This is a genomic window from Nocardia sp. NPDC057668, from assembly GCF_042799795.1.
GTDB lineage: Bacteria > Actinomycetota > Actinomycetes > Mycobacteriales > Mycobacteriaceae > Nocardia.
In genome coordinates this window covers 525,467-638,299 of sequence record NZ_JBHVIC010000003.1, presented here as the reverse complement: position 1 = coordinate 638,299, position 112,833 = coordinate 525,467, and the positions used below count along the sequence as shown (strand labels likewise).

Below are 112,833 nucleotides of genomic sequence, written 5' to 3'. Positions count from 1 at the left end.
GCCCGAACGCCGCGGCGGCCAGATTCGCGGCCTCGGTGGATTCGGAGTTCGGATCGAACAGGCCGCCACCGGTCACGTGATTGCCCAGGTCGCGGCCGTATCCGCCCAGTCCGAGCAATACCGCAACCATCACACCGATGATGACGAACCGCCAACGGCAGGCCAGCTCACCCCATCGCCCGAACAGATCCATAGGTCACGGTAACAAGCAAGATCGGCCGCGCCGCGCGTCAGGGTGCCGTCTTCGCTTGTGCACCAGTGGATTACGTGAGTTATCCCACAATCGTCCCGGTCAGGGTCTGACCGATCGGGCCGCGTGGCCGCCGGTCGAGACCAGCCCGCGCAGGCGTGGGCGGCGAATCGCGCCGAACCGCAACAGTATGCGCGGCCGCCGCAGATCGCGTGCGATCCACTCGCCCAGGGTCACCCCGGCGGCCAGCGCACAGCCCACCGCGATGGCGCTGAACAGCTGATTGATGCCGAAGAGCTGTTCGTCGTTGAGCAGCGCGTAGAGACCGCGGTACACGCGCAGACCCGGCAGCAGGGGCGTGATGCCCGCGACCGCCACCACCAGCGGCGGTGTCAGCGAGCGCCGCGCGAGCAGACCACCGGCCAGGCCGACCACGACCGCCGCCACGCCCGAGGACACGATGGGACCGAAGCCCGCGTGCTGCACCAGCAGGAACACCACGATCGCCGCCGCGCCGCTGAACGCGGCCGCGGCCAGCGCCCGGCGTTCGGCGTAGCAGGCCAGCGCGAACGCGGCCGAGGTGATCGCACCCGCGAGCAGTTTGAGCGGCAGGTTGGTCAGGTCGCGCGCCGAACTCATGCTCACCGTCGGCACCGTGAGATTCAGCAACTCGGACACCCGCAGCGTCAGCACGATGCCCGCGATGATGCCGCCGGTCATCATGACCACCTCGAGCATGCGCGCGGCCGCCGTGATCGGGGCGCCGGTGATGGCGTCCTCGACCGCGCCGACCAGCTGTAAACCGGCCAGCAGCACCGAGATTCCGGCCGCGATGATCAGCGCGGGATCCAGCTCGAGATCGCGCAGGAACGTCGAGACCAGCACCGCGGGCAGGGCCGCGATCATGCCGCCCATCATGTGCTGGAAGAAGAACGGCAGGCCGCGGTGATTGAGCCGTCGATTCACGCGATCGATGGCGGTGGTGGCCGCGAAGCTGATCAGGGCGATGAGCAGGCCGCCGTTGAGCAGCAGTGCGATCGCCGCCGCCATGAGCGCCCAGCCGAAGGTCGCCACCCAGCGGTTGTACGGATGGGGTGCGGTGGTGATGTCCTCGAGCGCCGCGAGGGCCTCGTCGGGCGGCGGCAGTTCCCGCCGGATGCGCCGGGTCAGCCGGTCCACCGCCGCGAGCCGGGTGAAATCGAGCGAGCGATAGTGCACCACGCGCATGGTGCTCGCGGGCGGCAGGGCCGGGCCGCGTTCGGCGGAGATGCGAATGGAGTTGTAGGTGACGTCGATATCGCATTTCAGGCCGTAGGTGGAGGCGATGAAATCGACCTGATCGGTGGTGTCGGTGACCGCGGTGCCCGCGGAGAGCACGACCTCCCCGACGCGCTCGGCCAGGTCCAGTACCTGGGTGACCTTGGCATCGTCGGTGAGATCGATGGGCTGTACGGGTGCGGGCGCCTCCACGACCGCGTCGGCGGTGGCGATGCGCTCGGCGACCGCCCGATCGACCACTCGGGACAACAGCCGTCGCCAGCGGCCGGGCGCACTCACTTGGGCACCAGGATCTGTAAGGACCTCGTTGCTCACAATGTGAAAACTACACGCGTGCGATAGATCACCAGGTTGCGCACGACCGGGGCAGTAGGTTTGTAAATATGGCAACCGGTGATGATCGGATAGCGGACGAACTACGGGCGGCCTTGGACGGGCCCTGGCGTGCGGTGCGGGAGAAGGCCCGCGCGCACCTGGACGATGAACGCCTCTTCGGCGACCCCTACCTCGACTACAAGGCCGCGCGCGAGCGCGTGCTCGAGCAGATGCACCTGGTCTCCTCCTTCGGCTGGGCCGAGATGGGCTTCCGGCGCGAAGAGGGCGGCACCCTCGATCCCGGCGGCGCGGTCACCGCGCTGGAGATGCTGGCGTACACCGACCTCTCGCTGTGGGTGAAGTGCGGCGTGCAGTGGGGCCTGTTCGGCGGCGCGGTGGAGAACCTCGGCACCGAACGCCATCGCGACTACGTGCGCAAACTGATGCCGCTGGAACTGCTGGGCTGCTTCGCGATGACCGAGACCGGGCACGGCAGTGACGTGGCCAACCTCGAGACCACCGCGACCTACGATCCCGCCACGCAGGAGTTCGTGGTGCACAGCCCCACCGCCTCCGCGCGCAAGGACTACATCGGCGGCGCGGCCGAACACGCCCGCATGGCAGCGGTTTTCGCGCAGCTGGTCACCGGCGGCAAGAGCGAGGGCGTGCACTGTTTCCTGGTGCCGATCCGCGATGAGCAGGGCGGCGACCTGCCCGGCGTCACCACCTCCGACTGCGGTCTCAAGGGCGGTCTGCCCGGGGTCGACAACGGCCGAATCATGTTCGACCAGGTGCGAATTCCGCGCGAGAACCTGCTCAACCGGTACGCCGACGTCGAGCCCGACGGCACGTACAGCTCCGAGATCGAGAACCCGAGCCGGCGCTTCTTCACCACCCTGGGCACGCTGGTGCGCGGGCGGGTGAGCGTGGGCGGCGCGGCCGCCGCCGCGGCCCGCGTCGCGCTGACCATCGCGGTGCGCTACGCCGAACAGCGCCGCCAGTTCGCCGATCCCGACACCGGGGAGGAGACGGTGCTGATGGACTACCGAAGCCATCAGCGCCGGTTGCTGCCGCTGGTGGCCCGGGCGTACGCGCTGCAGTTCGCGCAGAACGACCTGGTGCTGCGCATGCATCTGGTGCAGACCGGGCAGCACGTGGACCCGAGCGCACAGCGCGCGCTGGAGAAGCGCGCGGCGGGATTCAAGGTCGCCCAGACCCGGCACGCCACCCGCGCCATCCAGGAGTGCCGCGAAGCGTGCGGCGGCGCAGGGTATCTCACCGAGAACCGGCTGGTGACGCTCAAGGCGGACTCCGATGTCTTCACCACCTTCGAGGGCGACAACCTGGTGCTCACCCAGTTGGTGGCCAAGGATCTGCTCACCGCCTACTCCAACGAGGTCCGCGATCTCGACGCCATGGGCTGGGTGCGCTTCGCGGCCACCATGACCCGGGACGCGGTGCGCGAGACTTCCGGTGTGCGCCAGCTCATCCAGCGCCTGCGGGATCGCTCGGACGAGAGCGTGGACGACAGCGATCTCGCGCGCCGGGACGTACAGCTGCAGCTGTTCGCGGATCGCGAGGACTACCTGGTGCGCACCGCCGGGCATCGACTTCGCGCGCGTGCCAAGGAGACCGGGCCGTTCGAGGCGTTCAACAATGCCCAGGATCACATCCTGGCCGCCGGCACCGCGCACATCGACCGGCTCGTGCTGGAGGCGTTCATCGAGGGCATCGCCAACATCGAGGACCCCGAGGCGCGTGAGCTCGCGGACAGCGTGTGCGATCTGTTCGTGTACTCCACCATCGAGGAGAACCAGGCCTGGTACATCATGCACCGGTTCATGTCGGTGGAGCGTGCCAAGAACGTGCGGCGCGGGGTGAACGAACTCGTCGATCGGCTGCGCCCGCACGCGAGCACCCTGGTCGGCGGGCTGGGTGTGCCGGACAACCTGCTGCACGCCGCCATGCTCGACACCACCGGAAAGGATGCTCCGGCGAGCGCGGAATAGTACTCCCACCGGCGCGAAGTACCCTACTACACAGCGTCGTTGAGAGGTTTGCCACAAGTCGTTCCGGTGCACCCTCCCGCCCCGTCAGGATGAGCCCTGCAGGCCCCTGACGGGGCGGGGGAGCGGACAACGAGGTGGAGCACATGTCGACGACGATGACGACGCGCGAGGGGCGGGGATGATCACGCGACTCGCGGGTCCCGCCATGCACCGGCCGAAACTGATCCTGGTCCTGGTGGGCATCGCCTTCCTGATCTGCGGGGCGATCGGTTCGATGGCCACCGGGCGACTCACCAACGGTGGCTTCGTGGCCGCGGACTCCGAATCCGCCCGGGTCGCGGAAATCCTGGAACGCGACTACGGCATGTCCGGCATGCAACTGGTGTTCACCGTCGAATCCGACGGCGGCGCACAGGCTCCGGCCTCCGCCGCGCGCGGCCGGGAGATCGCCGAGCGGCTCCGCGGCGACGAGCGGATCGACAAGATCGTGTCCCCCTGGACCGATCCGGCCATGGGGTCGATGCTGACCAGCGGCGACGGCAAGATCGGGCTGATCATCGCCACGGTGCTGGGCGGTGAGAACGACGCCCCGGCACACGCCGCCGAACTGGCCGACGAACTGACGGGAGCACGGGACGGTGTCACCGTGCACGCGGGCGGGCAGGCCATGGTCTGGTCCGAGACCGGGACCCAGACCCAGAAGGACCTCGCGCTCGCCGAGGCCATCGCGCTGCCGCTGACCTTCCTGCTGCTGATGTGGTTCCTCAGAAGCGCTGTGGCGGCGGCGATTCCCTTCATCACCGGGGTGGCCGCCATCGCGGGCACCAGCGCGGTGCTCTACCTGCTCACCTTCGCGGTCGACCTGTCCGTCTTCGCGCTCAACATCACCACCGCCATCGGGCTCGCGCTGGCCATCGACTACTCGCTGCTCATCATCGGCCGCTACCGGGAAGAGATAGCCAACGGCCGGGACAAGCGGCGGGCCCTCGAACTGGCCATGCAGCGCGGCGGACGGGCGGTGGCCTTCTCCGGCCTCACCGTCGGCATCGCGCTGGTGGGAATGTCGTTCTTCCCCATGGATTTCCTGCGTTCGCTGGCCTACGCCGGACTGGCCGTGGTGCTCATGTCCATCGTGCTCACCCTCACCCTGGTGCCCGCGCTGCTGACCCTGCTCGGCGATCGCATCAATCGCAAACCGCTGCGCGAGGCCAAGCCGGTCGAACAGAGCCTGCTGTACCGGATCGCGCGCGTCGTCCAGCGTCGTCCCGCCGTGTGCGCGCTGCCGGTCCTGCTGCTGCTGGTGCTGCTCGGCTCACCCATCGTCGGCGTGAAACTGGGTCTGCCCGACGAACGGGTGCTGCCGACCTCGCTGGAATCGCGCCAGGTCGGAGATCTGTTGCGGGACAGGTTCTCCGGCAACGGGCTCGGTACGGTGCAGATCATCGTCGCTGCACCCGCTCGCGACGGCGCCGTGCCCGATCTGCGCGACTATCAGGCCGCGCTGTCCGAGGTCGCCGACGTGCGATCGGTGACCGGCCCGGCCGGCATCTTCTCGGGCGGTGAATTGCGCGCGCCCGCCGGGCCGGGAACCACGGCCGCGGACAGCGCGTACGTCGCGGTGGCCACCGGTTTGGACCCGTATTCCGAAGCGGGACAACGACAACTCGACGCACTGCACGCGGTGCCCGAACCCGGTGCGACCGTGCTGTTCGGCGGCTTCGCGCAACAGACCGCGGACAGCGCCGCCAACATCGCGCAGGGCTTCCCGTACGCGGTCGTGTGGATCGCGGTCGTCACGTTCCTGCTGCTGTTCCTGCTCACCGGCAGCGTGGTGCTGCCGCTCAAGGCCCTGGTGCTCAACGTGCTGTCGCTGTCGGCGACCTTCGGCGCACTGGTCTGGATCTTCCAGGACGGGCATCTGGGCGGGCTCGGCACCGCGGCCACCGGGTACACCATCGCCACCATCCCGGTGCTGCTGTTCTGCGTGGCCTTCGGGCTGTCCATGGACTACGAGGTGTTCCTGCTGGCCCGGTTCACCGAGGAATGGGAGCAGTCGGACAAGACGCGGCAGGCCAACGACGACGCCGTCGCGCTGGGCATCGCGCGCTCGGGCCGCATCGTCACCGCTGCGGCCCTGCTGATGGCGGTGATCTTCCTGGGCATCTCCGCCAGCGGGGTCACCATGAACCGCATGCTCGGTCTCGGCCTCGCCCTGGCGGTGCTGATGGACGCCACCCTGGTCCGCATGATCCTGGTCCCGGCGTTCATGCGGCTGCTGGGCACCGCCAACTGGTGGGCACCCGCGCGCTCGCGCGGCTTCCTGGAAAAGGTCGCGCTGCGCGAGTGACTTCGCCCGCGGCCGTTTCGCTATCGTGCTGACGGTGACCCGGTCGACCACATCCGCTCCCGCGCGGCAATCGCGGCCGCGGCGGGCGGCGCTGCCGCTGCTCGCCGTGCTCGCGACGATCCTCACCGTCGCGGTGCCGCTGTCGTTTCCGGACGACGGCGGCCCGAACGGGTGGGATCGCGCGGTGGGGAAGCACATTCACACGTCACTGGACGGGCATCGCGGCGTCTACGACCTGCTGGTCGCGCCGAGCAACTGGTACGTGGTGACGCCGCTGCTGTTCGCGGCAGTCGGCTGGTTCGCCTATCGCCGGCGCCGGCTCGCGGCCGGATTCGTGCTGCTCGCACCGGAACTCGCCATGATCGTGAACACGCTGCTGCTCAAGCCGTTCTGGGATCGGCCGCTGCACGACTATCTCGCCTATCCGAGCGGGCACACCGTGCACCTGGTCGCGATCGCCACCGCGGTGGCCCTGGTCAGCGAATCGGCCCGGGTGCGCGTGGCCGTCGCGGTGCTGCTCGCGCTGATACTGCCCTTGGTGCTGATCGGAATGACCGGGCTCGGCTACCACCACCCCACCGACGTGATCGGCGGGACGGCCGCGGCCATCGCCATGGTGACCGCGGCCTACCTGCCGATACGGGCGCGAGTGCTCAGAGCGGCCCGTACTGGAACGCCGCCGCCAGAACGAAATAGATGACCCACAGCACCGCGACGATCATGCCGAGCAGCAGCAGCACCCGCATCACCCCGCGCCCCGCCGAGACCTCCCCGGCCTCGCGCGGATACAGATTCGCCGGACTGAACCAGGGCGAGGGCACGGTGAAGCGACGGCCCTCGTCCACCTCGCGCTCGAGCCGCGCCTGCTCCTCGGCGTAGGCCTCGGCCTGCGCCTGCTGCGGGCCGCCGTGCCACAGCGTGATGTCCACCGGGCCCAGGAAACCCTCGTTGATCAGATCCTGCGGCGCGGGCAGATACGGCAGAATGCCGAGCCCGCGGAAGGCCCACGCCACGTCGTTGGCCGACCACTGCGGCCGCCCGCGCGAGGACAGCGCGGTGAAGTAGTCGTGCAGGGTGCCCGGGTCGTCGCCCACCAGCACCTGGAAACTGGGGTCGCTCCACAGCTGCTGCACGCGCAGATTCGACCCCGGCGGCGGCACGACGAGCACCGCTCCGTTCACCACCCGCTGCCCCAGCCCGCGCTCGGCGAACCAGTTCTGCAGCGCGAAGGTGTGATCGCGGGACTTGTCCAGCGGGGTGCGCTTGTCCCCGCCCTCGAAGGTGATCAGCTTCTCCGAGACCCGCCACGGACCGTTGAGCGGGACCTCCAGCTCACCGTCGAGTTTCTCGACCAGCGCCTCGGCCTCGATGACCACGCAGCTGGTCGGGGTCCAGATCACCGCGTCGAACGGATAGAGCCGATCACCGTGGAAGAGACTGCAATTGACGGTCGCGACCCCGTGCGGGTCGTTGCCGCCCTTCCAGGTGCGCAGCCAATCGATCAGCGTCTTCTCGGTGTGCGTCTGCGGGGGATTCTGTACTCGAACGAGCATCGGCTCTGCACCTTCCTCGTCGAATCGTTACCGGTCATGGTACGGAGGCTCCGCACCGGCAGGACAGATTTGGCGCCCATCGATGTGTCGATGGGCGGGTCGGGCGGGTCAGCCGGCGTCCACGGGTAGCCGGCCGTCCTTGACCGCGGTGACCAGCTCCGCGTGATCGGCCTCGGTCCGGTCCGCGTAGCGCACCGCGAACGCGGCCACCGCGTCGTCGAAGGGCTCGCCGTCCGTCAGATAGCCCGCGACCAGGCGCGGATCCACCGACCGCGCGTGCGCGCGGGCCAGCAGCGCCCCCGCCAGCCGGCCGTAATCGTCGAGGTGATCGGCGTCCAGCGCGGCGAGATCGATGCTGCCCTTGAGATTACGGAACTGGCGCACGATGAACGGCAGCTGCACGCCGCCGATGCGCAGCGAGGTCCAGCCCAGCAGAATGTCGGTCTCGGCCTGAACGTGCCTGGCGCCCTGCACGATTCGCTCACCCTCGTGCCGCGGCGGCACCGGCGGCAGGAACGGGGTCAGCGCGGACGGCCCGGCCTGCTTGATCTGCAGCACCAGCACTTCGCCGCCGTTGCCGTGCAACAGCGCCAGATAGCTGTGCAGGCCCACGCTGCCGGTGCCCACGATGCGGAAGGCCACGTCGGTCACCGAGAAGCGCGCGATCAGATTGCGCCGCGACTCCCGCAGCGTGCTCACGTAATCGGTGAGCCCGTCGATCACCGCCTCGATCACCGGCTCGCCGACCGCGGTCAGCAGCGGCGGATCCGGCACGAATCTGCGCTTGCGGTACCCGGTGTGGTGGTCCTCGAGGTGCTCGGTCCACTTGCGCACCACTTTGGCGCTGTTGTTCTTGCGCGCCTTCTTGGCGGCCTTGCGGAAGTCGTCCAGCAGGGCGTCCGCGCTGGACTTCGCGATCACCGACTCGTCGGGCAGCGCGGTCCACGAGGTCAGGAAGGGCTGCTCGGCCAGCTCGGTCACCGCCTGGCGGTAGGAGCGCGCGGCGTCGGCGGCCGCGGCCCGGCACTCGGCCTCGCTCGCTCCACCCTCACGGCCCGCCAGCACCAGGCTCGCGGCCAGCCGCTCCAGATCCCATTCCCACGGGCCCAGCACCGTCTCGTCGAAATCGTTGATGTCCATGACGATCTCGCCGCGCGGGGTGCCGTAGAGCCCGAAATTCGCGGCGTGCGCGTCACCGCACAGCTGCGCGGCCAGCCCGCTGGTCGGCCCGGCCGCCAGATCGGCGGCCATCAGCCCCGCCGAACCGCGGAAGAAGGAGTAGGGGGAGGCCGCCATCCGCGCCACGCGCAGCGGGACCAGGTGATCGAGCCTGCCGCGATTGCTGGTCTCGAGGAATTCCAGCACGCCGGGGCGATCCGGAGCGGCCGCGGCCCGGTCCCGGGATTGGACCGGCGTGCGTTCCCGCAGCGCCCGGCCGCGCTCCCATACCTCCTCGGCCGAGACGGGGGTACGGAAGTCGATCACATTGGAGCACACGACAATCCAACTTACCGGTGCGCACGGGCCCGCGCCTAGCCGAGCGGAGGCCGTTGACCGCCCGGGCGATGAGACCCCGGACACACCGCGACCGGCCCGGGTATCGGGCCGGCCGCGAGTCGATCAGGCCACCGGGAAGATCGGCAGCCGCAATGCGCCCGGCGCGAACTCCGGCACGGTCGGCTGTTTCGGCTGCACCGGCGCGATGCGGCGGTAGGCCGCGCCCAGTTCGGGCCGGGTATCGACCTCGTCGCGGTTGGGCCAGAACGCCATCGCGCGCTCGGCCTGGGCGGTGATGGTCAGCGACGGATTCACACCCAGGTTCGCGGTCACCGCCGAACCGTCGGCCACGTGCAGCCCGGGGTAGCCGAACACCCGCTGATACGGATCGACCACGCCCGATTCCGGACCCTCGCCGATGACGCAGCCGCCGATGTAGTGCGCGGTCGCCGGGATGTTGAACACGTCCATGATCAGGCTCTGCACATCGCCGCCGACCTTGGACCCGAAGCGCCGCCCGACCTCGTGCGCCACCGGCAACCAGGTCGGGTTCGGCTGACCCGTGCCCTGCCGGGTCTTGAGCTGCCCCCAGCGCCGGTACGAGGTGAGCGAATTGTCCAGCGACTGCATGACCAGCAGGATCACCGACTTGTCCGAGGCGTTGCGGGCGTTGAGGCTGCGCGCGAACACCACCGGATGCAGCAGGATCGCCAGCAGGAAGCGCAGGAACCGGAACGCGCCACCGTCCACGATCGGCACCGACAGCGGGAACAACCCGTTCTGGCCCTTGCCGTAGTGGCACACCTCGATATGGGTGTTGGGCTCGGGATGAATCGAGGAGGTGATGGCGATGCCCTGGGCGAAATCATCGCGCTCGCGGCTCACCACATTCAAGATCGCCTCGGAGTTGGAACGGGTCAGTTCACCCAGTCGAGGGGACAGATTCGGCAGCACTTTCTCGTCCCGCATCCGGTGCAGCAACTTCTGAGTTCCCAGCGCGGCCGCGGCGAACACCACCTGTTCGGCGGTGAAGGTCTTGCGGTCCTTGCGAACCCAGCGATCCGAGCGCACCGTCTCGAGCGCGTACCCGCCGCCGGTCATCGGCCGCACCTTGGTGACGGTCCGCAGCGCGAACACCGCCGCGCCGGCCTGCTCGGCCAGGTAGAGGTAGTTCTTGGGGGTGGTGTTCTTGGCGTTGTGCGGGCAGCCGGTGAAACAGCGCGCGCAGTGCACGCAGCCGTTGCGGCGCGGCCCGACCCCGCCGAAGTAGGGGTCGGCGACCTCGGCGCCCGGATCGGCCTCGTTGAAGAAGACGCCGACATTGGTGGCGTGGAAGGTGTCGGCGACCCCCAGGTCCTCGGCGACCGCGCGAATCACCTCGTCGGCGGGCGTCATTCGCGGGTTCGGCGCGACCCCGAGCATGCGCTGGGCCTGGTCGTAATAGGGCGCGAGCTCGGCTTTCCAGTCGGTGATGTGCGCCCACTGGCGATCGGTGTAGAAGTCCGGCAGCGGTTCGTAGAGGGTATTGCCGTAGATGAGCGAGCCGCCGCCGACGCCCGAGGCGGAGAAGACCGCGCACTTGCCGAGCACGCTGATTCGCTGGGTGCCGGTCATGCCCAGTCGCGGGGCCCAAATGGCCTTGCGCACATTCCAATTCGTCTTCGGGATATCCTCGGCATTCCAGCGGCGGCCGGATTCCAGCACCGCGACCCGGTACCCCTTCTCGGTCAGGCGCAACGCGCTGACGCTTCCCCCGAAGCCGGAGCCGATCACAACGACGTCGTAGTCGAAGTCGGGCATGGTCTTTCCTCTCGCATGCCGGGATGTAGATGAGATAGTTCCCCACTCATTCTGTCACCCGCGTCGTATGGCGGAGACCATATCCTCCCCCGTATCGACCGGCCACGCGGCGTGCCCGGATGGTCACCGGGCCGTCGGCGGTGTAAGAACCAGGTGGTGACAACCGAGCGCAACCACGCCGAACCGGTGTACAGCGACCGCATCCTCACCGTCCCCAATGTGCTCAGCATCATCCGGCTCATCGGGGTGCCGGTGTTCCTGTGGCTGCTGCTGGTGAAGGAGGCCGACGGCTGGGCCTTCGCCCTGCTCATCGCCAGTGGCATCACCGACTTCCTGGACGGCAAGCTCGCCCGGCTGCTCGACCAATCCTCCAAACTGGGTGCCATTCTCGACCCGCTGGTCGACCGGCTGTATCTGCTGGCGACGTTGGGCGGCTTCCTGATTCGCGGCATCCTGCCCTGGTGGGTGGTGCTGATCCTGGTGGCCCGCGACCTGATCCTGACCCTCACCCTGACCGTCTACCGGCGCCGCGATCTGCCGCCCCCCGACGTCATCTACCTGGGTAAAGCCGCCACCTTCGGCCTCATGTCCGCATTGCCGTGGCTGCTGGCCGGCCAGATGGACTGGGCCGCCGCGGGATTCGGCCGCGCCTTCGGCGGCGCGTTCCTGATCTGGGGTACCGCGGTGTACGTCTGGACCGGCATTCTCTACGTGGGCAAGGCCATCGCCGTGGCCCGAGCCATACCGGCCGCGTCGAGTGGTGATCACTAGCCATTAGGGTGTGTGCACACGGATCGACGAGATCCCGAAAGGACGCCCGTTGAAAGGACACCGCCTGTGAGCGACCTACCCGATGACCTGCGCTACACCGAAGAACACGAATGGGTGCGCATCACCGGTCCCGCCCGCGTGCGGGTGGGCATCACCGACTACGCCCAGTCTCAGCTCGGCGATGTCGTCTTCGTGCAGCTGCCCGAAGCGAATGCCGATGTGGCCAACGGGGACAGCATCGCGGAGGTGGAGTCGACCAAGAGCGTCTCCGACATCTACGCCCCGCTGGCCGGGAAAGTCGTTGCGGTGAACGAGGTTCTGACCGCCGCGCCGGAAACCCTGAACACCGATCCTTACGGCGACGGGTGGATCTTCGAACTCGAACTCGACTCCGAGGAAGTGCTCGAAGCCGCCTATGGTGACCTGCTCGATGCCGCAGGTTATCAAGGAGTTATCGGAGGCTGAACCAGCCTTCACAGTTCTACCTGCACGGGCACGCCCCAGCAGGGTACGGTCAATGCCAACAGATGTGCGGTAGCCGATGCCCCGGGATTTCCGGACTCGCCCAACGCGAGAGCGCCCGGCGATCGACACTCTGAGGGCATCAACTGCTTGCATGGATTAATTCGGTTCGAGGAGGAGAGCAAGGGTGAGCGAGAACAAAGACCCGGGTTACCAGGAGACAGCAGCTGAGACCACATCGGTGTTCCGTGCTGATTTCCTGAACGAGGTCGAACCGTCGCGCACCGAGCAGCAGCCCGGCAGCGAGGCGCCGGTCGGAGTCGAGGGTCTGCCCGCGGGCGCGGCCCTGCTGGTGGTCAAGCGCGGACCGAACGCGGGTTCGCGATTCCTGCTCGATCAGCCCACCACCTCCGCGGGACGCCACCCGGACAGCGACATCTTCCTGGACGATGTCACCGTCAGCCGTCGGCACGCGGAGTTCCGCCAGGACGACGACACCTTCCAGGTCGTCGATGTGGGCAGTTTGAACGGCACCTACGTGAACCGGGAGCCGGTGGATTCGTCGGAGCTGCAGAACGGCGACGAAGTACAGATCGGCAAGTTCCGGCTCGTCTTCCTCACCGGTCCGCGCCCCGCGTCGAGCGATTCGGCGGCGGGCGCGCTATAGGGCCGAGCGGAATGACAGGCGCAGCGCAGTGGACGCGCGGAGGTATGTCGATCGGCTCCGTGCTGGATTTGCTGCGTCCGGACTTCCCGGACATCACCATTTCGAAGATCAGGTTCCTCGAATCGGAGGGCCTGATCAGCCCGGAGCGCACCGCTTCGGGCTACCGCAGGTTCCACGTCGCGGACGTGGAACGCCTGCGGTTCGTGCTCACCGCGCAGCGGGACCAGTACCTGCCGCTCAAGGTGATCAAGGAACAGCTGGAAGCGATCGACAGTGGGGCCGCGACGCTCGGAGTACGGGAAGCCCGTGCCCGAGCGCTCGGGGAGGCCTCCCTCGCGGAAGGGACCGCGGCGGCCGCACCCGGACCGGCGCGATTGAGACGGCTGGGCGTCGTGCCCGGTGAGGTATCGCCGGAGGAACTCCGGTTCGATCACGAAATCCGGGTTCCCCGTGCGGATCTGCTGCAGCAGGCCGGGATCGACGAGAAGTTCCTGACCGAACTCGTCCGCGCCAACCTCATCACCCCCGGCGCCGCCGGCTACTTCGACGCCGACGCCGTGACGCTCGCTCGCACCGCCAAGGCGCTGAGCGAATTCGGTTTGGAGGCAAGGCATTTGCGGGCCTTCAAGCTCGCCGCCGATCGCGAGGCGGCCATGGTCGCCCAGATCGCCGCCCCCATCGCCAAGAGCCGCGACGCCGATGCCCGCGCCCGCGCGGAAGAGACCGTGCGCGAGTTGGCGGCATTGTCGCTGACGCTGCACACCTGCCTCGTGAAGGCCTCTGTGCGCGCTTCCCTCGGGGGCTGAAATCTTCGCCTAGACTCGGTGATACGGCTGGCCTTGCTGTTCCTAGCGGGCAGCTTGCGAGTATGGGAGGCAGTGCGATGAGTGAGCGCAGTAGGCGAATCAGTCAACACAGTGCGGCTTCGCGCATGATCGCGGGCGGCGCCGGGCGGGCACGGCGATGAGCGAGATGCGTGTGATCGGCATTCGTGTCGAACAGCCACAGAACCAGCCCGTGTTGCTGCTTCGCGAAGTGTCCGGCGATCGGTACCTGCCGATCTGGATCGGGCAGGCGGAAGCGACCGCCATCGTGCTCGAACAGGAAGGCGTGACGCCGATTCGGCCGCTGACCCACGATCTCATCAAGATCCTGATCAAGGATCTCGGGCACACCTTGAAAGAGGTGCGGATCGTGGATCTGCAGGAGGGGACCTTCTACGCCGATCTGATCTTCGAGAACGATCTGCGCGTGTCGGCCCGGCCCTCGGATTCGGTCGCGATCGCCCTGCGGGTGGGGTGTCCGATCTACGCCGAGGAGCCGGTGCTCGAGGAAGCCGGACTGGTCATGCCGGACGAGCGCGAGGACGAGGTGGAGAAGTTCAAGGAGTTTCTCGAATCCGTCTCGCCGGATGATTTCAAGGCCACCGACAGTTAGAGAGAACGGGGCGGCGGGCATTTCGGGCGTTTGTCCGAGTGTCCGTCGCAGTCGTATCCGGGGGGCGGCCGAATTGTTATCTCGACCTGTACTTAAGGTCTAGAAACACGCCGCTCATCACGCTTGGTTCAACGCCGATACTCCCTAGACAATCAGGAGAGTAGCCTCGACAGTCAGGCCACGCTCCAGCGTCGATGCAGTGTTGAATTTGGGACACGTTCACCTTCGGGACACGAGCCCTGATAGGCCAGCAGTAAGGGAGTAGTCAGTGGGAGACCAACCGCAACCGCAGGATGTGGTGCAGCCAGGGCTGTTCCCCGATGACACGGTTCCGGACGAACTCGTCGGATACCGCGTGCCCAGCGCCTGCCAGGTGGCTGGAATCACGTATCGGCAGCTCGATTACTGGGCTCGCACCGGACTCGTCGTGCCATCGATTCGCAGCGCCACCGGATCGGGCAGCCAGCGCCTGTACTCGTTCAAGGACATCCTGGTCCTGAAGATCGTCAAGCGACTGCTGGACGCCGGGATCTCGCTGCAGAACATCCGCATCGCCGTGGACCACCTACGCAGCCGCGGCGTCGAGGATCTGGCCGGCATCACCCTGTTCTCCGACGGCACCACCGTGTACGAGTGCTCCTCGCCCGAGGAGGTCGTCGATTTACTGCAGGGCGGTCAGGGCGTCTTCGGCATCGCGGTCAGCGGCGCCATGCGCGAGCTCACCGGCGCCATCGCCAATTTCCCGGCCGAACGGGCCGAACCGAACACCACGGTCTCCGACCGTCCCGAGGACGAGCTGTCCTTCCGGCGCAAGGCACGGATGAACCGCAAGACCGGCTAGCCACGGCTCGGCAGACCCGGCGAACGCGCCACCGTGAAGGTGGCGCGTTCGCCGTTTCCGAGTAATGCCGAACACGCCGGGACTGTGAAACCGGACCAGGCAACATTCTCGTAACCCGGCGACCCTTAGACTTGGCAGTGCGTCGCAGCCGTGCGGGAGAGCCCCGGGTATGGATGTCCCGTCCGGGGCAGCCGGATCCGGGCGCCGAAGGAGCAGCACCTCCCCGTCAATCTCTCAGGCACAAGGGACCGTGCGGAGTTTCGACGCCTCTGGAAAGTGATGGTCCACGAGCCATCCGCCCATGGTGAAAGGGATTCGGCCACAAGGCCGGAACCCGAATCTCTCAGGCGCCAAGGACAGAGGGGGAGGGCAGCAGCCCGTCGGCACACCGCCGACCCCGCCCACCCTTGGAGCCCTCGTGACCTGGACTCGTACCTTTGCCGACCGCCACATCGGACCCGACAGCGGCGAACTCGAGCGCATCCTGTCCGTCGTCGGCGTCGCCTCGCTGGACGAACTGGCCGCGCGCGCGGTGCCCGCCAGCATTCTGGACGCGGCGACCGGCAACGGGCTCGCGGTGCTGCCGCCCGCGGTGAACGAGCACGAGGTGCTGGCCGAACTGGCGGCGCTGGCGAACTCGAACACGGTGGCCACCACCATGATCGGGCTCGGCTACTACGACACCCTCACCCCGCCGGTGCTGGTGCGCAACCTCATCGAGAACCCCGCCTGGTACACCGCCTACACCCCGTACCAGCCCGAGATCAGCCAGGGCCGGCTCGAGGCGCTGCTCAACTTCCAGACCATGGTCTCCGACCTGACCGGCATGGACGTGGCCAACGCGTCGATGCTGGACGAGGCCACCGCCGCGGCCGAGGCGATGACGCTGCTGCAGCGCGCGAATCGCTCGAGCAAGTCCCAGCGCCTGCTCATCGACGCCGATCTGTTCCCGCAGACCCGCACGGTGCTGTTCACCCGCGCCGAGCCCCTCGGCATCGAGATCGTCGAGGCCGATCTGGCCGACGGCCCCCTGCCCGAGGGCGACTTCTTCGGCGTGCTGCTGCAGCAGCCGGGCGCTTCGGGCCGCATCGTGGACTGGACCCCGGTCATCGAGGCCGCGCACGCGCGCGGCGCACTGGTCGCGGTCGGCGCGGACCTGCTGGCGATGACCCTCATCACCCCGCCCGGCGAACAGGGCGCGGACTGCTGTTTCGGCACGACCCAGCGCTTCGGCGTCCCGCTCGGCTTCGGCGGACCGCACGCGGGCTACCTGGCCGTGCGTACCCCGCACGCGCGCCAGCTCCCCGGCCGCCTGGTCGGCGTCTCGGTCGACGCCGACGACAACGTCGCCTACCGCCTCGCGCTGCAGACTCGTGAGCAGCACATCCGCCGCGAGAAGGCGACCTCGAACATCTGCACCGCCCAGGTGCTGCTGGCCATCGTGGCCGCCATGTACGCCTCGTACCACGGCGCGGACGGGCTGCGCTCGATCGCGCGCCGCGTGCACGGGCACGCCCAGTGGCTGGCCGCCGGGCTCGGTGACGCCGTGGTGCACCAGAACTACTTCGACACCGTGCTGGTGCGCGTGCCCGGCGGCGCGGAGTCCATCGTCGCCAAGGCCAAGGGCGCCGGGATCAACCTGCGCCTGGTCGACGGTGATCACGTCGGCATCGCCTGCGACGAGGCGACCACCGACGCGCACGTGGTTGCGGTACTGGACTGCTTCGGCGCGGAGATCCCCGTCGGCCCGGAAGGCGCACTGCTGCACGGCAAGCAGCGCCCGCACATCGAGAACCGGACCTCGGAGTACCTGACCCACCCGGCCTTCACGCGCTACCGCACCGAGACCGCCATGCTGCGCTACCTGCGCGGGCTCTCGGACAAGGACATCGCGCTGGACCGCAGCATGATCCCGCTCGGCTCCTGCACCATGAAGCTCAACGCCGCCGCGGAGATGGAGTCCATCACCTGGCCAGGCTTCAACCGGGTGCACCCGTACGCGCCCGTCGAGGACGCCCCCGGCCTGATCCGCCTGGTCGAGGATCTCGAGGGCTGGCTCTCCGCGGTCACCGGCTACGACCGAGTCTCCCTGCAGCCCAACGCCGGTAGCCAGGGCGAGTACGCGGGGCTGCTGGCGATTCGCCGGTACCACCTCGATCGGGGCGACACCCACCGCGACACCTGCCTGATCCCCTCGAGCGCGCACGGCACCAACGCCGCCTCGGCGGCCATGGTCGGTATGCGGGTGGAGGTCGTCAAGACCAAGGCCAACGGTGATGTGGATCTGGACGATCTGCGCGCCAAGATCGCCGACCACGCCGAGCGGCTGGCCTGCATCATGATCACCTACCCGTCCACGCACGGCGTGTACGAGCACGAGGTCGCCGAACTCTGCGCGATGGTGCACGACGCGGGCGGTCAGGTGTACGTGGACGGCGCGAACCTCAACGCGCTGGTCGGTCTCGCTCGCCCGGGCAAGTTCGGCGGCGACGTCAGCCACCTGAACCTGCACAAGACCTTCTGCATCCCGCACGGCGGCGGCGGCCCGGGCGTCGGCCCGGTGGCGGTGCGCGAGCACCTGGCCAAGTACCTGCCCGGTGATCCGCTGGAGACGGGTTCGCACGCGGTGTCCGCGGCCAAGTACGGCTCGGCCTCGATCCTGCCGATCACCTGGTCCTACATCCGCATGATGGGCGCGGACGGGCTGCGCGCGGCCACGCTGACCGCCATCGCCTCGGCCAATTACATTGCGCGCCGCCTGGATCCGCACTTCCCGGTGCTGTTCACCGGCGACAACGGCATGGTCGCGCACGAGTGCATCCTGGATCTGCGCGAGATCACCAAGCGCACCGGCGTCACCGTCGACGACGTGGCCAAGCGCCTGGCGGACTACGGTTTCCACGCCCCGACCATGAGCTTCCCGGTCGCGGGAACCCTCATGGTGGAGCCGACCGAGAGCGAGAATCTCGAGGAGATCGACGCGTTCATCGACGCCATGATCGCCATCAAGGGTGAGATCGACCAGGTCGAGGCGGGCGTGTGGCCGGTCGAGGACAACCCGCTGCGCGGGGCCCCGCACACCGCCCAGTGCCTGGTCGGGGAGTGGGAGCACCCGTACAGCCGGGAGACCGCGGTCTACCCGCAGGGCCTGCACGGCGCGCGGGCCAAGGTGTGGCCCTCGGTGCGGCGCATCGACGGCGCGTACGGCGACCGCAACCTGGTCTGCTCCTGCCCGCCGCTGGACTCGTACGCGGAGTAGATGTTTCGGGCCTGTGCGCCCGAGCCGATCGCGAAAAACGCTGATCACGAAAAACGCAGCGCCCCATCGGTTCCCGGAACCGGTGGGGCGCTGTGCCGTCGACGCGGCGCGTGCGGCGTCAGGCGGCCGACGGCTTCCAGGTCGCGATGGCCCAGATGACGACGACGTTCAGGGCGATGATCAGCAGCGACCACGCCGGGTAGTAGGGCATGGACAGGAAGTTCTCGATGATCGAGAACGCCGCCAGGATGATGGCGATCACGCGGGCCCAGTCTCTGCCCGCGATCAGGCCGATCGCCACGATGACCTCGAGGGCGCCCATGATGATGTGAATCCAGCCCCACGCGGTGGTGTTGAATTCGTAGACGTAGCCCGAGTTGATGACCAGCAGATCGTCCGCCGCGACGGCGGAGATGCCCTGCAGGATCGACAAAACACCGATGACCATGAGCAGAATGCCCGCCGCGATGGAGGTGCCCGCCGCGAAGCCCTGCTTGACCGAGTTCCCGGTTTCCGCATTGTGTGTCATGTGCCGAATATGCCACTTGTTTGCTAGCACATGTTGCAGTGTGGAGATCGTGTCGCGAGTGGTATCCGGCCGCGACCTGTCCGCAATCCGGCCGGACGTGGCTCAGGGTGTGGTCAGGGCCTTCACCATGGCGGTGCCGAAGGCCAGATCATTGGTGGTCGGCACCTTGGTATAGGTACCTCCCGTTCGTTCGCTCAGGGTTTGCAGTGTCTGCGTTCCCGCGCCGCCGATGACGATCACGTCGACCCGCACCGGTTTGGCCGGATCGGCGGCCGTGGCCAGCTCGGCCAGCAGCTTCTCCCCGGTGACGGGGGAGTCGTCATCGGGTCCGTCGGTGATGAGCAGGATCGAATTGGTGCGCGCCTTCGCGTAATCGGCGACGGCGTTGCGGTAGGCGGCCTGCAGGGTCGGGTAGGCGCGATCGGTTTTCGAGGTGCCCGGGGTGACCCCGGCCAGCCCCCGGGTCAGGGCCGCGCGCTGGTCGGCGGTCAGTGGCGCGACCGGGGTGACCACGCGGTACGGGGTCTCGCCGTCCACGTTCTTGGCGTATGCCCATACGCCCAGGCCGAATTCCGGCGGCATCACCTGGGTGGTGGACCCCAGCGCGGCGATCGCGGTGGCCAGGCGGGTGGCCCCGCCCTCCTGGGTGGACATGGACGCCGAGATGTCCAGCAGTACCGTGGCGCTCACCCCGAGCACCGGATGCGCCACGATCTTGTTCACCTGTTCCAGCACGGCCTTGGGCGGTGCGGGGGCGGTCGCCGGGGGAGCGGCCCCGAAACCGTTGTCGGTGAACAGCTTCGACTGCTCGGGTGCGCGCAGGAAGTCGGCGAACAGCGTCGCGGCCAGCTTCTGCGACTGATCCAGCCAGTTGCCGCTGATCTGGGCCGCCGGATAGTCGTGCACCGGGCCGTTGCCGGCCGGCCGGAACGCGGTGAGCGGGGCCTTGGTTCTGATCTGCTGTTCGGTGGCGGGCACCGCGTGTACCGCCGCCCCCGCATCGGCGGCCGCGGCCAATTCGGTCAGCGCGGCGCCGGTGTCGGCCGCCGCCGCCGCGGGCGCGCCGGCGGCGAGCAGGGAGATCGCCGAGACCACCTGACCCGCGGCCACGGCCTTGTCGTCCAGTGGGTCGGTGCCCGAGACGCCGGAGCCCACGGCCGCGGCCACGGCCAGCGCGCTGTCCCCGGGCGGCAGCGCCAGCTTCAGCCCGCCCCAGCCGTCGAGGCCGATGTCGCCGAGCGAGCCCTGTTGCAGGCGCGGCAGATCCGCCCAGTTCACCGGGGCCGCCTCCAGGGCGCGGCGCAGTTCGTCCGGCACCGCGAGCGCGATCGGGCTCACCGCGATGGGCGCGGGTGTGCCCGCGATCAGGCCGGGCACCCGCATGAGCTCGATCGACCGGGCGGAATCGGGGATCCACAGACCCGGTTGCGGTCCGAGATCTCGGTTCCAGGGTGCGCCCGACGTGAAGGAGGCGACCACGGCCGCGGTGGGCCGCGGGTTCACCGCCACCTCCGCGCAATGGTCGCGGACCTGCGGATTCGTCGCGTTGAAGCGGTCCGCCGCGGCCTGCACCGGAGCCGCGATCTCGGGGTCTACGGTCACGTTCAGGGTGGCGGTGCCCTCGACGCAAGCGGCGGCCGCGGCGTTGTCGCGATTCTCCGCACGCTGCTGTAGCCACGCCCAGCCGACCACGGCGAGCGCTAAGACGATCACCGCTACCACTGCGACAACCGGTCCTTTACTGACACCTCGTGACCGTCCCGCGGCGCGATGAGTACCCACGCGCGCCAGTCTATGGTCCCGGAAAATTGGCCCTGACCTGGGTCTGTGGCGGTCGCGCGGAAGTGGTGCGGAACACCGTGCCACCGGATTGCCGGATCGGGCCGCGGCGGTAGCGGGCGGGTGACTCCGGACACGACGCGGCGGCCGCGCCCGGGCACCGAAAGTGCCGGACGCGGCCGCCGGTTCCGCGGATCACTCGCGGATCATGTTCCCGCGGTCGTACTCGTGCCCGCCCCACACGCCGGACTGGCCGGTGCGCGCCGCGAACGCGCCGCAGTCGCGGCGGATCGGGCAGGTGTCGCAGATCGCGCGGGCGTACTCGAAGTCCTGCGACGGGTACGGAAACCACGCCTCATGGTTGGGATCACCCTGGCAGGCGGCATGCTGCCAGTAGTTCTTCGAGTCGGAGATGGGGAGCAGATCGGCCAGGGTCGGCTCCTCCGCCAGGGTGGTGGTGTTGGTCATCATCGGATCTCGCTCCTTTCGCTCCGATCACGCCTTTGCTGATTTCTTCTTCATCGGGCCCTACGAGGCCGCCAGGTCCTTCCAGACCTGACGCTGTCGGCGGGCTATGTCGTTGGGGGCCTTGGGCTCCCAGAGCAGGCGCATCCCGGCCTCCTCGGGGGTCCGGTCCGCCTTGGTCGTATTGCAGGGTCCGCACGCGGCGATCAGGTTGGCCCAGGTGTTCGGGCCGCCACGCGAGCGCGGCTTGATGTGGTCGACGGTGCGAGCCCAGCCCGAGCAGTACCCGCAGCGAAAGTGGTCGCGGCGCAGGACGGCGGGCAGGGTGGCACGGCTGTTGTCGTCGGGCGCCAGGATCCGATGTTCGAGGTAGATGTAGCGCGTCAGCCGGATGGTTTCCGGCAGCGCGATCTCGACATCCTTGGAACGGATGGGGAAGTACGGCTCGTGATCCACCACCGGCTCGGCGCTGCCGGTCAGCAGCAGCACCACGGCGCGTTCGGCGCGGATCTCGGTCAGCGCCTCGAAGGAGGCGTTGAGCAGCAGTACTCCCCGGTGTATCCAGTTGTCTGCGGTTATCTCCGGATCTTGGGAATGACGGAACAGCATGGGGGTCACCATGTTTCGTGAAGAGGAAGAACAGAAAGGGGGAAGTGGAGGGCTTACGCCGCCGCCTGGAGGCGACCGGAATTCCGCTGATCGGTGCGCTCGTCGCGCCCGATACCGGTGTGCAACTCACGTGCGCTGTCGCCCGTGTCGCCGAGCTGTAGGCCCGACTTCGCCGGATACCGTTCCGAGAACACTGGATTCACTGCCGCCTCCTCCTTCCTGCTGGTCACGGCCGTTGCCGGCCGGTTCGATCGTCGTCGAAACATATGGTGACACAACGGACATGCCGTTGTCGGGTGATTTTTTGGTGGCCCCCACCGTGATCTGATAACGCGCGGACGGGCGGGTTTGTTCCGGCGGCCGGAATGACGGTTGGGTCACGATCGCGGACGGGTGGCGGTTCGACGCCCATCAATGTCAAAAAATCTTTACATGAAGTCTGGTTTTCTTTACTCTGAAGTCATGCCCTTCGAAGAGAAGCGAACGTGGATCCTCGGGATCACCGCCGCGGTGTCGTATGCGATCTACGTGGTCGTTGTGCTGATTCGGGCGCGGGATTCGGCGCTCACCGAGGTCGCGTACATCGCGCCCCTGCTGTGGGCGATCGGCGTCTCGATCGCGGTGTCCATCGTGGCGGCCATCGCCGTGGCGCTGCTCTCGCGCGAGGGCGACCGCAAGGATCAGCGCGACCGGGAGATCGATCGCATGGGCAGCGAGGCCGGCAACGCCTTCGTGGTGCTCGGCGCGATCGGGGCGCTGGCGCTGGCGCTGTGCGACGGCGATCGGTTCTGGATCGCGAACGTGATCTATCTCGGCTTCACACTGTCCGCGATCGTGGGCTGCGCGGCCAAGGTCATCGCGTACCGGCGGGGGTATCAGCCGTGGTGAAACAACCCACCAGGGTGACCAATAACATTCGCGCCCTGCGTTTTTCGCACGGAGAGATGACACAGGCCGAACTGGCCGATCGTATCGGGGTGACCCGGCAGACGGTCATCGCCATCGAGCAGGGCAGGTATTCGCCGTCGCTGGAGATGGCGTTCGAGATCGCCAGGGTGTTCCGCGCGCCGCTGGAGACGGTGTTCGAGTATCCGGAGGAAGAAGTCAGATGAAAGCCATCATCCAGCGCGAGTACGGCACGACCGCCGCGCTCTCCTACGCCGATATCCCCGAGCCGGTCGCCGGTCCCGGTCAGGTGCTGGTCCGGGTGCGCGCGGCCGGGCTCGACCCGAGCGTCTGGCACCTCATGACCGGTCTGCCGCTGATCGGGCGGCTCGCCCTCGGTGTGCGCCGCCCCCGGGTGCCGGTGCGGGGCTGGGATCTGGCGGGCGTGGTGGCGGCCGTCGGTCCCGGGGTGACCGAGTTCGCGCCCGGTGACGAGGTGTACGGCGGCGCGGACGGAGCGTTCGCCGAATTCGCCTGCACCGCTGCGGAGAAGCTGTTGCGCAAACCCGCGAATCTGAGTGTCGAGCAGGCGGCGGCACTCCCCATTTCCGGTATGACGGCGTTGCGTGGTTTGCGAAGCGTGGGGCGGATCGCGGCGGGGCAGCGGGTGCTGATCATCGGCGCGGGCGGTGGGGTCGGGCATCTCGCGGTGCAATTGGCCGTGCACGACGGCGCGCATGTGACCGGGGTGTGCAGTGCCGCGAAGCGCGATTTCGTGGCCGCGCTCGGGACCGAGCGGGTCATCGACTACACGAGCGAAAAGCTCACCGGCGTCTACGATCTCGTGCTCGACATGGCCGGCAACCGGCCGCTGTCGCAGCTGCGGGAACTGCTCACGCCCACCGGCACCGTCGTACTCGGCGGCGGCGAGAACGGCGGTCGCTGGTTCGGCGGCACCGAACGCAGCATGGGCGCGATGCTGCTCTCGCCGCTGGTGAAGCAGCGTTTGTGCGGGCTGCTGTCACTGCCGAATCCGGCGGATCTGGCCGCGGTGGGCGAGCTCGCGGCCGCGGGCGCGATGGTGCCGCGCATCGATCGCACCTTCGCCTTGGCCGACGCCGCCGCGGCGATCGACTATCTGACCGGGTCGCATCCGGCGGGCAAGGTCGTGCTGACGGTCTCCTGACCCGGCCCGGAACGCCGAATCCCCCGGCCGCGACGGCCGGGGGATTCGGCGATGCTCGGGCGCGGCCCGAATCAGAGTGGAACCGGACCGTTCGAACCGGTGGACGCCCAGGCCCACGCGCCGTTGATGCGGCCGAGGATCAGATTGAAGACGTCCAGCACCGTTGAACCCATGAAAAACTTCCTCACTGCAGATGGCTGTCGCCCGGCAGCGTATCGATGATCGAGGGGTAATGGAACGGCTTGGCGCAAACGAGAACCACGCTCACACCCCGGCCGAGACCCAGCTCTCGAAGGTGTACCAGGGCCCGTCGATGCGCGTGTAGCTGGTGCCCGCGCGGGCGTGCGCGGCCGGAACGGGCGGATCCCCGTGCGGGATATAGGCGAATCCGTCGACCCCGAGACTGGTGTCGGCGAGGCTGAAGGCGCAGCCCCCGGCGATCACCCGCACGTAGTCGATGCGGTACATCCCGAAGCGCTGTTCGGCGTGGGTGTCCGCGCACGCGCCCGCCGTGCGTTCGAGCGCGGGCCGGGACAGTTCCCAGCCGATTCTGGTGGGCGTGCCGGTGCTCAGCAACGTGAGGGTCACCGTCACCGCGACCGGCGCGGCCGCGGTGAGAATCCAGGCCCGATGGGCGATCGCCCCGGAAACCGCGGTCACCAGCCAGATTCCGCCGGCGACGACCAGGACCCAGCCGCCGAGCAGCAGCGCCACCAGTCGGTCGCCGTGCGAGGCGTACTCCCACAGCACCCATAGGCAGACCACGCCGATGAACACGGTGATCGCGGCCATGGACAGCCGCCATGCCCGGCTCGGCGACGGTGCGGTGTACCCGGGAGCCGACACTGCCGAATATGTAGTCACGAGAGCGCATCCTGTCCCGGTCGCAAGCACCGGTCAGTCGAAGTGTTAGGAGTAAGTTCTCGAATCACCCGAACATAGCAGTCGCACAACATACGGAACCCCCGATCGACCCGGTCGATCGGGGGTTCCGCTATTCGCTAGCTTCGCTGAACCGGAAGGCTCAGTTGCACTTGGCCGCCTGCTCCTTCGCCTCGCGGCGACGGCGGTGCAGAATCGGCTCGGTGTAGCCGTTGGGCTGCTTGGTGCCCTCGAGCACCAGCTCCTTGGCCGCCTGGAAGGCGATGGAACCGGCGAAGTCCGGGGACAGCGGGCGGTAGTTCGAGTCGCCGGCGTTCTGGCGGTCCACGATGGGGGCCATGCGCTGCAGGCTCTCGATGACCTCCTGCTCGGTGACGACGCCGTGGCGCAGCCAGTTGGCAACCTGCTGGCTCGAGATGCGCAGGGTCGCGCGATCTTCCATCAGGCCGACATCCTTGATGTCCGGCACCTTCGAGCAGCCGACGCCCTGGTCGATCCAGCGGACCACGTAGCCCAGGATGCCCTGGGAGTTGTTGTCCAGCTCCTGCTGCTTCTCCTCCGCCGACCAGTTGGTGTCCTGGGCGAGGGGGATTTCCAGGATCTGATCGACGGTGGCGCGGGGGCCGCCCTTGGCGATCTCGGCCTGCCGCTTGAACACGTCCACCAGGTGGTAGTGGGTGGCGTGCAGGGTGGCGGCGGTGGGCGAGGGCACCCACGCGGTGTTCGCGCCGGCCTTGGGGTGGCCGATCTTCTGGACCAGCATGTCGGCCATCAGATCGGGCATGGCCCACATGCCCTTGCCGATCTGCGCCTTGCCGGGCAGACCCGCGGCGATGCCGGTGTCGACGTTCCAGTCCTCGTAGGAGGCGATCCACTGCTGGGCCTTCATGTCGGCCTTGCGGACCATGGGCCCGGCCTCCATGGAGGTGTGGATCTCGTCGCCGGTGCGGTCGAGGAAGCCGGTGTTGATGAACACCACGCGGTCCGCCGCGGCGTGGATGGAGGCCTTGAGGTTGACCGTGGTGCGGCGCTCCTCGTCCATGATGCCGACCTTGAGGGTGTTGCGCTCCATGCCGAGCACGCCCTCGATGCGGGTGAACAACTCGTTGGTGAAGGCCACCTCGTCCGGGCCGTGCATCTTCGGCTTCACGATGTACACCGAGCCGGTGCGCGTATTGCTCACGCGCGCTTCACCGTTCAGCGCGTGCTTGGCGATGAGCGAGGTGATGAGGCCGTCCATGATGCCCTCGGGGACCTCGTTGCCGGCCGCGTCGATGATCGCGTCGGAGGTCATGAGGTGACCGACGTTGCGCACGAACAGCAGCGAGCGGCCGTGCAGCACCAGCTCCGAGCCGTCGAGCGCGGTGTAGACGCGGTCGGGGTTCATGGTGCGGGTGAAGGTCTTGCCGCCCTTGGAGACCTCTTCGGACAGATCGCCCTTCATGAGGCCGAGCCAGTTGGAGTAGCACAGGACCTTGTCCTCGGCGTCGACCGCGGCGACCGAGTCCTCGAAGTCCATGATCGTGGTGACCGCGGACTCCAGCACGACGTCCTTGATGCCCGCGGCGTCGGTGGAGCCGACCGGGGACTCGGGATCGAACTGGATCTCGATGTGCAGGCCGTTGTGCACGAACAGCAGCGAGGTCGGGGCCTCGGGGTCGCCGAGGTAGCCGACCAGGGTGTCCGCGTAGGCCAGCCCGATGTCGGTGCCGTCCTCGAGGGTGACCTCGAGCTCGCCGTCGACGATGGCGTACTTGCTCGTGCCCAGGTGCGACCCGGTGATCAGCGGCAGCGCGTCGTCGAGGAAGTTACGCGCCCACTCGATGACCTTGTCGCCGCGAACCTTGTTGTAGCCCTTGCCCTTCTCCGCGCCGTTCTCCTCGGAGATGGCGTCGGTGCCGTACAGGGCGTCGTACAGCGAGCCCCACCGCGCGTTCGCCGCGTTGATGGCGAAGCGGGCGTTCATCACCGGGACCACGAGCTGCGGGCCCGCGGTGGTGGCGATTTCGGCGTCCACATTGACCGTGCCGATCTGGAAGTCGGCCGGTTCGGGACGCAGGTAGCCGATCTCGGTGAGGAACTGCTTGTAGGCAGCCTTGTCGTAGCCGGCGCCGGGGTTGGCGCGGTGCCACTCGTCGATCTTGGCCTGGATGTCGTCGCGCTCTGCCAGCAGAGCCCGGTTAACGGGGGCGAGGTCGTTGATCACGGCCTCGGCACCCGACCAGAACGCGGCGGAGTCTACGCCGGTGCCGGGCAGTGCCTCGTTGTTCACGAAATCGTGAAGAACGCGCGCGACCTGGAGTCCGCCGACCTGAATCCGCTCTGTCATCTACTGCCTCGTTTCGAGATAGCCGGTTGAAAGGGTGCAAAAAGTACGCCCGTCATGTTACTCGCGGGTATGGCCGGTGGTGATGGCGCACCTGTTGTAAGCGCGCGTCGGCCGCTCTTGATTCCCCTCGATCCCCTTGATTGTATCGCCCGGTACATTTAATGTACCGGGTAGAACATTTCCCGATTCGGACGTGTGAAGGTGCCAGGTATGGGAAAAGCGTTGTCCGGCAAGGTCATTGTCGTCACCGGCGGCAGTCGCGGGCTGGGCCGGGAGATGGTACTGGCCTTCGCCGAAGCCGGGGCCGACGTGGTGATCGCCAGCCGCAAGCTCGACGCGTGTGACGCACTCGCCACTTCGGTACGGGAGAAATTCGGGCGGCGGGCGCTGCCGGTGGCCTGCAACGTGGGCGAGTGGGGGCAGTGCGAGGCTCTGACCGAGGCCGCGTACGCCGAATTCGGCCGGGTCGACGTGCTGGTGAACAACGCGGGCATGTCGCTGCTGTACCCCAGCCTGGATCAGGTGACCGAGGCCATGTTCGACAAGATCATCGCCACCAATCTGAAAGGCCCGTTCCGGCTCTCGGCGCTGATCGGGGCGCGCATGGCCGCGGCCGGGGGCGGCTCGATCATCAACATCTCCTCCATCGAGGCCGTGCGGCCCGAACCGCTCGCCGTGCCGTACGCGGCGGCCAAGGCGGGGCTGGAGACGCTGAGCGGCGGCCTCGCGCAGACCTACGGCCCGGGCGTTCGCGTCAACACCATTCGCTGCGGCGCGTTCGACACCGATATCGCCAAGGCGTGGCCGCCGGAGATGAAGGAAGAGCTCGGCAGGCACACCGTGCTCGGGCGCATCGGCGCGCCCGCCGACATCGTCGGCGCGGCGCTGTTCTTCGCCTCGGATGCCTCGGCCTACTGCACCGGCGCGACGCTGGCCCTCGACGGCGGCATTCGATGACCAGCGCGGTTCCTGCCCGGCGCCGCGGCCGCCCACCGGCCTCGGAGACCAACCCGGGGGAGACCCGCGAGCGGATCGTGCGCGCGGCCATGGAACTGTTCGCGGAGAAGGGCTTTCATGCCACCAGCGTCGCCGAGATCGGCGATCGGGCGGGCATCCAGCGCGGTGCGCTGTACTACCACATCGGCTCCAAAGAGGAACTGCTGTTCCAGATCCGGCGCGGGTACACCCAGCTGATGCTGGACGCCGCGGTCGCGATCGCCGAGGGCGCGGGCGACCCGCTGGACAAGCTGCGCGCCCTCATCCGCGCCCACGTGCTGCTGATCATCGAACATCAGCACGAGGTCACCATCGCGCTGCGGGACGCGGGCGCGCTGACCGGCGAACGCCAGGCCGATCTGCAGACCCTGCGCGACGGCATCCAGGACAGCTGGCAGCGGGTCTTCGACGACGCGCACGCCGCGGGGCAGGTGCGCACCGGCGATCACGTCGTCACCAACAGCGTGGTGGCCATGCTCAACATGGTCAGCGCCTGGTACCGCCCCGGCGGCGAGCACACCCCCGGCGAGATCGCCGAGATTCTCACCTCCACCATCCTCGACGGTGTCGCGGCACCGGTCGTCAACAAGTGAAAGGCTGACCATGGCTTGGGATTTCGAGACCGATCCGGAGTACCAGAAGAAGCTGGACTGGGTCGCGGAGTTCGTCCGCACCGAGGTCGAACCCCTCGATCTGCTCTACCCCGAACCGTACGACCGCACCAACCCCGAGATCCGGGCGCTGATGAAGCCGCTGCAGGAGACGGTGAAGGAGCAGGGGCTGTGGGCGTGTCACCTGGGCCCCGAACTCGGCGGCCCCGGCTACGGGCAGGTGAAGCTGGCACTGCTCAACGAGGTCATCGGCACCTCGAAGTGGGCGCCGCTGGTCTTCGGCTGTCAGGCGCCCGATTCGGGCAACGCCGAGATCCTCGCGCACTTCGGAACCGAGGCGCAGAAGGCGAAGTACCTGCAGCCGCTGCTCGACGGTGAGATCGGCTCCTGCTACGTCATGACCGAGCCCACCGGCGGCTCGGACCCGACCTCGTTCAAGACCCTGGCGGTGCGCGACGGGGACGACTGGGTCATCAACGGCGAGAAGTGGTTCAACTCCGCCGCCGAATTCGCCTCGTTCCACATCGTCATGGTGGTGACCGATCCCGAGGCCGAACCGCACAAGCGGCTGTCGATGTTCATCGTGCCCGCGGACGCCCCCGGGCTCGAGATCGTGCGCAACTTCACCGTGCCCGGATTCTCGGAAAACGAAGGGCACCTGCGCTTCACCGATGTGCGGGTGCCCTCGGACGCGCTGCTGGGGGCCGAGGGGCTCGGGTTCATCGTGGCCCAGACCCGCCTGGGCGGCGGGCGCGTGCACCACGCCATGCGCACGGTCGCCATGGTGCGCAAGGCCTTCGACATGATGTGCGAGCGCGCGGTGTCGCGGCCCATGCGCAAGGGCGTGCTCGGGGGCCTCCAGATGACGCAGGAGAAGATCGCCGAAGCCTGGATCGAGATGGAGCAGTTCCGGCTGCTCGTGCTGCGCACCGCGTGGCGCATCGACAAGGAACAGGACTATCGCAAGGTGCGGCACGACATCGCCGCCATCAAGGTGGCCATGCCCAAGGTCATGCACGACATCGCCCAGCGCGCGATGCACCTGCACGGCGCCATCGGCGTGAGCACCGACCTGCCGTTCGTGGACATGATGAACTACGCGCAGGTCATGGCCATCGCGGACGGGCCCACCGAGGTCCACAAGATCACCCTGGCCAAGGAGGTCCTCAAGACCTACGCCCCCGGTGATCCGGTGTACCCCAGCGGATATCGGCCCGCGCTGCGCGAGCAGGCCCGCGAACTGGTGGCCCGCCGCCTGGAACACACCGTCGGCAACCTCTGACGAATCGGTGAACGGCCGCCCGCGCGGCTGACGCGCTCCGGCCGCGTCGCGATACTCGATCGGGAGAGCTTTCGCGACGAGGCATCGGAGAAGACATGGCGTGGCTGCGACGGATCGCGCGATCGCGGATCACCTGGGCGCTGGCGGGGGTCGCCGCGGTGGTCGTGGCGGCCGGGGCGATCTACCTGGAGCCGTGGCGGCTGTTCACCAGCACGACCGTCGAGGAGGCCGCTCCGGTGCCGGCCGGGCCGACCACCCCGGGGGTGCCCGCGGCCCGCACGCTGTCGACCGGCACGCTCATCTCGCACGAGCACGGCACCTCCGGCGCCGTCGAGATCATCCAGCTCTCCGACGGCGGGCGCGTCCTGCGCCTGGCTGATCTCGACACCTCCGACGGTCCCGACCTGCACGTGTGGCTGAGCGACGCCCCGGTGCTCCCGGGGCGTGACGGCTGGGGCGTCTTCGACGACGGCGCGTACGTGGACCTGGGAAGTCTGAAGGGCAACAAGGGAAGTCAGAACTACGAGATTCCCGCCGGCGCCGATCTGTCCGCGCTGCGCAGCGTCACGGTGTGGTGTGCTCGCTTCCACGTGTCCTTCGGGGCCGCGGAACTCGTGGCCCGGTGACGCGCCTGCCCGGTGCGCGATGCCCCGGAAAGTGCGGGCTTGTGCCGGGGCTTTAGCACGGAATCTTTTGCGTGGGTGCGGTTTCGGTGAAACCCGTGGTGTCCCAAGTTGGGACACCCGCACGCGTTGCATGTTGTGACCACTGATCGTTTCACTTCATCGGAGACGGGCGCCGTCGGGGACGCCCGCGCCACAGCGAAGGATCCACCGCTCGATGAAGAGATCGTTGTTCACCCTCGGAACACTCGCCTGCGCCATGAGCCTGGTCCTGGCCGCCGGGGGCACGGGTTCGGCGCAGACCCAGGCGAATCCGGGCTGGGGCCTGGACCGGATCGATCAGGCCGCGCTGCCGTTGAACGGCGGTTTCAGCACGACCTCGGACGGAACGGGGGTGAACGTCTACGTCATCGACGGCGGGCTCGACATCACCCATCCGGACTTCGGCGGCCGGGCCTCGATCGTCTGGGACAAGTTCGATCCCACCGGTCTGTCCGGGACGCCGACCGACCATCACGCCACCGTGATGGCGGGTATCGCCGCCGGTGCGGTGTACGGGGTCGCCAAGAACGCCAAGATCCTCGGCGTGAAGACCTACAACACGCCCGACGGAGTGCCCGCGCAGGCCGACCTCATCAGCGCGATCAACTTCGTGAAGAACGACGCGCCGACCCGGGGCCCGTCGGTCGCGGTCATCTCGACCAACTACGTGGACTACGGCCAGACCTCCGCGCTCAAGAACGCGGTCAACGCGCTCGCGAGTTCCGGTGTGTTCGTTGCGGTGTCGGCGGGCAACATCATCGACGGCGACGACGCGGCGTCCTCGAACTGGAACGCCTGCTTCAACACCCCCGCCAGTTCCATCGGTGCGATGGTGGTGGGCGCCAGCGACGACACCGATCACGTGGTGCGGCATTCGAGCTTCACCTCGCCCGGCGGCGGCACCGCCGTGTGGAGCAGCGCGTACGGCGGATGCGTGGACATCTTCGCCCCGGGACAGTACGTGGCCGCCCCGACCTCCGGCGGTGGCAACGCCCTCGAGGCGGGCACCTCGTTCGCGGCGCCCTACGTGGCGGGCGCGGCGGCACTGTACAAATCCAAGTTCGGGCAGACCGCGTCCGCGACGGTGAAATCCTGGCTGCTGCAACAGGCTTCGTCCGCGATCATCGATCCGCCGCAGTTCTTCGCCTACGGCACCACCCCGAAGAAACTGCTGAACGTCAGCGGGCTCTGACCCGGTCGCGCTGAAATCCCCTGCCACCCCGCGCTGTCACGGGCGGCAGGGGATCGTCGGGCCGGCGGCAGTCCGGCCTCAGATCGACTCCCAGGCGAAACCGTTCGGATCGGTGAAGGATTCGAATTTGCCGGCCAGTGCCATCCGGTGCGAGCCGGTGCCCTCCGGGGCGACGCCGGCGTCCTTGGCCGCGGCCTTGCGGCCGTACAGGGCCAGTTTCACCGCCGACGGCGCGGACTCGAACTCGACGTACTTGCTGCCGAAGCTCTTGCCGACGGTCAGGCCGCGGTCGACGTAGAACTGTTTGGTGGCCTTGACGTTGTCGACGCCGAACAGCACCACGATGTCGTCGACCTCGCGGGTCGCGGGACCGGTGTCCTTCTTGGCCGAGGTCGCGATCTTCCAGACGGCGCCGTCCGGCGCCGCGACGGTGCCGCCGTACCCCCAGAAGCTCTTCTTCGCGGGCTTGACCACACTCGCGCCCGCGGCCAGCGCGGTCCCGATGAGGCTGTCGACCGTGCCGGGCTGCGACACCACGAGCGAGAGGACGTAGCCGCGGAAGCCTGTGGTCGGCGCGTCGGTGGCGCGCACCCGGATCCGGTCGCCGAGGCCGAACGCGGCGGCATAGAAGGACTCGGCCGCCGCGGGGTCGCCGGACTCCAGGATGATGGCATCGATAGTGCTCGGAGCTGCGGTGATGTTCATGGGAACCACGCTAATCGCCGCGGTGCGCCCGAGGCTTCTCGATTCCTGACCGGTGTGGGAAGCGGGTCAGAGCGAAGGGCGCGGCTCGATCCAGAGGGCCTCGGCGAGGGCACAGAGACTGCCGTCGCGGGTGGAGAGCGCGACACCGACGGTGTACTTGCGGCCCTCCTGCTGGACCGGCCAGGCGTGCGAGATGTAGTCCACGCCCGCGAACATCGGCTCGAACTGGGTGGCGGTCAGGGCGGCGGTGAACGCGCCCAGGCCCATGCGCATGAAGTGGAACGCGGTGATGCCGCCGGGGCAGTCCAGCGCCGACCACACGACCTCGGGCGGCAGCTGACCGGTGCTGTCCGCGAGGCCCGCGTCGGGTGTCCAGGTGGCGGCCATCATGTCGCGGTCGCGCAGGCCCCACGGGAACAGGCGCAGGCCGCGCCCGGGCGGACACGCCGAACCGCAGCCGTAGCAGTCGGTGACCGCGCGCTTGGGGTTGTTGGTGGCGAACCGGGTGACGGCCTCGGCCTCGGCCCAGGTGGGCGCGGGCGGGGCGAACCGGGTGAGCATCGAGGGAGTGGCCTCGACCAGCGGGGTGCCGTCCATGGTGGTGAGCGCGGTGCGCCCGTTCTCGGGCAGCGTCAGCCGGAGTGGGGAGTCGACCGCGACCACCCGGCGGAAATCCACACGCGTGGTGAGGTTTCCGCTCCTTCCGGCCAATACACCCGCGACGTAGCCACCGAAGGCTAGGTCGGGATATCCGTGAATATGAGCCGGAATGGAAAATGTGTCCAGCTGACTGGTCATGCTGTCGGGACCTCCAGTGCCTGAGTCTGTGACCACGTTCGACGATAGCGCCGGACCCGGTAATGGGGGAGAAGACCCAGGTGGGAGTGACCCGTTGCACACGCTCACCCGGCGTGGCGCGGCGACTCAGCCGAACGCCGAACCGCCGCCGTGAACATTCACTTTCTGGCCGCTGATGTACTCGCCGTTCTCGGACACCAGAAAACGGACCATATTGGCGATGTCCTCGGGCCGGCAGACCCGGCCGAACGGGGAACTCTCGTCCAGTGCGCGGATGTCGCCGCCGCCGGTGACGGCCTTGACCAGGCGCCGGCCCATGTCGGTGTCGACCAGGCCCGGCGCGACCACGTTCACGCGGATGCCGTACCGGTTCTCCTCCTGCGCGAGGGTGAACGCCAGCGCCTCCAGTGCGGCTTGGCCATGTTGTACGGCGCACCGCCCGGCGCGTTCGCGAGCGTGGCGACGCTGGAGATCATGACGATGTCTCCGCGTGCCTGAGTTCGCATGGCGGGCAACACCAGTCGCGAGACGTGATGTGCGCCGAGGGCGTGCGTGGCCAGCACCCGCTGTAGTTCGGCGGGATCGGTGTCGGCGACGAACCGGCCGCGACTGGCGATGCCCGCGTTGTTGACCAGGATGTCGATCCGGCCGAATTCGTCCAGCGCCTGATCCACCATGCGCTCGTCGTCCTCGACCGAGTCCACGCTCGCCTGGATCGCGATCGCTCTGCGCCCCAGCGCGCGCACCGCGGCGACCGTCTCGGCCGCCGCGGCGGCGTCGGCGCGGTAGTTCACCACCACGTCCGCGCCGTCGGCCGCGAGCGCGAGTGCGATGGCCCGCCCGATCCCGCGGCTGCTGCCGGTCACCAGTGCCACACGCGCGTCTGTCATGTGCCCGACATTACGGACGAATCGCTGCACGGCACCAGGATTCGTCTCGCCATTCCCGCGGGTGGATCAGCGTGATTCCCGGGCCGTGCGCAGCGCCGAGCGGCCGCCGGGCCCGCGGATGACAGGCGTGCGCCGGCGGCCGATGCCCGCCCGATCAGGACAGCGGCTGGGCGTTGCGCTGGGCCAGCAGCAGGGTCAGGACCCCGGCCTCCTGGGACTGCCCGGTGATCATGGAGCGGGCGGTCTCCTTGACCGGTCCGGAGGCGACGAGGGCGTCCGCGGACTTGGCCATGGCCACCCCGCCCGCGTGGTGGCGCAGCATCAGCTGGATGAACAGGGTCTCGGCGGCCGCGCCGCGGGCGGCCGAGAGCGCGTCCAGTTCGGCCATGGTCGCCATGCCCGGCATGAGGCCGCCGGCACCCGAATGATCGTGCCCGGCGGGCATATCGGCGTCCGGCATCCAGGACATGGGGTGCGGGTTGGTGGGCGAGGCGTTGGCCAGGCGCAGCCAGCCCAGCATGGTGCCGATCTCGGTGCGCTGGGTGTCCTCGATCTGCCGCGCCAGTTGGGTGATCGTGGGATCGACTGCGGCGTCCAGGCGCTGCACCATGAACAGCGCCTGCTGGTGGTGCGCGGTCATGTCCTGGATGAAGCCGATCTCCACCGCATCCAGAACCGCCGGGGCCGAATGGTTCTCGGGGATGATCGCCGGGCGCAGCAGCACGCCCGCACCGACCAGGAGCAGGGCCAGCGCACCCAGCGCCGCCGCGCGCAGCCCCCGCGCGGGGGTCACGATCCCACCGTCGAGCGCTGGTCGGCGGGCGGGGTGTACACCTCGGGCGCGAGTTCCAGGACCATGAATCCGTTGTCGTTGCAGGTGGTCCAGAGTTGGGAGCCGTGCCATTCCGGCGGCGCGAAGCACCAGTCGGTGGACAGATCGCCGAAGGCGACCATGCCGGTGCGGGCCGAAAGCGCTTGCGCCGGATCGAATTTGCCTTCCAGCAGGGCTCGCGCCACGGCCGGGAACTGCATCGCGGGCAGGCCGATGATCGAGGCCAGCGCGTGCGGGGAGTTCCACAGTTCGAGGTTGCGCCCGGTGCGGGCCGGGGGATTGAAGTAGGCGATCTCCTTGACGGCGAACGGATCTCGCACGTCGAAGACGCGAATTCCGGACTCCTGCCAGCCGCAGGCCAGCGCCGTCGGATTGTCGGGGCGGTCCGCGGCGCAGTAGTGCGGATCGTAGGAGAACACCGAGCCGCCCATGGCCGAGGCCAGCGAGGAGTCCAGGTTCTCGGGCAGGTTGATCTCCAGCTTGATCTTGGACACGACGCGCGGCGCGGTGTCGTCGGCGATGTCGACGAGCTTGACCCCGCCCGCGCCGCCCTCGTCCACGGTGAACAGATAGGGCGCGCCGTCGTAGGTCACCGGAATGCTGTGCTGGGTGGCCCAGCCGTCGGTCCAGAAGGTCCGGCCGAGATGGGGCACCTGCGGATTCGGATCGCGGCGTTGCACGGCGCTGATGTCCAGGACGGTGAATCCACCCAGGGCCGAGATGTACATGCGGTTGCCATCCGGGCTGATGCCGAAGCCGTGCGCCTCGATTCCGGTCAAGCCCTGCCAGATGATGTGCGGGTTGCTCGGGTCGGTCAGATCGACCGCGCTCACCAGGCCGGGCGCGATGCCCGAGGCCCAGTAGGTGCGCCCGTCGGGGGAGAACCCGCCCTCGTGGGTCGTGAGCGGCAGCGGCATGAGCAGATTCGTGCCCGGTCCCGGGTTGAGCAGTCGCGGGTGCGCGCAGTCGGAGATGTCGTACACCGACAGGTACCCGGTGCCGATGCCGACCGGAACCGCGGTGCCCACCAAGAGCTTTCGCTCGGTGTTGACCTTGAGTGACTCCCACGTCCCGGCCAGCATGGCCGGTTCGGTGAGGGTCGCGGTCAGCACCGGGTTGGCCGGATCGGAGACGTCCAGGACCTGGACGCCCTGCGCGGGGCCCAGGATGTTGCCCGGGAACAGCGACCCGGTGTACGAGCAGTGCTCGAAGGTCGCCGACGTGATGCCCGCGCCCTTGCCGACGAATCCGCCGACGAACGACAGATTGCAGCGATAGCCCTGTGTACTGCGCCCGCTGTTGCGGTCGGCCGCGGACACATCGCCCTGGATTCCGGTCTCGGGCAGCGCATCCCCTCCGCACTCCGCCCGAGGAACCGCGGTCCGGCCGATATCGAAGAACTGCTGCACCGCGTCGGTGAGATCCGCCTGCGGATTCGCGCCCGCCCCGCTCATCGGCAGGACCGCCGCGCACATGAGCGCCGCCCCCGCCAGTAGTGCGGGCCTGGACCGCCAAACACTCGACAACCGCCCCATCGCGGCGCCCCCGTTCCCTCTGAGCAACTGCCACTGCCGTTATGACCGGGGCCACAGTTTTCGCGGACTGTGGTCACGGTTACAGATCGGACGGTAACCCAAAAACTGACCGACCGGTAGGGAGTCAGCGAAAAATCTTCCCAGACAGCTGAAATCGGGCGCGTCGGGTCATTCGCGGTCGGCCCGATGATCTTCGTGTACCTGGGCAGAGTGCACAGACCAGGCAATACGCGGCCGAGAGTGATCGAAGTCCGGCGTGGATTCCGGCGCGTCGCGGGCGAACTCGGCAACCGGACAGGAAAGTGGACAGCCATCCGGGCGTTGATCTCGGTGAACTGTCTCGGTGGGTCGCTGCGCGGGTGAGATGTGCCGCCCGCGGGTGTCCGCCTCGGGCCCGTCCGGGCCGCGGCTCCCGGTGCTAGGCGGTAGCGGCGAGCAGGGCCGTGCAGGCGCCCAGCAGGCGTTCGCGCAGGGGTGCGGCGCGCGCGGCCAGATCCGCCTGGGCGCGGACGTATTCGGCGCGGCCGGCGGGGGTTTCGATCCGCACCGGGACGTAGTTGTACCCGGACAGGTCGTACGGGCTCGCCTTCATGTCGAGTTCGCGTGCGGCGCAGGCGAGTTCGAAGCAGTCCAGCAGCAGGTCCGAGTCGATCAGCGGGACCAGCTTGAAACCCCACTTGTAGATGTCCATGTTCGCGTGCAGGCAGCCGGGCTGCTCCCGGTCGACCTGGGTGTCACGGGTCAGGGGCTCGATGTTGAGCGGGATCGCGCCCGGGGTGAAGAACCGGAAGGCGTCGAAGTGCGTGCAGCGCAACTGCATCGACTCCACGACCGCGTCGGTGCCCGCGCGCCCGAGCCGCAGCGGCACCTGCTGATGGCGAATGTCGTCGCTGCGGTAGACCATCGCCCATTCGTGCAGGCCGAAGCAGGAGAGCTGCGCGGGCCGGGTGGCCGTCGCGGACAGCAGCCCGGCCACGAATTCCAGGGTGCCCCGGCGCCTGCCGAGGAACGCCGGATCGGCGGTCCACGCCGCCCCCGAATCCCGCGAAACCCGGTGGTACCCGCGCCATTCCGCGTACTCCGGGGCATCGGCCAGGGCGACGCCGTAGCCGGGATGCCAGCGCCGCAACTGCGCGGGCTTGTGCCCGTAGTAGGTGAACAGAAAATCGATCACCGGGTGTTTCTCCCCGGCGCGCCGGGCGTCGAGGTACGGGCCGATCAGGGCGTCGACCCGGTCCCGGTGCGCCGCGGCGCGCGCCCGCCAGTCGGCGGGCGCGAGCACACGGGAATCGGGCAGGACCGGCACCACTACTCCGCTATGCGATGGGTCGCGTCGCGCACGGTGCCCACGAACTCCTCCACCAGATCCTCGAGGGCGACGATGCCGACGGTGTTGCCGCGACTGTCGACCACGCGACCTTGATGAGAGTTGGTGCGGCGCAGGCGCGCCAGGGCCTCGAACAGGGTGGCCCCCGTGCCGACCGTGGGCAGCGGGCGGATATCGGTGCGCGGGATGGGCGTGGACGGCCCGGCCTTGTCGTCGGCCACCAGGTCGAGCACGTCCTTGACGTGCAGGTAGCCCACCAGCGAACCGTCCGCCGCCCGCACCGGATAGCGCGAGAAGCCGGTCTCGGCCACCGCGTTCTCGATGTCGCCGAGCGTGGTCCCGTCCCCGCGCAGCGGTACCGACCGGGTCTTGGCCAGCGGCACCATGACATCGGCGACGATGCGATCGCTCGAGCCCAGCGCCTGGGTGAGCCGGCGGTGCTCCTCCTCGTCGAGCAGTCCCTCGGAATGGGATTCGCCGAACATCTCGGCCAGTTCGACCGAGGAGACGGTGGCGTCCAATTCGTCCTTGGGCTCGATGCGCAGCGCCCGCAGCGACAGGTTCGCCGCCATGTTGTAGACCGCGATGAGCGGGCGTGCGATACGCAACCACATCAGATGCATCGGCACCAGCAGCAGCGCCGAGCGTTCGGGCCCGGCCAGCGCGATGTTCTTCGGGATCATCTCGCCCAGCAGGATGTGCAGGATCACCACGATGGTCAGCGCCACCGCGAACGAGATCGGGTGCAGCAGCCCGTCCGGCACGCCGAGCAACCCGAACGGGCCCTCGAGCAGATGCGCCACGGCGGGCTCGCCGACCCGGCCCAGCAGGATCGAGCAGATGGTGATGCCCAGCTGCGCCGCGGCCAGCATCATGGACAGGTTCTGCGCGGCTTCGATCACCGTGTTGGCGCTGCGCTTGCCCTGTGCGGCAAGCGCTTCCAGGCGATCGCGGCGCGCGGAGATCAGGGCGAACTCGGCGGCCACGAAGAACGCGTTGCCCAGCAGCAGCACGAAGGTCAGCACGACGGCGGTCAGATCACCCATGGTCGTGCTCCCACTTCGCCAGTTCCTCGGCGTCGATCGGGCGCAGCAGCACCCGGTCGATGCGCCGGCCGTCCATGCGCTCCACCTTGGCGAGCCAGCCGCCGTGGGTGTGCGGATCCAGGGCGTGGCCGTTCCCGGGTTGCGGCAGCAGCACCTCGTCGCCCTCGACCGGGATGCGGCCCAGCCTGGTCAGCACCAGGCCGCCCACGGTCTCGTATTCCCCTTCGGGAGCGTCGTATCCGGTCGTGCGGGAGACCTCGTCGACGCGCAGCAGGCCCGAGCAGTCCCAGCCGAGTGAGGTGCGGCGGACGTCGAGTTCTTCCTCGTCGTGCTCGTCGCGGACATCGCCCAGGATTTCCTCGATGATGTCCTCCATGGTGACGATGCCGGCGGTGCCGCCGTACTCGTCCACCACCAGGGCCACCTGCATGCCGTCGCGCCGGACGCGCTCGAGCACCTCGTCGCCGTCCAGGCTCGCGGGCACGATGGGCACCGGCTGGGCGATGTCGCGCAGTTTCACCGTGCGCCGCGCCGAGATGGGGTGCAGGAACGCCTGTTTGACGTGCACCACGCCGAGCGTGTTGTCGAGGTCGCCGTCGATCACCGGGAAACGCGAATATCCGGTGCTCGCGGCGATATCGATGAGATCGGCGACGGTGTCGTCCAGATCCAGCGACTCGATCTTCACGCGCGGGGTCATGAGTTCCTCGGCGCTGCGGTCGCCGAACTGCAGCGACCGATCCACCACCTGCGCGGTGCGCTGATCGAGCGCGCCGTGCAGGGCCGAGGTGCGCACCAGTGAGCCGAGTTCCTGCGGGGAACGCGCCGAACGCAATTCCTCCGCCGGTTCGATGCCCATCCGGCGCACCGCCCAGTTCGCCGTGCCGTTGAGGAAATTGATCATCCAGCGGAAGACCGTGGAGAACCAGATCATCGGGCCGGCGGTCCACCGGGCGGTGGCCAGCGGTGCGGCGATGGCGATGTTCTTGGGCACCAGTTCGCCGTAGATCATGGACAGCGAGGTGGCCAGCACCAGCGCCAGGACCAGCGAAATGGTATGCGCGGGAGCGTCATCCACCCCGAGCGCCTCGAAGACCGGCTCCAGGATGCGGGCCAGCACGGGTTCGGCGATGTAGCCGGTGATCAGGGTGGTGATGGTGATGCCCAGCTGTGCTCCGGAGAGCTGGAACGACAGGGTGCGATGGGCCCGGCGAACCTGCCGGGCGCGCCGGTCGCCGTCGCGGGCGTGCGACTCGACGGTGCTGCGCTCCAGAGCGGTGAGTGAGAATTCCGCGGCTACGAACAAAGCGGTGCCTGCGGTCAATGCGATGAAACCGATCAGCATCAGAACGGTGAGCAGGGCCGACACGGTCAGCACCACCCGGCTGTCCGGGACGCTGGTGAGTCGATGGCGCCGGGTTTGTCACCCGGCTCGGTAGAGGAGCCCTCCTGAACGGCGCCCTCGGACGCGGGTGACAACTGGTTCCTTTCGCATGGGGTGGACCGTGACAGGTCGTCACGGCCCGGCCTCGTCATGCTACCGGCAGGTCCGCGCGCGGTGAGCACGGCCTGCCGGGGTCACGGATTTCTTTACGTGTGCGAAACGATCGGCCCGGGTCGCGGTGCGCGGCGCGGCGCGCGGACGCGATCGGCGCTCATCGCCCGGGCGCGGCGAGCGTGGACCGCTCGCGCCAGGCGCGCTCCCACTGCCGGGTCATCGCGGGATAGACGATGAGGTAGCGGAACGGCAGGATCGCGGCCATATACAGCCGTCCGAACCGGCCGTTGGGCTTGACCAGGGCGGCCATGCGCAGTTCGTAGTCGCCGGTCGCGCCGCGGACCCAGCCCAGGTGGCAGACCGCGTGCACGGTGGCGTTGGCCAGTTCCATGGCGCTCTCGTTCGGCAGCTCGTAGAGCTCGACCATGGGCAGATCGCCGGGCTCCGGGGCGATCGGGGTGGCGGGCACATCCGCGGGCAGGCGCTCGCGCAGGGACGGAACCCGTTTCGCCACACCCTTTTCCGGGTCGTCCCAGCCCAGCAGGGCGCCCAGTTTCCAGCGCACCGCGAACAGGAGGCGGGTGGGCAGGGACCGTTCGCCGGGTGCGTCGGCGGCCCGCAGCGCGGCGAGCATCACGGGGAAGTCGTCCGGCCCGGCCCCGGGCGTGCGGAAGGCCCACACGTCCTCGAGCTCGAAGTCGGGCGCGATCTCGTGAATGCGCCACGGGCGTGCGGTGTGCTCGGAGTCGGGAAGTCGTCTGGACGCGGTCGGCAGCAGCGCGCCGATGGAACCGAATGCCATAACATTGCCCCTCTATGGGTTATACGGTGGCGTATAACTTGAGGCTAGACCCGTTATACGCATCCGTACAATAGGCAATCGAGCGAGGTGGAACACACGATGGGAGCGTTGCGCACACCCCGCGAGACGTGGGTCGAGTCCGGGCTGGCGGTGCTCGCCGAGAGCGGCGTGGACGCCGTCCGGGTCGAGGCGCTGGCGAAGTCGCTCGGGGTGACCAAGGGCGGGTTCTACCGCTGGTTCGCCGACCGCGCCGCGCTGCTGGACGCCATGCTCGATGTCTGGGAACGCGAAAGCACCGTCGACGTTCTCGACCGCGTCGCCCGCGAATGCGACAACCCCCTGGACCGGGCGCGCCTGGCCGGGCGCCTGACCTTCTCCGGCGACCGCCTGCTGCCCATCGACCTCGCGGTGCGCGACTGGGCCCGGCGCGATCGCGCCGTCGCCGAACGCCTGCGGCGCGTGGACAATCAGCGCATGCAGCTGCTGCGCGACGCGATCGGCACGGTGTGCTCGGATCCCGCCGAGGTCGAGGCCCGCAGCCTGCTCGCCTTCTGCGCCGCGATCGGCAGCCACTTCCTCGCCGCGGATCATCCGGGCAGCACGCGGCTGGAAGTCATTGCGCGAGCGGGAGATCTGCTGCTGAGCCCGGAGCCCGGCGGCCGCGCCCCGTAGCCGGTACCGATCGCTCGGGCGAGAGCCCGTCGAACTGCTCCCTGGGCGCCCCGTGTTCTGCGGCCACCGCCCCCGTGATCGGCTCGCCGATCGCACCGGTGGCCCAACCGGGGCGGGGTCGGCACGGCGAAACCCGGCGGGAGCCAAGGCTTCCCGCCGGGTTCGGCAGCGTGCGTCAGGCGGTGATCACCAGCCGGACGGCAGCGGGCGGCCTTCGGCGAAGCCCGCGGCGGACTGCACGCCCAGCACGGCCTTGTCGTGGAAGTCGCCGATGCTGCGCGCGCCCGCGTAGGTGCACGAGCTGCGCACGCCGGAGGTGATGTGGTCGATCAGATCCTCCACGCCCGGGCGCTCGGGGTCCAAGCGCATGCGCGAGCTGGAGATGCCCTCCTCGAACAGTGCCTTGCGGGCCCGGTCGAAGGCCGAATCGGTCGCGGTGCGGGCCGCGACCGCCCGCTTGGAGGCCATGCCGAAGCTCTCCTTGTAGCGATTGCCGTCGCGATCGATGCGCATGTCGCCGGGTGACTCGTAGGTGCCCGCGAACCAGGAGCCGATCATGACGTTGGCCGCGCCGGCCGCCAGGGCCAGCGACACGTCGCGCGGATGCCGCACGCCGCCGTCCGCCCAGACGTGCTTGCCGAATTCCTTTGCCGCGGCCGCGCATTCGGCCACCGCGGAGAACTGCGGACGGCCGACACCGGTCATCATGCGGGTGGTGCACATGGCGCCGGGGCCGACGCCGACCTTGATGATGTCCGCGCCCGCCTCGATGAGGTCGCGGGTGCCGGCGGCCGAGACCACGTTGCCCGCCACCAGCGGCACGCCCAGATCCAGCGCGGCCACCGAGGCCAGCGCCTCGAGCATCTTCTGCTGGTGACCGTGCGCGGTGTCCATGACCAGCACGTCCGCGCCCGCGTCCACCAGGGCCTTGGCCTTGGCGGGCACGTCGCCGTTGATGCCGACCGCCGCGGCGATGCGCAGGCGGCCCTCGGCGTCGACCGCGGGCTGGTAGATGCCCGCGCGCACGGTGCCGGTGCGGGTCATCACGCCCGCGAGGGTGCCGTCGGGGTTGACCAGCACCGCGAGGTTGGAATGGCTCGCGTCGAGCAGGCCGAAGACTTCGCGCGGGGAGGTGTCGGCGGGCGCGCTGACGAAGTTGGTGTCCGCGACGGTGCTGAGCCGGGCGAAGCGATCCACGTCGCTGCACGCCTGCTCGGTGACCACGCCCACCGGGCGGCCGTTCTCGACGATGACCACCGCGCCGTGCGCGCGCTTGTGGATCAGGGCGAGCGCGTCGGACACCGAACCCTCGGGGTCCAGGACGACCGGGGTATCGGCGGTGAGCGAACGGCTCTTCACGAAGGCGATGGTGTCGGCGGCGGCCTGGATCGGAAGATCCTGCGGCAGAACCACGATGCCGCCGCGGCGGGCGACGGTCTCGGCCATGCGGCGGCCGGCGACGGCGGTCATGTTCGCGACCACGAGCGGAATGGTCGTGCCGGTCCCGTCGCTGCTGGACAGGTCGACATCGAATCGGGACGCCACGTCCGTGCGATTCGGGACGAGAAAGACATCGTCGTAGGTCAGATCGTAGGGCGGATTCTGCCCGGGAAGGAACTGCACGGTTGTAGCCGCCTCATGGTTCGACGTTGGTTTCGTGTATTCCATGCTTCGGTGGCAGGTATATGGCACGAACGCGGGGCGGATGTCCGGAGAGACCCGTCGCGCGCTACCTGATGTCACGCATGCAGCAGGCCAGTGTAGTCGGCGCGGGGGACAGGGTGTGTCGGCGGGCTGCTGCGAGTGTGCCAGGTCTCAGTGCGTCGCAAATGCGGTTGTCGCCCGATTCGGGGTGCCCTAGGTTCGCGATGGTGACCGATCTTCAGGCGCTGGCCGACCGGCTCGAAGTCAGCGACATCATCACCAAACTCTTCGTCTGGTGCGATCAGGGCCGGTGGGCCGAGTTGGCCGATTCGGTGCTCGCCGAGCAGGTGTTCTTCGACAGCGGTTTCGGCGGGGACGCCGAAACCCGCACCGCCGCTTCGATCGTGGACGACTGGGCGCAGGCCCTGGGCCCGCTGGACGCGGTGCACCACCAGGCGGGTAATCACCTGGTGGAGATCACCGGCGATACCGCCGTCGCGCACGCGGACGCCATCGCCGTGCATCTGAAGAACGATGCGGCACAGGGCAAGACGCGCTGGTTCGTGGGCAGTTACGTGCTCGGTCTGCGGCGTTCGCCCGCGGGCTGGCGGATCGACCGGTTCGAATACCGGCTCAAGCTGATCGACGGGAACGCAGACCTGCTCTGAGATGATTGCCAAATATTTGCCCAGGTCGGGAAGTGTTGCCGCGGCACACTTGCGCCGACACGAATTGCCGGTGTGTCGCCTGCGGACTGATGTCCGTGTCGTCCGGACTGGACGATTTCGGGCGGTCCCGGCGGGGGAGATTTCGTGAGGATTCGGTGAAAATCCGCGCGCGGCAGCACTATTCGTTCGAGAGTCCGGACGGATCGGTGCAGACTGCCTCCATGGGAGAGGAATCGCCCGAAACGGGCGGATCGGCCGTGGCGGTGCTGCCCGGCCGGGGGACACGTTCACGGGCCCGGTGGCCGGGCATCGGCCCCACCGGCTTCGCGGTTGCTTTCGGCACCGCCGCCGTCATCGAGATATTCGCACTGCTGGCCGTCGCCGCCCCGCTGTGGCTCATCGCGCTCGCCCCGGTGGCGCTGCTCGGCGCGCCCGCCCGCCGGCTACGGCGTATCGGCCTGGGCGCCGCGATCGGCTGGGCGAGCGTACCGGCCGGGCTGCTCGCCGGACCCGTCCTGCTGGCGCTCGGCATCGTCCGCGGCTGGCGCAGACTGCGCGGCCGCTCCGGGGAGCCGGAGCGAGAACCGTTGGACCCGTGGGCCGTCGCCGCCCTGGGGATGTCGGTGGCCTGGTCGTTCCTGTTCGTGTTCACCTGGCGGATCATCGAGCCCACCATCTCGTTCGTGCCCGGCTCGAGCGAGCTGTCCTCCCGGGACAAGGCGATCATCCTGACCGGCGTCGTGCTGATCTTCGTGGTGACGGTCGTGCTCGTCGTCCTGATGGTCCTGCTCGCGCTGCCCCTGGTCGTGTTCACCAAGCTGACCGACTCGGCGGGACCGCACGGCCGCGACGACCTGCGCGCGCTGGTGCGCGGTTCGGCCCTCGCCCTGCTCGCCGGCACCCTGCTCACCCCGGCCGCCTGGCGCGTGGTCGACGACACCCTGTCCGGCCCCGCGGCCCGCGATCCCCGCGACGATCGCCTGGCCGAGATCGGCCTGCGCATCCCCGCCGACTATCGCTTCACCGGACATGACAACTGGTGCAGCGGCTTTCAGGATCCGGTCTGCTACGACACCTACCGCTACACCGCGTCCCCCGGCAGCTTCGCGGTGTACGAGCAACTGTTCCAACCGGATTCGCCCCTGGCCGGAGCGTTCCTGCCGTTGAGCCGAACCTCCTGCGCGGAGGTCCGCCGCACTTCGGACATCGACTGCGACCCGGCCGACACCGTGCTGCGCGGGGTCGACGGCCGCCTGCGCATCACCGTGCGCGGCGCCGCGACGGAGACGACCCTGACCGTGACGCTGTCGGACCAGCGCCTGGCGAACTGATTCCGGCGAGACCGGCCCGAACGCGCCCCGGCCCGGGGCGGCTCAGCGCGCGGTCTTGCCCTTGGGCTTTCGCTTCTTCGTGTGCGCACGGCCGCCCGTGCGCGGGTCGATGCGGTGCCGGGGGCGCTTCTCCTCGACCGGCTCGGGGGCCGCGGCGGGCGCGCCGGTCGGGGCCGCGAGTGGACGGCCCGACGGGCGGCGGGCGCCGGTGATCTCGGTGAGGCGGCGGTCGCCCAGGCGGATGTCCACGTCGGTGAGGGTGACACCCGCGCGTCGGGCCAGGTCGAGGGCCTCGTCCTTCTCGTCCGGGGTGACGACGGTGACCACGGTGCCGGTAGCGCCCGCGCGGCCGGTGCGGCCGGTGCGGTGCAGATAATCCTTGGGGTCGGCAGGGGGATCCACGTGCACGACCAGGGAGACGTCGTCGATGTGGATGCCGCGCGCGGCGATGTCGGTGGCGACCAGGACCGGCCAGGTGCCGTCGGCGAAGGCGGCCAGGGTCCGGGTGCGATGGTTCTGCGCCTTGCCGCCGTGCAGCGCTGCCGCGCGCACGCCTACCTCGCGCAGGCGGCGGGCCAGTTTGTCCGCGCCGTGCTGGGTGCGCACGAACAGCAGCGTGCGGCCCGCGCGGGCCGCGATATCGGTGACCACCACCCGTTTGTCGGCGCGGCGCACGTGCAGGGCGTAGTGCTCGATATCGGGAAGCGCCGCTCCGGCTTCGGCATTGGCCGCGCCCATGACCGAAGTCGTGCCGTCCGCATCAGTTTCGGCCGCGCTGTCAGCGGTCGTGCCCGGACTCGTCGCGGAATGATCCGCCACCGCCGGATTCGCCGCGGTGGCCTGGGAATTCGCCCCGGCCACCGCCGGATTCGCCGCCGTGGACCCCGAACTCGGCGCGGTACCCGCGCCGGGCGCGGCAGTGACCGAATGCGCGATGGGATCGGTCAGGTATTTGCGCACCAGCGCGTCGATGGCCTCGTCGAGCGTGGCCGAGAACAGCAGCTTGCGCGCGTCCTTCGGAATTCGGTTGAGCACCGCGGTGAGCTGCGGCAGGAACCCGAGTTCGGCCATGTGGTCCGCCTCGTCCACGGTGACGATCTCCACCGCCGACAGATCCACGGCCTTGCGCCCGATCAGGTCGGTGAGCCGCCCCGGCGTGGCGATGAGCAGATCCACCCCGCGCCCCAGCCGTTGCTCCTGCGCCTTGATGGCGAGCCCGCCGACCGCGCTGGCGATCCGGATGCCGACCGACAGTGAAGGCTCGTCGAGCGCCCGCTCGATCTGCAACGCCAGTTCCCGGGTCGGGGCCAGGATGAGCCCGCGCGGGCGTCGGGGCGCGGTGGGCGCGCCGGAGAGCCGGACCAGCATGGGCAGCCCGAACGCCAGGGTCTTGCCCGAACCCGTTGCGGCCTTTCCCAGCACGTCGTGACCGGCCAGAATGTCCGGGATCACCGCCGCCTGGATGGGGAACGGCGCGTCGATGCCGTTGCGGCGCAGGGCCTGAACGAGCACGGGCGGCAGACCGAGGTCGGCGAAGCGTTGCTTTCCCGACACCGGGGCAGCCTCCTGAGGTAGTGGTGCCCCGCCCTGATCAGGCACGGCTGAATAGTCGGCTCAATTCGACCAGCCAGGGAATGGCGACCGCGAGCGTCGGAATCACGAGGATAGCCGCCGCGGCCAGATACGCCGCCGTCGCGATGCGCAGATCGCCGATCGGACCCGCCAGCCGCTGAATACGGATCAGGGTGGTCGGCCCGCCGACCGCCATGGCCCCCTGCGGCGCAGGCGAATTCGAACAGGCCACGAGGGCGCGGGCCAGGGGAGTGGGTCCGGTCACCTTCACCGCGGAGTCGTCGGCGAGCAGTTCGATGAGCAGCTTCACCGAGTCCAGCGCGGATTTGGAGCGCACAACGCGGGGGAACGCCTCGTGCGCGGCGGTGAACGCCTCGAGCACCAGGTCGTGCCTGGCTCGCAGATGCGAGCGTTCGTGGCTCACGATCGCGGTGAGCTCCTCGTGCGACAGGCTGGTCACCGTGCCCTGGCTCAGCACCACGCGCTGCCGCAACCCGGGCAGGCAGTAGGCGATGGGTTCGGTGGCGGCCAGCACCCGGATGTCGGCGGAAGTGCGCTGCACCCCACTCTGATCCAGCAGGTCGACCAGCATGCGGTGGCGGGCGCGGCGCCGGCGCGTGTGCACCCCGACGCGAACGACCGAGAAGATCAGGCGCGCGCCGATGAGCAGGGTGAGCGCGAAGACGGTCACCAGGATCAGCCACAGCGGCAGACCCAGGACATCGATTTCGGCGCTCGGGGTGGTGGTGGGACGGCCGTCCGGCCCGGGCACCAGCAGTCGGCTGGCGATGGCGAGCCCGGATCCGAACGCGGACAGCACCGCGGCGAGCGCGATGGCCTGCCAGAGCACGAGCGCCGCACGGGGACTCCGGTACGGCCAGGTGGCCCGGCTGAGCAGCGCCGGGGCCGGTCCCGCCAGAAACAAGGCGAGACCGGCGAAAACCGGCGCGGTTACGTCCATTCCTCAGCTCACTGCGTTGTGGGGGCCTGGGCCGAGGGTGACGCTACTGAGAGTCTTTCGGCTCCTTGCGCGCGGCCTCGGTGGCTTCGAGCTTAGCGAGTGCATCGCGCAATGCGGCAGCCTCGTCGGCTCCGACCTGTTCGACGAAGTGCACGAGTGCCGCCCGGCGGCTGCCGACCTCGTCGGCCTGCTGCAGCGCGTCGAACATCAGCGAGGCCACGAGTTCGTCGCGGGTGTGCACGGGCGCGTAGCGATGCGCTCGGTCATCCCGCTGCTGAAGGACGAGATTCTTTTTCGCGAGCCGCTGTAGAACGGTCATCACCGTGGTGTAGGCGAGCTCGCGGCGCTCGGCGAGGGCCTCGTGCACCTGCCGCACCGTTTGGGGTTCATCGGCCGACCACAACTGGTCCATGACCGCTTTCTCGAGTTCACCAAGACCTGCCATCCCACAAGTTTACGGAGGCAACGACACGAATGCGTACTACAAGTCGTCGTAACCGGCCGGTAGCTGGTGTGGTATTGGTCATACTCCGCGCACGTGACGGGCGCCGATGGGCACGATCATGGGTCGGCCGGAAACCGGGCAGTCGAGCACCTTGGCCTGGAGGCCGAACACCTCGAGCAACAGTTCGGCGTCGATGACCTCGGCGGGCTCGCCCTGGGCGATGATGCGGCCGTCGCGCATGACCACGAGCCGATCGCTGTAGCGGATGGCCAGATTCAGGTCGTGCAGCACCATGACCACCGTGCGGCCGAACTCGTCGCGCAGGCGATCCACCAGATCGAGGACCTCGAGCGAATGCGCGAGGTCGAGGTAGGTGGTCGGCTCGTCCAGCAGCAGGATGTCGGTGCCCTGCGCCAGCGCCATGGAGATCCAGGCCCGCTGGCGCTGACCGCCGGACAGCTCGTCCAGGGTGCGCTCGGCGAGATCGGCGACGCCGGTCTGTTCCAGCGCGGTCATGACCTCGGTCTCGTCCTCGGCCGACCACTGCCGCAGCCACGATTGATGGGGATGGCGTCCCTTCGCGACGAGATCGGCGACGGTCAGGCCCTCGGGCGCGACCGGGGTCTGCGGGAGCATGCCGACGATGCGCGCGATATCGCGGGTCTTGAGCGCGGAGATGGCCTTGCCGTCCAGCACGACCTGGCCGGCCTGCGGGCGCAGCAGCCGCCCGAGCGCGCGCAGCAGCGTGGACTTGCCGCAACCGTTGGGCCCGATGATGGTGGTGACCAGACCGGGTTCGATGTCGATCGAGAGCCCGTCCACGATGACGCGATCGCCGTAGCCGAGGGTGATGTTCTCCGCCGCCAGCTGATGGGCGGTGGTGGAAAGCGGTTTGTCCGCCATGCGAGTCACAGGGTCGCCTTCCGATTGGTGCGCACGAGCAAGTAGATCAAGAACGGTCCGCCGACGGCCGCGGTGACCACGCCGACGGGGAGGTCGATGGGAAACATGGTGCGCGAGACGAGATCCGCGCCCAGGACCGCGATGGCGCCGACCAGCGCCGAGGCGATGACGGGTTCACCGGGGGTGCGCAGCAGGCGGCGGGCGATCTGCGGCGCGGCCAGCCCGACGAAGGCCAGCGGCCCGACCGCGGCGGTGGCCAGCGCCGACGCCATGACGGCCGTGGCCAGCAGAATGCCCTGCTGGGTCTGGATTTTCACGCCGAGCATGCGCGTGGTGTCCGCGCCGAAGCGCAGGGCCGCCAGGGTCCGCGCCGAGGCGGCCGCGACCAGCAGCGTGACGCCCAGACCGACCGCGGCCGGAATGAGGGTGGACCAATCGGCCTTGTTCAGCGATCCGGTCAGCCAGTGCTGTGCCATGGACGCGTCGGGCAGGCTCGCGCGGGTGATGAGCCAGCTCACCACCGCCATGAGCGCGGCGTTGACGCCGATGCCGACCAGCACCAGCCGGAAGGCCATGACCCCGCTGCCGCCGGCGGTGTTCTTCCCCCAGGCCATCAGGTAGATGGCCAGTGCGGTGGCCAGGCCCGCGGCCAGTGCCGCGAGCGGAACACCCACCAGCGCAAGGGTTCCGGTGGCCGCGCCGCCGCCCGCGCCGACGATCACCGCGACCGCGCCGACGCTGGCGCCCGCGGTGATGCCGAGCAGGTCCGGACTGGCCAGCGGGTTGTGCAGGATCGACTGGGTGATAGCGCCCGCCAGTCCCAGCGCCGCGCCCACCACGACCGCGGTCAGCGCGCGCGGCAGCCGTGAGTCCAGGATGACGAAGCGCTGGGCACGGGTGCCGCCGCCGCCCAGGACATCGAGCACCCGGCCGATCGGAATGCGGAAGTCCCCGATGGCGATATCGAGCGCGAACAGCACCAGTAGTAGCGCGACCATGACGGCGATGGTCACCAGCGCGGGCACGCGCAGCACCGTGGAGAAGCGGCCCGCCCGCAGCGCGGGGCGGACCTGACGGACGGTCTTGGCATCGGGAGCGGTCGAGGTGCTCACAGGCTCACCAGCTTTCGGCGGCGCACCAGCAGGATGAAGAACGGGGCGCCGATGGCGGCCAGGGTGACCCCGGCCTGGAGTTCACCGGGCTGTGCGACGAGTCGCCCGACGGTGTCGGCGGCGAGCAGCACGATCGCGCCGATCAGGCCCGAATAGGGAATGAGCCAGCGGTAATCGGGCCCGGTCAGGGCACGCGCGAGGTGCGGGACGATCAGGCCGAGGAAGGCGATCGGTCCCACGGCCGCCGTCGCCGCGCCCGAGAGCAGCACCACCGAGGCGAGTCCGAGCGCGCGATTGCTCGCGAGGTTGACCCCCAGGCCGCGGGCCACGTCGTCGCCGAGTCCGAGCAGGTTCAGCCCGGGCCCGGCGAACAGGGCCAGCACCGCGCCGGTCAGCAGGAACGGTAGGACCTGGCGAAAGACCGACAGGTCGTGGCCCGCGATGTCGCCGGCGATCCAGTAGCGATAGGTGTTGAGGGCGGTGCCGTCCAGCAGCACGATGACGTTGGTCATGGCGGTGAGGAAGGCGGTGACCGCCGCGCCCGCGAGCACCAGGCTCAGCGGACTGGCCTTGCCGCCGCCGACCGAGGAGACGCCGAAGACCACCAGGCCCGCGATGAGCGCGCCCGCGAACGCGAACCAGATGAACTGGTTCGGCGAGCTGAACGCGAACAGATGGATACTCAGCGCCGCGAGGAACGCCGCGCCCGCGTTGAGCCCGAGTAATCCCGCGTCGGCCAGGGGATTTCGGGTATAGCCCTGGATGAGGGCGCCCGCCATGCCCAGGGCCAGACCGGTGATGAGCGCGAGTCCGGTTCGGGGCAGCCGCAATTCACGCACGATCTGCGCTGCAGACCCTTCGGCGGGGCAGGTCAGCGGGAAGCCATCCGGACAGGTGAGGGCATCGAAGACCGTTCCCAGTGGGAGCGAACGGGATCCGAGCGCGATGGAGGCCGTGAGCGCGCACAACAGCAGCACGACGAGAAGAACTATTCCGAACAGCCGTGGCCGTCTGGCGGTGACTAGAGCGGGCACGGTGACGAACTACTCCTGATCCATTCATTGCTCATTAAGTCTGGTAAGCCTAACCTATCTTTTCGCCCCAGCTTGTACCCCTTGCCTTGCGAGGCCCCGGAACAGTCGATGAAGGAGGTTCGATGCTCGAACCGGTAACCATGTGCGCGCCGCGCGACTCCAGGGTCGCGTTCGGCAGAGCCTGTGCCCGACTGCGGAACCTGCAGCCGGAGCACCCCCGGGTGTACGCCGTCGCCGCCATGTCCGAACAGGGAAAACGTCGTTGGTGGCGTTTGTCGGACGGTATTCGTGAAGGCCGGATCGAACTCATGTACCGGCGGCACGCCGCCGAGATGAGCAACCCCGAGATCGCCGCCGAAGTGGTCGCCACCGCACTCATCCACGCGGTCATCGGTCGCGTCATGGCCATGGTGATCGCCGAGGGGCGGGCCTGGGATCCGGGTCTGGAGAACTTGTGGATCCATACCGACAATGATGGCGGCATCGATTGGGCGGGTCTCGCCGACACCACCATTCGCGTCATCGAGGGTGATCGCCTGGCCGGTGAGCCGGGTGTGGTGACGCTGCCGTGCGAGGCCGCCATGTACGTCTGGCTCGCCCATCGCTGCGAGCCCGCGCTACGGCTCGTGCAGGAGGCCATGGTGCGGTGCGCCGGGCTCGGGGTGCGCCGCTTCTGGTCGCTGGTCGCGGAATCCATCGTCGGCGCGGCCACCTACGTGCCCGCCCTGGCCGGCACCGATTCCGTCGCCGGCGCTCGCCGCGGGCAGGCCGTGCTGGCCGCGCTCGAAGACCGCGGACTGCCGGTCCGCCGGGGTTGTTCTGTCAGATAGCCCGGGTTCGCACCCGGCGCCGCGTCCACATCCCGCTTGCGTGCGCCAGTGACGCCGCGCGCAAGCCTTGGGCGGCAACCGATCCCGGGCCGCCGGCGATGTCGGTGCGTGCTGTCGTCATGTGAGCGCGGGAACCGCTGCCCGGCGGCGTGATCGGCCGCGGGTCACCCCTGTGCGCGCAGCGCGCGAACGACCCGGGTCGCCAGTTCCGCGGCGAACGACTCGTCCATGGGTTGCCGAGTCAGGAAGTGCCGGAAGTGAATCGGTGCGACCAGTGTTTCCAGTGCCAGTCGGGCGTCGGTGCCCGGCGGTAGTTCCCCGCGCGCCACGGCCCGGGTGATCATGACCTCGTTGTGTGCGTTGCGCTTCTCCCAGAAGGTGTTTCGCGCCGCGACGATCTCGTCGGAGTCGGTGACGAAGGCCAGCGCGCGGGCCAGGCCGTTGCCCAGCGGCGTGTCCAGGTAGGCGATGAGCCCCGTGGCGAAGGCGCGCAGATCCCCGTGCAGGGTGCCGGTGTCCGGCAGCGGCAGCGTGCGCTCGCTCGCGGTGAGCATCACGTCCAGGACCAGATTCTCGCGCGTGCCCCAGCGCCGGTAGATCGAGCTGTCCCGCACGCCCGCGCGGCGGCTGATGTCGGGGATCCCGACCTTGTCCACGCCCAGTTCGGCCACGGCCGCCAGCACTGCGGCGTGCACGGCTTCGGTGACCTTGGCCGCCCGGCCGCCCGGTCGGCGCTGCGTCGTCGTGTCCTCGGCTGCGGTCATCCGCCGATCTTAAAGCAGAAGTTGTTGCTTTTGTGTCCCGGGGGCTTCTACTCTCTCATCTAAAGCAGAATATTCTGCGATTAGAGATCGAGAGGCCCGACGATGACGTCCCTGCCGGATATCGGACAGCGAGTGCTGGTCAGCGCCCGCGCCCTGACCCACACCACCGAACGCGCGGCCCGGCAGGTGGGCGTCGCGCCCTTTCTGCCCCGGTTGTTCGCCGACCGGTTCACGCACCTGGGCGGGTTCTCCGAGCAGGAGTTCCGCCGCAGCCTCGGTGAATGCCGTTCCTTCGAGGACGTCCGGTGGGCCGGATACTGGGCCGCGTTCGCCGACGAACAGCTGATCCGGGCCGACGCCGCCCTGGCTCAGTTGGGCGGCCCGTGTGCGGCCCGCCTGTTCACCGACGCGGTGCCCGCCGCGCTCGGCGAGTTGCTCGCGCCCGCGGTGACCCTGCTGGCCGATCGCGGTCCGGTGGCCGATCCCGCCGCGGTGCAGCGCTTCTGCGCCGAGCATCCCGAATCCGCCGACGCCGCGACCGCCCTGGACGCGCTCATCAAGGCGATGGTCTACGAATTCGTGGCCGCCTGGCCGGGCGGGAGCCTGGCCAGGCTGCGCGCCTACGAGCGCTCGCACCGGCTGTGCGAGGTCCTGCTATGCGCACTGGCGCCGGCCATGGGCGTCAGCGTCGAGGTGGCGCACATTCCCGTCGGTGGCGGCGAGCGCGTGCGCGGCATGCTGGTCCTGCCGGTGGACGCCGCCGCGCCGGTTCCGGCGGTCCTGGTCAGCAACGGCCTCGAGGGCACGATCGCCGAGGTACTGCTGCCCCTGCTCGCCCGGCGCGACATCGGCATCGGCATGTTCGTCATGGAGATGCCCGGCACCTACTCCTATACCGCGCCGCTGACCGCGGCCGCCGAAGGCGTGTACTCGGCCGTGCTCGACCATCTGGCCGCCGACCCGCGCATCGATGCCGAACGCCTCGGCATGATGGGGTTCAGCTTCGGGGCCTACTGGTCCGCGCGCATGGCTGCGGTGGACCCGCGGTTGCGCGTCGCGGTATCCAACGGCCCGCTCACCCACCGCAGCTTCGGCTTGGCGAACGCGATCGGCATGCCCGAGATCATGGTGTCGGCGCTGAGCGCCACCCTGGGCGCCACCGGTGTCGCCGACCTGTCCCGCAAACTCTCGAAACTCTCACTGGCACAGCACTATCGAGACATCGATATTCCGCTGCTGGTCATCAACGGCGCCCACGACACCCTGGCCGACACCCGGGATTCGATCGAGCTCGCCGCCGGGGCGCCCGACGCGCACCTGGTGCTCTACGCGGGCGACGACCACTGCGCCATGGGCCACGCCGAACACTGGGCGGCGCTGTCCGCCCGGTTCCTGGCGGACCACCTGGGCGTGCGCACGCCGGCCGGGGTCGTGCGATGAACCTCCCGCTGCCCCGGGTCCGGCGCGTGCTCGATCACGCCCGCCACCGCATCGACACCCAGGTCGACACCGGCTCGGGCTGGCGCGCCCACGGGGTATCCGACCGTGCCGCCGGGCTCGTCGTACCCGATTCCGCCTTCACCACCGACCACGAGATCGCGCGGTACGACGCGCTCGGGCTCGCGGACGGTGTCGAGGTGCTGCCGGTCTGCCCGGTGTCCTTCCGCGACTTCATGCTCTTCGAACAGCACGCGGTGAACGCCGCACGGGGTATGGCCAGGCGTTTCGTACCCGCCGGCTACCGGATCGGCCGGGTGTACGAGACCCTCACCCGGCGGACCTTCCCGCCGTTCCGCCCGCATGCGCTCTGGTATCGCGAGCCCATCTACTACATGTCCAACGCGCAGACCATCGTGCCCTCCGGGGTGCCGATCACCGCGCCGCCGTACAGCCGGGCCCTGGATTTCGAGCTCGAACTCGGGGTCGTCCTGGGCGCGCCGCTGCGGGACGCGACCCCGGAACAGGCCGCCGCCGCGATCGCGGCCGCGGTCGTGATCAACGACTTCTCCGCTCGCGACGTGCAATTGGCCGAGATGCGATCCGGATTCGGGCCCCAGCGCGCCAAGCACTTCATCACCTCGATGTCCGTCACCGCGGTCGCGGGTTCCGGGCTCGCCGCGCGGCTGGGCGACGTGCGCGGCACGGTCGCGGTCAACGGAAAGGTGTTGTCGCGGACAGGAACACAGACCATGCGCTATACGCTCGCCGAGGCCATCGCACACGTGTCGCGCGGCGAGCAGCTCTATCCGGGTGAACTATTCTCCAGTGGCACCCTGCCCGGCGGGTGTGGAATGGAGCTGGGCCGATGGCTTGCTCCCGGCGACGATCTGCGCCTGGAGCTCGAGGGGATCGGGGTCATCGAACATCGCATCCAGGAATAGTTGAGGCACCGTGAAAATCGATCAGGTTTCGGACTCCGTCTACGTGGTGGCCGGTACGAACGTCAACTGGGCGCTGGTCACCGACGGTTCGGGGGTCACCGTCGTGGATGCCGGATATCCCTCCGACAGCGCCGACGTGCTGGATTCCGTCCGGCAGATCGGGCATTCGCTCGATGACGTTGCGGCCGTGCTCATCACGCACGCGCACCTCGATCACATCGGCGGGGTGCCCGCGCTCATCGCGAGCACCGGCGCGCCGGTCTACACCGGCGCGGAGGAGGTGCGGCACGCCAAACGTGAGTACCTGCAGCAGATCACCCCGCTGAGCATGGTCAAGCAGCTCGCCACGGGGCGCGGTCGCGGCTGGGTCGCGCACACGCTGGTCGCGATCCGCGGCCACATCGGCATGAAGATTCCCGAGGCCGTCGCCGCTGACGCCGCCACCCTGGCCGCGCTGCCGGGCGGGATCGTCGCGGTGCCGACCCCGGGGCACACCAGCGGGCACACCGCCTATCTGATGCCCGCCGAGGGCGTGCTGTTCACCGGTGACGCACTGGTCACCGGCCATCCGCTGGTCTGCGCGACCGGGCCGCAACTGCTGCCGAAGGTGTTCAATCACGACGAGTCCGAAACCCTGGACACGGCCATCGGATTGGCGACCCAGCCCGCCAAGGTTCTCGTTCCCGGGCACGGCTCGCCCGGCGCTTTCGACGGCGAGGCCATCGCGAAAGCCTTGACCAGGTAAGGGTTCGGCGGTGGATCGAGGACGCCGCCACCCGGGCCGGGCCGCCGCGGTGCGGTCGTTCGCACGACCGCACCGTGCACCCGCTAGCCGCTCAGATCCCGGAATCGCTTGACCGCGAGCGGGAAGAACACCGCGATCAGCCCCAGCGGCCAGAGCACCGCGAGCAACTGCGCGTGCGCGCTCGCCCAGGAGTCACCGGCCGCGACCGGATTGCCGAACAGCTCGCGCACCGCGGTCGCGGTGGCCGACATGGGATTCCATTCCACGGCCGCGCCGAGCCAGGACGGCATCGATTCGGGGGAGGCGATGGCGTTCGACAGAAAACTGATGGGCCACACCAGAATCTGCACGGTCTGCACGAGTTCCGGTTTGCCCGCGACCATGGCCAGGTAGATCCCGATCCACAGCATGGCGAAGCGCAGGAGCAGCAGCAGGCCCATCGCCGCCAGGAAGGCCGCCACTCCGCCGTGCCAGCGCCAGCCGATGGCGTAGCCGACGACCACCATGACGGCCAGTCCGAGCACCGACTGCAGCATGTCCGCGATGCTGCGCCCGACCAGCACCGCGCCCGAATGCATGGGCATGGAACGGAATCGGTCGATGACGCCCTTGCCCAGGTCCTGGGTCACCGCGGTCATGGTCGACTCGAGCCCGAACGCCATGGTCATGGTCAGCATGCCGGGGACCAGGTAGGCGGTGAAGTCCCCGTCGATGGCACGACCGCCGCCGATGAGGTAGCTGAACATCACCAGCAGCATGACCGGGAACACGAGCCCGACCACCACCTGTACCGGCTGGCGCGCCCAGTGCGCCAGTTCCCGCCTGGTCATGGTCCAGCAGTCGGAAACGGCCCACAGCGCTGCCGAGCCGGCCGCCGGGGCGGCGCCGTACGTCGTGGTCACGCCACCTTCTCCTTCGTCAGTTCCATGAAGACCTCGTCGAGGGTAGGCCGGCGAATCGCTATGTCCCGCGCCTCGATTCCCGCCTCCTCGAGTGCGCGCACGACCCCGGTCAGCGCTCGCATGCGGTCCGTGACGACCGCGCTGAGCAGTCGCCGATCCTGATCGATCAGCACGTCCCCGGGCAGCAGCGCCGCCGCGCGGGTGAGCTGGTTCGCGTCGTGCAGCACCACATCGATGCGGTCGCCGCCGGTCCGGGATTTGAGGTCGTCGGCGGTGCCCTCGGCGATCACCCGGCCGTGGTCGATCACGGTGATCCGATCGGCCAGCTGATCGGCTTCCTCCAGGTACTGGGTGGTCAACAGGACGGTGGCGCCGCCGTCGACCAGGGAACGCACCGCGTTCCACACCTCGGTGCGCCCGCGCGGATCGAGCCCGGTGGTCGGCTCGTCCAGGAACAGCACGCGCGGTTCGGAGATGAGCGAGGCCGCCAGGTCGAGCCGGCGCCGCATGCCGCCGCTGTAGTGCTTGACCGCCTTCGACCCGGTGTCGGCGAGCCCGAACCGGGCAAGCAGTTCGTCGGCCCGCACCCCTGCGCGCCGCGCGCCCAGGTGGTAGAGCCGCCCGAACATCTCCAGGTTCTGCCTGCCGCCGAGTTCCTCGTCGACCGCGGCGTGCTGGCCGAGCAATCCGATTCGGGTGCGCGCGATCTCGGGGTGCGCGCGCACGTCGACCCCGGCCACTTCGACCCGGCCCTGTTCGGGCCGGAGCAGGGTGGACATGATGCGCACGGCCGTGGTCTTGCCCGCGCCGTTCGGGCCGAGCACCGCCTGCACGGTGCCCGCGCGGACGGTCAGATCCAGGCCGTCCAGGGCCTGCTTGCCGCCGTATCTCTTTCGTAGGCCTTCGACGAAGATCGCCGGGTTGTCGTAGGACAAGAAACACCCCTGCCGTTCGGTGCCCGCGTTCGACCGGGGCGGTCCGCGTCGGCCGCCCTATTAGTCAAACTTGATTACCCGACCAACGTACGCGCCGCCGCTGCATCTAGTCAAGATTGAATAGTGCTAGCCTGGGCGCACTCACCCGGAGGGAGATGTCCATGTCGGCGATCCGATTGCTGGTGCTCGGCGCGGTTCGCCAGCACGGCCGCGCGCACGGCTATCAGGTGCGCAACGACCTGGAGTTCTGGGGCGCGCACGAGTGGTCCAACGCCAAGGCGGGCTCGATCTACCACGCGCTCAAGCAGATGGCCAAGCAGGGACTGCTGCTGGCGCACGAGGTCGCGCCCAGCACCGTGGGCGGACCGCCCCGGGTGGAATACGAGATCACCGAGCGGGGCACCGCGGAATACCGGGCGCTGCTGCGGGAGGCGCTGACCTCGTACGACCAGAAGATGGATATGCTGTCGGCCGCAATCGGATTCATGGTCGACCTGCCGCGCGCGGAAGCCGTCGCCCTGCTGCGCGAGCGCATCGCCGGGCTCGAACGCTGGCGGGCCTCGGTGACCGAGCACTACATCCCCGAGGACGGCCCCGGGCAGCTCGGGCACATCGGCGAGATCATGAACATGTGGGTGCACTCGGCCGACAGCGAGGCGGCCTGGACGCACGGCCTGATCGACCGGATCGAAAGCGGCGCATACACGTTCGCGGGGGAGGGTGATCCGTTCGTCGGCGTGCTCGCCGCGGACGAGCCGAACCCCTTCGCCACCGGGCCGCATCCCGGCGACCTGGGGTAGCCCGCCGCGCGTCACCTGTCCCGCGGCGACATAGCCCGGGCCGCTACGATCCTCGCGTGGGGATAGTGCGCAACGTGGCGATTCGGGTGCTGGCGCCGTACGAGCAGGCGTACCCGGCCATCGAGCACGGCATGAAGGCCCTCGGTGTGGAGATCACCCGGCGCGGCAATCCGCTGCTGGCGGAATCCAAGCGCTCCCTGCGCAAGAACCGCTGGGCCGCTACGCTTTCGGCGGGTTTCCGGCCCGAGAGCCCGTCCTCGACCGTGATCGAGTGGACCGTCGACATGATGGGCAGCAAGCACATCGAGCTGATCGACGACATCACCGCGGCGGGCGGGCTGCCCATCGACGATCACGGCCTGACCGCCGCCCTGGACCGGATCGGGAAGCTGGGCTGGCTGTTCGGGCACCGCGAGGCACGCTCGCTGTCGGAGTACATCAGGCTCGACGAGTACGTGATCGAGCTCGCGCAGGGTCTGTTCGACGATCAGCGACAGGGGATGCTGGTGCTGACCACGCGCCGGATGTTCTTCTTCGACAAGGGTCTGCTGAGCGCCTCGGTGGAGGAGTTCGCGCTGGACGCGGTCGTGGCGCTGGGATTCTCGACCCAGCCGGGCGGGGAGACCGTCACCATCTCGACCTCGCGCTGGATGGCGTCGGTCGCCCAGATCGCGCACGGGCGGGGTGAGGCGTTCGTCGCGGCCTTCCGACGGCTGAAAGCCGAAGCCGGTGGCGGGGGAGCGCAGCGCGCGCCCGTGGGGGACATCGCCGAGAATCTGCGCAAACTCGGGGAACTGCGGGACGCCGGGCTGCTGACCGAGGGCGAGTTCGCGGCCAAGAAGGCCGAGCTGCTCGCGCGCATGTAGGCGCTGTGGTTCCGGCGCGTGCGGACCGGAACCGTCAGTGCGTGTCGGTGGGCAGGGCCAGCATCTGGAAGGTCATGACCAGGGCGCCGAGCAGGCCGGCGGTGCCGGTCAGCGCGGTGAGCGCCGAGCCGGTGAGCAGGGTCAGTCCGAGGAAGAAGAACAGGCACAGGGCCAGCGCCACGGCGGTGCTGGTGCGATCGATCCTCGTCGTATTCCGGGGGTGATTACGTGAGTCGATGATCATGTCCTAAGCGTTCCCCATCGAATTGTTTATCAAACCGTGATTGGTGAAAACGGCTGATTCCACGCCTCGTCTCCGCAGGTGAGGGGCAACTTATTCGCGGTGATTCGGGCAGATCGCCCGGTGTGGGCCATCTCGCGCCGGGTTGTTTCGATCCGGTCGGACCGGGTAGAGATTAGAAATACCCACGTTTTGTACGGGACACCGCACCGAGGGGCTGAACATGTCAACTGAATACACCGCACGACCCGCCACCCGCAGTACACGCAAGGGAAGCGACACCTACGACAACCTGGAACCCCGGCTCGCCGAGCTCGCGGCCCTGGATCCACAGGATCCCGGCCGGGCCCGTCTGCGCGATGACATCATCGCCGAGGCCATGCCGCTGGGTGAGCACATCGCGCGCCGCTACGCCGGCCGCGGGGTCGACTACGAGGATCTGGCGCAGATCGCCGCGCTGGGCGTGGTGCTCGCGGTGGACCGTTTCGACCCCGAGCACGGCTCGTCGTTCCTGGGTTACGCGATTCCGACCGTGATGGGCGAGGTCAAGCGGTACTTCCGGGACAGCACCTGGGCCGTGCGCGTGCCGCGCCGGTTCAAGGAACTGCAGCAGCAGCTCACCACGGCGATCCCGCAGCTGTCCCAGCGTCTCGGGCGTGAGCCCACCGCCCGTGAGCTGGCCGATCACCTCGACGCCGATCTGTACGAGATCACCCAGGCGCTCATCGCCCGCAACAGCCGTACCGCCGATTCCCTCGACACCCGGGTCACCGGCACCGAGGACGGCGCGACCTTCTCGCCCGCGGATACCATCGGCGACGTCGACCCCGGCTTCGCGCTCATGGAGGATTCGCTCACCGCGGGTCCGCTGCTGGCCGCGCTGCCCGAGCGCGAGCGCCGCATCCTGATCCTGCGCTACGGCCAGGAGAAGACCCAGGTGCAGATCGCGCAGGAGCTGGGCGTATCCCAGATGCAGATCTCGCGCATCCTGTCCCGTGTGCTGAAAGACTTGCGGACCCAGGCGCTGCAGGCCGCGTAACCCCTCACGCGGCCGGCCGCACCCCGTCGCCCTGTCGCCGCACGTGTTCGACGAGTTCGATGAATTCGTCCAGCGCGGCGAGCGCGGACCACTCGTTCCGCGCGGTGAGGCCCGGGAATCGATCCGAACGGGCGACGTAGGCGGCCTCGCCCGCCGACCAGCTCACCCGCACGGCGGGCGCCGAGTCGGTTCGATCGATGGTGTTCATGGTGGTTTCCTGCTCTCTCGCAAGCGATTCAGGCCCTCGATTCAACCCGCGCCGTCGGGGTGCGCCGCGGATCCTTACGGATCGCGCGAGCTCGTGCGCGCGAATTTATCGCTTCCTTTGCGGGCGTGGTGGCTACTCCATTCCGGTGCGCCCGGGCGTCCAGAACGGTTTCGTGCGAACGGCCCGGCGATCCCAGCCGCGCTCGTCGATCAGGATCCGGCGCAGTCGCTGGATGGTGCGGGCCTCGCCGGCGAGGTAGGCCACCCCGGGCCGGTCCGGCAGCGGCAGGGCGCGCAGTCCGGCGGCCAGCGTCTCGGAGTTCGCGGCCCCGCCCGCACCTCGCTCCACCCCGGTCAGACCGCGCGGCAGCGCCAGGTGCCCGGCGGCGGTGGCGGCCTCGACCACGCCGTGCACTTCGGCCCCGGCGGGCAGGGAGCGCAGCATGGCGGCGAACGCGACCGACGCGGTCTCCTCACCCGCGAACAGGTGATACGGCGCGTCGTCCCGGACGACGAAATTTCCCTGGGGCCTGGTGAAATGCACGGTTTCCCCGATGCCGGTGTCGCGCGCCCACCGCCGCGACGGCGTCAGCGTCTCCGGCTCCGTATCGTGCTCGAATCGCACGATATCCAGGGTTCCCGCCACCGGATCGGCGTCGTAGACGGAGTACGCGCGCAGCGCGTCGTGCGGATGAAAACGCAAGAGCGTCTCGGCGAATCCGCCGACCTGGATCCGAATATGCTGTCCCGCTTGCCAGCTCAGCCCGCGCAGCCGCGGACCCTGGAACCGGATGCGCCGCAGCGCCGGCGACAGGTCCTCGAATTCGGTCACGGTCGCCGAGAGCAGCACCGCGTCGCGCAACGCGCCGATGAGTGGGAAGGTGTCGTCACGAGTAGCCACAGAGTTCTCCGTACGTCGGCGGTGGTTCCGATCGCGCACGGCGCCAGGCCTTTTCCCCGCGCGCCCGCGCAGGCCACGCCCGGCAACGGCCGGACCCGGCCGGGAGCGGACCGACGCCGTCGGGCACCCGTTCGCTCACCCTCGGTAAGGGTACCCTTACTTTGTCTGGATGGGTGAGCTACCTTCGCTTCGCCGAACCGTTCTCCGGTAATCGACGGCCCGCGTAACCCCGCGCGCCCTGCAGGAAGACTTCCGTCGTCATTTCGACACCATGCCGCTGGGCTACCTGCGCCGCGTCCGGCTCGAACACGCCCACCGCGAGCTGAAGGCCGCCGAGCCGCCTGCCGCCCTTGTGAACCCGAGTCCGCGGGTCCCGCGAGGCCGAGCCGATCCGCTCGTGAGCCGAGCTGTGCCGCAGCGCGATTCGGGCGATCGATGCGCAGACACCGGCGGTATCAGTTCGTGTCGCCGCCGGTATCGTTGCGCCGCAAACGTCGAGCCAGGCGACAGGGCCCGCGCACCCGGGCTATTCGTTCACCGCGCGGAATCGGCCGGGTAGCGGGACCATCCCGCGGCGGTCACCGCCGCGTCCAGTTCCGTGAGACCGAAGGCGTCCACCGGGCCCAGCGCCCCGGTGCCGCGCAGCCCGCCCTCGAGCGCCGTGTGCGCGCCCCAGGCGAGGATCGCCGCGGTGAAGTCGTAGGGGTCACCGCCTGCGAGAGTGACCGTCGCCGAAGTCTTTCCGTTCGCATCGCGCGCCTCGGCCACCGCCCAGGTCCGGGTGCGCTCGCGCGACTCGGCGCCCGGGCCGCCGGTGGACCCCTGCACGGCACGGGTCAGGACGCTGTCCAGACCCCGCTTGAGCGCGGGTACCTTCCCCACGGCCGCGGTCAAGCCGGATCCGGCGCGCAGGCCCTGTGCGATGGGCGTCGGCAGACCCAGATACACCCCGACCTCGCGTACACCCGGGTACGAGCGGGTCAGCGCGAGTTGCTCCGAGCCGGGGATCGACACCCCGGTCCGCGCGGCTCCGGCCACATCGAACGAGTGCAGTCGCGCGCCCGCGCGCTCGGTCACGATCTGCCCGTCGCGCAGCGCGAAACCGGGTTCGAACAGCATTCCGGCGATCGAGGCGCGGGTGCCCCCGCTGGTGCGCGGGTTGTCGGCGAAGTAGCCGATATCCACGCGCACGGCGCCGGGCGCGGCCGCCAGGGCCAGCGCGCCGGCCAGATTGCCCGGGACGTAATCGAATCCGAACGCGGTGAGCAGCGCCGAACCGGCGGCTCGCGCCCGGTCGTCGTGCTCGAACACGGTCCGGATGAACGGCCCCTCGCCGGTGGAATCGAGGTAGTGCGCCCCGGCGTCGATGGCGGCGGCCAGCGCCGGGCCGCCGTGTCGCAGGAACGGCCCGACCGTGCTGATCAGGACATCGCCCGGCCCGAGCAGCGCCCGCACCGACGCGGGGTCGGCGACATCGGCGACGGCGGTCCGCGCGCCGCCGAGATCGGCCGCGAGCTTCTCCAGGGCGGGTCCGTTCCGCCCGGCCAGCACGGGTGAAACACCGCGCGCGACAAGGGCTTCGGCCGTCAGCCGGCCGGTGTACCCCGTCGCCCCGAACACCACAATCTTCGCCATCGCCGCCTCCTCGCCGTTGTCGTATGTCTAGCACGCCGACAGTGAGTTAGATAGGGTCGGACTCTCTTATCGCCTCGTGGCCGGCGGCCGGGCGCCGGCGTCATCCCGCCGTCCCCGGCCTCGACCCGGCTACATCTTCGCGAGCCGCGCCATCACGATGTTGTACAGCCCGTAGGTGATGATCCCCAGTCCCGCGGCCACCAGCAGCGTCGCGCCGTAGGGCTGCGCGCCAAGGGTTTTGAGCGCCCCGTCCAGCCCCGAGGCCTTGTCCGGGTCGGACTGGCTCACGGCCAGGATCACCAGCGCCCCGACGGCGCCGATCGCCAGCCCCTTCGCGATGTACCCGGCCGTGCCGAGTCGCTGCACCAGCTTGCTGGGCGTGCCCTTCAGGTCCTTCAGGAAGCGTCGCGTCGCGCCCTTGTAGACGTGGTAGCCGCCGACGCCGATGATGACCGCGCCACCGATGATCAACAGCGCCGTTCCCGCGGTGTTCTCCATCAACCGCGCGGTGAGGCTCTTGCTCTCGCCGCTGCTCGACTTGCCGCGCCCGCGTGCGAAACCGAATGCGGTGAGCGCGAATCCGAAGTAGATCACGGCCACGGCCGCGGCCTTGATCCGGTGCACGGCCTCGGATTTCTTGCTGTCGGCCTGCGGCTCGGAAGCCTTGCCGAACACCGCTTCGGTCAAGCGCCACAGCGCCATCAGCGTGAAAGCGACCACGCCGATCCACAGGGCAACTCCGCCACCGGGTGTCGCGGCCAGTTCGGCCATGGCCCCGGACTGGTCGGCGGTGCCGCCACCGTTGCCGAGCGCGAGGCGGATGGCGAGGTACCCGATGAACAGGTGCACGATTCCGCTCATCACGAATCCCGCGCGAGCGAATCGCGCGAAATTCGGGTGCTGCGCCATCCTCTCGACGCTGGACGACGAATACGAGCTGTCAGGTCTGCCGGTCCGGGTAGACGGTTCGGTCATCGAAAATCCTTTGATCCCATACGAACTGGACCGTCAGCGCATACCCGGGCACGGATCGCCGAAACAGGCGCGGCAGATCGCCCCCGCCCCCCGCCGCCACCGTTTCGACTCGGCGGTGGCGGGTACCACCCGGTCGAGCCCGTGCCCATCGAGAATGGAAGTCGAGGATGAACCCGATCCCGGTCCCGCCCACTTCACCCGAATCCGACGATCTGCTGCCGGACGCCGAGCAACTGCGCGAGGAGGCCGACGCCGCCGTGGCCGAAACGAGCGTGCGGGTCGTCGGCCGCGGCCTGCAACTGGTCCACAGCGCTAAACGCCACCCCGTGCCCCTCACCGCCGCAGCGGCTTCCGGCGCGGTCCTGACCTGGTGGGCGCTGCGGCGCAGGCGCTCTTGACCGTCCGCCGGCCCCGCTCCGGAGCGTGACCGCGCTCCGGAGCGTGAAAACGGCCGCACGCACCCGCCGAGTTCGGGCGGGGCGTGCGGCCGTCCGGCCGTCATGGTCAGGACAGGCGCACGTCCGCGGTCGCCAGCCCGAAGATCTTGCGTCCCGCGGACTTCGCGACGATCACGATGACCGCCGACCTGGTCTCCGGGTCGAGCGACTTGACGCGCCCCGTGAATTCGACGGTGCCCGCCGAACCCGCCTCGATGACCGTGTAATTCGACAGCCGGACCCCGTACCGGGTCATCGCGCCGGGATCGCCGAGCCAGCCGGTCACGAACCCCGCGCCCAGGCCCATGGTGAGCATGCCGTGCGCGATCACGTCGGGCAGTCCCGCGAGGGTGGCGACGCCGTCGTGCCAGTGGATGGGGTTCACGTCGCCGGAGACGCCCGCGTAGTTCACCAGATCGCCGCGGGTCAGGCGCACGGTCCGCGCGGGTAGCTCGTCGCCGACGCCGACCTCGTCGAAGCGCAGGGTGGTGCGCGGCTCACGGGTGCGCGAGACATCCGACAGCCCGGCAACGTTTTCCGGGGGCGGGGCGATCCCGTCGTCGCCGGTGACGCCGCCGGCCCGGGACGCGGTGTCGAGCCCGGTCATGATCACCCGGTCGATGGTGTCGCTGACGTCGGTGTTGACGTCCTCACCGGTCAGCCCGACCACGGTGGTGTGCATGACCTGGGCGATGTCGCCGCTCTGATCGAGGAACGTATTGGTGATGGTGAGCAGATCCTTGCCCGCGATGCGGCGCACCGAGGACAGTTCGACGTCGCTGATCAACCGGTCGCCGGCGAGCACCGGCCGGTGCATCTCGAACACCTGATCCGTCTGCACGACCACGTCGTAGCCGTTCATGAGGGTGTCGAGCAGCCTGCGATTGGCCAGCATCGCGGTGGTCGAGATGAAGGTGGTCGGCGCGATCAGCCCGGTGTATCCGAGTTCGGCCGCGGCGGCGTCGCTCCAGTGCGCGGGATTGAAATCCTGCACCGCGCGGGCGTACTCGCGGATCTTCTCCCGCCCGACCTCGTAAAAGTCCTCGACCCGGTAGCGATGTCCCACCAGACCGGCGACGTCGAACGCTGCTTCCACCAAACTCCTCCTCCATCAGGATTGCTACTCACCCGTAACCGGAATCGCCCCAACCGGATTCGCGAGTGAAAACCCACCTTCTCACACAGCGTCCCGGCGGCGACGCGATCCGGGGCATTGCTCGAGTCGAATGGCTGTGACCTGGCGTTTCATTTCTCGAGCCCGGCGAATTCGGCGCGCGCGCGGGCCGTGCGAGGTCCTGAGATCAACGCCCGAAACCGGACTGTGTACAACTGACCCGAAGAACATCCGCGTTCGAGGACGCCAGCGCACCTACCGGAGGGATGATCGTGGCACGGAAAGTGGTCGTCAACATCATTGATGACTTCGACGGCGAATCAACGGCCGACGAGGCCGTCCTATTCTCGCTCGACGGCATCGACTACGAGATAGACCTGTCGAGTGAGAACGCGGCGGCCCTGCGCGAGGTGTACGCGCCGTGGATCGCCAGCGCACGCAAGATCCGCGGCACCACCCGCCGCACCAAGGCCACCGCCACCCCGGCACGTTCGTCGGCGGATCGGCAGGAGAGCACCGCGGCCCGTGAATGGGCTCGCGCCCAGGGCCTGCCGATCTCCAGCCGCGGCCGCATTCCGGTCGAGGTGCTGGAGTCGTATCGGGCCGTCGCGAGTTGAGACAGCCGGCGTGGTGACCCCCGGCCACGGCTGTGCCGGGGGTCCTGCGCGAAAAATCGATGGCGAGCGCCGATTCGCCATTGCTACGGTTGCCGCCGCGCCCGATCGGGCGCGTCCGCGATCGTCGGTTGGAGGAGTGATCTATGACCCGGCCCGCGCCGAGTAGCGCCTCGGAGTGTTGCTTCGGTACGACATATCGCTGCCCGCACCACATCTGCCGGTAGTCACCGGCGTCAGGCGCGCTCGGCCTGCTTCCTGCCAGCATTTCGGCTCACGGCAAGGAGTATCCGAGTTGTCGGACAACATCTCTCGTTCCAGCGGCGCCCACCCGGCGCTGCGTACCTCCACCTTCCCCTGCATGCGCTGCGGGCTCACCGTGACCCTGCTCGGTCCCGGCGGCGAACGGCGCAATCACTGCCCCAGCTGCCTGCATTCGCGCCACACCCTCGATCAGGCCGAGGGCGGCGGTTCCGATTGTCAGGGCCGCATGTCACCGCTGTCGATCGCGGTGTCGCGCACCGGCGAATGGGCACTGGTGCATCGCTGCACCCGCTGCCGCGAACTGGCGTTGCACCCGGTCTGCGGCGACGACAACCAGTTGATACTCATGCGACTGGCCGTCCGCCCGCTGGCCGAGCCACCGTTCCCTCTCGAAGTGTTCGGCGAGCTGTAGGCGCCGGCCATGCCACGCAGGAACACCGCGGCTCCCGGCCGCAGACAACGCGAGAAATCCGTATTGCACGGCCGCGGCGGCGAATTCGGCGACGCGTTCCGCTGCGTCGGCTGCCGCCTCGACGTACCGATCGCGGCGGCAGGTACCGCCCATCGCAACCACTGCCCGCACTGTCTGAGCAGTCGGCACGTGGACCGGATGCCGGGGGACCGGGCCGCGTCGTGTGGCGGCCGGATGCGCGCGGTCGGCCTGACCGTGCGTGCGAACGGCGAATGGTCGCTGGTGCACCAGTGCCTGGCGTGCGGAACGCTCAAGCTGAACCGCACGGCGGGCGACGACAACGCCCGGGCGCTGATGCGAATAGCCCTGCGCCCCTTGGCCGATCCCGGCCTGGGAGTCAGGGCGCTGCGGTCGCTGTGAGGGAGGTGCCGCCCGGCGGGCAGATCCGCCGGGCGGCACATTCCCTCGGATGGCCGGCGGTAACGCCACCGTCCGAATTCACCTACACGGGCCGCCCGTGCCCGCCGCCGAACGTGCGAGCCCGCTCGGCCAGCGTCGCCAGATGCGCACCGGCCGTGTGCCGCTGACCGCCCGCCGCGGCGACCGGCGCACCGGCCGTCCGGGTGGGGGCCCGGTGCGCGCCGGCCGTGGTCGTTCCGACCGAATGGTGTTGGTGCCCGCGGCTTCTCGTGGCCAGCATCGCGAGACCGCCCGCGGCGGCGGCGATCAGGAGGCCGATGGGCAGCGCCCACCACTTCGCGTTGGAGTCGGACCCGGTCGCCGGGGCGGGCGCCGCGCCCGACGACATCGAATCTCCGGGCGGGGCGCCGGGTGCGGAGACGTCCAGACCACTCAACTGCCCGGCGATGGCGGGCGGCGTGCTCACGAACCCGTCGGCCTGACTCCACTGGATCTGCACCGGCTCACCGTTCTGCCCGGTGAAGCTCTGGCTGTACACGCCGTTCGCGAGGGTGGTGTCGCTGGTCGGCGCGCCCAGCACCCCGTCGGTCGCGTTCAGTTCGGACCACGCGGTGCGGATCGGGCCGCGCACCAGCCACGCCCCGTTCTGCGGGCTCCACTGGATGGTGGCGCCGTCGGGGGCGGAGAACTCGCTGAAACGGGCGGTGCCCGCGACCGCGACGTCGGACTCGTCATTGGTGGGGTAGCCGACGGCGTCCGCGCCGCCCAGGGCGAGGTACTTGTCCAGGATGGCCCCGTACATCACCTTCGCGCCGGTATCGGCGGAGTAGATGATCTTGCCGCCGCGATAGTCCTGCGCGGCCCCGTCCGGGCCGAAAGCGTAGACGGCGCCGACCTTTTCACCGAGTGGCGTGGCGGCTCCACCCTTGTCCGTGTAGTGGGCGTCGATCGCGGCCTCCGCGCCCGCGGGCTGCGCCGTCGCGATCGTCGCGGTCAGCGACCCGGCGCCGAGCAGCACCGCGGCGAACGCGGCCGCGCCGGCGAACGATCTCTTCCATCCGCTCATGACTCCGCTCCCGTCTTGGGCCGCGTCGCCAGTCCCAGCACCGCGGAGAACGCCGCGCCCACCGCGCCGCCACCGGCGACCTGGGCGAGGATCTGGCCGAAGTCCAAACCGCTCCCGGTGGTGGATTCGATGATCGCGCCGGTGATTCCGCCACCGATCGCCCCGGCGAGCCCGTGGACGAGCGGCCCGAACGGACTCCTCGATCCACCGATACCGCCGCCGACGACACCGCCGAGCAAACCCAGCAGCCATTCCATGATTTCCTCCTGGTAGTCAGCTGATTGGCGAGTGAAAAGCTATGCGCGCCCGTCGTTCTCCTCGAGCCACACGCGTTCGGTCTCGACGTACTCGGTGCGCGGCGCGCCCCGGGTGATCTGCTCGCCCTCGATCACGAGCCGCTCGTCGGCGATCGGCAAATCCTCGGCGCCGGTCCGGCCGCGCGTCAGCGGCTCGTCCGCGCGCCGGCGGATGCGCTGCGCCTTGGTGGTCGCGACGCCCCGCCGCTGACCGCCGCGGTAGTAGGTGATCAGCTCGCGTTCATCCTGCGGCTCGAGCTGTCCGTCGTGTTCGAGGTGCGGTGCGCCGCGCACCTGCTCGCGATCGACCCGAACGCGCAGGGAGTTGTCCACGGGCTGGTACTCGGCGCCCTCCAGCGGGGCCAGTGCCTGCTCACCGCCCATCCCGGTCGACACCGCCGCCCACGTGGCGATTCCCGATTCGTTGTCGAGGTAGAAGCCCTCGACGTGCCCGATTTCGGCGCCCGCGGCGTCCCGCACGGTGCAGCCGATCAGTGATTCCAGCGTCTTCGCCATGATCCGTCCTCCGGTCCGGCGGCGACTCGGTGCGGGGTCGACCCCGCTCGGAGCGCCGCGTTGGAAACGATCTGGTCAAGCGTGCTGCGATAACGCGCATACCCGGCCGGGATGCTGTCAAACATCCAGCAAACATTTCCGGCGGTGAGATGCGAGGTTTCGCGACGGGGCGGCGGTCCGGATGCGAATTGGTTGCGAAGTCGATCTTTCCTGGCGAAAACCGGGAGGAAAGCCCCGGCATCGGCCATAAAATTGTCTATGCGGAAACTGATAGCTGCTCTGCCCCTCGTGTTCGTCCCGATACTCGTGGCCGGATGCAACTCGGGGCCCGGTTCGGTGAGCAAAAGTGACGTGGAATCCAAGACCGGTAGCGTATTCCACGATACGTCGCACGAAGACGCGAAATCCGTTGTGTGCGAAGGTGATTTGGACGCCAAGGTGGATGCCACCCAGAAGTGCGCCATCACATCCGGGGACGGCCAGACCTGGTCCGTCCTGGCCAAGGTAACCAAGGTCGAGGGCGACACCGCCTACTACGACCTCGACATCACGGACAAGTACGTCGCTCCCGACGACGTGGCAAGCAATGTCTCCAACTTTTACCAGGAACGGGTAGGTACGGCCCCCAAGGCCTCGACCTGCACCGGCCTCCTTCGTGGAGCCACCGGTACCAAGATTCGCTGCGTGGTAACCGAGGCCGACGGCACCCGCTGGGGCGTCACCGCGACCACCACCAACGTGGAAGGCGACCAGGTCAACTACGACATGATCGTCGACGACCAGCCGCTCGCCTCCTAGTCCCACCCGCCGAAGACCCGACATCCTCCGGGGTGCCGGGTCTTTCGTATGCCGGGGCCCGGTGAAGGTCTTGCGCGGCATGCACCCCGGTCATATTCTGAACGCCATTCAGTATTAAGTATGGCAAACCTAAGTTCACTGCCGACCGCGGTGGGTGCCCGCTGCGTGGGGAAGTGCCTGAACCAGGAGTGATATGACCGCGTCATCGCCATCGGTCGCCGCGCCCGCCGAGCTTCGCCCGGATCTCCCGCCTCGAAGACCCGACCCGGATCCGGCCGACACCAAGGCCCAGCAGCGGGCCGGCGCGCGGGCGCTGGCCGAACTGATGAAGCCGGTGTCGGCACAGCTGACGCTCGCCAGGCTGCTCGCGGTGCTGTCCGGCGTGCTCGCCGTCGTGCCGTACATCGCGCTGGTGCGGATCGGCGACGTGCTGATCGGCGCCCATGCCGCGGGCGTGGCGGTGGACGGCGGGGAGGTGTCGCGCTGGCTGCGAATTCTGCTCGGCGCCTTCGGACTTCGGCTGGGCGTCTACTTCGTCGCGCTGCTGGTCACCCATCTGGCCGACGCGCGGCTGGGTCACCTGATCCAGGAGCGCATGGTGCGCCGGTTCGCCCGGGTGCCGCTGGCGTGGTTCACCTCGACCAATTCCGGCCGGGTCCGGAAAGCGTTGCAGGACGAGATCGGAACCATCCACCACCTCATCGCGCACCAACCGGTGGACGGTACGAACGCCGTCGTCATGCCGCTCGCGCTGACCGTGTACGCGTTCGTCATCGACTGGCGGCTGGGTCTGCTGTCCGTGGCGACTCTGCCGCTCTACGTCGGCGCCGTGCTGCTGTCGATGCGCGGCATGGGGGAGAAGACCGTGGAAATGGACAGGCGGCTGTCCACCGTCTCGGCTCGTATGGTCGAGTTCGTCACCGGTATCTCCGTGGTCAAGGCCTTCGGCCGAGTCGGCAAGGCGCACCGCAACTATCAGGAGGCCGCCGACGACTTCAATCTGTTCTACCTGAAGTGGGTCCGGCCGCTCATTCGTGTATCCGCCCTGGGCACCTCGTTTCTGGCGGTCCCGCTGGTGCTCACGATCAATATCGGCGTGGGATCGGTCCTGGTGCACGGCGGTTCGGTCACCGCGGCCGACGTCCTGGCCACCGCGCTCATCGCCCTGCTGATTCCGTACGCGCTCGAAGTGCTCATGAACTCCCTGTGGGCCCAGCAGCTCGCCGGCGGCGCGGCGCTGCGCATCACCGACCTGCTCGAGACGCCGACGCTGGCCGAACAGGACGGGGCGGCCGTTCCGGTGTCGAATGAGGTCGTCTTCGAACGGGTTTCCTACTCCTACCGCTCCGGTGCGGAGGCCGCGCTGGCGATCGACGACGTCAGCTTCACCCTGCGCGAGGGCACGGTCACCGCCCTGGTCGGACCCTCCGGCTCCGGGAAGTCGACAATCGCGACCCTGCTGGCCCGCTTCGACGACCCGCTCTCGGGTGTCATCAGCATCGGCGGCGTGCCCGTCGGCGAGGTCCCGGACCTCTACTCGCGCGTGGGATTCGTGCTCCAGGACGCCCAATTGCTCGCCCTCAGCCTGCGCGACAACATCGCCCTGGGCCGCCCGGACGCCACCGACGAGCAGATTCGCGACGCCGCCCGCGCCGCGCAGGTCCTCGACGAGATCGAGGCACTGCCGAACGGATTCGACACCGTCTACGGCCGCGACACCGGGCTGTCCGGCGGTCAGGCGCAACGCATCTCGATCGCCCGGGCGCTGCTGGTCGACGCGCCCATCCTGGTGCTCGACGAGGCCACCGCCCTGACCGACCCCGAATCCCAGCACGAGATCCAGCAGGCGCTCTCCGCGCTGGTGCGCGGCCGGACCGTGCTGCTCATCGCGCACCGGCCCGAAGTGATCAAGGGCGTCGACCAGATCGTCCTCATCGAAGCCGGCGGCATCCGCGCCGCCGGCACCCACGACGAGTTGCTGAGTCAACCCGGTTACGCGCGATTGTGGCGGGCGGACAACGGAACTCGACCCGCCGACGGCCGGGCGCTGACCACGGGAGAGCCGCGATGAACCTGCCCCTGCTCGACATCGTCCCGCGCATGAGCCGGATGATCTCGCAACCCGAACAACTGAAACCCGCCCTCGGCATCAGCGTCGCGGCCGGGCTGATCGAGGGCCTGGCCCTGGCCGCCCTGCTGCCGACGATCAGCACGCTCGCCGAGGACGCGCCGGTGTGGGGCCTGGGCCTGACCGGATGGCTGTGGGTCCTGGGCGCGCTGGCGGTGGCCAGCTTTGCCGTCAACTACGCGCAGAGCCGCGCCAATTACGCTGTCGCCCTGGACTTCCTGCGCAGCATCCACCGGCTCACCGGCGATCAGGTCGCGAAACAACCGCTGGGCTGGTTCGCACGTCCGATCGCGGGCAAGCTGTCGCGCATGGTCTCCACCGAGCTGATGTCGGCGGGGGAGATCTTCGCGCACATGTTCGGCCCGCTGGTCTCCCGGATCACCGCGGCCGGGGTGATCATCATCGCCGCGTGGCTGTGGCATCCGCTGCTGGGTTTGATCATCACCGTCGCGGTGCCGATCTTCGCCGTGATCACCCTGCTCTCGACCGATCTCATGCGCCGCGGCAAGGCGATTCACGAACCCGCCGAGATCGAACTGGCGGGCCGCATCGTGGAATACGCGCAATGCCAAGGGGCGCTGCGCTCCACCGGCCGCAGCACCGACTTCCCGCCGCTGTCCGGCGCGCTCGATCGGGCGTACGCCGCCAAGAAACGCGGCCTCTGGCTCGAATCGGCGGGCATGCTGCTCAGCGGCATGATCACCCAGGGCGTGGTGGTCGCGCTGATCAGCGCCGCGGGGTCCCTGGCGGTGGCCGGCACGCTGGAACCCGTTCCCGCCCTTGCCTTCATCGGCCTGGCGCTGCGCTTCTCCTCGACGGTGTCCGCCATCACCGAGGCCGCCATCGCACTGGAATCGCGGCGTCCGCTGCTCGACGCGCTGGACGAAGTGCTCACCGCCGCACCGCTGCCCGAACCGGCCGCGCCCGCCGTGCTGACCGCGCCCGGCACCGTCGAATTCGAGAACGTCACCTTCGGGTACGCGCCCGGCGCGGCACCGGCACTGCGCGAGGTGACGCTGACCGTGCCCGCGGGGTCCATGATCGCCCTGGTCGGCCCGTCCGGCAGCGGCAAGACCACCATCGCCCGGCTCATCAGCCGGTTCTACGACGTCGGCGCGGGCACCGTCCGCGTGGGCGGCGTCCCCGTCGCCGAGCAGACCGGCGAGCAGCTGATGGCGCAGCTGTCCCTGGTCTTCCAGGACGTCTACCTCTTCGACGACACCCTGGCCGCCAATATCGCCGTCGGCCGCGCGGACGCCACCGAGGCGGAGATCCACCGGGCGGGCGACCTCGCCGGGGTGCGCGAGATCGCCGAACGACTGCCCGACGGCTGGGCTTCGCGGGTCGGGGAGGGCGGGCGCGCACTGTCCGGCGGCGAACGCCAGCGCGTGGCCATCGCGCGGGCCCTGCTCAAACGGGCGCCCATCGTGCTGCTCGACGAGGCCACCTCGGCGCTGGACGTGGAGAACGAAGCCCACGTCGTCGCCGCGATCGAGCGGCTGCGCGAACAGGCGACGGTCATCGTCATCGCGCATCGCCTCGACACCATCGCCCGCGCCGACCTGATCATCCAGCTCGACTCGACCGGCGCCGTGGTCGCCCGGGGTACGCATGCCGAATTGCTCACCGCCGCGGGCACTTACGCCAGATTCTGGGAACACCTGCACGGTGCCAAGGGGTGGCAACTGGCAAACCATTAGCCTGAACGCATGAGCGAACCCAGCGTGGAACCGACGAAATCACCGGTCGCCGGCGAGCTGTCCGCGTGAGCTCACCCCGCTGGGCCGCCGGGAAGAAGGTGGGCCGCAAACCCGCCTTCACCCGGCAGGACATCATCCGGGCGGCTATGGACGAGGGCCTGGACACCTTCACCCTCGCGGCCATCGCCGACCGGATCGGCGTCGGCGCTCCCGCGATCTACCGCCTCTATCCCTCCCGCGACGACATCGTCGTGGCCTGCCTGGACGTCATCGCCGCCACGATCAAGCTCCCCGAACCCGGTATGGACTGGCGAGATACGTTGCGGCAGTGGGCGAACGAATGCTGGCGCATCTGCGAGGAGAATCCGCGGCTGCCGCTGGTGGTCTACTCCTACGCGCCGGCCTTCACCCGCATCGCCGAGATTCTCGAGGCCTACGGCGCACACCTGGCCGGGCAGGGCGTCACCCCGGGCCAGACCAGCTTCGCGCTCGACTTCCTCGGCGACACGGTCTTCGCCTGCCACCTCGGCGTGCAGGCCATGCGCACGACCGACCCCACCGGCGCGAGCGGGCTCGATCAGGTGCGCACGGCCCTGGCGGACAAGTCGACGATTCTGCAGCCGCGGGAGTCGTGGCAGCAGCGCGGGCTGACCGACCTCAAGATCGATTTCATCATCACCGGGCTCGAACACAACTGGCCCGAGGCCTGATCGGATCGCCGCGAGCCGGCCGATCCCGCGGCTGACCGCCCGATCGGAGGGGCATCGAGTCGAACACGGCCGCCGGACTCGGCGCCGCCTGCGCCCGCCGCCGTCACCGGATGGCAAGCTGGATGCCGAAGGGCAGGCTGGGCCACCTCGACGTTGCGGAGTTTTCATGAACGATCGCAGCACCACAACCCCGACCGAATCATGCTCCCGCGCACACCGATCAACGGCTGTCAGCGTGCCGGGCACCGAGGGGGCCGCGGGGCGGACGGGTTGTCGATGACCGAATTCGGCGTCGCGGATTCGAAGACCCTGGCCCAGGAACTCTGGGATCGGTTTCGCCGGGAGATCCCCGCCTACGCGGACATCGACGAAGCCGACACCGTCCCGTCGATCACCGCGGCGCTGATGCGCCTGGATTCCGCCGTGCGTGCGCGGCGCGACCTCACCGACGAGGAGATCGAGCAGTTCCACGAATACGGCGCGATCCGCGCCCGGCTCGGCGTGCCGCTGGAGGCGGTGCTGCGCGGGTGGCAGATCATGATCGCCGAGATCATCGAACGGGTCGGCCACAATCAGATCTGGGTCGACCGGCCCGGGTCGACCCTGATGACCGTGCTGGTCGCGCTGCTGCGGGTGTCCGACGCCGCCACCGTCGCGCTGAGCGCCGGGCACCGTGACACCGCCGCACAGATCCAGCGCCGCCGCGACGGCCTGCGCGATGATCTGATGCGGGGCATCCTGTCCGGCAGGTTCGGCCTCGACGAACTGCGCAGCCAGGCGCAATACCTCGGGTTGCGGCTGGATCAGCGCTATTCGGCGTTCCGGGCCATCGGCTCCGAGCCCGAGCACACCGAGTGGCGAATCCGCCAGCAGCCCGCGTGCCGTCCGCCGCAGGGTTTGACCGCCCTGCTGGACGGTGACGTCGTGGGGTTCTTCAGCGGATCGACCGGCCCGGACGTCGACGACGAGTATCTCGGGATCGGGCCCAGGGTCGAACTCGACGAGCTGTTCCGGTCCATTCGCATCGCCGGTCGCGTCGCCGAAACCGCGCGATTGTTCGGGCGTTCCGGGCGGCACACCCTGATCGAGCTCAGCATGCGCGCGGCGGTCGTGGGTGATGTCGAGGTCGGGGCGGCCCTGGCGGAGCGCTATCTCGAGGCAATCTGCGACGCGGACGCCTCACCCATCCTCGACACCGTCGACTGCTATCTGTCGGCGGGCATGAACGCCTCCGAGACCGCCAATCGCATGTTCCTGCATCACAACACCGTGCGCTATCGCCTGGCTCGATTCGAGGAGCTGACCGGGGTGAGTCTGAAGGATCCCGAGATCGCCTTCCAGGTGTGGTGGGCACTGCGGTACCGCGAGCTCGGCTGGTCCAGGCCCAAAACCTGACAACGCGTCCGGCCGGACCTTGTCAGAAATTACGAAGGCCCGCGCGGCGCATCCGGGTTGTCTGGAAGGTAGCTGTTCAGGAACGGGCAACCGGCTCCGGTTACCGAACTCGGAAAGTAGCGATGATGATCGACAAGCCGAAGCTGCAACACGCCTTCGAAACCGCGATCGACATGGCAGTCCGAGCGCCGTCGATCCACAACACCCAGCCGTGGCGCTGGCGCGTCACCGCCGACGCCGTGCACCTGTATGCCGACACCTCCCGGCATCTCCCGGCCACCGACCCGACCGGTCGAGCCCTGGTCATGAGCTGCGGGGCAGCGCTGCATCACCTGCGCGTGGGCCTCGCGATGCTGGGCTGGCACGCCGGCGTGCGCTACGTTCCCGACCCCGGGGATCCCGATCTTCTCGCCGTGATCACCGCTACGCCCCGCGCGGCGACCCCCGCCGATATCGAGAGCGCGGCGGCGATCATGCACCGCCAGTCCGATCGCCGCGCCTACGATCCACGACCGGTGAACGCGGCCATGCTGCGCGGCATCAGCTCGGTGGCCCCCGCCTTCGGCGCGGCTGCCCGGCTCGTGCCCCCGCAGCTGCGCGGCGCGCTGGCCGAAGCCACCCACACCGCGGTCGCGCGGCACGCGCGGGACGGCGACTACCAGCGCGAGATCACCATCTGGAGCGGCCGCCACGGTGACGCCGACGGCGTGCCCGCGGCCAACACGCCGCCGATCCGCGAGGACGGGGAGATCCTGCTGCGCGCGTTCGCCGACCCCGAACTGGCCGATCCCGCCGACGTGGTCGACGGCGCGCAGTGGTTCGTGATCGGCACTCCCACCGACGACACCCAGGCCCGGGTGCGCGCCGGCGAGGCGGTCTCCGCGATCCTGCTGACCGCGACCCGGTCCGGCCTGGCCAGCTGCATCCAGTCCGAACCCCTCGGGATCCTCGACCTGGGCGCGGACCTGCGCTCGGAGGTACTGCACGACTGCGCGTTCGCGCAGACGATGATCCGGATCGGCTGGGCCCCTCGCACGGCCGCGCCCCTCCCGTTCACTCCCCGCCGGCCGTCGGCCGAGGTGGTCGACGAAGAGGTCGTGTCCTCGTAGTTCGCGCGGCCTGTTGTTGGGGCACAATGCCGGGATGGAAGCCGAGAAGGGGCTCGAGCGGCTGGTGAACTTCAGCGACGCGGTGGTGGCTATCGCGGCGACGCTGCTGGTGCTGCCGCTGGTCGATGTCGTGGAGGACGCGGGCGACACCGGGCTGCGGGAGATCTTCGTCGACCACCGCGGTGACCTGGTGGCGTTCGTGGTGAGTTTCGCGGTGATCTACCGGCTCTGGCTGCTGCATCACCGGTTGTTTCGCACCCTGCGCGGCTACAACACGGCTCTGCTCTGGACGAATCTGCTGTGGCTGATGAGCATCGTCTTCCTCCCGGTTCCCACGAAATTGATTTCCTCGGGCGACGGTTTCGGCCGCGACGCGACCGCCCTCTACCTGGGCACGATCGCGATCGCGTTGCTGGCGTTGCTGATTCAGCGCTGCGTGATCGCGGCCTCACCGGCCCTGCGGGGAGACGTGACCGACCCCTCGGTGCTGTCCTCCGTGATCGCCGCGGGAACGGCCGTTGTCGCGTTTGCCCTGGGTCTGGCGTTTCCGCAGATCGGGTTGTGGTTCCTGATGCTGTTCGTGGTGAGTGGTCCGCTGGGTGCCGCCGTCGAGAATCGGTGGCGTTCTTCGGCTGGCCGCCAATCGGTTTGAGGTTGCGCTCGCGGGCGGTTCTCGGCCCGAGCGGGGCCCGTTTCGCCCGGCGCGGCACGCTTCCTGGCCGGAAAGGTTCGAATCCGGGCGTGGCAGTAGTACCTTCGAGCCATGTCCGATCCCCACTACAACTATGGCCCGTCCAACCCGCAGTACCCTCCCGCGGAGGAGACGCCCTCCCCGGTGAACTTCGGCCGGCTGTGGGCCGGGGGCGTTGGTACGGCCGTCGTGGCCGCGCTGTTGGTCGTGGTCGCGATCATGCTCGTGCGCGGGGTTTTCGGCATCGCGATCCTGTCGCCGGAGGGCGCCGGTGCGTACGGCTCTGTCTCGACCACGTCCTACGCGTTGGCCGCGGCGGGCGCGGCCCTGCTGGCGACCGCGCTGCTGATGACGCTGCTGCTCGCGATGCCCAGCCCGCTGACGTTCTTCACCTGGATCTGCCTGCTGCTGACCGCCGTCGCGGTGATCATTCCGTTCACCCTGACCGCCGACGTGGATGCCAAGATCGCTACGGCGGCCATCAATCTCATCGTCGGCATCTGCATCACCTCGATGCTCGGTACGGTCGGCTCCGCGACCTGGCACCCCCAGGCCCGCCCGGAGTACTGATCGCCACGTCGCCCGCCGGGTGACATGCTGGTCCCATGGCGACCTGGGACCAGTTCGAAACCGAAGCCCCCGACCTGGCCGCCCGGGTGCGCCAGCGCTTCGAGGCGCACAAAACCCACGTCCTGGCCACCCTGCGCGCCGACGGCTCCCCCCGGGTGAGCGGCTCGGAGGTCGAGTTCATCGGCCCCGACCTGATGTTCGGCTCGATGCCCGGCGCGATGAAGGCCCACGACCTGCGCCGCGATCCCCGCTGCGCGATCCACGCCCACCCCGCCGACGGCGACGCGAAGGTGTCCGGCGCCGCGATCGAGATAACCGGCCCGGCGAAGGCGGCCTACGCGTCTCCACCCGGCGTCCACGACTACCGCCTGGACCTGACCGAGGCGGTCCTCACCTCGGTCGACGAGGCCACCGAACTCCTGATAATCGAGTACTGGCGGCCGGGGAAGGGTGTGTCGGTCACCGAACGCCGGTGAGTACGAACGACGAATCGCCGCCGCAACCGAAGCCGAGTCGCGGCGTCGATCTCCAGCCTTGCTCACCAGCATGTTCGCCGGCGAATTCCGTACGGAGACAAGCCTTCACGCCCTGAGTCGCGCCTACCCCTTCGCCGACGGGGCGAACTGTTCGTGGCCTATCACCGCGAGGAGGTCCAGGGCGGTTCGGGAACCGGGGCCGGGTTCGGACACGTGCAGGACCAGGCGTTGGCCGGGTTCGGGGAGGGGGAGCATCGTGTAGGAGAGGTCGACCGGGCCGATCGTGTCGTGGCGCAGGCGCAGGTGGCCGTCCTGGGTGCTGCCGATGTGGTGTTGGTGCCAGATCCGGTCGAACAGGGGGCTCGTGGCGCGGAGCGTGGTCACCAGGTCCGTCCAGTCGGGGTTCTCCTCGAAGCCGGTGGCGTCGGCGCGCGCGTTGGAGATCAGGAGGCGGCCCAGCCGGGTCAGGTCGTCGCGGTCGAACCGTTCCCGGGTGCAGGACCGTCCGAACAACTGCCACAGCATGTTTCGTTCGCGGGCGGGCAGTGCCAGCAGGCCGCCGTACAGGACATCGGCGAGGTGATTGCAGGCCAGGATGTTCGACATCGTGTCGAGCACGAGGGCGGGCATCTGGGGGATGCCGTCCAGAATCGCCTGGGTCCGCGGGTTCAGGCGTCTCTCGGCCGCACGGCGGGGGTGGGCGCGGGCCGCGAGCCGGTGCAGGTGCTGGGACTGCTCGTCGGTCAGCAGCAACGCCGCGGACAGTGATCGCAGGACCGCGGCCGACGGCGTGTGGGCCCGTCCCTGTTCCAGCCGGGCGTAGTAGTCGGGGGTGATGGCCGCCCGCACCGCCACCTCCTCGCGGCGCAGACCCGGTGTGCGCCGCCGGTACGGCCCGGAGGCCAGGCCGATGTCCTCGGGCCGGACCTGTTCGCGGCGCGCCCGCAGAAAATCGCCGAGCCTGGTGCTCCGAACCGGATCCGTCATGCCATCAGCCTCTCACCGCGCGGCTCGTCGTGACAGGACCGGCCAGTCCCAGGCTGAATCGTCCACTGGTGCAGCCGGTGTGCGCCGGAGATGGTCGTGGCATGGGACTCCTCGACGACAAGGTCATCATCATCTCGGGCGCGAGCCGCGGCATCGGCGCGGCCGCGGCCCGCCTGTTCGCCGCCGAGGGCGCGCGACTCGTCCTCGGCGCGCGGACCGAGGCGCCGCTGCGCCGGGTGGCGGATCTGGTGCACGAATCCGGCGGCGTGGCCGTGCCGGTGATCGCCGACGTCACGACCCGGTTCGGGGCCGACGCGCTGGTCGAAGCCGCCCTCGACGCCTTCGGTTCCCTCGACGGCGGCTTCTACAGCGCCGGGATCGGCCGCCCGGACGCCGGCCGGTTGATCGACCTCGACGAGAAGGTCTGGGACGAGATCCACGACCTCAACCTGCGCGGGGCGTGGTTGTCCCTGGCCGCGCAGATCCCGCGGCTCGCGCGGTCGGGCGGTGGCGCGATCGTCATCGCGAGCAGTGTCGGCGGGCTGGTCGGCGGGTTCAGTGACGGTGCGTACCAGGCGTCGAAGCACGGCCTCGACGGCCTGGTGAAGGCGGCGACGGCCGACCATGCCGCGCAGGGGATTCGGGTCAACGCGATCGCGCCGGGCGTGACGACCACCGACGACGTGCGGGCGATGCTGGACACGGTGCCCGATGTCGCGGCCGCGGCGTTGCGGGCGATCCCGGCGAACCGGTTCGCGGAGCCGGCCGAGGTGGCCGAGGCCGCCGCCTGGCTGCTCAGCGACCGCGCGGCCTACATCGCCGGTGTGACGCTTCCGATAGACGGGGGCATGGTCGCGGTTCGGATGTGAGCCAACCGATTTCGGTCGGATGCCCTGTGCGCCACAATGATCCGCCGCACCACCCCGCTGGAGGCGATGCGGCGGATCACGGGGCCGGCGTCAAACCGCCGAACCGCTCGCGGCGCACATGTTCAGCCGGGAGAAACGGCCGTCCGCGTCGAATACCGCTTGAACAGAAAGAAATACAGCCGCACATACTGCCCGACCAATATCGCGTTGATGATCGTGCCCTCGCGAATGAAGTGCGGTGCACCGAGCAACGCGAGGCCGATGCTCGCCGAGAGCGCGAGCAGCGTGCAGTCGAAGACCGTCTTGATGTTCCCCCATTTCCAGCCGGTCTTGCGCTGAATGGTGTTGACGAACAGGTCGATCGGCATCAGCACCAGGTTCGCGCGGATCATCAGGAACAGCCCGAGGGCCAGCATCGCGTCGGCGAACACCAGCAGCACGACTTTCGCCGGGTACGGGCCGATGTGAATCCAGCTCGTCACCGCCAGATTGAAGTCGAGCAGCAGCGCCAGAACCAGCGCCGGGATGATCGAGAGCAGATGCGCGGGCTTGAAAGCCCTGGGCCAGACCAGGAATGTCAGCACCAGCATGATGATTTCGAGGATGAGGTTGAAATTGCCCTGGGTGAGCCCGGGGAAGACCAGCGTCATCGTGCGCGTGAGGCTGCTCTGCGGTGAGATGCCGATCCCGGCCCGGATGGCCAGGCTCAGACCGAGCGTCAGCACGTAGATCCCGGCGACGTAGGTGATCCAGCGCCGCACCTTGTTTCCGGTGTCGACTACTCCCTCGTCTTTGTCGTACAGCATGGCGGTCGGTTCCCTCGTTCTCGTCTGCGCGGCGAATTGCTGTGTGGGTGAGTTGTTTCGGTAGCCGGCGCTACTTCATGAACCCGAATCGGTCCAGGGAGATGAACAGGGTCAGCAGCTTGTTGACGACCGGCTCACCCTCGTTGTGATTCCCGAGCGTCGCCAGGGCAGCGTCGATCGCCCGGGTCGCGTCGACGAGTTCGGTGAGGTTCATATCGGCCATCACGCCGTAGAAATCGAGCGGCAGTGCGGCTTTCACCTGACCGCCCGAGGTCACGACGCAGCCGCCCACCTGGGCGTCCAGCCGTCGCAGGTTGTCCCGCATCTCGCCGCTGTCGGTGCCGACCACCACGAAGTACGCCGACGGCGCGGGCCAGAACGTGGACACCGCTCCGCCCTCGATCGACACGCCTTTGAACAGCCCGTTGACGATGTGCCGCTCGCCGTTCGCGTAGCGCTGCACCACCGAGATCCGGTTCAACGGCACGCCTTCGTATTCCGGTACGACGGCGCCATCGCGCAGCGGCACCCAGATCTCCTGTGCGAACTTGAGATGACCGCGCCCGTACACGTCGAAGAGCAGAACCTTCGCCCGCTCGCCGTCGGCCGACACCTCGATGGGGGTGAGATCGAGCTGCTCCGCGCGCAGTCCGTCGAGGCCGGGCCGGGGTTCGGTGGCCAGCGCCGAATAGTCGATGCCCACCGCGTGAATCAGCTTGCGGTCCTTGGCGACCAGCTGCCCGCCCTTGAAGACGTACCGGGGATTGATCCGGGAAAGACTGTCGGTGAGCACGATGTCGGCGAATCGCCCCGGGCTCAGTGAGCCGAGATCGCGGTCCCGATGAAACGAGCGCGCGGTGTACAGCGTGCCCATCTTGATCGCCTGAATGGGCGGCATTCCCATCTCGATCGCCAGCGAGATGACCCAGTCGATGTGCCCCTGCCGCAGCACCCGATCCACCGAGATGTTGTCGGCGCAGAGCTGGAAGTTCTCGGCGGGCCAGCGCCGTTTCACGATGGCGCGCAGCATGGTTCGAATGACCTCGGGACTGCCGACCCCGAACTTTATCTGCGTGTTCAGCCCGTACCGGACGCTTTTCTCGATGTCCCCCTCATTCCAGACATCGTGATTGTTGTCCACCCCGATCGCGGGCATGTAGTTCAGCAGCGTGTCCGAGAGCGCCGTGACGCCCCAGTGGCAGTTCACGACCCCGGCGTTCGCCCGTCCCAGCGCGGACTTGCGGAAGTCGTCGGCATTGCCGGTCATGTAGGACAGATGCGCCAGTTCCCCCAGGCCGATCACGGGATCCAGGCCCAGCATCGCCTCGGTGACCGCGGTCGAGGTCTTCTTGCCCGGTGCGAAGGCGTAGAGACGGTAGGGGAGTTTGTCGTGGTCGGTGAACAGCGCCCGCGCCGCCTCGACCGCCTCGTCACCCGCCGCGCTGGCGAAGTCCAGGGTTTCGCCGAACACCGTGGTGGTCCCGCTGGGCACGATCGCCTCGCCGAAGGCGGCGGGATGCGCGAGCTGGGATTCGAAGTGCAGGTGGGCGTCTATGAGACCCGGAATCGCGTAAAGCCCTTCACCGTCGAAGGTTTCGCGAAATCGCACGATCGATTCATCCGGATTCAGCGCGATGATGCGCTGACCGTGGATCAGCAGCGAGCCCGGATACACCGACTCGGTGTGCACGTCGAGAATATGCAGATTGCGCAGCAGCAGATCGGCTTCGCGCTCACCCTCGAGAATGGCGAAGATCGTCCGGACGTGTTCGTCCTGCGCGGAAACATCTGTGGCGGCGGTGAATTGGGTGGCGGTACTCGAATCGAATTCGGACATGGCGGATCCTCGTCTCGGAGCTCACGTACTTGCAGGTGGGGAGGCTGATTCGGATATCTCCCTCGACCTGTTCTGATAGAACTCGACGACGACCGTTGCTGACAAGCATGCGTTTTCGCGCGACCTGTACTCTATTTTCGAACGGTATGTCAGGGAGGTAACACGGTGCTCCACTCGCGATTGCTGCACTACATCGACGAGGTGGCGCGGCTGGGATCCATCCGTGCCGCCGGCGCCGCATTGCACGTCGCGCCCTCGGCGATCAACCGTCAAATCCTGCTGCTGGAGGCCGAGCTCGATCAGCCGCTGTTCGAGCGGCTGCCGCGCGGCATGCGGCCGACCCCGGCCGGTGAGGCGCTACTGGCACACATCCGGCGAACGCTGCAGCAGTATCGCGAGACGGTCGCGGACATCCGGGATCTGCACGCGCTGGGCAACGGCGAGGTGGTGATCGCCACCATGACCGGGCTCGCCAGCGGTGTCGTCGCCAATGCCGCGGCGGCGTTCCACTACCGGCATCCGCAGGTCCGGATCTCGATCCGGACCATGACGACGCCCGAGGTCCTGCGCGCGGTCGAGAACAGCGAGGCGGATCTGGGCCTCGCGTTCAACGTCCCGACCTCGACCCAGATCGAGGTGTGCTGGCAGATGAACGCGAAACTGGGAGTCGTTGTCTCCCAGTATCATCCGCTCGCCGGCATGGAGACCATCCCGCTCGCGCAGTGCACGCCCTACCCGCTGATCTTCGCCGATCGGTCCATGGTCATCCACGGCATCGTCGCGGAGGCGTTCCTCGAGGCGGGTCTCGACGTGCAGCCCGCGTTCCACACCAATTCCATCGAGACGATGAAGCGGCTCGCGGTGTCGGGCGACGCCATCGCGTTCCTCAGCGAGTTCGACATCGCGGAGGAGTTGCGTGACGGCCGACTGGCTTTCCGTCCGGTCCGCGATGCCTTCAGCAACAATGTGGTTTCCCTGGTCCGGCGCGAGAAGCACGCCCACGGCCTGGCCAGTCTGCTGCTCGTCGACGAGATCGTGAGCGGATTGCGCCCGGAGCCCGGTTCCGACTAGCGCCTGAGAACACCCGCCTCGGGCTGGGATATCCGGTTGACAAGATGTTGGGTTTTTACAACACTATGTTGTGTGAGCCCTGTCAGAAGGGGAGAAACCCTCCCGATTTACAACCGGATTGCGGTGCTGCGAGCCGTGCACAAGATGAGTCGCGCGGCGCTGGCCGACGCGGTGAACGTGAACGTGCAGACCATCGGCGCGCTGGAACGGGGCGATCACTATCCGAGCCTGGATCTCGCCATGCGGATCTGCGATGTGTTCGAGCTGCCGATCGAAGCCGTGTTCGCGCGTTCGGAATTCACGCCGCTCGCGGCCGAGATGTACACGAAAGGACGGCCATGACCACCATGACCAACGGCCTGCTCGACCGCTATCAGGATTATCGGCTGCGGCGCTGGCTGATTCAGGAACAGCGCCTGTCCGGCATGCTGCCGGGCTGGCGGACGCGCGGCCGCCGTCGCGGCCTGGTCGTCACGGTGGCCGCCGCCATCGCCGTCATGTTCGTCACGGGCCTGCTCTGCGCGTTCGACCTGCGCCTGGCCGCCCTGGTCCTGCTCCCCGCCACGGTGGTCTTCATTCCGGCCTGGGGCATGCTGCGGATCGTGTCCCACGTCCAGGACACCGCACCGACCGCGACGCTGGACGAGCTGGAGATCGCCCAGCGCGAAAGTGCCCGCTCCATCGGCCTGACGGTGACCCAGACCTTGGCACTACCCCCGGTGATCTACCTGATCTTCGTCTCGAGCCTGGTTCCCCACGTCAGCGCGTTCCAGTCGGCCTACGCCGGCGGCGTGATGGTCCTGGCGACCCTCCTGGCGGGCGGCTGCACCCCCGGCATGATCCTGGCCTGGAACCGCTCCGACCCCGACCCCGAGTCCTGATCCCGAACAGCAACGGCCCGTGCATCATTCGGTGCGCGGGCCGTTGTCGTCCGCACGAGATCTCGTGCAGCCGGGTGTTGTTGGGGCCTGACTCGCCTGTCAGGGTGGAAGCGTGACGATGTCGATGAAACCAACTGCGGCGGAAGTGATCACGGCCGGTGGCTGGAGCTCCCGCTACGCGCGAGTTCTGGTTGTCGAGGGCAACGGAACCCGGGCCCTGGCCCTGGTCGACACGAACGGCGACGGCCGGGAGATCAACGAAAACCGGTATTGGCGCGACGAATCCGGCAGCTGGCATTCCGGCTCCAGCTCCGGTTCGGTCCCCAGCCGCCCCGCAACCCACCCGTTCGGTTTCTGGCGCGACAAACAGGGTGTGGTGAGTGCCTACGGGCGAACGGCCACCGCCGGACCGGTGACCGTCGAGGTGGATGACCGGGTCATCGAAGCCGTTGCCACCGACGGCGGTTGGTGGGTGTGGCTGCGACCGTGACGGCCGGCGCCCGCGGCCCCGAATAACCGCTGGCGGGCGTTGAGATACTGGACATCCTGACTCGTCGTCCCCACCGAGAGGTCTCCCGTATGAGTGCTCCGACCGTGCTTCCGCTGCTCGCGCAGGTCGCTTCCGCCGTCGCGGACGCGATCGTGCGAGCCCGCCCGGACATGGCGGGAGCGGACCCGGTGGTGCGCCGATCGGACCGGGCGGACTTCCAATCCAATGCCGCACTGCCGCTGGCCAAGCGGGCCGGGGAGCCGCCCGCTCGGCTGGCGGCGGACCTGATCGACGGACTGTCCGGCGATGAGGTCATCGCCGAGGCGCTGGCGGCGGGACCGGGCTTCGTCAACATCACCGTCGCCGACGCCGCGCTCTGGGCGCAGGTGGCCGCGCGGGCGGCCGATGCGCGGCTCGGCGTGGGCGAGCCCGCGACGGGTTCGCGGATCGTTATCGACTACTCCGCGCCGAACGTCGCCAAGGAAATGCACGTCGGCCATTTGCGGACCACGATCATCGGTGACGCCCTGGCCCGGGTCTTCGGGTTCCTCGGCGGCGAGGTGGTGCGCGCCAATCATCTGGGTGACTGGGGAACCCAGTTCGGGATGCTGATCCAGTACATCGACGAGCATCCCGAACAGCGCTGGCACGCGGCGGAAGTCGGCGCGGATGCGACCGTGTCCGTCCTCGATGGCCTCTACAAAGCCGCCCGGGCCGAATTCGACGCTGATCCGGGGTTCGCCGATCGTTCCCGGACCCGGGTCGTCGCGCTGCAGAGCGGTGACGTCGCGACGCTGGCGCGGTGGCGGGAGATCGTGGCCGAGTCCGAGCGGGCCTTCGGTGCCATCTACGACCGTCTCGGCGTGCTGCTCACCCCGGATGACTACGCCCCGGAATCCTTCTACAACCCGATGCTGGCCGATACCGTCACCGAGTTGCTGGACAAGGGCGTCGCCACGCACAGCGACGGCGCGATCGTCGTGAAATCCGAGCGGGTGAACGGCCCCGACGGCACCCCGGCCGTACTCATGGTCCGCAAGGGCGACGGCGGATACGGTTACGACACTACGGATCTGGCCACCATCCGCTACCGGATCTCCACCCTGGCGGCGGATCGGCTGCTGTACGTGACCGACTCCCGGCAGGCGCTGCATTTCCAGCTGATCTTCGAGGCCGCGCGTCGCGCCGGCTGGCTCACCGGCGCGGTGACGGTCGGCCACGTCGCGTACGGCACGATCCTGGGCCCGGACGGCCGGCCCTTCAAAACCCGTGCGGGCGGCACGGTCCGGTTGACGGACCTCCTCGACGCCGCGGTCGCCGCCGCCCGGTCGGTCGTGGCCGAGAAGAATCCGGGCCTGCCCGCGGCCGAACTCGACACCATCGCCGAACAGGCCGGAATCGGCGCGGTCAAGTACGCCGACCTGTCCACCGGCCGGGTCAAGGACTACACCTTCGACCCCGCGCGCATGACCGCGTTCAACGGCAACACCGGCGTCTATCTGCAGTACGCGCACGCCCGGATCCGCTCGATACTGCGCAGAGCGGGTGACCCGGGCCCGGCTCCGGTCGATGTCACCGTGCCGCTCGACCCCGCCGAACGCGCCCTGATCCTCACCCTCGACGATTACGCGACCGTCCTGGAGGAGGTCGCGCGCACCCTGGAGCCGCATCGCCTGGCCACCCACCTCTACGAGCTGGCGACCGTGTTCACCGAGTTCTACGCCACGTGTCCGGTCCTGACTGCCCCGGAACCTTTGCGCGACAACAGGATAGCGGTCTGCCAACTCGCGGCCCGCACCCTCGCGCACGGTCTCGGGCTACTCGGCATAGCCGCGCCGGCCCGGCTCTGACAGCCGCCGGGCCGAACCGCGGGGCGGCGCTCAGCTGCCCGAGCCGGAGGGGAGGATGCCGGTCAGGGACCCGGTGTCGATGCCCCGGGTGACTTCGACGACGACGGACTTGGACGAGGAGCCCTGGGTCGCGACGAAGGTGTACGTGCCCTTGGCCGTCGGTCGCCACGTGCCGGTGGCGCCGCTGCGTTCCCGGTCCGGGTAGTCGTGGCGCTCCATGGCGACGGTCTTGCCGTTCACGGTCACCACGATCGGGAGGGTGTAGCCGGTGCCGACCGTCGCGACGACGATCCGGCAGGTCTCGCCGACGGCGTCGCACGCGAGGTTCTCGATGAGACCGGTGCTGACGGAGAGGGCTTCCACCTCGGCCGAAGCGGTCGGCGCCAGCACCGCGGGGAGGATCAGCGCACCGGATGCGACGGCGACGATTCCTGCGATTTTCATGGGGGAGATCCTCGGCTCTGCACGGCGGAAGTGGTCGCCCTCCTGTCTACTGCGCACCGGAACCCGCTGCGAGGCAGGACATTCTCAGTCTTCCGAAGTCCCGCCCCGGTCCACTACGATCCGCCGGCCGATGCTCACCCGCCGGTCGTCGGAGGGGACGAAACACACCGGCCGGATTGAACCCGGCAACAACGGGTATGCGAGCGATATGACCGGTTTCGATGCTGCGAGGAGGGGCGCTGAACAGTGAGTGATCGAATCGGGGAGGTCATCGCGACGCGGATCGTGACCGACGGCGACCGGCCGGTGCTGATCGAGGTGGGTATGCCCGATCACACCGCGAACGGCCGCGGGTGTTCCGGCTTCCGGATCGAGGGTCTCGGTGAGTACACCGTCGACGGCGTCGATGAGATGGCCGCGCTGTACAACGCGCTCTTCGAGGTCGGCGAGGTGCTCGAGCGCGCCAACGACAACGGCCACGACTTCCCGGTGCCCGTACCGTCCGCCATGGATTTTCCCGCGACGCCGAGCCGGAGCCGGATTCCCGTGCCGACCGCCGAGCCTGCCGTCCGCCAGGTCATCGCGTTGCGCATTCTCATCACCGACGGCGAGCCGGTCGCGGTCGAGATCGACCGGCCGACCCGCGCGCGGGAACGCCCGTACTACGTCTGCAGCTTCCGTGTCGACGGCAGGCGCGAGGCGGTGGCGTCGGGCTTCGACGAGATCGAGGCCCTGTTCACCGCGCTGCGGATGATCGGCGCCTGGCTGGGCCTACCCCAGGACTGGCCCCTGTCCCGCGCCTCGTGATCAGTCGCGCCGGATCCGCTCGTGCAGCGTCAGCAGCCGGTGATCGAACCGAGTTCTGAAGTGCGGCAACTCGTTACTGAGCGGCCGGAGTTCGGCGACCAGCTGGGTGGCCAGAGCCCGCAGCTTGACGTTCGATTCCTGCGAGCGCCACCGCAGCAGCCGGAACGCCTGGTCGGGGGTCAATCCGTAGACGAGCATGAGCGCGCCCTTGGCCTGCTCGATCGTCTGCCGGCCCTCGTACGATTCGGCGAGATCCTCGGCGACGTCCTCGACGAGGTCGGTCACCTCGATGTAGTAGCCCTTGGTGCCCAGGACCGTGTCCCGGTCGTCGACGATCATGTCGGCAACCGCGATCACCTCGCGCTCGTATCCGGCGGTGTCGATGATGCGATGCCGGCTCGAGAAGGGCTCGCCGTTCTCGATCATCGTGGTGATGGCGCCCGCGACCCGGTCCCGATCGTCGGGGTGCTGATGCGCGAGCAGTAGTTCGGTGGTCGGCTCGACCTCGCCGGGCGCGTAGCCGTGCATCGCGGCGACCTCGTCGGACCACTCCCAGCGTTGTTCGGCGAACCAGAAGCTGAAGCCGCCGATGGGCTGCTGGGTGCCCGTGCCGATGACGGCTTCGGCATCCGCGACGCAGTCGAGCGTGGAGATCTGCTCTGCTTCGGCATCCGGCGGGGTTGCCTGTTCCATGTCGGTCACCGTTCCAGTGTGCACGGGCGGGGTTGTCCCGCGGAAATCAACTGCGGTCCGAATCTCGGCGCGGTACCTGCTCAGCGCCGTTCCCCGGCAGCCGGACGACCTGAACGAAGAACTCGTCGATGTGCTTGATGGCGGCGATGAACTGGTCCAGATCGACGGGTTTGGTGACGTAGGCGTTGGCGTGCAGCCGGTAGCTGCGCAGGATGTCCTCCTCGGCCGCCGATGTGGTGAGCACCACCACCGGGATGTGGCTGAGGTTGGGATCGGATTTGATCCGCGACAGCACTTCGCGGCCGTCGTACTTCGGCAGGTTCAGATCGAGCAGGATCAGATCCGGGCGGGCGGCATTCGCGAATTCGCCCTCGCGGTAGAGGAAGTCCAGCGCCTCCTGGCCGTCGCGCACGACGTGCAGGGTGTTGCCGATCTTGTTGTCCTCGAAGGCTTCCCGGGTCATGAGCTCGTCACCGGGGTCGTCTTCGACCAGCAGGATATCGATCGGGCGGGTAGCGGGTGTCATGTTCGGTGGGGACCTTTCGGGAGTGTTGTCGGAACAGGGGAGGCGGTCAGCGCCATCGCAGGTGCACGACCGCGACATCGTCGTCGAATCCGCCGCTGGATTCGGCGGCGGCCTCGACACGGCCGATCAGCTCGTCGACGTAGGCGGACGCCTGGTCGGCCGTCACGGCGTTCGCGATGGCCAGCAGCCCGTCTTCACCGAGCCGTTCGCCGTCCAGGCCGATGCGGGCCTCGTACAACCCGTCGGTGAGCAGCATCAGCGCGTGGCCACGGGGGAGCGTCAGCTCGGTCACGGGCCAGACGACCCGGCCGGGGAGGATGCCGAGCGCCGGTCCACCGGCGACCTCGACCCAGCGCGTGCCATCGGGAGAGCGCATCAGCATGCCGGGATGGCCCGCGCGAATGACCTCGATCGTTTCGGTCCCGGGCCTGGCGCACAGCACGGTCACCGTCGCGAAGGTGTGCCCGACCAGCCGCTCGGCCAGCAGGATCCGCTCCAGCAGCGCCAACTGCTCGACGCCGGTGATTCCGCTGAAAACCAGGGTGCGCCAAGCCAATCGGAGCCCGACGCCGATCGCCGCCTCGTCCGGTCCGTGACCCGCCACATCGCCGATCAGCGCGTGCACGGTGCCGTCGGCTTCCTGGACGACGTCGTAGAAGTCTCCGCCCAGCAGCGCGCTGGCCCGCCCCGGCCGGTAGCGCGCCACCACATCGACCACGGGCTCGCCCCGGAACAGCGGCTTGGGCAGCAGCCCGCGCTCGAGCCGGGCGTTCTCGGCCGCGCGCAGATTGCTCACCCGCAGCTCGGCCGCCGTGCGCTCGGCCTGCTTGCGCTGAATCGCGTAGCGCACGGCTCGCCCGAACAGCTCGGCTTCCACCCGGCCCTTGACCAGGTAGTCCTGCGCGCCCGCGGCGACGGCGGCCGAGCCCGCCTGCTCTTCGTCGAGACCGGTCATCACCACCACGGCCACCTGGTCGGTGTATTTGCGCAACCGCGCCAGCGCGTCGAGGTTCTGGGAATCGGGGAGATTCAGATCGAGCACGACGCAATCGGGCAGGGCGTCGGCCAGCCACGCGCCGGCCTCGGCGAGCGAGCGGACCCATTCCAGGGTCAGGCCCGGCGCCCCGTCGGCCATCAGCTCCTCGACGAGCAGGGCGTCACCGGGGTCGTCTTCGATCAGCAGTACGGTGGGCTGCCGCCGCGAAGGGGGCGAGGTATCGGCCGGCGCGTCGAGATCGACGGGAACCGGCTCCGGCGCGGGTGCGCGAACCTGTGATCGGCCAATGCCGTTGGCACCGCCCCCATCCGATGATGAGGACAGGGGTGAGAGGTCTACCGCCTCGGGGGCGCGCCGCAACACGCGGGCTCCGATCCAACTCGTATGACGTCATGAACGCACGCCTGATGGACTCATTGGCGGGTTGTTGGACCGTTGAGCACACCGAGCCTAGCCGAGATGCGGCATGCGGTGAGAATCTCCAGCTGAGCGCGGTGCGGCCGGGCGGTGGCGCGGATTCGGCCGGGCAGCGGGGCCGGGCCGCGGCCCTCCGATGAGCGCGGACACGGCGTCGCTCATCGGAGGCGGCTCGGCTCAGGAGTCGAGGTACACCGGCAGGCTGGCGTGGCCGTTGGAGATGAACGAACTGGTGGTGCCGAGCTCGGCGGGATCCTTGGCCAGGCGCATGTTCGGGAAGCGCTCGAACAGCGCGGAGAGCGCGATGTGCGCCTCCAGCCGAGCCAGCGGCGCGCCCAGGCACAGGTGCGCGCCGTAGCCGAACGCCATGTGCGACTTCACTTCCCGCGCGATGTCGAACTCGTCCGCGGTGTCGCCGTGGACCTTGGGATCACGCCCCGCGGCGGCATAGGACGCCAAAATGGCTTCGCCCCGGCCGATTCGGACGGGACCGGCGGGGGTGTCGATGTCGAGATCCTCGACCGCGTACCGCAGCGGCAGGTGCGCGACCGGCGCTTCGAACCGCAGCGCTTCCTCGACGACCTCGTTCCAGGTCACGGTCCCCGCGACGACCTTGGCGTACTGCTCGGGCTGGGTGAGCAGCAGGTAGATGGCCTGGTCGAGGAGGTTGACGGTCGTCTCGTGCCCCGCGCTGATGACCAGCAGCAGGGTGTCGACGAGTTCCTGTTCGGTCAGGCTCGAGCCGTCGTCCTCGTCGCGGTGGGTGATGAGCACGCTGGTCATGTCGTCGCCCGGGTTGTCGCGGCGGTAGGCCACCAGCTCGCGCAGGATCCGCTGCATGTCGACGAAATTGGCCATCGCCTGTTCGGCTGTGAGCGATGTGTCGAAGATGCCGTCGACGCACGCCCGCAGGCCGGGGTGCAGGGTGTCGGGCACGCCCATCAGTTCGGAGATGACCGCGATCGGCAGTGGGTAGCAGTAGTTCTCGCGCAGATCGACCGGCTGGCCGGGCGGGGTCTGCGCGAGCTGGTCGAGCAGGTCCGCGGCGAGACCCTCGACCCGTGGGCGCATGGCCTGGGTGCGGCGACCGGTGAAGGCGGGCTGCACGAGCTTGCGCAGGCGCGTGTGGTCCTGGCCGTAGGCGGTGAACATGTTGGTCACCGCGACCCAGGTGTACAGCGGCCAGTCCGCGCCGACCTTTCCGGAGATGAAGTCGGGCCAGTGCTGACGGGCGTCCTTGGAGACGCGAGGGTCGCGCAGCAGGGTGTGCAGGATGTCCTGATCGGTGATCGCCCAGGCGCGCACCTCACCGGGCAGCTCGACCAGGGTGACCGGGCCGCGGGCGCGGATGCGGGCGGACTCGCCCTGGATGTCTGCGCCGGTCGGGTCCAGGACCAGTGGTGTGTCGGTCATCGTAATTCCTCACTCGGTGAACTAACTCGGATGCGGGGATCGGGGGAACGTGACCGGCAGTGCGGTCAGCGCTCGGTGGAACGGGCCCGGACGCCAATCCAAATCCGCTGTGGCAACGGCCAATCGGAGGTCCGGCAGCACATCGAGCAGGTAGTCGATCGTGTCGATGGCGATCTGGTAGCCCAGGTGCTGAGCCGGGCATCGATGCGGCCCGGCGCTCCAGGCCAGGTGGGATCGATTGCCCGTGTGCAGGGTGCGGTCGGTGTGGATGCTCGGGTCGGCGTTGCACGCGGCCATGCTGATGACGACGGGCCGGTGGGCGGGCAGCCAGGTGTCCTCGATCAGGGTCGGCTGCGGGGGATAGGTGGTGCAGAAGTTCGCCAGCGGCGGGTTGGTGAACAGCACCTCGTCGAGCGCGTCGCGGGTGAGCAGGCTGCCGCCGATGAGGTCGCCGGCGAAACGGTCGTCGGTCATCATCAGCAGCAGCGCGTTGGAGATCAGGTGCACCTGCGGTTCGCTGCCGGCGCCGTGCAGGGTCACGAGCTGATGGATGAGTTCCTCGGTGCTCAGGTCGGCCGAGCCGAGCATGCGGGAGGTGATGTCGCTGCCCGGGCACGCGCGCTTGCGTTCGATGTGCTCGACGAGCGCGGCGATGAGCATGGCATTGCCCGCCGCGGCGTCGGCGGTGGCGTCGAACATCAATGCCATTCCGGCGCTTACCCGTTCGTTGGTGTCGTCATCGAAACCCAGGACGTACGCCAGCACCTGATGAATGATCGGGTAGATGTACTGCCCGAGCAGATCGGCCGTACCGTCCCGGCCCCGGGCGTCGCCGCCGAGCTGCTCGATCAGCGGTTCGGCGAATTTCTCGATGACCGTGCGCATCCCGTGCAGATCGACCGTGTCGATCGCCGCGACGTTCGCGGCTCGATACCGCGCGTGCTCGTGCCCGCTGCTGCGCAACGCGTTGGGCCGCCATTCCATCATCGGCAGGATCGGGCATTGCGGGTCGACCGAGGTCTGCCAGCCGCGCGGATCCGCGGGAAAGTGCGCGGGGTCGTTGAGGATCCGCAACGCGGTGGCATACCCCACCACCAGGGTGGCCGGCACTCCCGGCGCGAGCTCGACCGGCACGAGCGACCCGTAGGCCGCCCGCCACCGCGCGTAGGCGGCATGCGGGTCCTGCGCGAATTCGCTGGTGTACATCGGCTCCGCGGGCGGCTGTGCGGGTCCGGGCGGATAGGAAGTGGTCACGGTGAAATTCCCTGGATGGTCGTGGTCGGATGACGGGCGATCAAAGGGGTGCGTCTCTATCGTGCGCGGACAGCCGGTGTTCGGCCCCCGGTGGGCGGCGCCCTACGCCAGGTGTGGCCATGGCTATCCGTGTGTGTCCCCCATTTCCTCTGTCCTGGAACAGCTTCAAGACATCGTTAGCTACCGTACGCATAGAGTGGTTGCGGCGCACAACAATCGAAGGCGGTGGGGCCGGGCGCTCTGCGATGCCCGCGTCGGTGGTAGCGGGATCCACTGACGCGCAAGCGTCGTCACCGTAGGATGATCATTCAGTCTGTTTGACAGTCGTTTTCGGGGTGGGTTCATGAGTTCGTCGCCGGTTCCAGCGGAGCTGCGCATCAATCACGCGCCGCCGGAAGAGTATGTGCGGCAACGGGTCACCAACACCTTGATATTGTCGGTGTTCTGCGCGGTGGTCGTCGGCGGCCTGTATTTCCTGTTGAACCTGCGCTACTGGGCCCTACTGGGTCTGGTGCCGATGCTGCTGGTCGTACCGTTCGGCGTGATCGGCTTCGTCCGGAACGTCACCCGCGCACCGATGTACCGCGCGACCGTATCCGAGCTCGTCATGTCCCGGCGCTGGCGTCGTGACTGGTCACAGATCGAGTGGATGTCGATCGGCGGCAAGTACGGCGCCGAGTTCCGGGTCGGCCTGCGTGACGGACGCACGAGCAGGGGTTTCGCCTTGACCGGAGGCTACGACGTGCAGTGGTGGGAGTTCTTCGACTACATCGGAAAAGTAGCCCCGCACGTACGTTTCATCGACCGCCGCGACCACGATCGGGCGTGGCGTCAACGCACGTCGTCATCGGCCGCACCCGAGCGGCCCTCCCGCCCCGCCGAGCGGATCGCTCAGTTTCTCGCCTCGGCCGGGGGGCTCGCGGCGATCATCGCCGGCCTGCTCTTCTTCGTCTGGAACTCCGCCGACCCCGACCGCGCCATGTGCGACGAGCGGGAGATGTCGCCGGGCGACAGATGCGTGTCCTCGACCGGCAAGACCACCACCTACGCCGACGAACTCGCCACCAGCAGCCGCCAGCGGGACGGTGCGCCGACAGCACTCGCCGTCGCGCTCGGCGGCGTGGTCGTGTCCATCGGCTCGTTCACGGCGCTGGTCATCATGGGGCGCGGGGATTGGCAGGATGAGGATCCGGCCCTGCCGCCGGTCACCACCTACCGGGCCGTCGATCGAGGCTGAAACGCCGGGCCCCGGGTAACCCGGGAGTCTGCGTCTATCCCCTTGTGCCTCAGTGGGGTTCGTCGAAGGTGTCGGTTCCGTCGAACGCGGACACGTAATTGCCCGCGAACTCGATCACCGCCTGATCCCTGACTGTCATTGCAAGACAGAGCAATTCATCAAGCCGTTGAACGGCAGAATCGGCGGTCAACCCGGACAGCGCATCCAGCGAACGGAGGTGGCTCGAGTGGCCGCGCTGCCCCTGTAATTAGGGGGTCGGCCCGAATCTGAAATTGCCATGGTTCAGAGTTTCGGGAAGCTAGCCTTCACCGACCCCGCGGGTGGGTCGCGAACCGGAGGTGAGTGAATGAGCACTGGACGTTGGATTGCCAGGGGTGCAACAGGTTTGACGGGTGCCGCGGCCTTGGCCGCCGTGATCGCGGCGCCGGCTTCCGCGACGGTAACCGAATTCGTCATCGATCCCGCCGGTGGGCCGTACGTGGTGGGGCAGCGCTACCAGCTGTACGCATCCGGCGAGCTGTCGCGCATGGACCTGCAGAACCCGCGAGTTGTCTTCTTCGACAACGGCGAATGCATCGGGAACAGCGGGACACTGGGCGGCTACGAGGGTGGCGGCACCTACGCGTCGGTGCAGTGGGTGCCCACCATTCCCGGAACTCACGTGCTGGTCACCCGGCACGCCGGTACTTCTCGGACGATCACGGTGACGGTCGAGCGGGCGCCGGCCGGAAGCGTCACCGCCAGCCCCCTCAATCAGGGTGCGTGCGGTCTCATCGAAACCGGCAGTCTCGGCCGCTACGGCATCCTCCCGGCGCTGACCGGCAGCAGCGCCGGTTCCTGATCGGCAACCGGTGAACCGCCGGCCCGGTCGGTGAAGACCCGCGGAGAACTCACACGGGGTCTCCGCGGGCCGGGGTTTCCGGCGAAAATATTCCGGTTCCCGCGACTTTTCACTCGCCGCGAAACCGGCGGATTTTGCTCCGCGGACCGGAATGCGGTCTTGTCCGGCGGGGGTTACCCCTGCTTGTCGCCACACCGGCGTACCCACGGCAGGAGAACACCAATGACTACCGCACACCCGACCAGCCTGGCCGTCCTCGGTCTCGGCCAACTCGGAGCAACTCTGGCCCGGGCGTTTCTGGACAACGGCCATGACCTCGCGGTGTGGAACCGCACGCCCGCCAAGGCGGATGCTCTGGTCGAACGCGGCGCGCGGCGCGCGGAGTCGGTGGCCGATGCGGTGCGCACGGCCGACCTGATCATCACGGTGGTGTCGGATTACGCTGCCGCCGAACAGCTTCTGGAGCCGGTCGTCGACGACCTGCGCGGCAAGACGATCGTCAACCTGATCTCCGGCACTCCCGAGCAGGCCAGGGCGCTAGCGGCCTGGTCGGGCGAACGCGGCATCGGCTACCTCGATGGCGCGGCGATGAGCGGCACCACGGTGGTCGGGAAGCCGGAGGCGCTCTTCATCTTCAGCGGGCCGGAAGAGTCCTTCGCCGCGCACCGGCCGGCGCTGTCCGCCCTCGGCAACGCGGTGTACCTGGGCGCCGATCCCGGACTCGCCGCCATGTACGACACCGCGCTGTTCGGCCTGATCTGGGGCTCGCTGAGCGGCTTCTACCACGGCGCGGCGCTCCTGGGGACCGAGCAGGTAGCGGCGAAGACCTTCGCCGAAGTCGCGGTCGGGCACCTGTCGTTCATCGCGCGCCTGTTCGCCGAACACGCGAGCCAACTCGATCGCGGCGAGTTGTCCGACGCCGACGGCACGGTGAAGGTGCACGCCGACGCGGTACACCACCTGCTCGAGACCAGCCGCCGCCAGGGCATCGACACCGCGGTACCCGAGCTGTTCGCCCAGCTGCTCCGGCGCGGAATCGACTCGGGGCGAGGCGGTTCCGGCGTGGCCGTGGTCGCCGAGTCGATCAGAAACGGTGTGTGAGCCGGGCAGGCGCTCGATTCGCTCGCGGCCGGCGTCTTTCGATCCGACCGGATGTGTCCGTGTTGCCTGGGCGGGAGGTATCCAGATGCGGCGGTGATGGGCTCACTGCCGAACCGGCCCGCTTCGATGTCTGCCGATATACCTAAAATGAGATATCGTTTTAGGTATGAACGAGGAGGCAACCCAGTCGCCGGGAGAGGACAACCTCCCGGTGTTGCCCGGGTTCCAGGAAATGGCGCTTCGCAAGATGTCGCAGGATCAGGCGCGGCTGATCGCCGAACTGGCGCGGCGACGCCGGGCGGCGGGGTTGTCCCAGACCGAGGTTGCCGCACGCATGGGCACCTCGCAGTCGGCGGTGGCGCGGCTCGAGACGGAGAACGTCGACGTGCGGACCTCCACATTGCAGCGGTACGCCGCCGCGATCGGCAGCCGCATCACCCTGCAGGTGACCAGTGCGACAGCGGAATCGAATCGGATCGGAGATAAGCCTTGAGGATCGACACGAGCACACCCACTTCCCAATGGCAGCCGTGGCCGTCGGAGTATCCGAACTCCCATCCGGTCGAACACGCAGAGCCGCAGCCGGTTCCGGCTGCGCTGCCTCCGATGCAGGTATGGATCGATCAGCATCGGGACGAGCCGATGCAGGCATCGCCCACACCGCGAACGGTTTTCGTGCACGGGCGCCTGGATGGCGCGGCCGCCACGGAGCTCTGCGCTCGGCTGCTGACGCTGGACGCGGAGAGCGCCCAGCCGATCCGGCTCGAAATGCACGGGCTGGAAGCGGATCTGCTCGACGCCAGCACCGTCACCGATGTCCTGGACGTTCTCCGGGCGCCGGTGAGCGCCTATGTGAGCGGCACGCTCGCCGGGGCGGCGCTGGGGGTGCTCGCCGCGTGCAAGCACCGTTACGGCTACCGAACTGCTCAGTTCGTCCTACGGGAACCGTCGGTGCATCTGGACGGTGGGCTCAGTCGTGTCGAACCGCGACTCGACCACGCGCGAGCCATGTTCGGGGAACTGATCTCTCGATTGGCGGACCTCACCGGCCGTGACGCGGACCAGATCCGCCACGACATCGAACAACAGCGGACACTCACCACCGCCGCCGCGGTGGAGTACGGCTTGATCGAAGGCCCCGCAACCCAGGAACAGCCACGCTGAACGCGGCGCCGGCCGGCCTACCGATCCGAAGGGAGCACTCGTCACGATGGGCGGGTGCTCCCTTCGTGATCGGAAGTGCCGGGGCTGTTTCCGTGCCGGTCCGAAGTTGGCGGAACGTCCACACTGCCGATGAGGATGTGAGTTGGCCTGCGGCAGTACGCTGCGACAGCCATGATCACCCGTACTTCCGACCGCAGTGGGCCACCCGGTGAGCCGCCGATCCGGCGGATCTTCCGGGACGTCGTCACCGACCGGCTGACAGGCCCGCGTCCGCCGCAGGCGGCGATGCTGTTCCAGGCCTCGGTCGACCCGTTCTGGACCGACGATCGCTTCTTTCTCGCGGACTTCTACAGTGAGATCCTCCATCAGGACACCTGCCTACCCGATACTCCCGACGGCGTCGCGCTGCTGGCGGCCTTGGCCATCGACGACCGCGTGCCACCACAGCAGCGTTTCCGGGTGATCAGCCTGCTGTTCGGCATCGCCACCCTCGCGGACCGCCACGCGGCTGAATACTGGCCCGGCACAACACCGTACGCGGATCCCGAGAACGAGAACCGAGCACGGGAGGCGGTCCGGCGCTGCACCCCGGGCCTGCTCGCCCGGTGGGCATCCGAACGCCCGGCGGTCCGGTTGGCACTCGCGGCCCTGGCCGTGGTGTTCCCCACCGCCCGAACGCTGCCCGCCCTGACCCCGCGGCTCGAAGTGTTTACCGAGCAGCACCCGCCGTGCACCGACATCGGCGACTACGTGCGATTCATTCTGGTACTGGCCGCCGGGAACGACACCCGAACCCGCACTGCCGTCGCATCTCTCACCACCACCGCGTGGGAGGGCACCCCTCGCGAAGCGCCGCCGTCGGCCCGATCCGCCCACCTACTCGGCCAGATGCTGAACCGGGTCGGATCGGGACTCACGCGGTCGCACTCCGGAAAATGACTCCATGGCGGGTGTGAAAATCAACTCTCCGCGCCTTATCCGACCGCCGCCGAACGCTTTGTAGTGCTGAATGCCGGACCGGCTGGTTCTCGATGTCGTGAGGTGGGCGGAACAGGTTCGCCGTGAGCCCTGCGAGATCGTTCATGTCACGCCTGATGCGGAGGCGAACGATGACCGAGAACCTCGCGAGCGTGCACAGCGATTCATCCGCCGTAGTGCACGAGGCACGACACTTTGATTGCGCGTCGCCGCACCGGCGGATGCGGGGGATGAGGGGTACATCCACCGGTGCGGCAACGCATCTCCGAACGAGCCCCGTGTAGGCCGGGACCGCGTCGGCTGCCCGACACCTCGCCCTCCGCGGCACGGTGTCGCAACCGAAGTATCCGCGCGCGAACCACTCAAACGGATTGCGCGCGAACCAGTCCCGAATGTCGGAATATTCGGGTGCTGCAGGGCAGCGGCGCTACATGTCTGCTCGGTGCGAGCGTGCGGTCAGCCGCGGCTGTCGGGCCGCATTGGATGGCGGTGCACAGCGCACGGGCGGCCAACCCGAGATCGAACGCGCGGTCACGCTCGATTTCGGTCATCCGCCACCGTCCGCCCACGCCAAATCATCAACGGTTACTGGATCAGCTGTCGGCGAGCAGGGCTGCGCGCGAGCCTGATGTGTGCGCCCGCGCGGCAAATTCACCTGTGCCACTGCGCTTCCAGTTCCATGCCTCGAAGCGGCTGTGGAATTCGCCGACCGCGGAGATCCCCATACCTGTATCAGGCGAGGTATTTCGTCAGGTGGGGGAGGGCCTCGCCTGGGTGGGTGGCGATGATCGGGTCGCCGATGGCCTGGAGTTTCCAGCCGGACCGGGTGCGATAGAGCTTGCCCAGGACGAGGCCGGTGTGCCGGCCGCCGCCGGCGAGGTCGAAATGCGCGAGCTCCGCGCCGCGGACGCTGTCGAAGAGATGGCAGTGGGCGTTGCCGACCGTGTCGAAACTGTGCCCGCCGTACGAGGTTACGATCAGAACGACGGTCGCGACCTGATCGTGGATGCGGGCGAGGTCGGCGGTGATGATCTCGCCGTCCCCCGCGCCGTGTCCGGTCAGATCGTCGCCCAGGTGCCGGACCGAGCCGTCCTTGGAGCTGAGCTGCGCGAAATACACGACGTCGAGCAGCTGGTGCCGGTGGTCGAAAAGCAGTGCGGCGGAGTCGAGGTCGATCCGCGCGGCGGCGTCGACCGTCGACAGCGGATCCCAGCCGACACTCATCCGGACGTGATCGAGGCTCTCGCCGGTGCCGGTTCGCAGCCGGATGGTCTGGCCGGGATCTAGCTCGAGAGATCGCGAAATGTCCACGACCGCTTCGGTGGGCGGCTGGACATGCACCGGGTGGCCGTCGAGGAACACGTGGTGCTGTGCCATCAGGCCGATGAAGCCGCCGGCGTGGCCGCGCCCGCGATCGACGATCTGCCACCGGTTCTCGACGCGTTCGATATCGAGCGCGATCAGCGCGCTGACATCGTCGAGGTCGAACAGCTTGTAGCTGTGGGCGATCGCGCCGCGATCGTCGCTCGCCTCGATCACCACCGTTTCGCCGTCGAACGTCCCATGGGGATTGTCCAGGCCCAGAACCACACGCACGGTGGTGATTTCGGTGGGAACTCGACCGAGATCCAGCTCCAGCGCGGAGAACATCCCGGGTTCCGAGTCCAGTGATCGCACCCCCGGAGCCTCACGCTTGGCACCGAAGACGAAGTCGGTGTCGTCGTGACGCGTACCGGTGGCGGTGAGCAGGAACGCTCCCAGATGCGCGGGCGCGTGGGTTCGCGCCGCCAGCAGCACGCGGGTGGTTCCGGCCGGTACGGGCCGCCGATCATCGACCAACATGGTTCCCCTTCAGAGCCCGGGAACGCCCGGATCGGCGTTCACGACACCGCCCACCGTATCGGCCCGTCGCCGCCACTGCTCGAACCGTTTTCGGCGCAGGCGAGTTCAGGCGGCGAATGCGCTGCGGACCACGGACTCATCACCGTCGATCCTCAGGCCCAGAGCGAGGGCGTCGTCGACGGAGAGCGCGCCCGCGGCGAGTCCGAGGATGAAGGCGGGATCGGCGCGGACGGTCGCGTCGAGTTCGCCGCCATCGTGAGGAGCTACTTCGAATCCCGTTCTCGCCGAGCGGAGTTGAAAGGTCCGCTCGCCGATCTCGAGGCCGATCGTCGCGGAGGGGCGGTCCCCGACCCGGGCGGCGAGCAGCGCGGGGACGGCGAGGGCCAGCCATTCGGGCCGGAACGTATCGGTGCCGGGGCCGGAAGTCATCAGTGGGGTGGACCAGCGGATGAGGCCTTCGATCGGCTCACGCAGCTGGGCGCCCCAGGGGGTGAGAGCGTATTCGACCGTGTTGCCCGTGCCCGTCAGCCGGCGTTCGATCACTCCGGAGGCTTCGAGGTCGCGCAGGCGGTCGGCGAGCAGGTTGGTCGCGATGCCGGGCAAGCCTTCGATCAGGTCGCGGTAGCGGGCGGGGGCGAGGAGCAACTGGCGCACGATGAGCAGATTCCATCGGTCGCCCACGACCTCGAGGGATCGGGCGAGCCCGCAGTACTGGCCGTAGCTACGCATCAATTCCTTCAATCGCTTGAGAATTTCAAGTGCACTTGAGAAGATCAAGCATACATTGATGGCGAACGTAGGGGGTTTCACCATGACCGATACCACCGGCCGCGTTCGACCCGCCTGGGTCGATGACGCTTTGTTCCCGTTCGAGAGCCGCTTCGTCGATATCGACGGCCACACCGTGCACTACGTCGACGAAGGGTCCGGTCCCACACTTCTTTTCCTGCACGGCAATCCGACCTGGTCGTTCCTGTGGCGTGCGGTGATCAGCGCACTGCGCGACGACTTCCGATGCGTAGCAATGGATTACCCGGGCTTCGGGCTCTCTGTGCCCGAATCCGGCTACCGCTTCCTGCCCGAGCAGCACGCCGATGTGGTCACCGGGTTCGTCGATGCACTCGGCTTGGAGCAGGTCACGCTGGTCGGGCAGGACTGGGGCGGTCTGATCGGTCTGGCGGTCGCGCAGCGGCGGCCGGACGCCTTCGAGCGGTTCGTGCTCGCCAACACCTGGGCGTGGCCGGTCAACGGCGTCCCGCACTTCGAAGCCTTCGGCCATCTCGCCGGTAATCCGTTGAGCCGCTTACTGGTCCGCCGGTTCAACCTGCTGGTCAACGTGTTCATCCCGACCGGCCACCGCAGGCGCAAACCCACCGTCGCCGAGATGGACCACTATCGGCGGGCCCTGGGCACCCCCGAGCGCCGTCAAGCCTCCGCGGTGCTGCCGGGCCGGGTCCTGGCGAGCCGCGAGTTCTTCGCCGAGGTCGAGGCGAAGCTGCCCGATATCGCCCACCGGCCGACCCTGATCATATGGGGCGATGCCGACATAGCCTTCCGCCCCGAGGAACGCCGGCGGCTGGAAACGACCTTCCCCGAACACAAGACGGTCATCGTCGAGGGCGCGGGCACCTACGTGGAGTCCGACGCCCCCGAGGAGTTCGTCTCCGCGATCCGCGACTGGATCGCGACGTAGCTGGCTGCCTGCCTCGGGTATCGCCGTGTGCGGGGGCTGCGCCGCGAGGGGGTCGCGCTACCGGCCGAGATCAGCGTCGACTTGCGAACGGATGGGGCGGCACCCGGGTCGGCATCTTCGGCGAGGTCCCGCGGACTTTGGTTCGTGCCGAACGACGCGGCGTCCATCGCGCACCGTCGAGCGAGGGCCGATGTGCGAGGGTGAGTGCATGTTCGAACTACTCGGGGGCTTGTGTTTCTTCGCCATGATGGCGGTGGTGATCGTGCTCGTCATCAGAGCCGCTACATCGTCCAAGCGCCCGCCCCACCGGCCCGGCGCCGGTTACCCCGGCTACCCGCCGGGCCACAACATGCAGCCGGGACCGTATGCGCCGCAACAGCAATGGACTCCGCACCCCGGGCAGTATCCGCCGCAGGGCTATCCGCAACCGGGCCCGGCGAATCAGGCCCCGTATGGCTATCAGCAGCAGCCGGTGTACCCGCAGCAGCAGCCGGTGTACCCGCAGCAGCAGCCGGTGTACCCGCAGCAGCCGCCGGCGTTCCCGCAGCAGCCGCCGTCCGGCTACCCGCCCGCGACCTGACCCGAGCCCGGCCGGTGTGGCGCGTTGCGCCGTGAGCAGCCTCACCCGCCGCCCCTCCGGCACAGAGCTATGGTTGACCTGTCGCGAAAAGCGTGGCCCGCCGTCAGCGCGGGACATCGCCCGTACATCGATTCAGTTCTGATCGTTGAGCGTCTCCCTACCGGGATCGGGCCACACCGCCCGCTCCCGGCAACCGTGCCGACACGCGTCGGCGAGCCGGAGGAGCGCCACCATGCAGAAGACCATTGCCATCGTCGGAGCCGGACTGGGCGGACTGACTCTCGCTCGAGTACTGCGGGCGCACGGTGTCGCAGCGACGATCTATGAGGGCGAGGCCTCGGCGACCACCCGTACCCAAGGCGGCCTGCTCGACATCCACGAAGAGACCGGTCAACTCGCGCTGCGCGCGGCCGGTTTGTACGACGATTTCCGCACGCTGATCCGCCCCGGCGAGGACGCCAAGCGCGTGGTCGACCGTCACGGCGACATTCTGCTCGACAGGCCTGCGGAACCCGGTTCCGCTCGTCCGGAGGTGGACCGCGGTGAACTGCGCCGCCTGCTCATCGATTCGCTGCCTCCCGGGACGATCGAGTGGGGTCGCAAGCTCTCATCGGTCCGGCCCCGCACGGGCGGAGGCTATGACCTCGCTTTCGCGGATGGCTCCGCCGCTCACGCCGACATCGTCATCGGTGCCGACGGCGCGTGGTCGAAGGTGCGCCCGCTACTCACTCCCGCCGAGCCCGTGTACAGCGGAATCTGTTTCATAGAAATCGCTTTCGCCTCGGCGGCGCGGGCCGCTCGGGCGGGCGTGGCCGAGATCGGCAGCGGCACGCTGATGGCTGTCGCGCCCGGCAAAGGCATCATCGCCCATCGCTACGCCGACGGGCGCGTGGCCGGATACGTGGCTCTGAACAAGCCCGAGGAGTGGATGAGGTCGATCGACTTCACCGACCCGCCCGCGGGCCTGCGCGAAGTCGCCGCCGAATTCGAGGGCTGGTCGCCACGACTGACCGCCTTCGTGACCCGCAGCGACGCGGAACCCTGGCTCCGGCCCATCTACGCCCTCCCCGTCGGGCTCACCTGGGACCGGGTCCCGGGCGTGACACTCATCGGCGATGCCGCGCACCTGATGTCACCCTTCGCCGGTGAGGGTGCGAACCTGGCGATGTACGACGGCGCCGACCTGGCGAGCAAGCTTGTCGGTCACCACGATGCCGAAGCCGCGATCACCGAGTACGAGGAGCAACTGTTCCGGCGTGGCGGTGATGCTGCCGCTCGCTCGGCGCGAAACCTCGAGACCTTCTTCGGTCGGGAAGCGCCACGGAGCGTGGTCACCATGTTCGACCACTCCTGAAGCACCACAACCGTTCTGGACTCACACGGTCACTTTCTCGAGGTGTGCAACCGCTACAGTTCGATCGGCCGATACTTCAACGCCGCGTCCACGACCGACTCGGCCGAGAGCTCCGCGAGTCCGGGTTCCGGGTGGTAGATCAGATCCGCCGCGCGTGGGTGCGGCACGTTCGTGGTGAAAACCAAGAGGTAGTAGTCGGTCTCGGGATCCGCGGCCAGAATCCGCTCCACGACGGCTACCAGCTCCTCGCGCGTGATGTCGGGAAACCGGGGCCACGCCGGGCGGGCCGCCTCGCGGGCGAAATCGTCGAGGTCGCGGGCACCGTGATACCCGATGAAATCGAGGGGCGTGTAGCTGTGCCCGGTCTCGGCGTTGAACGTCGCCACCGCTTCCTCGGCGGGCGCGCCGCTGATGATCAAGTCGGCGATTCGCTCGATCTGGGTGCCGAGTTCGGAGAGGCGCGTTCGAGTCACGCTGGGTGGGAGCAACTCCGGGCGCAGGTCCATACCAGGCATTATGCGATGTAGCTCGCACCGACGGTGAGCGTCGGCGGGGTGCGCGCCCCGCCCGGACGCCGAGCCCGCGGAACATCTCGACCTCTGCCATGTCCGGACGCGTGCCGGTGATCAGGTCACGCGTGTCCCGAGAACACACGCCGGGCCGCCCCTGTGCCCGCGATCAAGCTGCGGAGGGGCCCCATGGTCGGGAGCTACGTGGTTGAGGCCTTCCTTGGTGGGTAAAGCGCGGAGGTACCGCGGTTGGGACCGGCACCGGTCCGGGCCGAAGACCTTGATCACGGGAGGTTTCGATGTCCGACGAACTCGATGGCATGCGGGTGCTGATCGCCACATCGAACACGGGTGTGGAACACGACGAGCTGGTGGTGCCGCGCGATCGGTTGCGTGAGCGTGGTGCGCAGGTGACCCACGGCGCGATCGAGCGGGCTCCCGTGCGGACGTTCCGGCATGATCTGGAGCCGGACGAGGTCGTGCAGCCCGATACCGCGCTCGCCGAGATCGATCCGGCTGCCTTCGACGTGCTGGTTGTTCCGGGCGGAACCGTCAACGCGGACAAGCTCCGCGTCGACCCGTCGGCACAGGGCCTCGTTCGGGCGTTCGTCGAGGCGGGGGCCCCGATCGCCGCGATCTGTCACGGGCCGTGGCTGCTGGCGGAGACCGGCATCGCGAAAGGCAAGACCCTGACCTCGTACCCGTCGTTGCGAACGGACCTGGTCAATGCGGGTGCCGACTGGGTCGACGAGGCGGTGGCGCGCGACCCCCGCGAAGGATGGACGCTGATCACCTCGCGCACGCCCGAGGACCTGCCGGATTTCGTCGACGCTATCGCCGCCGAACTCGCAGCGCACACCTGAGCACCGGCCGCGACCACCTGCCCGAGTCGGTGGAGTTTCGGTGCCGGCCGGGCGGGCATACGCGGTAGACCGACCCGCGGCCGGGCTGAGCGCACGGCCCGGACCAATGGACGAAGGTGGGAATCGGTGGGACAGCGTGTGCGTACGAGCGTTTCGATGATGGTGGCCGTGACCGCGGCGGTGCTCGCGCTCGCAGGGTGTGACAAAGCCGAGGACGTGGTCAACCGAGGTGGCGATACCCCGTGCAACGAGTTCGTCGCGCAAGACCGCGACAAGCAGGAAATGACGGTGCGCAAGTACCTGCAGAAGGACACCGAGCTGGCGACGCCGTCGTCTCAGGACATCGCCGGCGCGATCTCGGTCATCGATCCGATGTGCCGCGCCCAGTCCGACACCGAGACGCCGATCCGTAACGCCGACCTCTCGGGAATCCTGCCCCCCAGGTAATAGCCTCCGCCCGAACGGGACACGACCACACGACCACACCGCGATATCGCTCCCGGTGGCGATGCCGTGCGGCGGGTCCGGTCGTCGATCATGATGATCAATTCCCCGATCACGTGTCCGTCAGGAATCGGTGCACCCGTCCACCCGGGTGCATGATGAAACATCGACCGCACGAGATCGAGCAGCCGGACCCCGGACACGTGCGGCAGTGACGCGACGGGAACCGGAAGACTCGACGGCCTATGAACATTCGTGATTCCGACGCGATCACCTCTGCCGCGCGGGAGCAGTCGACGAGCGAGTCCGTCCCGCGCTCACGCCGGACGATCGGGCACGGGGTCGTCCGAGAACCGCGACCGGGCAGCGAGCCGGAACCGCTGTCCGGACGATCGCCTGTGCCACCGTGGGCGGTAGACGGCGCGGTCGCGGCGCTGGTGACCGCGGCCACGGTCGGGCCGCAGATACTCGAGGGGCGACCCTGGTGGGTGATCGTGCCGGCGTTGGCCGCGTCGGTGCCGCTGCTGTGGCGCAGGCGGGCACCGCTGCCGACCCTGGGCGTGGTCGCGGCCGCGGTTGTCGTACTGGCGTGCGTGCACGCTCTCCCGATGCTGCCGTACGGAACCGCGGTGTGCGCGTACACAATCGCCGCCTACGCCCGGCCCTTCGAACGCGCGACCGCGATCGCCGGGGGAGTGCTGGCGATCCCGGTTTCCCTGGTGCTCCCGGGTGAGCCGATCGAAGCCTACGGATACGCGGCCTTGACGTTCCTCACCGCCTGGGTCCTGGGCGCCGGCGTGCGGGCGCGCCGCACACAGATCGAATTGCTGCGGGAACGCACACGTCGCATGGACGAGGAACGGGCCGCGGCGGCGGCCCGCGAACGGGTCCGTATCGCCCGGGATGTGCACGATATCGTCACGCACGCACTGGGTCTGATGATCGTGCAAGCCGAGACCGGCCCGCTGCTCACCCACACCGACCCGGCCCGCGCCGATGCCACCTTCGCCGGAATCGCCGACACCGGCCGTGTCGCGGTGCGCGAGCTGCGGCACAGCCTCGCTACTTTGCGCGAGGGCGGTGACTCCGCACGACACCAACCGGGTCTCGACGCCATCCCCGATCTCGTGGAACTGAGCCGGCGCAGCGGTCTTCGGACGAGCTTCGATGAGAACGGCACGCGCCGAACAGTTTCCGGCGAGGTCGCCGTGGCCGCGTATCGGCTGGTCCAGCAGGCTCTGGCCAATACCCTCGAGCACTCCCGAGCCGGGCGTGCGGAGGTCGTCCTGCGCTGGTCCGATACCGGGCTCATCGTCAGCGTCACCGATGACGGCCGAGCCGAACCCGCGCTGCCCACCGGCTCGGGATCGGGCTTGATCGGCCTGCGGGAGCGGATCGAATCCTGCGGTGGCGTGCTTACCGGCGGTCCATCCGGGTCCGGCTTCACCGTCGTCGCTGAACTGCCGACCGAGAAGGAGCTGTGAGCGTGCGGATACTCGTGGTCGATGATCAGGATCTGTTCCGCGGCGGCTACTCGATGATCCTGTCGGCCGAACCGGATATGACCGTCGTCGGGGAGGCCGCCGACGGGCGTGAAGCCGCCGCGCAGGCCGAGGTGCTTGCGCCCGATGTGGTGGTGATGGACATTCGCATGCCGCGCCTGGACGGCGTCGCCGCCACCGCCCTGATCTGCGCCGCCACCACGGCGAAAGTCCTGGTACTGACCATGTTCGACACCGACGAATACCTTTACGCCGCCCTGCGGGCCGGTGCGAGCGGATTCCTGCTCAAGGACGCCCGCCGCGAGGAACTGATCACCGCGGTACGGGTGGTCGCCGCCGGGGAAGCCCTGCTCGCACCGGCGGTCACCCGCCGCCTCATCGCTCGGCTCGCCCAGCAGGGACACCCGCGACCGGAACTGGCGGCCCGGCTCGACGGGCTCACCGAGCGAGAACGCGACACGCTGCGTGAACTGGCGCGCGGGCAATCCAACGCCGAGATCGCGCGCGCCCTGACCGTCAGCGAACACACCGTGAAAACACATGTCAGTACCGTGCTCTCGAAGCTCGCGCTGCGAGATCGGTTGCAAGCGGTGGTGTTCGCGTACGAGGCCGGACTGGTGATTCCGGGCCGGGATCACCCGTAGGGACCAGGTGGAACTCGCTCCTGTCGGCGATGTGCGCGAGAGCCCGCGGAACCAGCATCGACGGTGTGAAAACATATCTGCCGGTGGTGGTCTCGGTGGCTGTCTCGGCCGCGCTGTGGCTGTTCGGGACCGGATTGCACCCGTATCCCGGGATCGTTGCCCTGGCACCGCTTCCGGTGCTGCTGATCGCCTCGCGCGTGCCCCGCCGAATCGCTTTCGCCGCCGCGCTCGTCTCCTGGCTCGCCGGCGCCATCCCGTTCGCCGTCTATTTCTCCCGCACGCTCGAACAGCCCCCGCTGCCGACGATCCTGCTGCTGGGCGGCACGGCCCTCACCTATGCCGCTCTGATCACTGTGACCGGCACGCTGATTCGCAGGGGCCGGGCGGGCGCGGCACTGCTGACACTGCCCGCGGGCTGGGCGCTGATGGAGTTCCTGTTCTCGGCCACCGGCCTGTTCGGCGCCTGGTGGAGTCTGGCCTACACCCAGACCGAGGTCCTGCCCCTGATTCAAATCGCCGCGGTGACCGGACGACTCGGCATCTGCTTCCTGATTCTGCTGATCCCGGCCGCGGTCACGGTGCTGATCGATGATCGAGTGCCGCGGCAGCAGCGGATTCGCTGCGCGGTCGGTGTGTGCGCGGTGGGCGTCGCGGTCGCCGGGTACGGGTCGTGGCGGTTGTCCGCGCCCGCGGGACCCGATTCGGTGCCGATCGCTCTCGTCGCGGTGGCTCAGCCGGACGATTTCGTACCCGTCGATACCCCGGAGGGACACGACATGATCATCAGAGTGGTCGCCGAAGTGGAACGGGTCGCCGACCACGGAGCACGAGTTGTCGTGCTCCCGGAAAAGTCGTGGCGGGCAGATGAAGCCACCCTCCCGGTCCTGGCCGGTCCGCTCACCGACGTCGCGCTCAGACGTGACGTGCACATCGTCGCCGGACTCGTTCTCAGTCGCGGCGAGACCAGCGTCAACGCGGCCATCGACTTCCCGTCCGGGCTGGTCTACGCCAAACAGCACCTGGTCGCGGGATGGGAGGCCGAACTCGTCCCCGGCACCCGCCTGGCACCCGTGCCCGGCACCGACTGGGCGATGGCCGTGTGCTTCGATCTGGACTTCCCGGACCTGGTCCGCGCCAACAGAAACCAGGGCGCCTCGCTACTGCTGGTCCCCGCCTTGGACTTTCGCGACGACCACTGGATGCACAGTCGCATGGCAGTGCTGCGCGGCGTCGAATCCGGCGTCGGCGTCGCGCGTGTGGCACAGCTGGGCGACCTGGTTCTCAGCGACGCGAACGGCCGGATCCGTGCCACCGCCCCAGCGGACTTCACCCGAACCGCGAGTGTGCTGGCGACCGTGACCCAACCCGCTGATCCGACCCCGTACGCGAGGTTCGGTGAGTGGTTCGCCGTACTGATCGGCCTGATGTTCGCGTTCACGGTCCTGACCACCGTCCGCACCCGCGGGGGCGACGACAACCACGAGAGAGCCTCATGACGCCCGGCGGACCGTTGCGATCCTCTCGTTCCCGTTCCTGGCCGATGTTGCTGCGATTTCGCCGCCGGGTCGCTATGCTTGTTCGTATCCGAACGAACAGCCTCGAAACTGCCGGTATCCCAACATCGTTCGGGAAATGCAGGTGGCTCGACCCGATGCGGGCACTGTGTGAGTGCCTCGTTCGATGCTCGTGCACTTGCGAATAGAGCTGTTGCGCAAAAGAGTTGGCGCATCGCCGCTAGAACCGCGGCGTGACCGCCTCATATCCATACCGGGAACGAAGATACGCAGTGTGGACCTCGTGGGCGAGGCTCAGCCAGGTCGGCGACGGCGGTTCTGATCGGCGTATTGACTTGGGGTGCAACCGATAGCGGTTCGGGAGGTGTATCCGGCGTACTCGATCGGCAAGACACCGGGCGGTCGGCGCTACGGGGTTCCAGGACCGTGCAACGTCGAACACGACTGTTCATCGCTTGCGGCTCGACTCGCCGTCGAGGCGGGCGAGGTGGTTCGTGCGTGGACAAGGGAAGGGGACGGCCGTTGTTATCTCAGGAGTCGGTGTCGTCGCATCTATCGATCGATACTCAGCTGCGAGCGTTGCGTCACCGCGTCCCGTATCTGATGGGCGCACTGGTCGCCTCCAGCGACGGGCTGGTGATCGCACACAACCTACCCGCGGAGATCGAGCCCAGCGGGATCGCGGCGCTGGCGGCGACCCAGTGGTCGCTGTCGGTGCGGTTCATCGCGACCACCCACGCTTCGGACCTGAACGAGGTCGTCATCGAAGGACGTGGTGGACGGGCCGTGGTCTACGGCGCCGGCGCCACGGCGGTCCTGACCGTGCTGACCGACCCCGACGCGGTACTGGCGCGCGTACACCTGGAAGCGCGACCGGTCGCCCGCGAGATCGCGGAGTTGCTGACCTCGGCGGCCGCGACGAGCACCACCTGAATTGCATTGCACCGCAGTCCATGAAGAAGGGATCGTGTGATGTCGAATCTGGATGTGGCGTTGAAGGAAATGATGGACGTCGACGGCGCGCTCGGCGCCGCGGTCGTCGATTACACCAGCGGGATGACCCTCGGCACGGCCGGTGGCTCGCCGGGGTTGGACCTGCAGGTCGGGGCGGCCGGGAACACCGAGGTGGTGCGCGCCAAGATGCGCACCATCGAGCAGATGGGCCTGAACGAGGGCATCGAGGACATCTTGATCACCCTGGCGGGCCAGTACCACCTGCTACGCCCACTGAACTCGCAGCCGTCCGCGGGCCTGTTCCTGTATCTGGCGCTGGACCGCTCACGCGCCAATCTCGCTCTGGCACGGCACAACCTGCGCAGAATCGAGGAAGGGTTGCAGATCTGACCCTGCCCCGGGCGGCGACGGAAGCGGCTATCGAGACTCGCGTTTGATCGTGCGATAGCCGGGCTGCGGCCGCGTGCGTGCTAGCGGTTGAATCGCGACGAATGCTTGTCGACGAACGCCAGGGCGAGGTCGGCGACCTCCCGCCAGCCGGAGTCGATGATCAGCGAGTGTCCCCGGTTCGGAACGATCGCAAGCTCGGTATCGGCAACCTTCTTCTGCTGTATGCGGTATTCGTTCTCCACGACCGCCTGCGGCACGGTGTTGTCCTCGGCGCCGGCGATCAGTAGCAACGGCCCTCGGTTCTGATTGTCGGTGACCACCTTCGTCTCCGCG

General features: G+C 68.7%; 115 protein-coding genes, 1 pseudogene and 1 riboswitch (2 of these 117 only partly in view). Of the genes and pseudogenes, 64 read left to right on the top strand and 52 right to left on the bottom strand.

From position 1 onward, the window contains the following. Both ACFVBH_RS21510 and ACFVBH_RS21505 read right to left on the bottom strand, forming a co-directional pair. Positions 1-187 carry the beginning of an MMPL family transporter gene (locus ACFVBH_RS21510; protein WP_354988588.1) on the bottom strand. The gene continues 2,015 nt to the left of window position 1, outside the view, so the window shows 187 of its 2,202 coding nt (coding positions 1-187); the start codon lies at positions 185-187; its stop codon lies beyond the left edge, outside the window. Between the two features lie 105 nt (positions 188-292). After that, positions 293-1,747 (bottom strand): threonine/serine exporter ThrE family protein, encoded by a 1,455-nt coding sequence (locus ACFVBH_RS21505; RefSeq protein WP_379003726.1) that lies wholly within the window; start codon positions 1,745-1,747, stop codon positions 293-295. Between the two features lie 104 nt (positions 1,748-1,851). Between ACFVBH_RS21505 and ACFVBH_RS21500 the strand changes: the two genes are divergently transcribed. The 3 genes from ACFVBH_RS21500 (at position 1,852) to ACFVBH_RS21490 (ending at position 6,839) form a co-directional block, all read left to right on the top strand. After that, positions 1,852-3,792, top strand: coding sequence for an acyl-CoA dehydrogenase (locus ACFVBH_RS21500; RefSeq protein ID WP_379003723.1), 1,941 nt, complete (start codon positions 1,852-1,854; stop codon positions 3,790-3,792). A gap of 178 nt (positions 3,793-3,970) precedes the next feature. Next, a complete protein-coding gene (locus ACFVBH_RS21495) occupies positions 3,971-6,139 on the top strand; it encodes an MMPL family transporter (RefSeq protein WP_379003720.1) in 2,169 nt (722 codons plus the stop codon). A 34-nt stretch (positions 6,140-6,173) separates the two neighbouring features. After that, positions 6,174-6,839 carry a phosphatase PAP2 family protein gene (locus tag ACFVBH_RS21490; protein ID WP_379003717.1) on the top strand — a complete coding sequence of 222 codons (666 nt, stop codon included), beginning with the start codon at positions 6,174-6,176 and terminating at the stop codon, positions 6,837-6,839. Here ACFVBH_RS21490 and ACFVBH_RS21485 read toward each other — a convergent pair. From ACFVBH_RS21485 to ACFVBH_RS21475, 3 genes are all read right to left on the bottom strand, one after another. Further along, on the bottom strand, positions 6,793-7,692 hold the full coding sequence (locus ACFVBH_RS21485; protein WP_354988580.1) for an NERD domain-containing protein: 900 nt from the start codon (positions 7,690-7,692) through the stop codon (positions 6,793-6,795). The two genes, ACFVBH_RS21490 and ACFVBH_RS21485, sit on opposite strands and share 47 nt — an antisense overlap. A gap of 108 nt (positions 7,693-7,800) precedes the next feature. Further along, entirely contained in the window at positions 7,801-9,189 is a 1,389-nt protein-coding gene (locus ACFVBH_RS21480) for a DUF2252 domain-containing protein (RefSeq protein ID WP_354988581.1), read from the bottom strand. 123 nt (positions 9,190-9,312) lie between these two features. Then, positions 9,313-10,989 carry a GMC oxidoreductase gene (locus ACFVBH_RS21475; protein ID WP_379003712.1) on the bottom strand — a complete coding sequence of 559 codons (1,677 nt, stop codon included), beginning with the start codon at positions 10,987-10,989 and terminating at the stop codon, positions 9,313-9,315. A gap of 156 nt (positions 10,990-11,145) precedes the next feature. Here ACFVBH_RS21475 and ACFVBH_RS21470 point away from each other — a divergent pair, with 156 nt between their 5' ends. The 7 genes from ACFVBH_RS21470 to gcvP all read left to right on the top strand — a co-directional run bounded on the left by ACFVBH_RS21470 (position 11,146) and on the right by gcvP (position 18,426). Continuing rightward, positions 11,146-11,760, top strand: coding sequence for a CDP-alcohol phosphatidyltransferase family protein (locus tag ACFVBH_RS21470; protein WP_354988582.1), 615 nt, complete (start codon positions 11,146-11,148; stop codon positions 11,758-11,760). A 66-nt stretch (positions 11,761-11,826) separates the two neighbouring features. Beyond that, entirely contained in the window at positions 11,827-12,225 is a 399-nt protein-coding gene (gcvH, locus tag ACFVBH_RS21465) for a glycine cleavage system protein GcvH (protein WP_354988583.1), read from the top strand. Between the two features lie 184 nt (positions 12,226-12,409). Next, positions 12,410-12,889: a glycogen accumulation regulator GarA gene (garA, locus tag ACFVBH_RS21460; protein WP_354988584.1), complete on the top strand. Its 480-nt coding sequence runs from the start codon at positions 12,410-12,412 to the stop codon at positions 12,887-12,889. 44 nt (positions 12,890-12,933) lie between these two features. Continuing rightward, positions 12,934-13,695, top strand: coding sequence for a MerR family transcriptional regulator (locus tag ACFVBH_RS21455; RefSeq protein ID WP_354988585.1), 762 nt, complete (start codon positions 12,934-12,936; stop codon positions 13,693-13,695). Between the two features lie 157 nt (positions 13,696-13,852). After that, positions 13,853-14,326, top strand: a complete 474-nt coding sequence (locus ACFVBH_RS21450) for a bifunctional nuclease family protein (RefSeq protein WP_354988586.1) — start codon at positions 13,853-13,855, stop codon at positions 14,324-14,326. A 268-nt stretch (positions 14,327-14,594) separates the two neighbouring features. Beyond that, positions 14,595-15,167: a MerR family transcriptional regulator gene (locus tag ACFVBH_RS21445; RefSeq protein WP_354988587.1), complete on the top strand. Its 573-nt coding sequence runs from the start codon at positions 14,595-14,597 to the stop codon at positions 15,165-15,167. A gap of 143 nt (positions 15,168-15,310) precedes the next feature. Beyond that, a riboswitch (glycine riboswitch) is annotated at positions 15,311-15,428 on the top strand. A 40-nt stretch (positions 15,429-15,468) separates the two neighbouring features. Then, positions 15,469-18,426, top strand: coding sequence for an aminomethyl-transferring glycine dehydrogenase (gene gcvP, locus ACFVBH_RS21440; RefSeq protein ID WP_379003705.1), 2,958 nt, complete (start codon positions 15,469-15,471; stop codon positions 18,424-18,426). A 118-nt stretch (positions 18,427-18,544) separates the two neighbouring features. Here gcvP and ACFVBH_RS21435 read toward each other — a convergent pair whose 3' ends face one another. From ACFVBH_RS21435 to ACFVBH_RS21420, 4 genes are all read right to left on the bottom strand, one after another. Then, positions 18,545-18,955 carry a hypothetical protein gene (locus ACFVBH_RS21435; protein ID WP_354991667.1) on the bottom strand — a complete coding sequence of 137 codons (411 nt, stop codon included), beginning with the start codon at positions 18,953-18,955 and terminating at the stop codon, positions 18,545-18,547. Positions 18,956-19,057: 102 nt separating this feature from the next. Continuing rightward, positions 19,058-20,668, bottom strand: coding sequence for a VWA domain-containing protein (locus ACFVBH_RS21430; RefSeq protein WP_379003702.1), 1,611 nt, complete (start codon positions 20,666-20,668; stop codon positions 19,058-19,060). Positions 20,669-20,929: 261 nt separating this feature from the next. Beyond that, positions 20,930-21,205 carry a WhiB family transcriptional regulator gene (locus ACFVBH_RS21425; protein WP_379003699.1) on the bottom strand — a complete coding sequence of 92 codons (276 nt, stop codon included), beginning with the start codon at positions 21,203-21,205 and terminating at the stop codon, positions 20,930-20,932. Positions 21,206-21,262: 57 nt separating this feature from the next. Next, positions 21,263-21,808: an HNH endonuclease gene (locus ACFVBH_RS21420; RefSeq protein ID WP_379003697.1), complete on the bottom strand. Its 546-nt coding sequence runs from the start codon at positions 21,806-21,808 to the stop codon at positions 21,263-21,265. Between the two features lie 462 nt (positions 21,809-22,270). On the opposite strand from ACFVBH_RS21420, the gene ACFVBH_RS21415 reads away from it, so the two are divergent. The 3 genes from ACFVBH_RS21415 to ACFVBH_RS21405 are packed head-to-tail and all read left to right on the top strand — an operon-like array spanning position 22,271 to position 23,879. Then, positions 22,271-22,696 carry a hypothetical protein gene (locus ACFVBH_RS21415; RefSeq protein ID WP_379003694.1) on the top strand — a complete coding sequence of 142 codons (426 nt, stop codon included), beginning with the start codon at positions 22,271-22,273 and terminating at the stop codon, positions 22,694-22,696. Then, positions 22,690-22,920, top strand: a complete 231-nt coding sequence (locus ACFVBH_RS21410; RefSeq protein WP_379003691.1) for a helix-turn-helix transcriptional regulator — start codon at positions 22,690-22,692, stop codon at positions 22,918-22,920. Before ACFVBH_RS21415 ends, ACFVBH_RS21410 begins: the two co-directional genes overlap by 7 nt. Next, positions 22,917-23,879 carry an NAD(P)-dependent alcohol dehydrogenase gene (locus tag ACFVBH_RS21405; RefSeq protein ID WP_379003688.1) on the top strand — a complete coding sequence of 321 codons (963 nt, stop codon included), beginning with the start codon at positions 22,917-22,919 and terminating at the stop codon, positions 23,877-23,879. The genes ACFVBH_RS21410 and ACFVBH_RS21405 overlap by 4 nt, the downstream gene beginning before the upstream one ends. Positions 23,880-24,143: 264 nt before the next feature. Here ACFVBH_RS21405 and ACFVBH_RS21400 read toward each other — a convergent pair whose 3' ends face one another. Continuing rightward, positions 24,144-24,743: a hypothetical protein gene (locus ACFVBH_RS21400; protein ID WP_379003686.1), complete on the bottom strand. Its 600-nt coding sequence runs from the start codon at positions 24,741-24,743 to the stop codon at positions 24,144-24,146. A 160-nt stretch (positions 24,744-24,903) separates the two neighbouring features. Beyond that, on the bottom strand, positions 24,904-27,090 hold the full coding sequence (locus ACFVBH_RS21395; protein WP_379003684.1) for a malate synthase G: 2,187 nt from the start codon (positions 27,088-27,090) through the stop codon (positions 24,904-24,906). Positions 27,091-27,300: 210 nt separating this feature from the next. Between ACFVBH_RS21395 and ACFVBH_RS21390 the strand changes: the two genes are divergently transcribed. The 5 genes from ACFVBH_RS21390 to ACFVBH_RS21370 all read left to right on the top strand — a co-directional run bounded on the left by ACFVBH_RS21390 (position 27,301) and on the right by ACFVBH_RS21370 (position 31,836). Then, positions 27,301-28,047: an SDR family NAD(P)-dependent oxidoreductase gene (locus ACFVBH_RS21390; protein ID WP_379003682.1), complete on the top strand. Its 747-nt coding sequence runs from the start codon at positions 27,301-27,303 to the stop codon at positions 28,045-28,047. Then, positions 28,044-28,679, top strand: coding sequence for a TetR/AcrR family transcriptional regulator (locus tag ACFVBH_RS21385; protein WP_354990108.1), 636 nt, complete (start codon positions 28,044-28,046; stop codon positions 28,677-28,679). Before ACFVBH_RS21390 ends, ACFVBH_RS21385 begins: the two co-directional genes overlap by 4 nt. A gap of 10 nt (positions 28,680-28,689) precedes the next feature. Continuing rightward, positions 28,690-29,979, top strand: coding sequence for an acyl-CoA dehydrogenase family protein (locus ACFVBH_RS21380; RefSeq protein WP_379003679.1), 1,290 nt, complete (start codon positions 28,690-28,692; stop codon positions 29,977-29,979). A gap of 95 nt (positions 29,980-30,074) precedes the next feature. After that, a complete protein-coding gene (locus ACFVBH_RS21375; protein WP_354990110.1) occupies positions 30,075-30,605 on the top strand; it encodes a DM13 domain-containing protein in 531 nt (176 codons plus the stop codon). A 214-nt stretch (positions 30,606-30,819) separates the two neighbouring features. Continuing rightward, positions 30,820-31,836, top strand: a complete 1,017-nt coding sequence (locus tag ACFVBH_RS21370; RefSeq protein WP_354990111.1) for a S8 family serine peptidase — start codon at positions 30,820-30,822, stop codon at positions 31,834-31,836. Positions 31,837-31,914: 78 nt separating this feature from the next. Here the strand turns inward: ACFVBH_RS21370 and ACFVBH_RS21365 are convergent, their stop codons facing one another. The 9 genes and pseudogenes from ACFVBH_RS21365 to ACFVBH_RS21325 all read right to left on the bottom strand — a co-directional run bounded on the left by ACFVBH_RS21365 (position 31,915) and on the right by ACFVBH_RS21325 (position 41,269). Beyond that, a complete protein-coding gene (locus ACFVBH_RS21365) occupies positions 31,915-32,541 on the bottom strand; it encodes a glyoxalase (RefSeq protein WP_379003676.1) in 627 nt (208 codons plus the stop codon). Between the two features lie 66 nt (positions 32,542-32,607). Further along, positions 32,608-33,339 carry a hypothetical protein gene (locus tag ACFVBH_RS21360; protein WP_354990113.1) on the bottom strand — a complete coding sequence of 244 codons (732 nt, stop codon included), beginning with the start codon at positions 33,337-33,339 and terminating at the stop codon, positions 32,608-32,610. A 126-nt stretch (positions 33,340-33,465) separates the two neighbouring features. Next, positions 33,466-34,229 (bottom strand): annotated as a pseudogene (locus ACFVBH_RS21355) (SDR family NAD(P)-dependent oxidoreductase). A gap of 154 nt (positions 34,230-34,383) precedes the next feature. Further along, the gene (locus ACFVBH_RS21350) at positions 34,384-35,022 is read right to left on the bottom strand and encodes a DUF305 domain-containing protein (protein ID WP_379003673.1); all 639 of its coding nucleotides are present in this window, start codon (positions 35,020-35,022) and stop codon (positions 34,384-34,386) included. After that, a complete protein-coding gene (locus ACFVBH_RS21345; protein WP_354990116.1) occupies positions 35,019-36,536 on the bottom strand; it encodes a hypothetical protein in 1,518 nt (505 codons plus the stop codon). Before ACFVBH_RS21345 ends, ACFVBH_RS21350 begins: the two co-directional genes overlap by 4 nt. Positions 36,537-37,014: 478 nt before the next feature. Beyond that, complete coding sequence (locus ACFVBH_RS21340; protein WP_379003671.1) at positions 37,015-37,902, bottom strand: 3-methyladenine DNA glycosylase; 888 nt, start codon at positions 37,900-37,902, stop codon at positions 37,015-37,017. Between the two features lie 2 nt (positions 37,903-37,904). Beyond that, complete coding sequence (locus tag ACFVBH_RS21335; protein ID WP_379003669.1) at positions 37,905-38,969, bottom strand: hemolysin family protein; 1,065 nt, start codon at positions 38,967-38,969, stop codon at positions 37,905-37,907. Beyond that, positions 38,962-40,338 carry a hemolysin family protein gene (locus ACFVBH_RS21330; RefSeq protein WP_354990134.1) on the bottom strand — a complete coding sequence of 459 codons (1,377 nt, stop codon included), beginning with the start codon at positions 40,336-40,338 and terminating at the stop codon, positions 38,962-38,964. Before ACFVBH_RS21330 ends, ACFVBH_RS21335 begins: the two co-directional genes overlap by 8 nt. 286 nt (positions 40,339-40,624) lie before the next feature. Beyond that, positions 40,625-41,269, bottom strand: coding sequence for a DUF2867 domain-containing protein (locus ACFVBH_RS21325; protein WP_379003667.1), 645 nt, complete (start codon positions 41,267-41,269; stop codon positions 40,625-40,627). Between the two features lie 99 nt (positions 41,270-41,368). Here ACFVBH_RS21325 and ACFVBH_RS21320 point away from each other — a divergent pair, with 99 nt between their 5' ends. Continuing rightward, entirely contained in the window at positions 41,369-41,941 is a 573-nt protein-coding gene (locus ACFVBH_RS21320; RefSeq protein ID WP_354990119.1) for a TetR/AcrR family transcriptional regulator, read from the top strand. Positions 41,942-42,127: 186 nt separating this feature from the next. Here the strand turns inward: ACFVBH_RS21320 and ACFVBH_RS21315 are convergent, their stop codons facing one another. After that, a complete protein-coding gene (locus ACFVBH_RS21315; RefSeq protein WP_354990120.1) occupies positions 42,128-43,564 on the bottom strand; it encodes a GuaB1 family IMP dehydrogenase-related protein in 1,437 nt (478 codons plus the stop codon). Positions 43,565-43,812: 248 nt separating this feature from the next. Between ACFVBH_RS21315 and ACFVBH_RS21310 the strand changes: the two genes are divergently transcribed. After that, positions 43,813-44,253: a nuclear transport factor 2 family protein gene (locus ACFVBH_RS21310; RefSeq protein WP_354990121.1), complete on the top strand. Its 441-nt coding sequence runs from the start codon at positions 43,813-43,815 to the stop codon at positions 44,251-44,253. 221 nt (positions 44,254-44,474) lie between these two features. After that, positions 44,475-45,584, top strand: coding sequence for a hypothetical protein (locus tag ACFVBH_RS21305; protein ID WP_379003664.1), 1,110 nt, complete (start codon positions 44,475-44,477; stop codon positions 45,582-45,584). 42 nt (positions 45,585-45,626) lie between these two features. Here the strand turns inward: ACFVBH_RS21305 and ACFVBH_RS21300 are convergent, their stop codons facing one another. The 6 genes from ACFVBH_RS21300 to ACFVBH_RS21275 form a co-directional block, all read right to left on the bottom strand. Further along, positions 45,627-47,138, bottom strand: a complete 1,512-nt coding sequence (locus ACFVBH_RS21300; RefSeq protein WP_379003662.1) for a DEAD/DEAH box helicase — start codon at positions 47,136-47,138, stop codon at positions 45,627-45,629. A gap of 37 nt (positions 47,139-47,175) precedes the next feature. Beyond that, entirely contained in the window at positions 47,176-48,117 is a 942-nt protein-coding gene (locus tag ACFVBH_RS21295) for a M48 family metalloprotease (RefSeq protein ID WP_354990124.1), read from the bottom strand. A 43-nt stretch (positions 48,118-48,160) separates the two neighbouring features. Continuing rightward, positions 48,161-48,562, bottom strand: coding sequence for a BlaI/MecI/CopY family transcriptional regulator (locus tag ACFVBH_RS21290; RefSeq protein ID WP_354990125.1), 402 nt, complete (start codon positions 48,560-48,562; stop codon positions 48,161-48,163). A 78-nt stretch (positions 48,563-48,640) separates the two neighbouring features. Next, entirely contained in the window at positions 48,641-49,465 is an 825-nt protein-coding gene (locus ACFVBH_RS21285; protein ID WP_379004568.1) for an ABC transporter ATP-binding protein, read from the bottom strand. A 5-nt stretch (positions 49,466-49,470) separates the two neighbouring features. Beyond that, complete coding sequence (locus ACFVBH_RS21280) at positions 49,471-50,577, bottom strand: FecCD family ABC transporter permease (RefSeq protein ID WP_379003659.1); 1,107 nt, start codon at positions 50,575-50,577, stop codon at positions 49,471-49,473. Continuing rightward, the gene (locus ACFVBH_RS21275) at positions 50,574-51,611 is read right to left on the bottom strand and encodes an iron chelate uptake ABC transporter family permease subunit (RefSeq protein ID WP_354990127.1); all 1,038 of its coding nucleotides are present in this window, start codon (positions 51,609-51,611) and stop codon (positions 50,574-50,576) included. Before ACFVBH_RS21275 ends, ACFVBH_RS21280 begins: the two co-directional genes overlap by 4 nt. Before the next feature lie 122 nt (positions 51,612-51,733). On the opposite strand from ACFVBH_RS21275, the gene ACFVBH_RS21270 reads away from it, so the two are divergent. Continuing rightward, on the top strand, positions 51,734-52,441 hold the full coding sequence (locus ACFVBH_RS21270; RefSeq protein ID WP_379003657.1) for a hypothetical protein: 708 nt from the start codon (positions 51,734-51,736) through the stop codon (positions 52,439-52,441). A gap of 164 nt (positions 52,442-52,605) precedes the next feature. Here the strand turns inward: ACFVBH_RS21270 and ACFVBH_RS21265 are convergent, their stop codons facing one another. Next, on the bottom strand, positions 52,606-53,205 hold the full coding sequence (locus ACFVBH_RS21265) for a TetR/AcrR family transcriptional regulator C-terminal ligand-binding domain-containing protein (protein WP_379003655.1): 600 nt from the start codon (positions 53,203-53,205) through the stop codon (positions 52,606-52,608). A 102-nt stretch (positions 53,206-53,307) separates the two neighbouring features. On the opposite strand from ACFVBH_RS21265, the gene ACFVBH_RS21260 reads away from it, so the two are divergent. From ACFVBH_RS21260 to ACFVBH_RS21250, 3 genes are read left to right on the top strand one after another with little or no spacing between them, the layout of a single operon-like run. Continuing rightward, complete coding sequence (locus tag ACFVBH_RS21260; RefSeq protein ID WP_379003653.1) at positions 53,308-54,645, top strand: alpha/beta hydrolase family protein; 1,338 nt, start codon at positions 53,308-53,310, stop codon at positions 54,643-54,645. Further along, positions 54,642-55,586: a fumarylacetoacetate hydrolase family protein gene (locus ACFVBH_RS21255; RefSeq protein WP_379003651.1), complete on the top strand. Its 945-nt coding sequence runs from the start codon at positions 54,642-54,644 to the stop codon at positions 55,584-55,586. The genes ACFVBH_RS21260 and ACFVBH_RS21255 overlap by 4 nt, the downstream gene beginning before the upstream one ends. Before the next feature lie 10 nt (positions 55,587-55,596). Then, positions 55,597-56,331, top strand: a complete 735-nt coding sequence (locus ACFVBH_RS21250) for an MBL fold metallo-hydrolase (protein ID WP_354990132.1) — start codon at positions 55,597-55,599, stop codon at positions 56,329-56,331. An 83-nt stretch (positions 56,332-56,414) separates the two neighbouring features. On the opposite strand, the gene ACFVBH_RS21245 is transcribed toward ACFVBH_RS21250, so the two are convergent. Further along, positions 56,415-57,233 (bottom strand): ABC transporter permease, encoded by an 819-nt coding sequence (locus ACFVBH_RS21245; protein WP_379003649.1) that lies wholly within the window; start codon positions 57,231-57,233, stop codon positions 56,415-56,417. Further along, on the bottom strand, positions 57,230-58,168 hold the full coding sequence (locus ACFVBH_RS21240; RefSeq protein ID WP_379003647.1) for an ATP-binding cassette domain-containing protein: 939 nt from the start codon (positions 58,166-58,168) through the stop codon (positions 57,230-57,232). Before ACFVBH_RS21240 ends, ACFVBH_RS21245 begins: the two co-directional genes overlap by 4 nt. A gap of 161 nt (positions 58,169-58,329) precedes the next feature. Between ACFVBH_RS21240 and ACFVBH_RS21235 the strand changes: the two genes are divergently transcribed. After that, a complete protein-coding gene (locus ACFVBH_RS21235) occupies positions 58,330-58,968 on the top strand; it encodes a PadR family transcriptional regulator (protein WP_379003643.1) in 639 nt (212 codons plus the stop codon). A 56-nt stretch (positions 58,969-59,024) separates the two neighbouring features. Next, positions 59,025-59,834 carry an SHOCT domain-containing protein gene (locus ACFVBH_RS21230; RefSeq protein WP_379003641.1) on the top strand — a complete coding sequence of 270 codons (810 nt, stop codon included), beginning with the start codon at positions 59,025-59,027 and terminating at the stop codon, positions 59,832-59,834. A 34-nt stretch (positions 59,835-59,868) separates the two neighbouring features. Here the strand turns inward: ACFVBH_RS21230 and ACFVBH_RS21225 are convergent, their stop codons facing one another. Beyond that, a complete protein-coding gene (locus tag ACFVBH_RS21225) occupies positions 59,869-60,078 on the bottom strand; it encodes a hypothetical protein (RefSeq protein WP_354991648.1) in 210 nt (69 codons plus the stop codon). A gap of 220 nt (positions 60,079-60,298) precedes the next feature. Here ACFVBH_RS21225 and ACFVBH_RS21220 point away from each other — a divergent pair, with 220 nt between their 5' ends. After that, positions 60,299-61,114 (top strand): SigB/SigF/SigG family RNA polymerase sigma factor, encoded by an 816-nt coding sequence (locus tag ACFVBH_RS21220; protein WP_354991649.1) that lies wholly within the window; start codon positions 60,299-60,301, stop codon positions 61,112-61,114. A 4-nt stretch (positions 61,115-61,118) separates the two neighbouring features. On the opposite strand, the gene ACFVBH_RS21215 is transcribed toward ACFVBH_RS21220, so the two are convergent. The 4 genes from ACFVBH_RS21215 to ACFVBH_RS21200 form a co-directional block, all read right to left on the bottom strand. Further along, a complete protein-coding gene (locus ACFVBH_RS21215) occupies positions 61,119-61,322 on the bottom strand; it encodes a hypothetical protein (protein WP_379003638.1) in 204 nt (67 codons plus the stop codon). Between the two features lie 132 nt (positions 61,323-61,454). Then, the gene (locus ACFVBH_RS21210; protein ID WP_379003636.1) at positions 61,455-62,222 is read right to left on the bottom strand and encodes a siderophore-interacting protein; all 768 of its coding nucleotides are present in this window, start codon (positions 62,220-62,222) and stop codon (positions 61,455-61,457) included. A gap of 534 nt (positions 62,223-62,756) precedes the next feature. Beyond that, positions 62,757-63,857: a saccharopine dehydrogenase family protein gene (locus ACFVBH_RS21205; protein WP_379003634.1), complete on the bottom strand. Its 1,101-nt coding sequence runs from the start codon at positions 63,855-63,857 to the stop codon at positions 62,757-62,759. Positions 63,858-63,986: 129 nt separating this feature from the next. After that, positions 63,987-64,832 carry a DUF1206 domain-containing protein gene (locus ACFVBH_RS21200; protein ID WP_379003632.1) on the bottom strand — a complete coding sequence of 282 codons (846 nt, stop codon included), beginning with the start codon at positions 64,830-64,832 and terminating at the stop codon, positions 63,987-63,989. A 167-nt stretch (positions 64,833-64,999) separates the two neighbouring features. Between ACFVBH_RS21200 and ACFVBH_RS21195 the strand changes: the two genes are divergently transcribed. Beyond that, complete coding sequence (locus tag ACFVBH_RS21195; RefSeq protein ID WP_354991654.1) at positions 65,000-65,230, top strand: hypothetical protein; 231 nt, start codon at positions 65,000-65,002, stop codon at positions 65,228-65,230. Between the two features lie 106 nt (positions 65,231-65,336). On the opposite strand, the gene ACFVBH_RS21190 is transcribed toward ACFVBH_RS21195, so the two are convergent. Beyond that, on the bottom strand, positions 65,337-66,368 hold the full coding sequence (locus tag ACFVBH_RS21190) for a fused (3R)-hydroxyacyl-ACP dehydratase subunits HadA/HadB (protein WP_354989375.1): 1,032 nt from the start codon (positions 66,366-66,368) through the stop codon (positions 65,337-65,339). Positions 66,369-66,655: 287 nt separating this feature from the next. On the opposite strand from ACFVBH_RS21190, the gene ACFVBH_RS21185 reads away from it, so the two are divergent. The 3 genes from ACFVBH_RS21185 (at position 66,656) to ACFVBH_RS21175 (ending at position 68,093) form a co-directional block, all read left to right on the top strand. Beyond that, the gene (locus ACFVBH_RS21185; RefSeq protein ID WP_354989374.1) at positions 66,656-67,000 is read left to right on the top strand and encodes an Lsr2 family protein; all 345 of its coding nucleotides are present in this window, start codon (positions 66,656-66,658) and stop codon (positions 66,998-67,000) included. A 292-nt stretch (positions 67,001-67,292) separates the two neighbouring features. Beyond that, positions 67,293-67,673: an RNHCP domain-containing protein gene (locus ACFVBH_RS21180; RefSeq protein ID WP_379003629.1), complete on the top strand. Its 381-nt coding sequence runs from the start codon at positions 67,293-67,295 to the stop codon at positions 67,671-67,673. A 9-nt stretch (positions 67,674-67,682) separates the two neighbouring features. Then, entirely contained in the window at positions 67,683-68,093 is a 411-nt protein-coding gene (locus ACFVBH_RS21175; RefSeq protein ID WP_354989372.1) for an RNHCP domain-containing protein, read from the top strand. A gap of 82 nt (positions 68,094-68,175) precedes the next feature. Here ACFVBH_RS21175 and ACFVBH_RS21170 read toward each other — a convergent pair whose 3' ends face one another. From ACFVBH_RS21170 to ACFVBH_RS21160, 3 genes are read right to left on the bottom strand one after another with little or no spacing between them, the layout of a single operon-like run. Next, entirely contained in the window at positions 68,176-69,159 is a 984-nt protein-coding gene (locus ACFVBH_RS21170) for an LGFP repeat-containing protein (protein WP_379003626.1), read from the bottom strand. Next, entirely contained in the window at positions 69,156-69,416 is a 261-nt protein-coding gene (locus ACFVBH_RS21165) for a hypothetical protein (protein ID WP_379003624.1), read from the bottom strand. Before ACFVBH_RS21165 ends, ACFVBH_RS21170 begins: the two co-directional genes overlap by 4 nt. A 39-nt stretch (positions 69,417-69,455) precedes the next feature. Next, complete coding sequence (locus ACFVBH_RS21160) at positions 69,456-69,971, bottom strand: PRC-barrel domain-containing protein (protein ID WP_354987779.1); 516 nt, start codon at positions 69,969-69,971, stop codon at positions 69,456-69,458. A gap of 111 nt (positions 69,972-70,082) precedes the next feature. Between ACFVBH_RS21160 and ACFVBH_RS21155 the strand changes: the two genes are divergently transcribed. The 9 genes from ACFVBH_RS21155 to ACFVBH_RS21115 all read left to right on the top strand — a co-directional run bounded on the left by ACFVBH_RS21155 (position 70,083) and on the right by ACFVBH_RS21115 (position 79,548). After that, positions 70,083-70,769 carry a DUF4333 domain-containing protein gene (locus ACFVBH_RS21155; RefSeq protein WP_379003622.1) on the top strand — a complete coding sequence of 229 codons (687 nt, stop codon included), beginning with the start codon at positions 70,083-70,085 and terminating at the stop codon, positions 70,767-70,769. A 193-nt stretch (positions 70,770-70,962) separates the two neighbouring features. Continuing rightward, a complete protein-coding gene (locus tag ACFVBH_RS21150) occupies positions 70,963-72,840 on the top strand; it encodes an ABC transporter ATP-binding protein (protein WP_379003620.1) in 1,878 nt (625 codons plus the stop codon). Continuing rightward, positions 72,837-74,597, top strand: coding sequence for an ABC transporter ATP-binding protein (locus ACFVBH_RS21145; protein ID WP_379003618.1), 1,761 nt, complete (start codon positions 72,837-72,839; stop codon positions 74,595-74,597). The genes ACFVBH_RS21150 and ACFVBH_RS21145 overlap by 4 nt, the downstream gene beginning before the upstream one ends. 65 nt (positions 74,598-74,662) lie before the next feature. After that, on the top strand, positions 74,663-75,307 hold the full coding sequence (locus ACFVBH_RS21140; protein WP_379003616.1) for a TetR/AcrR family transcriptional regulator: 645 nt from the start codon (positions 74,663-74,665) through the stop codon (positions 75,305-75,307). A gap of 276 nt (positions 75,308-75,583) precedes the next feature. Further along, positions 75,584-76,702 (top strand): PucR family transcriptional regulator, encoded by a 1,119-nt coding sequence (locus tag ACFVBH_RS21135; RefSeq protein WP_379003614.1) that lies wholly within the window; start codon positions 75,584-75,586, stop codon positions 76,700-76,702. Between the two features lie 125 nt (positions 76,703-76,827). Beyond that, positions 76,828-77,811: an Acg family FMN-binding oxidoreductase gene (locus ACFVBH_RS21130; RefSeq protein ID WP_354987773.1), complete on the top strand. Its 984-nt coding sequence runs from the start codon at positions 76,828-76,830 to the stop codon at positions 77,809-77,811. Positions 77,812-77,845: 34 nt separating this feature from the next. Next, positions 77,846-78,463 (top strand): TMEM175 family protein, encoded by a 618-nt coding sequence (locus ACFVBH_RS21125; protein WP_379003612.1) that lies wholly within the window; start codon positions 77,846-77,848, stop codon positions 78,461-78,463. A 111-nt stretch (positions 78,464-78,574) separates the two neighbouring features. Beyond that, positions 78,575-79,072, top strand: coding sequence for a DUF6069 family protein (locus tag ACFVBH_RS21120; RefSeq protein ID WP_354987771.1), 498 nt, complete (start codon positions 78,575-78,577; stop codon positions 79,070-79,072). 35 nt (positions 79,073-79,107) lie between these two features. After that, on the top strand, positions 79,108-79,548 hold the full coding sequence (locus ACFVBH_RS21115; RefSeq protein WP_379003609.1) for a pyridoxamine 5'-phosphate oxidase family protein: 441 nt from the start codon (positions 79,108-79,110) through the stop codon (positions 79,546-79,548). 123 nt (positions 79,549-79,671) lie between these two features. Here ACFVBH_RS21115 and ACFVBH_RS21110 read toward each other — a convergent pair whose 3' ends face one another. Then, complete coding sequence (locus ACFVBH_RS21110; RefSeq protein WP_379003607.1) at positions 79,672-80,535, bottom strand: helix-turn-helix transcriptional regulator; 864 nt, start codon at positions 80,533-80,535, stop codon at positions 79,672-79,674. Positions 80,536-80,636: 101 nt separating this feature from the next. Between ACFVBH_RS21110 and ACFVBH_RS21105 the strand changes: the two genes are divergently transcribed. After that, entirely contained in the window at positions 80,637-81,404 is a 768-nt protein-coding gene (locus ACFVBH_RS21105; RefSeq protein ID WP_379003605.1) for an SDR family NAD(P)-dependent oxidoreductase, read from the top strand. 122 nt (positions 81,405-81,526) lie between these two features. Here the strand turns inward: ACFVBH_RS21105 and ACFVBH_RS21100 are convergent, their stop codons facing one another. After that, positions 81,527-82,210 (bottom strand): YitT family protein, encoded by a 684-nt coding sequence (locus ACFVBH_RS21100; protein ID WP_379003603.1) that lies wholly within the window; start codon positions 82,208-82,210, stop codon positions 81,527-81,529. A gap of 70 nt (positions 82,211-82,280) precedes the next feature. Further along, positions 82,281-84,047, bottom strand: coding sequence for an adenine deaminase C-terminal domain-containing protein (locus ACFVBH_RS21095; RefSeq protein ID WP_379003601.1), 1,767 nt, complete (start codon positions 84,045-84,047; stop codon positions 82,281-82,283). Between the two features lie 165 nt (positions 84,048-84,212). Between ACFVBH_RS21095 and ACFVBH_RS21090 the strand changes: the two genes are divergently transcribed. The 5 genes from ACFVBH_RS21090 (at position 84,213) to argS (ending at position 88,339) form a co-directional block, all read left to right on the top strand. Further along, positions 84,213-85,118 (top strand): LysR family transcriptional regulator, encoded by a 906-nt coding sequence (locus ACFVBH_RS21090; RefSeq protein WP_354987763.1) that lies wholly within the window; start codon positions 84,213-84,215, stop codon positions 85,116-85,118. 72 nt (positions 85,119-85,190) lie between these two features. Further along, positions 85,191-85,460 (top strand): helix-turn-helix transcriptional regulator, encoded by a 270-nt coding sequence (locus ACFVBH_RS21085; protein WP_354987762.1) that lies wholly within the window; start codon positions 85,191-85,193, stop codon positions 85,458-85,460. After that, positions 85,457-85,999, top strand: coding sequence for a hypothetical protein (locus ACFVBH_RS21080; RefSeq protein ID WP_354987761.1), 543 nt, complete (start codon positions 85,457-85,459; stop codon positions 85,997-85,999). Before ACFVBH_RS21085 ends, ACFVBH_RS21080 begins: the two co-directional genes overlap by 4 nt. Positions 86,000-86,111: 112 nt before the next feature. Beyond that, positions 86,112-86,489 (top strand): hypothetical protein, encoded by a 378-nt coding sequence (locus ACFVBH_RS21075; protein WP_379003598.1) that lies wholly within the window; start codon positions 86,112-86,114, stop codon positions 86,487-86,489. 89 nt (positions 86,490-86,578) lie between these two features. Further along, positions 86,579-88,339: an arginine--tRNA ligase gene (argS, locus tag ACFVBH_RS21070; RefSeq protein ID WP_379003595.1), complete on the top strand. Its 1,761-nt coding sequence runs from the start codon at positions 86,579-86,581 to the stop codon at positions 88,337-88,339. Positions 88,340-88,369: 30 nt separating this feature from the next. On the opposite strand, the gene ACFVBH_RS21065 is transcribed toward argS, so the two are convergent. After that, positions 88,370-88,783 carry a hypothetical protein gene (locus ACFVBH_RS21065; protein ID WP_354987758.1) on the bottom strand — a complete coding sequence of 138 codons (414 nt, stop codon included), beginning with the start codon at positions 88,781-88,783 and terminating at the stop codon, positions 88,370-88,372. 246 nt (positions 88,784-89,029) lie between these two features. Here ACFVBH_RS21065 and ACFVBH_RS21060 point away from each other — a divergent pair, with 246 nt between their 5' ends. Beyond that, on the top strand, positions 89,030-89,590 hold the full coding sequence (locus tag ACFVBH_RS21060) for a DUF6968 family protein (RefSeq protein ID WP_379003592.1): 561 nt from the start codon (positions 89,030-89,032) through the stop codon (positions 89,588-89,590). Here ACFVBH_RS21060 and ACFVBH_RS21055 read toward each other — a convergent pair whose 3' ends face one another. From ACFVBH_RS21055 to ACFVBH_RS21035, 5 genes are all read right to left on the bottom strand, one after another. After that, positions 89,591-90,283, bottom strand: coding sequence for a PAS and ANTAR domain-containing protein (locus ACFVBH_RS21055; protein ID WP_379004566.1), 693 nt, complete (start codon positions 90,281-90,283; stop codon positions 89,591-89,593). It abuts the gene before it with no gap. A gap of 46 nt (positions 90,284-90,329) precedes the next feature. Continuing rightward, complete coding sequence (locus tag ACFVBH_RS21050) at positions 90,330-90,809, bottom strand: response regulator (protein ID WP_354987756.1); 480 nt, start codon at positions 90,807-90,809, stop codon at positions 90,330-90,332. 46 nt (positions 90,810-90,855) lie between these two features. Beyond that, positions 90,856-91,992, bottom strand: coding sequence for a PP2C family protein-serine/threonine phosphatase (locus tag ACFVBH_RS21045; RefSeq protein WP_379004564.1), 1,137 nt, complete (start codon positions 91,990-91,992; stop codon positions 90,856-90,858). Between the two features lie 408 nt (positions 91,993-92,400). Beyond that, positions 92,401-93,636, bottom strand: coding sequence for a cytochrome P450 (locus ACFVBH_RS21040; RefSeq protein WP_379003589.1), 1,236 nt, complete (start codon positions 93,634-93,636; stop codon positions 92,401-92,403). A gap of 21 nt (positions 93,637-93,657) precedes the next feature. Beyond that, entirely contained in the window at positions 93,658-94,890 is a 1,233-nt protein-coding gene (locus ACFVBH_RS21035; protein WP_379003587.1) for a cytochrome P450, read from the bottom strand. Between the two features lie 343 nt (positions 94,891-95,233). Between ACFVBH_RS21035 and ACFVBH_RS21030 the strand changes: the two genes are divergently transcribed. The 6 genes from ACFVBH_RS21030 to ACFVBH_RS21005 all read left to right on the top strand — a co-directional run bounded on the left by ACFVBH_RS21030 (position 95,234) and on the right by ACFVBH_RS21005 (position 100,172). After that, complete coding sequence (locus tag ACFVBH_RS21030; RefSeq protein ID WP_379003585.1) at positions 95,234-96,127, top strand: hypothetical protein; 894 nt, start codon at positions 95,234-95,236, stop codon at positions 96,125-96,127. 346 nt (positions 96,128-96,473) lie between these two features. Further along, the gene (locus ACFVBH_RS21025) at positions 96,474-96,968 is read left to right on the top strand and encodes a hypothetical protein (protein ID WP_379003583.1); all 495 of its coding nucleotides are present in this window, start codon (positions 96,474-96,476) and stop codon (positions 96,966-96,968) included. Positions 96,969-97,190: 222 nt separating this feature from the next. Continuing rightward, on the top strand, positions 97,191-98,069 hold the full coding sequence (locus tag ACFVBH_RS21020) for an NAD(P)-dependent oxidoreductase (protein WP_379003581.1): 879 nt from the start codon (positions 97,191-97,193) through the stop codon (positions 98,067-98,069). 166 nt (positions 98,070-98,235) lie between these two features. Beyond that, positions 98,236-98,562 carry a helix-turn-helix domain-containing protein gene (locus ACFVBH_RS21015; RefSeq protein ID WP_379003579.1) on the top strand — a complete coding sequence of 109 codons (327 nt, stop codon included), beginning with the start codon at positions 98,236-98,238 and terminating at the stop codon, positions 98,560-98,562. Between the two features lie 113 nt (positions 98,563-98,675). Then, on the top strand, positions 98,676-99,233 hold the full coding sequence (locus ACFVBH_RS21010; protein ID WP_379003577.1) for an ATP-dependent Clp protease proteolytic subunit: 558 nt from the start codon (positions 98,676-98,678) through the stop codon (positions 99,231-99,233). Positions 99,234-99,404: 171 nt separating this feature from the next. After that, complete coding sequence (locus ACFVBH_RS21005) at positions 99,405-100,172, top strand: hypothetical protein (protein WP_379003575.1); 768 nt, start codon at positions 99,405-99,407, stop codon at positions 100,170-100,172. Between the two features lie 771 nt (positions 100,173-100,943). Here the strand turns inward: ACFVBH_RS21005 and ACFVBH_RS21000 are convergent. Continuing rightward, entirely contained in the window at positions 100,944-102,053 is a 1,110-nt protein-coding gene (locus tag ACFVBH_RS21000; protein ID WP_379003573.1) for a TerD family protein, read from the bottom strand. A gap of 105 nt (positions 102,054-102,158) precedes the next feature. Further along, positions 102,159-102,782: a winged helix-turn-helix transcriptional regulator gene (locus ACFVBH_RS20995; protein WP_379004561.1), complete on the bottom strand. Its 624-nt coding sequence runs from the start codon at positions 102,780-102,782 to the stop codon at positions 102,159-102,161. A gap of 82 nt (positions 102,783-102,864) precedes the next feature. On the opposite strand from ACFVBH_RS20995, the gene ACFVBH_RS20990 reads away from it, so the two are divergent. The 3 genes from ACFVBH_RS20990 (at position 102,865) to ACFVBH_RS20980 (ending at position 105,680) form a co-directional block, all read left to right on the top strand. Next, positions 102,865-103,746 carry an alpha/beta fold hydrolase gene (locus ACFVBH_RS20990; protein ID WP_379003571.1) on the top strand — a complete coding sequence of 294 codons (882 nt, stop codon included), beginning with the start codon at positions 102,865-102,867 and terminating at the stop codon, positions 103,744-103,746. A gap of 208 nt (positions 103,747-103,954) precedes the next feature. Next, a complete protein-coding gene (locus tag ACFVBH_RS20985; protein WP_379003569.1) occupies positions 103,955-104,326 on the top strand; it encodes a hypothetical protein in 372 nt (123 codons plus the stop codon). A gap of 232 nt (positions 104,327-104,558) precedes the next feature. Next, on the top strand, positions 104,559-105,680 hold the full coding sequence (locus tag ACFVBH_RS20980) for an FAD-dependent oxidoreductase (protein ID WP_379003567.1): 1,122 nt from the start codon (positions 104,559-104,561) through the stop codon (positions 105,678-105,680). Positions 105,681-105,733: 53 nt separating this feature from the next. Here the strand turns inward: ACFVBH_RS20980 and ACFVBH_RS20975 are convergent, their stop codons facing one another. Continuing rightward, positions 105,734-106,186: a bacteriocin immunity protein gene (locus tag ACFVBH_RS20975; protein ID WP_379003565.1), complete on the bottom strand. Its 453-nt coding sequence runs from the start codon at positions 106,184-106,186 to the stop codon at positions 105,734-105,736. A gap of 302 nt (positions 106,187-106,488) precedes the next feature. Between ACFVBH_RS20975 and ACFVBH_RS20970 the strand changes: the two genes are divergently transcribed. The 7 genes from ACFVBH_RS20970 (at position 106,489) to ACFVBH_RS20940 (ending at position 112,500) form a co-directional block, all read left to right on the top strand. Then, positions 106,489-107,052 carry a type 1 glutamine amidotransferase domain-containing protein gene (locus ACFVBH_RS20970; protein ID WP_379003563.1) on the top strand — a complete coding sequence of 188 codons (564 nt, stop codon included), beginning with the start codon at positions 106,489-106,491 and terminating at the stop codon, positions 107,050-107,052. A 126-nt stretch (positions 107,053-107,178) separates the two neighbouring features. Beyond that, a complete protein-coding gene (locus ACFVBH_RS20965; RefSeq protein ID WP_354987743.1) occupies positions 107,179-107,499 on the top strand; it encodes a hypothetical protein in 321 nt (106 codons plus the stop codon). 395 nt (positions 107,500-107,894) lie between these two features. Further along, the gene (locus ACFVBH_RS20960) at positions 107,895-108,980 is read left to right on the top strand and encodes a sensor histidine kinase (RefSeq protein ID WP_379003561.1); all 1,086 of its coding nucleotides are present in this window, start codon (positions 107,895-107,897) and stop codon (positions 108,978-108,980) included. Continuing rightward, positions 108,977-109,642 (top strand): response regulator, encoded by a 666-nt coding sequence (locus tag ACFVBH_RS20955; protein ID WP_379003559.1) that lies wholly within the window; start codon positions 108,977-108,979, stop codon positions 109,640-109,642. Before ACFVBH_RS20960 ends, ACFVBH_RS20955 begins: the two co-directional genes overlap by 4 nt. A 65-nt stretch (positions 109,643-109,707) precedes the next feature. After that, complete coding sequence (locus ACFVBH_RS20950; protein WP_379003557.1) at positions 109,708-111,138, top strand: nitrilase-related carbon-nitrogen hydrolase; 1,431 nt, start codon at positions 109,708-109,710, stop codon at positions 111,136-111,138. Between the two features lie 558 nt (positions 111,139-111,696). Next, positions 111,697-112,089, top strand: a complete 393-nt coding sequence (locus ACFVBH_RS20945; RefSeq protein WP_379003555.1) for a roadblock/LC7 domain-containing protein — start codon at positions 111,697-111,699, stop codon at positions 112,087-112,089. A gap of 39 nt (positions 112,090-112,128) precedes the next feature. Continuing rightward, a complete protein-coding gene (locus ACFVBH_RS20940) occupies positions 112,129-112,500 on the top strand; it encodes a hypothetical protein (protein ID WP_354987740.1) in 372 nt (123 codons plus the stop codon). A gap of 80 nt (positions 112,501-112,580) precedes the next feature. Here ACFVBH_RS20940 and ACFVBH_RS20935 read toward each other — a convergent pair whose 3' ends face one another. After that, positions 112,581-112,833, bottom strand: the end of a protein-coding gene (locus ACFVBH_RS20935) for an alpha/beta hydrolase (protein WP_354987739.1). The gene runs 602 nt beyond the window's last position; 253 of the gene's 855 nt are visible here — the last part of the coding sequence; its start codon lies off the right edge, out of view — the gene reads right to left on this strand; it ends in the stop codon at positions 112,581-112,583.

Coding starts and splice junctions, on each gene's coding strand:
- ACFVBH_RS21500 (WP_379003723.1), top strand. CDS start 1,852: ATGGCAACCGGTGATGATCGGATAGCGGACGAACTACGGGCGGCCTTG.
- ACFVBH_RS21495 (WP_379003720.1), top strand. CDS start 3,971: ATGATCACGCGACTCGCGGGTCCCGCCATGCACCGGCCGAAACTGATC.
- ACFVBH_RS21485 (WP_354988580.1), bottom strand. CDS start 7,692: ATGCTCGTTCGAGTACAGAATCCCCCGCAGACGCACACCGAGAAGACG.
- ACFVBH_RS21475 (WP_379003712.1), bottom strand. CDS start 10,989: ATGCCCGACTTCGACTACGACGTCGTTGTGATCGGCTCCGGCTTCGGG.
- ACFVBH_RS21455 (WP_354988585.1), top strand. CDS start 12,934: ATGTCGATCGGCTCCGTGCTGGATTTGCTGCGTCCGGACTTCCCGGAC.
- ACFVBH_RS21450 (WP_354988586.1), top strand. CDS start 13,853: ATGAGCGAGATGCGTGTGATCGGCATTCGTGTCGAACAGCCACAGAAC.
- gcvP (WP_379003705.1), top strand. CDS start 15,469: ATGGTGAAAGGGATTCGGCCACAAGGCCGGAACCCGAATCTCTCAGGC.
- ACFVBH_RS21435 (WP_354991667.1), bottom strand. CDS start 18,955: ATGACACACAATGCGGAAACCGGGAACTCGGTCAAGCAGGGCTTCGCG.
- ACFVBH_RS21425 (WP_379003699.1), bottom strand. CDS start 21,205: ATGATGACCAACACCACCACCCTGGCGGAGGAGCCGACCCTGGCCGAT.
- ACFVBH_RS21420 (WP_379003697.1), bottom strand. CDS start 21,808: ATGCTGTTCCGTCATTCCCAAGATCCGGAGATAACCGCAGACAACTGG.
- ACFVBH_RS21415 (WP_379003694.1), top strand. CDS start 22,271: ATGCCCTTCGAAGAGAAGCGAACGTGGATCCTCGGGATCACCGCCGCG.
- ACFVBH_RS21405 (WP_379003688.1), top strand. CDS start 22,917: ATGAAAGCCATCATCCAGCGCGAGTACGGCACGACCGCCGCGCTCTCC.
- ACFVBH_RS21395 (WP_379003684.1), bottom strand. CDS start 27,090: ATGACAGAGCGGATTCAGGTCGGCGGACTCCAGGTCGCGCGCGTTCTT.
- ACFVBH_RS21390 (WP_379003682.1), top strand. CDS start 27,301: ATGGGAAAAGCGTTGTCCGGCAAGGTCATTGTCGTCACCGGCGGCAGT.
- ACFVBH_RS21385 (WP_354990108.1), top strand. CDS start 28,044: ATGACCAGCGCGGTTCCTGCCCGGCGCCGCGGCCGCCCACCGGCCTCG.
- ACFVBH_RS21380 (WP_379003679.1), top strand. CDS start 28,690: ATGGCTTGGGATTTCGAGACCGATCCGGAGTACCAGAAGAAGCTGGAC.
- ACFVBH_RS21375 (WP_354990110.1), top strand. CDS start 30,075: ATGGCGTGGCTGCGACGGATCGCGCGATCGCGGATCACCTGGGCGCTG.
- ACFVBH_RS21370 (WP_354990111.1), top strand. CDS start 30,820: ATGAAGAGATCGTTGTTCACCCTCGGAACACTCGCCTGCGCCATGAGC.
- ACFVBH_RS21365 (WP_379003676.1), bottom strand. CDS start 32,541: ATGAACATCACCGCAGCTCCGAGCACTATCGATGCCATCATCCTGGAG.
- ACFVBH_RS21360 (WP_354990113.1), bottom strand. CDS start 33,339: ATGACCAGTCAGCTGGACACATTTTCCATTCCGGCTCATATTCACGGA.
- ACFVBH_RS21345 (WP_354990116.1), bottom strand. CDS start 36,536: ATGTGCGCGGCGGTCCTGCCGATGAGCGGGGCGGGCGCGAATCCGCAG.
- ACFVBH_RS21335 (WP_379003669.1), bottom strand. CDS start 38,969: ATGGGTGATCTGACCGCCGTCGTGCTGACCTTCGTGCTGCTGCTGGGC.
- ACFVBH_RS21325 (WP_379003667.1), bottom strand. CDS start 41,269: ATGGCATTCGGTTCCATCGGCGCGCTGCTGCCGACCGCGTCCAGACGA.
- ACFVBH_RS21320 (WP_354990119.1), top strand. CDS start 41,369: ATGGGAGCGTTGCGCACACCCCGCGAGACGTGGGTCGAGTCCGGGCTG.
- ACFVBH_RS21305 (WP_379003664.1), top strand. CDS start 44,475: ATGGGAGAGGAATCGCCCGAAACGGGCGGATCGGCCGTGGCGGTGCTG.
- ACFVBH_RS21295 (WP_354990124.1), bottom strand. CDS start 48,117: ATGGACGTAACCGCGCCGGTTTTCGCCGGTCTCGCCTTGTTTCTGGCG.
- ACFVBH_RS21290 (WP_354990125.1), bottom strand. CDS start 48,562: ATGGCAGGTCTTGGTGAACTCGAGAAAGCGGTCATGGACCAGTTGTGG.
- ACFVBH_RS21285 (WP_379004568.1), bottom strand. CDS start 49,465: ATGGCGGACAAACCGCTTTCCACCACCGCCCATCAGCTGGCGGCGGAG.
- ACFVBH_RS21270 (WP_379003657.1), top strand. CDS start 51,734: ATGCTCGAACCGGTAACCATGTGCGCGCCGCGCGACTCCAGGGTCGCG.
- ACFVBH_RS21265 (WP_379003655.1), bottom strand. CDS start 53,205: ATGACCGCAGCCGAGGACACGACGACGCAGCGCCGACCGGGCGGCCGG.
- ACFVBH_RS21260 (WP_379003653.1), top strand. CDS start 53,308: ATGACGTCCCTGCCGGATATCGGACAGCGAGTGCTGGTCAGCGCCCGC.
- ACFVBH_RS21255 (WP_379003651.1), top strand. CDS start 54,642: ATGAACCTCCCGCTGCCCCGGGTCCGGCGCGTGCTCGATCACGCCCGC.
- ACFVBH_RS21235 (WP_379003643.1), top strand. CDS start 58,330: ATGTCGGCGATCCGATTGCTGGTGCTCGGCGCGGTTCGCCAGCACGGC.
- ACFVBH_RS21225 (WP_354991648.1), bottom strand. CDS start 60,078: ATGATCATCGACTCACGTAATCACCCCCGGAATACGACGAGGATCGAT.
- ACFVBH_RS21220 (WP_354991649.1), top strand. CDS start 60,299: ATGTCAACTGAATACACCGCACGACCCGCCACCCGCAGTACACGCAAG.
- ACFVBH_RS21215 (WP_379003638.1), bottom strand. CDS start 61,322: ATGAACACCATCGATCGAACCGACTCGGCGCCCGCCGTGCGGGTGAGC.
- ACFVBH_RS21205 (WP_379003634.1), bottom strand. CDS start 63,857: ATGGCGAAGATTGTGGTGTTCGGGGCGACGGGGTACACCGGCCGGCTG.
- ACFVBH_RS21200 (WP_379003632.1), bottom strand. CDS start 64,832: ATGACCGAACCGTCTACCCGGACCGGCAGACCTGACAGCTCGTATTCG.
- ACFVBH_RS21195 (WP_354991654.1), top strand. CDS start 65,000: ATGAACCCGATCCCGGTCCCGCCCACTTCACCCGAATCCGACGATCTG.
- ACFVBH_RS21175 (WP_354989372.1), top strand. CDS start 67,683: ATGCCACGCAGGAACACCGCGGCTCCCGGCCGCAGACAACGCGAGAAA.
- ACFVBH_RS21170 (WP_379003626.1), bottom strand. CDS start 69,159: ATGAGCGGATGGAAGAGATCGTTCGCCGGCGCGGCCGCGTTCGCCGCG.
- ACFVBH_RS21165 (WP_379003624.1), bottom strand. CDS start 69,416: ATGGAATGGCTGCTGGGTTTGCTCGGCGGTGTCGTCGGCGGCGGTATC.
- ACFVBH_RS21160 (WP_354987779.1), bottom strand. CDS start 69,971: ATGGCGAAGACGCTGGAATCACTGATCGGCTGCACCGTGCGGGACGCC.
- ACFVBH_RS21155 (WP_379003622.1), top strand. CDS start 70,083: ATGCTGTCAAACATCCAGCAAACATTTCCGGCGGTGAGATGCGAGGTT.
- ACFVBH_RS21150 (WP_379003620.1), top strand. CDS start 70,963: ATGACCGCGTCATCGCCATCGGTCGCCGCGCCCGCCGAGCTTCGCCCG.
- ACFVBH_RS21145 (WP_379003618.1), top strand. CDS start 72,837: ATGAACCTGCCCCTGCTCGACATCGTCCCGCGCATGAGCCGGATGATC.
- ACFVBH_RS21135 (WP_379003614.1), top strand. CDS start 75,584: ATGACCGAATTCGGCGTCGCGGATTCGAAGACCCTGGCCCAGGAACTC.
- ACFVBH_RS21130 (WP_354987773.1), top strand. CDS start 76,828: ATGATCGACAAGCCGAAGCTGCAACACGCCTTCGAAACCGCGATCGAC.
- ACFVBH_RS21125 (WP_379003612.1), top strand. CDS start 77,846: ATGGAAGCCGAGAAGGGGCTCGAGCGGCTGGTGAACTTCAGCGACGCG.
- ACFVBH_RS21120 (WP_354987771.1), top strand. CDS start 78,575: ATGTCCGATCCCCACTACAACTATGGCCCGTCCAACCCGCAGTACCCT.
- ACFVBH_RS21115 (WP_379003609.1), top strand. CDS start 79,108: ATGGCGACCTGGGACCAGTTCGAAACCGAAGCCCCCGACCTGGCCGCC.
- ACFVBH_RS21110 (WP_379003607.1), bottom strand. CDS start 80,535: ATGACGGATCCGGTTCGGAGCACCAGGCTCGGCGATTTTCTGCGGGCG.
- ACFVBH_RS21105 (WP_379003605.1), top strand. CDS start 80,637: ATGGGACTCCTCGACGACAAGGTCATCATCATCTCGGGCGCGAGCCGC.
- ACFVBH_RS21100 (WP_379003603.1), bottom strand. CDS start 82,210: ATGCTGTACGACAAAGACGAGGGAGTAGTCGACACCGGAAACAAGGTG.
- ACFVBH_RS21095 (WP_379003601.1), bottom strand. CDS start 84,047: ATGTCCGAATTCGATTCGAGTACCGCCACCCAATTCACCGCCGCCACA.
- ACFVBH_RS21080 (WP_354987761.1), top strand. CDS start 85,457: ATGACCACCATGACCAACGGCCTGCTCGACCGCTATCAGGATTATCGG.
- argS (WP_379003595.1), top strand. CDS start 86,579: ATGAGTGCTCCGACCGTGCTTCCGCTGCTCGCGCAGGTCGCTTCCGCC.
- ACFVBH_RS21065 (WP_354987758.1), bottom strand. CDS start 88,783: ATGAAAATCGCAGGAATCGTCGCCGTCGCATCCGGTGCGCTGATCCTC.
- ACFVBH_RS21055 (WP_379004566.1), bottom strand. CDS start 90,283: ATGGAACAGGCAACCCCGCCGGATGCCGAAGCAGAGCAGATCTCCACG.
- ACFVBH_RS21050 (WP_354987756.1), bottom strand. CDS start 90,809: ATGACACCCGCTACCCGCCCGATCGATATCCTGCTGGTCGAAGACGAC.
- ACFVBH_RS21040 (WP_379003589.1), bottom strand. CDS start 93,636: ATGACCGACACACCACTGGTCCTGGACCCGACCGGCGCAGACATCCAG.
- ACFVBH_RS21030 (WP_379003585.1), top strand. CDS start 95,234: ATGAGTTCGTCGCCGGTTCCAGCGGAGCTGCGCATCAATCACGCGCCG.
- ACFVBH_RS21025 (WP_379003583.1), top strand. CDS start 96,474: ATGAGCACTGGACGTTGGATTGCCAGGGGTGCAACAGGTTTGACGGGT.
- ACFVBH_RS21020 (WP_379003581.1), top strand. CDS start 97,191: ATGACTACCGCACACCCGACCAGCCTGGCCGTCCTCGGTCTCGGCCAA.
- ACFVBH_RS21015 (WP_379003579.1), top strand. CDS start 98,236: ATGAACGAGGAGGCAACCCAGTCGCCGGGAGAGGACAACCTCCCGGTG.
- ACFVBH_RS21010 (WP_379003577.1), top strand. CDS start 98,676: ATGCAGGTATGGATCGATCAGCATCGGGACGAGCCGATGCAGGCATCG.
- ACFVBH_RS21005 (WP_379003575.1), top strand. CDS start 99,405: ATGATCACCCGTACTTCCGACCGCAGTGGGCCACCCGGTGAGCCGCCG.
- ACFVBH_RS21000 (WP_379003573.1), bottom strand. CDS start 102,053: ATGTTGGTCGATGATCGGCGGCCCGTACCGGCCGGAACCACCCGCGTG.
- ACFVBH_RS20995 (WP_379004561.1), bottom strand. CDS start 102,782: ATGCGTAGCTACGGCCAGTACTGCGGGCTCGCCCGATCCCTCGAGGTC.
- ACFVBH_RS20990 (WP_379003571.1), top strand. CDS start 102,865: ATGACCGATACCACCGGCCGCGTTCGACCCGCCTGGGTCGATGACGCT.
- ACFVBH_RS20985 (WP_379003569.1), top strand. CDS start 103,955: ATGTTCGAACTACTCGGGGGCTTGTGTTTCTTCGCCATGATGGCGGTG.
- ACFVBH_RS20980 (WP_379003567.1), top strand. CDS start 104,559: ATGCAGAAGACCATTGCCATCGTCGGAGCCGGACTGGGCGGACTGACT.
- ACFVBH_RS20975 (WP_379003565.1), bottom strand. CDS start 106,186: ATGGACCTGCGCCCGGAGTTGCTCCCACCCAGCGTGACTCGAACGCGC.
- ACFVBH_RS20970 (WP_379003563.1), top strand. CDS start 106,489: ATGTCCGACGAACTCGATGGCATGCGGGTGCTGATCGCCACATCGAAC.
- ACFVBH_RS20940 (WP_354987740.1), top strand. CDS start 112,129: ATGTCGAATCTGGATGTGGCGTTGAAGGAAATGATGGACGTCGACGGC.